Below are 115,343 nucleotides of genomic sequence, written 5' to 3'. Positions count from 1 at the left end.
TTACGAAAGGCTAGATCAAACCGATCGATCGATTGAATGCTTTACGATTGCATCGTTGGGATTGGAAGAACCTACAAGTGTGATGTACTACTATGATCAGCCACCAGAAATGATTTTTTATCAGGGCTTAGCTTGGCTAAAGTTGAAGAATGTGAAAGAAGCGAAACGACGATTTAATAAACTAGTTGATTATGCAGAAAAACACATATTTGAGGACGTGATCCTTGATTATTTCGCTGTTTCACTACCAGATTTTCTAGTCTTTGAGGATGACCTTAATAAACGAAATCAAGTTCATTGTTTTTATATGAAAGCTCTCGGTTTAATGGGGCTTAATGAATTTGACAATGCCCTAGAACAATTTAAACAAGCCTTACACCTTGACCCATGTCACCAAGGAGCAATGATTCATAAATCATTCATAAAGGAGAAAATCCGTCATGAAAGTATATAGGATTGACGTCAAAAATACGCAAAAAGAGATATACCCGCTCAAAACTAAGCTTAGTGGCTCAAATTTAGCAGGAGAAAGTTATAGCTTTACAAACTACTATATGGAAAAGAATGGTCGACCGTTTTTCGGGATAAGTGGGGAGTTTCACTTCAGCAGATATAACTGTGATCAATGGGAAGATGAGATCATCAAAATGAAAATGGGTGGAATAAATATTATCCCGACTTATATTTTTTGGAACCATCATGAAGAGCAGCAAGGAATTTTTGAATGGGAAGGGAATAAAAACCTCAGAAAATTCGTCGGTCTATGTGGCAAGCACAGCTTAGGTGTGATTTTGAGGATTGGACCATTTTCCCATGGTGAGGCAAGAAATGGCGGTATTCCTGATTGGCTTTTTGGAAGACCTTTTGAGCTTCGGTCAAATGACCAAGCGTATTTGTCATATGTGGAAAGGTTCTATCAAGAAATTGGCAAACAGGTCCAAGGGTTACTCTTTAAAGAGGGTGGCCCTATCATTGGTACCCAGATCGAGAATGAGTATGAACATGCAGGTGCACCTTGGGAGATAACAAATGGAACAAGTAATGAGTGGGTGCCGGCAGGCAGGGATGGAGAAGCTCATATAATTAAACTAAAGGAATTAGCTAACCAAGCCGGAATTCAAACTCCAATCTACACGAGTACTTCCTGGGGAGGAGCAGCAGCACCTGTTGATGAGGTTCTGCCCCTATGGGGCGGATACGCTTTTTGGCCATGGATTTTTTATGGAGATGTGAGCGAACACCCTGCTACACCAGAATTTATTTATAGAGACTATCATAATGACCAACAGAAAAGCTATGGGTTTGATCCGGATTATCGTCGTGAGAGTCTTCCATTTGCTTGCTGTGAAATGGGAGGCGGAATGACTGTCTTTTATAAATATAGATTCAAGCTGCCATATGAAAGTGTTGACGCCATGGCAGGAATGAAGGTCGCTGGAGGATGTAATTTTGTAGGTTACTATGTGTTTCACGGTGGTTCAAATCCGAAGGGTAAAAAGACGCCGTTCTTGAATGAAAATGCTACACCAAAAATATCCTACGACTATCAAGCTCCGATTGGAGAATTTGGACAAGTGAGAGAGTCTTATAAAAGATTGAAGCGTCAACATTATTTCTATGAAAGTGTAGAGGAGAGCTTTTGCCAAACCAAAACACTCCTGCCATACGATACGAAAGATATGGACCCATATGATATTGAAACATTAAGATTTGCTGTAAGAGCACATAAAGATTCTGGTTTTGTTTTTATTAATAATTATCAGGATCATGTTAAAACACAGGACCAAAAAGACTTTGCTATCAAAGTGAACCTAGAGAATGAAGAGATTCTGCTTCCTAAATCAGGCAGTATGTCGTTAGCAAAGGATGAAAGCTGTATTCTTCCATTTAACCTGGATTTGCAAGGACTTACCCTTACATATTCAACTACTCAATTACTTACAAGCATCGAACATGAGGGTGAGACATACTTTTTCTTCTTTACTCCAAAAGGAATGAAGGGTGAGTATTATTTTAAAAGTGATGATATCCAAGCAGTTAGTGCAGATCATGCGAATATCATTTCTGATGAAAATATGTTGATACAAGTAAGTAATGAGGAGATTAGTCTAGTTGATATCACGTTAAAATCGGGTAAGAGACTTCATATTTGTACGTTGACACATGAACAAAGCTTAAACTTTTGGAAGTTTCGAATTAAAGGGAAAGAACAAATTTTCATTACGAATGTAACCTTACTTGTAGAAGAAGAAAAGATAAGGGTGGAAAGTAAAGGTAATGAGATTATTGAGATTCTATCATTCCCATGCTTGAATGAGACGATTAAAATCGCCGGTGCGGAAATAGCTGGTTCAGGTAATCATGTCATATTCAAGGAATTTAAGAAAACGGTACGAACAGCCCATTCAGAATTAGAGGTTAGTATGGTCACTCAAAATAAAGCAGAGATTCATTTTGAACCCGAGGCTTTTGAAGATGTAAAAGAACTTCTACTTCAAATTGAGTATGCCGGTGATATTGGGTATGCGTTTATCGATGGGGAGTTAATTCATGATAATTTTTGTAATCATGATACATGGGAAATCGGCCTGTCTCAGCATAAAAAAGACCTATTAGAAAAAGGAATGTATGTTTATATTTCTCCATTAAAAGAAGGCAGCTTTGTGAAGAGTGATTCACCAATGGCAGCAAGGGCTGAGGTGGTCAATAATCAAATTGCTGAAATTAAATCAATTAAGGTTACGGCAATTCGAGAATTTGAAATAGAGTTGTAATCGTATGATAAAAATACAAATGAGGAGGAAATAGGTTGATTAATACGTTGAAAGCAGAGACAAGAAGAAGGCTTTCTTTAAATGGAGAATGGCAGTTTATGCTAGATCCTGAGGAAAAAAATTTAGAAACGGATTTTGGTAATTCTTTAGCGAAATCATCGATAACCGTACCTGGCTCGTGGGAGGAGCAAGGCTTTGGTGAAGCTTCCAGGCATAATCCGATTGGGACTTGGAAAAAGTTGCATGAGTACGTAGGAACAGCATGGTATTCTAGGGAAGTTTTCATCTCTGAAGAATTTAAGAATCAAGAAATGAATTTAGTCATTTCAGGTGCTCGCTGGATGACAAAAGTATGGATCAATAATCATCTTGCTGGAGAAGGCGAAAGTCTTGTAAGTGATCATGTTTTTGATGTAACAGAATTCATTAAAATTGGTGAAACAAATCAAATTGTTATTTATGTTAACAATGAAATGAAATACCCGCTTCATGACAGTCATATTCATTCATACCATACTGCTACAAATTGGGGTGGGATAACTGGCGGAATCTATTTGGAGGGACTTCCGAAAGTAAACATTCAAGATCTGAGGGTTTACCCAAGAATAGAGAAGAAAAACATCGAGATTGAAATGAATCTGAAAAATAATCATTTACTAAGTTCAGACAGCTATCTGTCCATTCAAATCCTTAAAAAGGATGGAGGGGTTGTTCACGAAGTTCAAACCTCTATTGATCCTTTACATGATAAACAACACCTGACAATTGACTTATGGAAGGATGTTATTTATTGGGATGATCGTAATCCTTATTTCTATCATCTTAAGGTTTCCATGATTGATTCAAGCAATAAGATTGACCAACAAATACGTACCTTGGGGATTAGATCAATCCATACAAAAGGCAAACAAATTCTAGTAAATGGTGTGCCAAAATTCTTAAGAGGGTATGTTGATTGCTGTATCTTCCCGCAAACAGGTTATCCAAGCTGGAAAAAGGAAGATTATATCAAGCAATTTACGACCGTGAAACAATACGGTTTTAATCATGTGAGGTTACATGGATGGACCCCGCCAAAACCGTTTTGGGAAGCAGCAGATGAGGAAGGAATGTTAGTACAAACAGAGCTGCCACATTGGTCAGGGATTTATAAGAACAGAGAGAAAGAGCCAGATAAGGATGTGCATGACTTTCTAACGAGAGAGTTATATAGGTTAATGGAATCATTAAACGAGCATCCTTCATTTGTATTACTGTCACCAGGGAATGAATTAATTAGTCCACAGGGACATGAAAAATTGAATGAAATGGTGAGGCTTTGCAGGACGTTAGATTCAACGAGATTATATACAGATAATACAGGCTTTGGGCGTCTTCCTGCACATGATCGCGAAGGTGACTTTTATATCCCGTCATTAAATGCACATCCTCCATTGAATAATAATTTCGCAGGTACCCCTAATACATTTGAGGATTACAATATCGTAACAATGCAAGAAGATAAGCCAATCCTTGCACATGAGCATGGACAATTCACGATGTATGTCAGACCACAGGAGGCAGATAAATATAAAGGGGTTTTGCGTCCACATTGGTTAGAAACTACAATGGCAACATTGGAAAGGAAAGGGAAACTGAGTCGGATTGACGAATTTATTGAAGCATCTGGAACACTGCAGAAAAGAGCCTATAAGGAAAATATTGAAAGAGCGAGAAGGACATCAGGGCTTTCAGGAATTCAACTATTGGATATACGAGATTTTCCGGGCCAAGGCCATGCAACAACTGGAGTATTGGATGTATTCTGGGATAATAAAGGTACCATTTCACCTGAAAAATTCCGTGAATTTAATGATGAAGTTGTCGTTCTAATGCGATCCTTGAATCGCACATTTTATGCGGGAGAAAAAATAAGGGTTACCATCGATGTTTCGAATTATAGTACGTATTCGTTCCAGAATAGCAAACTAATATGGGAGTTATCGGCCAATCAGCAGGTTATTAAAACTGATTCAATTTCAATAAGTGAAATCATTCCGGGGAATATATCTTCTATTGGTGTGATTGAAGTGGATACACCTGCAAATTGTAGCCAGTCCCTTCGTTTAGCGGTCAAGCTTTTGGGGGTTGATAAAACTATTGAAAATGAATGGGAGTTTTGGACATATAAAAGACCAACTCTTCATAAGAATACAAGCGGAATTTGGACAGATGTTCCTAAATTAGGAATATCACTCTATGGAGCAAAATTCACAGGAAAAATAGGCTTTGATGGCTTTAGCTATAAGGAAGAAAAGGATATTGATCTAGCAATATCTGATCATTTGTCAACAGAGCTTTTGCAATTTTTGCTTGACGGAGGGAAAGCATGGATTATTGCTGAGGAAGGGAATCAATTTGACGAAGTGAAAACGAGGTTTCTGCCAATCTTTTGGAATTATATTTGGTTCCCGGCACAAATCGGTACAACCATGGGTATGATCATTCATGATCATCCATCACTTGGAAATTTCCCTCATGATGGACGATCAAATTGGAATTGGTTCCATCTGGTGGATCGAGCAACAGCTATCAATTTGGAAACAGTTCCACAAATTAAACAGATTGTGGAAGTAATTGATAACCACAACCGTGGAAAAGATTTAGCCTACTCGTTTGAAACAAAAGTAGGAGAAGGGAAGCTGTATGTATCTACCTTCAAAATCTTAGAAAATCTGAAACGACCGGAAGTAGAGTTCTTACTGCATGATCAAATCCATTACCTTATGAGTGACCAGTTTAACCCAACCTCAAATCTTACCGTCGGGGAACTGCTTGGCTTATTTAAATTAAAAGGAAATTGGTAAAAAAATCCACGATTAAGAGCACAATGAGGAAAGGCGGTTTCTCTTTTTCTATGTTTCGTAAATAGAAAGGGAACCGCCTTACTCTTTTGACTAAAAATGACGAAAATGGAATTAATAATGTGGAAAATATTGAATGAGGGGTGTCCAATAAGCCTTGCTATTGGGCCCTCTTTTTTTTAGGAAATCCGGCAAATAAGGATAATAAAAAATACAAATAAAGTTATATATTAAAATACTAGTTATAGTAAAATACTATTATAGAAAACGTTATCAAACACAACGGTCTTCTTTTTTTGATTATTAAAGTAAGCGATTACCAATAACGCTTACATAAGAAGGAGGAACAAAATGATTAGAAAAGCATTTGTCATGACTGTTTATCCTGACATGCATGAAGAATATGAAAAACGTCATAACGAAATTTGGCCAGAGATGGTGGAAGAACTGCGTAACCATGGGGGAAAGAACTATTCCATATTCTTGGATAAAGATACCAATACGTTATTTGGGTACATTGAAATTGAAGATGAGGAAAAGTGGAAGCAAATGGCGACAACTGAAATCAACCAATAGTGGTGGAAGTTCATGGAGCCAGTCATGGAAACAAATCCAGATTCAAGCCCTGTTTCAAAGGATCTAAAAGAAGTATTCCATATGGATTAAATCATTCAACAGGAGGAAGGCAAATGGCAACTAGAAAAATTGGTGCTAAGAAAACGACTGGCTGGAAAGCTACAATATCCGTTGCAATGGCTAATTATATTGAAGCCGGTTCCATTATTGCAGCTGCAAGTAGCTTAACACTTTGGCAAGCATACTTGAATATTGACAATATCGGTGTGGGACTATTAAGTGCCTTAAGTGCGAACGCATTTGGTGCAGCAATCGGGGCATTAATTGGCGGCCCTTTAACAGATAAGTTTGGAAGAAAGTTTATATTTACTTATGATTTATTACTTTATATGGTCGGCGTCTTATTGATTGCGCTTTCCTTTAGTTTCCCAATGCTATTAATCGGAACGATCATCACTGGTATTGCAGTTGGTGCAGGTGTTCCAGTATCTTGGACATATATTGCGGAAGAATCACCAAAAGATAAACGTGCTGCACACGTAGGAACGGCTCAACTGGCATGGTCAATTGGTCCAATGATTACCTTTTTCCTTGCCGTAGTACTAGCACCGCTTGGATTATTAGGTTCAAGATTAATATTTATTCATTTACTGATTGTCGCTGGAGTAACTTGGTATTTACGCCAAGGGCTAGATGAATCAAAAATGTGGGAAGAACAACAGGCACAAGATAAAAAAGACGCTGCCCTTGGAAAAGAAAAGGGTAATACATTTAAAGAACTTTTCACACTAAAAGTAAATCGCCAAGCATTATTTTTACTAATAGGTATCTATTTGTTCTGGAATTTAACCGCAGGTGCTATGGGCTATTTCATGCCATACATCTATGAGAATGTTGGTGGATTAAGCACAGGCCAAGCAAATATGCTTCAAGCATTTTTATGGATGTTTACAGTTCTTGTAACCTATTTCGGATTTATGAAACTGGCGGATAAAGTTAGCAGAAGAATGTTATTTGGTGTAGGTGCTGCAATGGGGCTCGTTGCTTGGATTATCTTAACCTTTATGCCAATGACTTGGCCTACATTAATCATATTTGTTATTCTATGGGGTTCTTCAGCGGGAATTGGTGCACAAGCCTTCTATGCACTATGGACAAGTGAACTTTTCCCAACCCGCTACCGGGCTAGTGCACAAGGAACCATGTATTTTATTGTTCGTACCGGAATTGCCATTTATTCTTTCATTCTACCAACCTTAATGTTGACATTAGGATTTAAGGTTGCTGGAATCGTGATGATAACGTTCTTAGCTATTCATTTGGTAATTGGAATTGCGTTAGCACCGAATACTCAAGGGAAGACTTTAGAACAAATTGAAGAAGAGCGGTATGGAAATCCTAATGATAATGGAAACAAAAAGGTTAGCAACTTTAACTAGGTTTGTTTGAGTAGTGAAAACTCCGATCTGAATTCGGAGTTTTCTTCGTTAATGGTTTTACACTTCCTTTTAATAAAAACAAACATAAACAAATATTTAAATTTTATATTCAAAAATAAACAAATATATATTATAATAAAACACAGGATAATTAATTTTAAAAACGGAGGAATTCAAATGGTACAAAATTATTGGGATTCAAATAAAGCATCGCAAATAGAAAAAGGTGTAGATGAATTAGTATACCGTTCAAATTTAATCGGTTCTGACCGTGCTGTATGTAACTGGGGCGGTGGAAATACATCCATGAAAACAATTGAAAAGGATTTCCGTGGCCGTGATGTTGAAGTGATGTGGGTAAAAGGAAGCGGTTCTGACCTAGCAACAATGAAAGCACATAATTTCACTGGTTTACGTTTAGACGATATTCGTCCATTAATCGAACGTGATGAAATGTCTGATGAAGATATGGTTGCATACCTATCACATTGCATGATCGACAGCAAACATCCAAGAGCATCAATCGAAACATTATTACATGCATTCCTGCCATTCAAACAAGTGGACCACACACATCCAGACGCAATCATCAGCATCTGCTGTGCAGACAATGGAAAGCAAATCGCAGAAGAGATCTTTGGAAACCGTTTTGTTTGGGTTCCATATGTACGCCCTGGCTTCACACTATCAAAGATGATTGCTGAAGGTGTAAAAAACAATCCAAATGCTGAGCTAGTATTAATGGAAAAGCATGGCCTTGTAACATGGGGTGAAACCTCTGAAGAATCTTACGCAAAAACAATCGAAATCATTAACGAAGCAGAGAGCTATATCAACTCTAAGGTGGATGAAGCATCCGTATTTGGCGGTCAAAAATATGAAGCTCTTACTGATGAAGAAGCAACTAGTATTCTAGCAAAAGTAATGCCAGTAATTCGTGGAGCGGTAAGCGAAGAAAAGAAAATGCTTTTAACCTATGACCGTGGTGAAGATGTCCTGCAATTTGTAAACAGCCACAATGCACCAGAGCTATCACAAATCGGTGCGGCATGTCCAGACCACCTTGTTCATACAAAAATGACACCACTTTATGTACAATGGGATCCACAAACGAAAGACGTTGAAGCTCTAATCTCTGCTATCAAAGAGGGTGTAGAAAGCTTTAAAGCTTCTTATAAAGAATACTTTGAGCGCAATAAAAACGAAGGCGACAAAATGTTTGAGCCTGCACCAAGAGTAATCTTAATTCCTGGATTAGGTATGGTGAACACAGGTAAAGACGTAAATAATTCAAGAGTAAGTGGCGCATTATACCATCGTGCAATTGCCGTTATGAAGGGCTCTACGACTCTAGGAAGCTTTGTTTCTTTAAGTGAAAATGAATCTTATAATGTAGAATATTGGCCATTGGAATTATATAAATTAACTCTTGCTCCAGCTGAAGCTGAATTTTCAAGAAAGGTAGCATTCATCACTGGCGGTGCTGGTGGTATTGGTAGTGAAACAGCTCGTCGCCTCGTATCTGAGGGTGCACATGTTGTTCTTGCTGACCTTAATCTTGAAGGCGCAGAAAAAGTGGCAGCTGAAATTAACGAAACTTTCGGTGCAAATCGTGCACTTGCAGTAAAAATGGACGTAACAAAAGAAGAAATGGTTCAAGCAGCATTTGATCAAGCAGCCCTAAACTTTGGTGGTGTCGACACAATCGTGAACAATGCGGGTCTTGCTACATCAAGCCCAATTGACGAAACAACTCTTCAAGAGTGGAACTTGAATATGAATGTATTAGGTACTGGTTATTTCCTAGTTGCTCGTGAAGCATTCAAGCAAATGAAACAACAGGGTGTCGGTGGAAACATGGTATTCGTTGGTTCTAAAAACTCTGTATATGCAGGTAAAAATGCAGCTGCATATAGCTCAGTAAAAGCACTTGAAACACATCTTGCACGTTGTATTGCTGCTGAAGGTGGAGAATATGGCATTCGCGTAAACTCTGTACTGCCAGATGCTGTACTTCAAGGTTCAGCGATTTGGGGTTCAAGATGGCGTGAAGAACGTGCGGCAGCATACGGAATTGACCCAGACCAATTAGAAGAACACTATCGCAAACGTACAACATTACTAGTAAACATCTATCCATCTGATATTGCGGAAGCAATCGCATATTTCGCATCATCAAAATCAGATAAAACAACAGGATGTATGTTAACTGTTGACGGTGGAGTACCAGCAGCATTTACAAGATAAATAATACAAATCGGAAGAGGTCATTCAATGGCCTCTTTTGTTATGTGGTATACTAAAAATTAAATTCGAGTAAATGAGAGTGAACGTATGAATACCGAACTTCTTGAAGAATTGATGAAAATTTCAGATGAAGAAAGAGCTATTCTCGAAGAAAGACCTGAGGTTATCAAGGATCTCTATACAAACCAAAACAACTTTGTAATTGAAAGCGATAAATTTCTTGGTGATGATTCTTTAATCATGGTTCGTAAGCATACTCGCTTTGTAGATTTTCCAAAGCATAAGCATGATTACATTGAGGTGAATTATGTTTATCATGGACAGTTAAAACAGACTGTTGGCAATGAACCACTCACATTAAAAAAGGGAGAATTGTTGTTTTTAAATCAACATATTGAGCATGAAATTGAAGCAAGCGCCAAGGAAGATATCATCATCAATTTCATTATCAAACCTGAATTTTTTGATTTTATTTTTTCATTTATTTCGGCTGATAATACGATTACGAAGTTTATTTTCAGTAGTCTATTTAATAACTCGGGGAGCGGACAATTCCTTTATTTCATGGTTTCAGAAGTTGAAAGTATTCAGGAATTAGTTCAAAAGATAATCGAAGAAATTATAAACCCCTCAAACCTATCAGAGTCGACAATTAAGCTCTACATGGGTCTATTGCTAATTGAACTGATTAAGAATGTAGACAAGGTTAAGCATAATGAAGAAAATGAATCATCCGAATATCTCATTGTTGAATCATTAAAATATATTGATCAGTACTATCGTACAGCTTCATTATATGATTTGTCGGAAAAACTAAATCAAACCCATTATTCCTTAAGTAAAACAATAAAAAAAGCCACAAAATTAACCTTCAAGGAGCTTCTGCAAGAAAGAAGACTTCTAAAAGCAAAAGAGCTGCTTGAACACACAATCATACCAGTAACCCAAGTAGCAGAAGAAATCGGCTATGATAATATAAGTTATTTTTACCGAATCTTTAAAAATAAATATGGCGTTACACCAAAACGATTTAGAGAGCAATCTGAAAGGTAGCATTTATTCGCATGATTTAAGGGGGATACATACTTTGGATAAAAAATACTTAGATTTATTGGCTGAAAAATATGATAGTGAAGAAAAAGTGGTTACGGAAATTATCAATTTGGAAGCTATTCTTAATCTGCCAAAGGGAACCGAACATTTTGTCAGTGATTTGCATGGGGAGTACCAATCTTTTCAACATGTACTAAGGAATGGATCTGGGAGAGTAAAAGAGAAAATAGAAGAACTATTTAAGGATGTATTATCTGAGAAAAATATCAATGAATTGACGACATTGGTTTATTATCCGGAAGAGAAATTACAGTTAATTAAGAATAGCATCGATAATAAGCAGGATCTACAAGGATGGTATGCTGAAACCATTGATCAATTGATCAAGCTCATCTCTTTTGCATCTTCCAAATATACACGCTCGAAATTACGTAAAGCATTACCTGAACAGTTTGTTTATATAATCGAAGAATTATTATACAAAACGGAAGAAGAATCCATTAATAAAAAGCCTTACTACACTAAAATTGTTCAGCAAATTATATCTCTTAATCAGGCTGACAAACTTATTATTGGTCTTGCATATTGTACGCAGAGATTGGTTGTGGACCATCTTCATGTAGTGGGAGACATTTATGATCGTGGACCTGAGCCCCATCGAATTATGGACACACTTATAAACTACCATTCTGTTGATATTCAGTGGGGGAATCATGATGTATTATGGCTAGGTGCGTTTGCCGGTTCCAAGGTTTGCCTAGCTAATATTCTCCGTATCTGTGCTCGGTATAATAATTTGGATATTATTGAAGATGTGTACGGAATCAATCTTCGACCACTATTAAATTTAGCTGAGAATTACTATAAGGATAATTCGGCTTTCAAACCAAAGAAAACCTCTGGAAATAATCTATCAGAGGAAGAAGAATTACAAATCACAAAAATTCATCAAGCAATTGCCATGATTCAGTTCAAACTTGAAATTCCGATCATTAAAAGACGACCATTCTTTAATATGTCAGAAAGGCTAATGCTTGAGAAAATTGATTATGTCCAAAATGAAATCGTGATTCATGGAAAGACCTATCCACTGGAAAATACCTGCTTTTCCACTGTTAATCTTGAAGATCCAAGTGAATTGTTACCGGAAGAACAGCAAGTAATGGATAAATTATTATTTTCTGTCCAGCATTCGGAAAAATTAGCGAGACATATGAATTTCCTTATGAGGAAAGGCAGTCTTTATTTAAAATATAATGATAACTTATTAATACATGGCTGTATTCCTTTAGATGACAAAGGAAATATGGAAAAAATGGTGATTGAAAATACAATGTATGAAGGTCGAGAATTATTGGATGTGTTTGAACATCATTTGCGACACGCTTTTGCACATCCGCAAAGAACCGATGATCTTTCGACAGATATGGTCTGGTATTTATGGACAGGCGAATATTCATCCCTCTTTGGCAAAAGGGAAATGACAACCTTCGAAAGGTATTTTATTAAAGATAAAGAGACTCATAAAGAGAAAAAGAATCCATATTACTATTTACGCGAAAAGGAAGAAATCTGCCGTAAAATTTTAACAGAATTTAACTTAAATCCCGATCATGGCCATATCATAAATGGGCATACACCAGTTAAGGAAATTGAAGGGGAAGACCCGATTAAAGCAAATGGAAAAATGATTGTGATTGACGGAGGCTTCTCAAAAGCCTATCAATCAACTACCGGAATTGCCGGGTATACTTTATTATATAATTCATTTGGCATGAAATTGGTAGCCCATAAACATTTTAATTCCAAAGAAAATGTCCTGCACAATGGCATGGATGTGTTATCCGTGAAAAGATTAGTGGACAAAGTAGTTGAAAGAAAAATGGTGCTGGAAACAAATGTTGGGAAGGAATTATTAGAGGAAGTTTCTGCCTTGAAGAGTTTGATGGAGTATCGGTATATAAAGTAAACAGATAGATTAATAGCAAATTAAGAATCAAGAATGAGGAGCTTGGATTATTCAAGCATCCTCTTTTTTTATTCAACGATTGCAAATAAGGACAATAATTTTGTTAAATCACGTTATATGATTATTGTGTTTTTATTAGTATGATAGATTACAGTAAGCGATTACAATAGAAGGTGAAAAAAATGACAAAATACAGCGTAGCCGTTGATATTGGTGCTTCCAGCGGGAGACTTATTTTAGGATATCTTGAAAATGGTTCATTAAAGCTCGAAGAAATCCATCGCTTTGAAAACAAAATTGTAAAAAAGGATAACTCCTACTGTTGGGAAGTTGATCTCCTTTTTCAAGAAATTATTGCTGGACTGAAAAAATGCAGTGAAAGAGGAATTAAGCCCGACAGCATCGGAATTGATACATGGGCGGTTGATTTTGTGTTATTGGATGAAAATGATCAACCTTTGACAGATGCCGTTTCTTATCGTGACCCACGAACAGACGGAATGATGGAGGAAGTGTTTGAGCTATTCTCGAAGGAACGTCTTTACTTAGAAACAGGCATTCAATTTTTAAAATTTAACACAATCTACCAGCTTTATTCGATCAAGAAAAATAATCCCGAAATCTTGGATAAGGCAAAATCATTTTTAATGATTCCGGATTATTTTAACTATTTACTAACAGGCAAAAAAGCAAATGAATATACAAATGCTACCTCTACACAGCTTGTAAATGCTTTTACGAAAAAGTGGGATAGCGACATTATAAATACGCTTGGACTTAATAAAGAGATGTTCCAGGAAATCAAAACACCTAAGTCTGTACTTGGTACCCTTTCTGAAGAGCTTGTATCAGAACTTGGCTTTGATCTGAAGGTCATCCTTCCAGCAACACATGATACAGGTTCTGCGGTCATTGCAGTTCCGGAAGAAGATGACAGCATTTATATTAGTTCAGGTACTTGGTCGCTTATCGGAACAGAAAACCATTTCCCGATTTGTGTAACAAAGGCATTGGATTACAATTTTACAAATGAAGGCGGGATCGATTACCGGTACCGTTTCTTGAAAAATATCATGGGTCTTTGGATGATCCAAGAGGTAAAACGCAACTACAATGATGAATATTCCTTTGCAGAGCTTGTTGATTTGGCAAGAAAGGAAGCTGATTTTAAAGCAACCGTCAAAGTGAACGATGACCGCTTCTTGAAGCCGGACAACATGATTGAGGAAATCCAAAAATATTGTATTGAAACCAATCAGCCAATTCCTAGCACCCCTGGTGAGGTTGCAAAATGTGTATATGATAGTTTAGCAGAATCCTACAAGAAAGCTGTTACTGAAATTGAAGAGATTTTTGAAAAGTCATTCTCCAAGATTAATGTCATCGGTGGAGGCTGTCAAAATGAAATGCTCAACCAGCTGATTGCTGATGTAACAGGTAAAGAGGTACTAGCAGGTCCTGTTGAAGCTACAGCTATTGGAAATATCATTGCTCAATTAATGTCTCTTGAAGAAATGGAAACGATTGAAGAAGCTAGGGCAATAGTTAAAAAATCATTTGAAGTAAAAAAATATGTACCTGCCAAGAAGGTAACAAATTAGGAGGAAATAAGATGTCTGTTCAGGAAAACTATGAAATTGCCAAACAAGCTTATGCAAAATGGGGCGTTGATGTGGATGCAGCCATTGAAAAGTTAAAGAATGTACCAATCTCTATTCATTGCTGGCAAGGGGACGATATTGCAGGTTTTGAAGTCAATCAACACGAACTTTCAGGCGGTATCGATGTAACAGGTAACTATCCAGGTAAAGCAACAAACCCTGAAGAATTAAGAAGCGATATTGAAAAAGCTCTATCTTTAATTCCTGGTAAACACCGTATCAATCTACATGCTATCTATGCCGAAACAAATGGTGAAGTAGTAGAACGTGATCAATTAGAACCAAAGCATTTTGAAAACTGGGTAAACTGGGCGAAGGAAAACGGATTAGGCTTGGATTTCAATCCAACACTTTTCTCTCATCCAAAAGCAGCTGACGGTCTTACTTTGGCACATCCAAACGAAGAAATTCGTGAATTCTGGATTAATCACTGTATTGTTAGCCGAAAAATTGGGGAGTATTTTGGAAAAGAGCTTGGCACGCCAGCTTTAACAAATATTTGGATTCCTGACGGCTATAAGGACATTCCAAGTGACCGTTTAACTCCAAGAAAAAGATTAAAAGAATCATTGGATAAAATTTTCGCAGTTGAATCTGATGAAAAGTATAATCTTGATGCAGTAGAAAGTAAAGTATTCGGGATTGGTTCAGAGTCTTATGTTGTCGGCTCACATGAATTCTACTTAAATTATGCAATGAAGAATAATAAACTATGTTTACTTGATACTGGACACTATCATCCAACTGAAACAGTTTCAAATAAACTTTCTTCTATGCTTTTATTTAGTGAGAAAGTGGCGCTTCACGTTTCCCGTCCTGTTCGCTGGGATAGCGACCATGTTGTCATTCTAGATGATGAGTTAAAGGAACTCGCATTAGAGATTGTTCGTAATGACGCCCTTGACCGTGTTATCATTGGACTAGATTTCTTTGATGCCAGCATCAACCGTGTCGCAGCATGGACAATTGGTACACGCAATATGATCAAAGCGCTTTTACATGCAATGCTTTCACCAAACGAATACTTAAAACAACTTCAGGAAGAAGGAAATTTCACTGAACGTTTAGCCTTAATGGAAGAATTCAAAACATATCCATTTGGAGCAGTTTGGGATTACTATTGTGAAAATATGGGTGTTCCTGTCAAAGAAGCTTGGTTAGATGAAGTAAAAACATATGAACAGGAAGTATTATCGAAGCGATAAGGTGATTTAGACAGACTTGAAAGGGACTTTGTCCAAATCAAGTCTGTTTTTTTCTATATAGTAATGTCTGTTTTTCGCAAAAATATGGTATAGTAAATTTAGAAATAAGGTAAAGATAAACGCAAACCAACATAAATACAAATAATCGGGTGTTGCTTTAGGAGGATGAATCCAATGCTTGTTGCTGAAAGACATAAGAAGATTGTGGATTTGGTAAATGAACGAACAAGTATCCGTGTAACAGAACTAAGTAAAATTTTTTCCGTTACCGAAGAAACAATTCGTCGTGATCTTGAAAAGCTAGAAAAAGAGAGTTTACTAATGAGAAGCCATGGTGGGGCCGTTAGTATTGAAAAGGATCATGCGGAAACTTCATATCTAGAAAGAGAAATTACAAATGCTGCTGGAAAAAAAGCAATAGCTCAAGTTGCTGTGAATTACATCCAAGAAGGAGACCAAATTGTTCTAGACGCTAGCACCACAGCCTGGTATGTGGCAAAGGAGTTACCAGATATTCCATTAACGGTTGTAACGAACTCCATTAAGGTTGCTATTGAGCTAAGTAAAAAAGAACAAGTTAAAGTGATCTCGACTGGGGGATCCTTATTATCGAAATCGCTCTCATTTGTTGGACCACTTGCTGAACGATCTATAAGCATGTATCACGTCAATAAAGCCTTTCTTTCTTGCAAAGGTGTCCATCTGAGTAAAGGATTAAGTGACTCAATTGAATCACAAGCATTATTAAAGAAACAAATGATGGATATAGCCGATGAAACAATTTTAATGGTAGACTCAAGTAAATTTGGAACGCAAGCCTTTTCCCATATTAGCCCTTTACATAAGGTAGATACAATCATTACCGATGCAAAAGTAGATAACCCAATAATTAGGGAATTCGAGGAAAAGGAAATAAAAATAGAAATTGCAAAATAACTTGCTTGCCAGCAGACCTGATTAGGTCTGTTTTTTTGGTTATATGTATAAAATGTTACAAAACAAAAATAAATCAACAATTAATATGTTTGTTTGTGTTGATTTATATCTGTTTTTAAGCTATTATAATGTTATAAAGATATATAATACTTTTAAAGAGGCGAATCTACTATGAGTATGGTATTAAATCAAAATTCATTATATAATGCACCATTTTTTCAGGAAATGATTGAAACAACAGCAAATCTCTATCGATTAGGATGGGATGAGCGTAACGGTGGAAATATCAGTTATTTGTTACATGAATATGAACTAATCCCTTTCATGAATGTAGATCATGTTATTCGAACTATTCCGATGAGCTTTGATGCTGCCGCGCTAGCAGGGAAATATTTTATCGTTACGGGTTCAGGAAAATATTTTAAAAATGTAAAACGAGACCCAGCTGAAAACTTGGGTATTATTCGAATTTCAGAGGATGGCAAAAGCTATGATATTCTTTGGGGATTTGAAAATGGGGGTGTGGCAACGAGTGAACTTCCTACACATCTTATGAATCATATTCAAAGGCTATCAGTAGATCCGAAACATCGGATAATTATGCATTGTCATGCCACAAATCTATTGGCTATGACATTTACACATAGTTTACAAGAAGAGGCCATGACAAAAACTTTATGGGAAATGTGTACTGAGTGTATTGTTGTTTTCCCAGACGGCGTTGGGGTAGTACCTTGGATTATCCCAGGCACAAATGAAATTGGTGAAGCAACTGCAAAGAAAATGAAGGATGTGCGTCTTGTTCTTTGGCCACATCATGGAGTGTTCGGAGCCGGTACATCAATGGATGAAGTGTTTGGACTTATTGAAACAGCCGAAAAAGCTGCCGAAGTTTATACAATCGTATGTGCACAAGGCGGGAAAAAACAAACGATCACAGATCAACAGCTTTTTGACCTAGCTAATGCCTTCCATGTTGAACCAAGAAAAGGGATTCTAAAACTTTAACAAATAAGGGGCTATTCTCAAAAAGTTTTCATAGACTTTGAGGATATCCTTTTTTTTATAAGGCTCTTTTCTAAAAGATTGTTGCTAGTGAATAAAATAAACCTATTGATTGTAGCGGAAGGTGGCGACTCCAGCGGGAAAAGCGTGAGACTTGAGACCCCGCAGGAGCGAACAGCGACGAGGAGGCTCAAGCCACGCCCGCGGAAAGCGTCCACCTGGAGCGGAAATCAAATGGTGTCAATAACAACAAAGTTTGCGAAAACAGCATTTTATTAAAAAAAACACAATAAACTCAGCAGTTCTAGTAATATTGTAATTACACAACGGTGATTTTACAGCGCTAACAAGAAATGAATTCGAAAAATCCTATCACTTGAAACGGTAATAAATATTGGGGGTATATCTAGTGACATTAAAAATTGGATTAGTAGGTACAGGTTGGTTTAGTAAGATGCACGCGGGTTTATTATCTAAAATGGATGGTGTAAAAGTCCAGGCAATCTGTGGAAGCAGTAAAGAAAAAGCCGAGTTGATGGCTATGGATTTTAATGGAATAAACGGGTACGGTCGATTAAATGAGATGCTTGAGGAGGAAAAACTTGATGCTGTGTATATATGTGTCCCTCCCTTTGCACATGGTGAGATTGAGCATGAACTAATTGAAAGGGGTATCCCTTTCTTAGTTGAAAAACCACTTGGAGTCGATCTACAAACACCAACATCCATCCTAAATGAAATAAAGAAAAAATCATTGATTACTTCTGTTGGATATCATTTTCGATACAGTCAATCTGTCCAACACTTAAAAGAAGAAATAGAGAATCACACCATTGGCTTAATTTCAGGATATTGGATGGGTGGCATGCCAAAGGTCTCGTGGTGGAGAAACCAAGAAACGTCAGGTGGACAATTCATTGAGCAAACCACCCATATCGTTGATTTACTGCGGTATATAGCTGGAGAGGTTGATGAGGTATATGCTGCGTTTGGAAATAGAGTGATGAAGGAGAAGTTCGACAATGTGACTGTACATGATATTGGTTGTGTAACAATGAAGCTTAAAAATGGTGTTGTTGCTCAAATATCTAATTCATGTATTCTTCCAGAAGGGGTATCCCAAGTTAATATGACCTATTTTACAGATAAGGGGATGGTTACTTGGCAACCTGATCAAGTAACTATCAGTGCTTCCACTAGCAAAATGCAAAAAACATTTCGTTCAGGGAACCCCTATCTCTTAGAAAGTGAGGCATTCCTCCATGCAGTTCGGACAGGAGATACATCTAGAATTCTCTCAGACTATCACGATGCATTTCGAACCCAAATGGTTACCAGTAGGGCCCTTGAATCCGCATTAAGTGGTCTACCGGTGAAAATAAATGTAAACTAGGGACAGAGGGACAGGTTTAATGTCCCAAATTGCGCAGCATGGGACACGGGACCTGTCCCCTTGTCCCCAAAAAAGGAGCATGCCTATGTTCGAACTGTTAATTACAATGCTAGAGCGGTTAGGGATCATTGTTGCAATCGCTTTTATTTTAACGAGATTGAAATTTTTCAGAGGGATGATCTACCAGGAAGAATTGAATCGCTGGCAAAAGCTTGTGGCGATTGTCTTCTTTGGTTTCTTTGGAATAATCGGTACGTATACAGGCTTGAGCCTCAATACGGAAAGCCTGCAATTCAACCGCTGGGCAGCTGGTTTAACCTCAGATGAAGCATTAGCCAATTCACGTGTTATTGGTGTGGTGCTCGCAGGTCTGCTTGGTGGTTACAAGGTTGGGTTAGGAGCGGGTCTTATTGCTGGAATTCATCGCTTTACGCTTGGTGGGTTTACTGCTTTTTCTTGTGGATTCGCTTCTATTATCGCAGGCCTTATTTCAGGTTACTTTTATAAGAAAAATAAGCATGTGAAATTAAGTACTGCCTTTATCATTGCCGCCTCAGCAGAAGCACTTCAAATGATAGTTATCTTACTGTTTTCACGTCCTTTTGAAAAGGCATGGGCTTTAGTTGAAATCATAGGGATTCCGATGATAGTCGCAAATGGACTGGGGTGTGCCGTTTTTCTTATGATTATTAAAAGTGTGATTAATGAGGGAGAGCGGGCTGGTGCAGTTCAAGCTCAGAAAACCCTTCGCATTGCTGACAAGACGCTTGCATACTTACGGAATGGATTAAATCGTGAAACAGCACAAGCCGTTTGCCATATCATTCAAGATGAAATCCAAGCAACAGCTGTGGCGATGACAAACACACATGAAATTCTGGCTCATGTGGGCTTGGGACATGATCATCATCGTGCGCAAATGCCGATTCAAACGCAAATTACAGTGGATGTTATTCAGAATGGAAAAATTGTAATCGCCAACAAAAAAATGATTCAATGCCGTGACGAGGATTGTCCACTTGGTGCAGCAGTGATTGCACCCTTAAAACGTAGAGAAGAAACAATTGGGACTCTCAAATTCTATTTTAGTTCTGAAAAGGAAATTACACCTGTTGTCACGGAGCTTATTTCAGGGTTGAGTTCCCTTTTGAGTAATCAGCTTGAAATTGCCGAAGCTGATAAAGCGTTTCAGCTTGCAAAAGAGGCAGAAATTAAAGTGCTTCAAGCTCAAATTAGTCCGCATTTTCTTTTTAACACATTGAACACAATTCTGTCTTTAATAAGAAGGGATCCAACTAAAGCAAGGAAACTGCTAGTATCCTTATCCCATTTCTTGCGGCAAAACCTGTCCGTGACAACACAAAATGTAACAACCCTAGAGCAGGAACTTCGGCAGGTGAAAGCCTACTTAGAAATAGAAGAAACTAGGTTTGTAGATAAACTAAAGGTATTTTATAGGGTCGAGGAAGCTGCTTTGTATCAGCTTATCCCACCACTTACCCTTCAACCAATTGTAGAAAATGCAATCAAGCATGGGATGAAGAACCGAGATGGGGATTTCCGTGTGAATATTTCGATTCAAAAAGCGAAGGATTGTGTATATGTAAAGGTTGAGGATAACGGAATGGGAATGAAGGAAGAACGAGCAAAGGAAATTTGCATTACCCCAATCAAATCAGAAAAAGGCAGCGGTGTTGCTTTATATAATGTCAACCGCAGGCTTACAATGCTTTTTGGTGAAAAGTCTGCTTTAGTCATTAAAAGTGAAGAAAACAAAGGAACAGAAATTGCTTTTTCAATTCCACTAACGGAGGCTATATAAAATGGAAACAAAAATTAAAACCCTTGTTATCGATGATGAACTATATAGTCGTGATGAATTAACCCATCTATTACAGACATATTCAACGATTCAAATAGTCGGTGAAGGTGATTCAGGAGAGTCTGCCATTTTAAAAACAATCCAACTTCAGCCAGATGTGGTCTTTTTAGATGTGGAAATGCCAAAGGTTAATGGGATGGAAGCTGCAAAAGCTTTGTTGGAATTAAAGAAGCCGCCATTAATTGTGTTTGCTACAGCTTACCCCGAGTTTGCCGTGGAAGCATTTCGATTTAATGCGATCGACTATTTATTAAAGCCGTTTGATGAGGAGCAACTTAAGGAAACGGTTAAACGAATTGAAAATCATTTTCATACACCAGAAGAAAAAGAAAGAGGAAAACAAACGGGGAAATTAGCAATTGATTCAAGTGGGGAGATTATTTACCTTGAACCAATGGATATTTTATATATTGTCAGAGATGAGAAAGTAACAAAGCTTGTGACGAAAATGGGGGAATATGACTCAAAAACACAGCTTAAAGATTTAGAAAGCAGACTTGAATCATTCGGTTTCTTTCGGATTCACAAAAGCTTCCTTGTTAATTTAAAATATGTGACTAGACTAACCCCGTGGTTTAACGGGGCCTATCAATTGGAAATTGAAGGAAGGGAGGAACAGCTCTCGGTTAGCAGAAATTATGTAAAAGCATTACGAGCTAAATTAGAAATCTGAAAAGTGAAGGGTAGAAATTTTGCGTTTTAGTTCATAATTTTGACACGTTATTGTCATATTTCTACCTTTTAATTTTAAAACAACCTAAAATTCTATTTATCTACTATAATAAATGTAAACGCATTCATACTTTTAATAAAGGGATTAAGGGGGAAATAATATGATAACATTTTTAGTGAGTATTGTCTTGCTAGTCGTCGGATACTTTACGTATGGAAAATACGTTGAAAAAGTATTCGGTGTGAAGGAAGAACGTGCTACTCCAGCGTATGTTGACGCTGATGGAGTAGATTATATTCCAATGAGTACAAAGAAAAATTCATTGATTCAGCTACTAAATATTGCAGGTACTGGACCTGTATTCGGACCTATTATGGGAGCGCTTTACGGACCAGTCGCATTCATTTGGATCGTTGTTGGATGTATTTTCGCAGGTGCGGTTCATGACTATTTAACTGGAATGATTTCCATTCGTAACAAAGGAGCTCACTTACCAGAACTTGCAACTAAATTTTTAGGTAAAGCAATGAAACACGTTGTTAACGCATTTGCAGTGTTACTTTTACTATTAGTTGGTACAGTATTCGTTTCAACGCCAGCAGCTTTATTAAATCTTCTATTAGATGGAAAAGTTGCATTAGGAATTTTAATCGCTTTCATCTTTATTTACTATATATTAGCAACATTATTGCCAGTAGATAAAATCATTGGACGCCTTTATCCATATTTCGGGGCAATCCTGTTAATCAGTGCTGTGGGTATCGGTGTTGGTTTAATCGTGAAAGGCGCACCAATTCCAGAGATTTCATTATCAAATTTCCATCCTGATAATGCACCGATCTTCCCATTATTATTCTTTACAATCACTTGTGGTGCTTTATCCGGTTTCCATGCAACACAAACGCCAATTATTTCACGTACAACCCAAAAAGAGGGTCAAGGCCGTAAGATTTTCTACGGTATGATGATTGCTGAAGGGATCATCGCAATGATCTGGGCAGCTGCGGCAATGAGCTTATTTGATGGTTACGGTGGCTTACAAGAACTTCTTGCAGCTGGTGGACCAGGAGCAATTGTAAGTGAAGTTTCAACATTAATGCTTGGTGCAATTGGTGGAACACTTGCTGTATTAGGGGTTATTGTATTACCAATCACTTCCGGTGATACTGCATTCCGTAGTGCACGTATGATTATTGCCGAATATTTAAATATGGCTCAAAAGAAAATGTCAAGTCGACTATGGATCGCTATCCCATTATTCGCAATCTCAGTAGTTCTTACTCAAATTGATTTTAATATCCTTTGGAGATACTTTAGCTGGGCGAACCAAGCAACAGCTGTTATTGCCTTATTCGTAGGTGCAATGTATCTATATATCGCGAAAAAGAATTACTGGATTTCACTAATTCCAGGAACATTCATGCTTTGTATGGTAATCACGTATATCTTAAATGCTCAGATTGGATTCCGATTACCAATGAATATTTCATGGTACGGTGGGTTTGCTGGTACGGTAGTATTACTGGTGTTATTCTTCCGCCAGGCGAATAAGGCACGTGCGGCAAATATCCCACTTGAAATAGATATTTCTCACTACAAGAAGGTATCCTAATGGGATGTTGCAGTCCTGAATATCGAAAGGTAGTCGAGGCTCAAGAGAAAAAGGTTAACCAAAACACAATTGACAAAGTTCCCGTCTGGGGGAAGATCGTGAGCGTAGCTATTATTGCTTGTGCCACAATCGTCTTTGTCCTCTTATAAGTTCAAAAAGTAATGCACGCAGTCGATTATGTCTGCGTGCATTTTTTTGTCATACTAGTTTGAGAAGAAGTTCACAAACCTTTCGTTTTAGTATCCGTGAAAATTATAGTAGTATTAAGTTAATAAAGTCCATCATTCTGCGTAAAATATCAGAAGGACGCCGAGGGAGGTTCATATATATGGAATTTACAATTAGCGATGCAGCATTAAAATGGTTTAAAGAAGACGTAAGTGTAAAAAAAGGGGATTCCGTTCGATTCTATCCGATGTTTTATGGAACAAGCCCTGTACAAGAAAAGTATTCACTTGCTTTTTCAACTCACGACGAACCCATCCAAATTCACAACAGTCAAAAAATCGAGGATATCGAGTTCTATGTTGAAGAGGATGATATTTGGTTTTTCAACGGTCATAATCTTATTGTCGACTATAATCCTAAAAAAGATGAATTAGAATATCAATATCCAAAACCGTAGGCTCACTTTTTGTGGGCCTTTTTTTAAAAGATAAGAAAGTATAAAAATTTGGGTCTACCACAGTCATTTAAGCTGTGGTATTTTCATGATGTGATTCGAATCACGAACCTTTTCGTCAAACTATGCTATTTTCAAATATAACAGCAAGTTTGAAAGGAGAATTTTCGTGAGTGAACTTATTAATAATCGGGAACAAAATAAAATCAGTGATTCTGATAGAGAAGCCATCATAAAACAAAGCTTTAAGGATTTACATAATGGGAAATCAGTAGAAGAGATTAAAGCCCATTTAGCAAATAAGGTTGGTTATATTACAATAGGAGAAATCTCCAGACTGCAGCATGTACTGGTGGAAGAGGAGAACATCCCAGCAACTGATGCAACCGATATTTGTTTGCAGCATCGGGAGATTTTTAAGGATTTAATAGAAGAAACACTGGCTTCTCATCCAGAAGAACAACCTGGCCATCCAGTGCATACGTTTAAGCTTGAAAATAGAGAATTAGAAAAGCTAATAAATGATAAGATTAAGCCGCATTTGCAAACCTTTGAACAAGATGATCATGAAGAAAATCGACTGAAATTACTTGAGGATTGCAACCTCTTATTGGATATCAGAAAGCATTATGAAAGAAAAGAACAGCTTCTCTTTCCATATTTGGAAAAGTACGGTATATATGGCCCAACCAATATGATGTGGAAGATTGATGATTTTATTGTGGACGCAATAAAAGATGCAAAAAGAATACTTGCCGAATACAATGGGGATAAACAGTCAGTTTCGGAGGTTATTAATTTTTTTGCCGATCAAATTGATGAAATGATTTATCGCGAAGAAAATATCCTCTTCCCAATGTCGTTAAATAATTTAACAGAGGACGAATGGTTAAAAATGGCCAATGAAAGTGATGAAATCGGATTTTGTTTAATTTCACCTGATGAATGGAAGCCAAATCGAAATGTGATTGATGATGAACAAATTACAACTAAAGGGTTTATTAAGATGGAAACAGGCATCTTATCCTTAAAACAACTTGAATTACTCTTAAATCATTTACCGGTTGATATTACGTTCATCGATCAGGATGACGTCGTCCGTTATTTCAGTAAAGGAAAAGAGCGCATCTTTGCAAGAACAAAAGCAGTTATTGGAAGAACGGTTCAAAACTGTCATCCTCCAAGAAGTGTTCACGTTGTTGAAGAGTTACTCGAAGATTTCAAATCAGGAAGAAAAGATACAGAAGATTTTTGGATCAAGGCAAAAGGTAAATATGTGTATATCCGATACTTTGCAGTCCGTGATGAGGATGGAGAGTATATCGGAACGATGGAATTCTCTCAAAATATAGCTCCAATCCAGGAGATTGAAGGAGAAAAGAGGATATTATCATAAGTGATAGGAAAAAATGCTGGCACTCTTGGGTGCCAGTGTTTTTTTATTGTTTACCAGGCGTTACTGTATAAAACTAGGATGTGCAGAACCTGCAAAGTCGAGAAAGAGGCAAGTGATTGGATAAATTAGGATACTCCTAACCTGCAAAAACAAAAAGAACCATCATTTCCATCTGTGAATGATTGGTTCTTATGTTTGGTGCGGTATAAATGATCTTTTCTTGTTTTTGTCATTCTTGTTTGCATATCCATTAATGCAAATGGGCTTCTCCCGTTTTCTGGATTTCGCTTCCCTTCACGGATAAGCTTTTCGCGCTTTTTCCGGGCATTTGATTTTGCCATCCTTAATCACCTCTTCAATGTATTTACAATTTCAGTATACATGGTTTATCCGAACACTTCCATCATGAAATTTTAATTAAATATGGGCAAATCCCCAAACGTAAAACAAAGACTTGAATAGGATATTTACGACCATTATTTCGGGGAGGTGTCGGGATTGGCAGATAACAATGAAAAGGAAACCATTGAGGAACAGGAATCTCAAAGAATGGATGCATGGGAGTTCTTTTGGGGGAGAAGACCACGATCTGAAGAGGACGAAATTGAAGAAGAATAGATTTTTTGAAAGTACCTGTCATCATAGGTAAAAATTCCTGTGGTGATTGGTACTTTTCTTTTGGTGTAGGAGATGACAGAATTGGGGTAAAATGGTGATAGATACCAATAGTAGATACATAGAGAAATGAGGGTTGGAATTGGAAATGCAGAAACAACGTATTTTAATTGTGGAGGATGAGGAGAAAATTGCGCGGGTATTGGAGCTTGAATTAACATATGAAGGATATGAAACGGGGAAAGCCTATGATGGGAAATCAGGCTTGGATATGTTTCAAAAGGACAAATGGGATTTGGTCCTTTTAGATGTCATGCTTCCGGGCATTAGCGGTATTGAGGTGTTAAGGCGAATTCGCGCATCAAATGCGACAACACCGGTCATTCTTTTAACCGCAAAAGATTCGGTAGAGGACAAGGTGTCAGGTCTTGATTTAGGAGCAAATGATTATATAACAAAACCGTTTCAAATTGAAGAATTACTAGCTCGTATTCGAGTAGCACTTCGCAACAATCCCCACCAGGACACGTCTAAGAAAGAACAAGTAGATGATATGTTGAGAATAGGTGACCTAAAACTTAGTGAGAGTACCTATGAAGTGACGCGTAATAACGATGAAATTGAATTGACGCCTCGTGAATTTGATTTACTCGCATATTTAATGAAACATCCAAGACAGGTGCTGAATAGGGAGCAATTATTAAATGCTGTATGGGGTTATGATTATTACGGTGACACAAACATAGTCGATGTGTATATTCGATATTTGCGAAATAAAATGGATAAGCCATATGACGAGCCGCTGATTCATACGGTACGTGGTGTCGGCTATGTGATGAAGGAAACGAAATGAAACTACGGAAAAAGATTAATTTATTCACCGCAGTTGTATTTATCATATTGCTTGTTCTAGTCAATATTGCTTCCTATTTTACATTCAGCCAGATGATGTTTAATGGTGAATTAGATCGTACAGAGGCAGAGGCAGAACGTGCTATGAACGGTATATCTCAAACGGGTAATTCCGTTTCTGCCGCGACTTTGCTTCGTACATATCTACCTTTAGATGGCATGATGCAGGTAGTACGGCCAGATGGGAGTGTAGCAGCACAAGCATTCGTTCCAGAACAGCAGGCGTTGGAGAATTTTCCAACAGCCTATCATAAAGCTAAACAAAGACAAATCATTGATTTTAATGGGGTTCCACATGCTTTCGTATCATACCCAATCATTTGGCTAAACGGGGATGTAGTTGAGCTCCAGGTGATTGAAAATCTCTCGAGTACTTCAAATAACTTAAAAACATTAAGTCTTGTTTTACTTGCTGTCACTTTGATTGCAACCATTCCGGTTTTTGTGTCAACCAGACTGCTAAGTAATGTTATTACTCAGCCAATAACAAAAATGATTCAGACGATGCGGGAAATTCGAAAAAGCGGACAATATAAACGAATCGAATTATCAAAAGAATCAAATGACGAACTGTACGAGATGGGTCATACCTTCAATGAAATGATGGATTTATTAGAAGTGAACTATGAGAAGCAGGAGAATTTTGTCTCAAACGCATCTCATGAGTTAAAAACACCATTAACCGTTATTGACTCCTATGCAAGCCTTTTAAAACGGAGAGGACAAGCAGACCCAAAGCTGTTTCATGAAGCGGTAGATGCGATTCAGTCTGAAGCGATCCATATGAGGGAATTAACTCAACAGCTTTTATTGCTGGCAAAGCATGATGAACAGTGGAAGCTTTACATTGAACCCGTATCCCTTTTACAACTTGTCGACGAGTCGGTTGTGTCATTTCGCGAGGCATACAAACGTGAAATTTCAATCATTGCAGAAGAGGAAATCATTGTAAGGACAGATAAACAAAAGCTCAAGCAGCTTTTTTATATCCTCATGGAAAATGCCCTAAAGTACAGCGAAAAACCTGTGATTGTTGTACTCGGACAGGAAAGGAAAAGACCTAGCATTAAAATCATTGACCAGGGTGTTGGAATCCCCGCCCAAGATGTAGAAAAGGTGTTTGACCGTTTTTACCGGGTGGATAAGGCGAGAGCAAGAAAAACAGGAGGCTATGGCTTGGGACTTTCACTTGCAAAAGAATTGGCGGATGCGATACATGCACAAGTCCAATTAGAAAGTATCGAAGGGGAAGGAACAACAGCCAATATTCTACTCACAAATGGGGCTTCTCATTAAATTCTCATATAAAAAAGGTATAGTTATTACAAAGAAAATAATGGAGTGAATGGAATGAGAAAAACTAACCTTCGAACCAGTTTTTTTGCCGTAGGAGGCGTTTTGCTTGCAGCAATTGTCATTTGGCAGCTTACAAAAACGTATACGTCTGCAGAGCCATTAACGGAAAGTGATGCTATTAACCTCGTGGAAACAATGTATAGCGGAGAAAATGCAGAAGTGAGCAGTGCAGGCGATATTTTTAAAATAAAATTTAAAATTGATTCAGGGATTTATGAAATTGACGTTCACCGAAAAACAGGTGATATCTCAAATTTAAAGAAGCTTTCACAGGATACACAGGAAAAAACGGAAGCAGAAGTCAGGGAGATTATTGCCAAAGAGCAACCAGGGGAAATCAAAGCCATTGAAAAGAAGGCCGAACTAGAGAAAAACTATTATTATGTAACTGTCAAAGCGGGAGATTTGGAGACAATTTATAAATTACAAGCTTCATCAGGTGAAATTGTAGATGTTGTTCAAAATAAGTTGAAGCCAGAGAATCCACTCGAAACATCGCCAGGGACACCAGTTGAGTCTGTACAGCCGATAACAGAGCAACAGGCAATTGAACTTGCTCTTCAGCGTGTAGAAGGTGTTGTTGAAGATGTTGATTTTGAAGAGGAAAACGGTCAATATTATTATTTTGTAGAAGTGGAGACTAGCCAGGAAGAAGAAAAAATTGTACAGATTCATCCGATCTCCGGTGAGGTCATCACAATCGTTTCGGAGGACTAATTCTTAGAAAAACTCATTTGTTTCTCATCAATTTCTCATTTTATTATCTGAGTTTCCTCATTTTCGTTGTCTATGATAAAGATAGTTCAACTAAAGGAGGAAACAAAAATGAAGAAAAAACTCGTAGTACTAGGGATTGTTGGAGCAGTGGTATTAGGTGGAGCTGTTGGAGTTGGAGCGATTGCAAAAGAAACGGAGGTTTCCTTTTCAAAAGCGAAGGAGATTGCCACTCAAGAGGTAAAAGGTTCACATGTTAAAGAACTGGAGCTTGACCGTGAGAACGGAAAGCTTGTTTACGAGGTTGAGGTTGAAGGTACACAGGATGGCGATTCAGAAGTAGTAATTAATGCAACCACAGGTAAAGTGATAAGAGTTGAAGATGATCGTGATGATGATCGAATCAATTCTCAAACAACTGAGGCATCAGTGAAAATTTCAATAGATCAAGCCATTTCAATCGCAACAAAGGATACTCCAGGTAAAATCGTTGAAATTGAACTGGATGAAGATGGCTACTATGAAATCGAAATGAAGCATGATGGAAAAGAAGTTGAAATGGAAGTTTCGGCAGTAGACGGAACGATTTTGAAAAAAGAATTTGACGATGACAATGATGACTTACGATAATATTTACAAAAAATGAGGCCGGGACGAATCCTGACCTCATTTTTTATTACATATATTCCTCAAAAACATCTGTTATATCGTGTGGACCATATGACTGATTTGATGGAATTACAAGGGTAATGTCGGGACCAGGGTAATAAGATGACGCAAAGCTCACACCTGGGTCATACCCCATTACATGATATTTGAATATCTCATTTTCTCTTTTGCTGATCCAAATGCCATAACCGTAATATTCCTCATCCTCTGCATGTGCGAGAGGCATTAACAACAGATCAGTTGTTTCCTTACTTAATAGAATATGATTCAGTAGACCGTCCCACAGCTTCATTATATCGGGGGCAGTAACAAATGCTCCTCCATCAGATCCACCTTTTACCGGAAGCGAATATATATTTGTTCGCCAGGTACCATTCTCTTCGTTATCAATATAACCAAGTGCTGTGTTTTTCGGGAGACAATCTAGTGAAAAATATCCTGAGCCCTCCATCTTACAAGGTTTAAAGATGTTATCAATCACATAGTTTGTAAAAGACTTTCCAGATTTCTTCTCGACGATTAATCCTAATAAAATAAAACCTGCATTGTTGTAGTGAAATCTATCCCCTGGAGTAAACATCATGTTCTCATTCTTAAACAAGGGAAGGAAATCCTTCAACTCGCGAATGAGGTACATCGGATTTTCTTTCCAAAGCTCCTCGAAATCATCCATAACTTCCTCATCAAAATAATCAGGGATACCAGAAGTGTGTGTCAACAGTTGATGAATTGTAATGCTTTCATCAAAATTTGGAAACTCGATATTTAGGCAATCTTTTAATCTTGTATTAAAAGTCAATAACCCCTTTTCAACTAACTGGCAAACCGCAATGGCTGTGAAAAGCTTGCACCCAGAAGCAATACCAAATCGTGTATTGATTTGGTTAGCTATCTCTTCAGATCTATTTAAATAGCCATACGCTGATTCAATAAAATTTTCATTCTTTTGTTTTGCAAGTACAACTCCAGAAAAATTATTTCGTTTACAAAATTCATCTATTTGTTTATAACATATTGTATTAATTTTCATTGTTTTACTCCTTATCGGTATTCCAATGGCATCTGAGGCAAACAACAGTTTTATTCAGGGACTCTATTTGATGATACCATAATTTACCTGTACGATGGAAAGTAGTTTTGTAATTTTATAAACTTTGAGATAAAATATATGTAAACTATAAATTAATTTCAGTTAACAAGTGAAAGTGAAAAATGGAGGTGACTATTTTGTATAAACTGCGCGGACATCATTTATTTTGCCTGTTGGGCTACAGAGGAATGGGCTATTCCAAAGAATACGTGGAAAATATGACAATTGTCCACCAGACCCTTAGAAAGAATTCGAACACGCTTGTTCAAATTGTAAAAGGACCAGATCATTTATGTGAAAAATACCCGAATAGTGGTGAGTACCACTGCCAAAACACCTCCATCTATGACAGGGATGCGATGATTCTTGAAAAAATGGAACTGAGAATTGGACAAATTTTAAAATGGAAGGACATTGAATCACGAATCCAAAAGCATGTCGTCTCTTCAGATATTCAAACAGTCTGTGAATCCTGTTCGTGGCGTGACTATGGCGTTTGTGAGGAAGGGATACAAGAGATGATCGATGGAAAAGGGTTAAGAGAGGTTTATTAAAAAATGCCTAGAAATAGGCTTTTTTTTAATGTTAAATAATAATCAAGAATAATCTACATTCATTTCAAAAAACCTGTAACGAAATCAAAACTCAAGGTACTAATACAATGAACGAACAAAATAAATCAGATAGGAAGAGAAAAATGGAGCTAGAGGAGCTTTATAAAGAAGTACAACCGCGAATATATGCTTTTTTCTTTATTAAAACCTCTAGCAAAGAGATTGCGGAGGACTTAACCCAGGAGGTTTTTTATGAAGCACTAAAAAGCATGCATACCTTTTCGCAGCAATCAACTATCCAGACATGGTTATTCTCTATTGCCAAAAATCGATTGTTAAAGCATTATCGCTCAAAAAAGTATAAGAAGCAGCTAAACGAGTTACTCAAAAAGGAAACAGGGGAATTACCTACACCGGAAGAGGAAGTGCTCAAAAAAGAAGTGAAACAAAATCTCATTGAATATATAAATCGTTTAGACGATGTTTCAAAAGATATTGTCACACTTAGAATTTACGGGGAGTTATCGTTTAAGGAGATTGGAAGCTTGCTTGGAAAAAGTGAAAACTTTGCTAGAGTCACATTCCATCGGGCAAAACTCAAGCTTCATAAGGAAATGGAGGGATATCATGGATAAGCGTAAACAAGCAATTGTAGAAGATTTGCTTCCACTTTATAACGAGGGGCTGCTGAGTGCAGAAACGACCACATGGCTGGAGGAACAGATACAGGATAACAATGAACTCCAAAAGCTTGTGGACCAAGCGTCGGCTCCACTTGAAAAAGAAGAAATTGGTTCTCCTGTTCAGCACGACAAAATGATCACAAACATTAAAAGAAGACTTGCCCTTTATCAACTTATTTTTGTTGGGCTCTCCTTTTTTCTTGCGATTCAAACATCTATGCTCAATGAAAGCTTTGGATTTATTTTATGGTATGCAGTACTTGGATTACTCACTTACCTGTTTTACAAAGATATGAAAATTGTTTTTTATATTTCATTTATCCCGATTTTTATTTGGTCACTCACTGGAAATATAGGCGACTATATGAATGGGGACATAGGTTCCACAGTTTCAATCGAGAAGTTTTTATTGCAATCCGTAATGGGCTCCATTCTGGTAACCTTGATTCATTATTTATTTGCATTCATCGGCAGCATGATTGGTTTTTTATATCTAAAAATAAGGAATGGTGAGGATAAATGAAAAAGCGAAAAGTAATCTTTAGTGTAATCCTTGGGTTGCTCGTTTTGTTCGTCCTATTTGTTTATAACGCTTTTAATGGAAATCCAGTGAGTAAATTATATTCAACAAAGGTTCTTGAAACTTATTTAGAGGATACGTACCCAGACCGCGACTTTCGCTTGGAGGAAGGATTCTATAATTTTAAATTTTCAACCTATGATTTTCAGGTAATCGAAATAGGCGCAACATCCCCTTCCGAAAACGGACCAAAGAAGTACGAATTTACTGTGAGAGGATTTTTAAAGCCTTATGTGCAATTAGACTCGATTTATATTGAAAATTTGGATGAACCATTAATGGAAAAATTAAGTTCAGAAGCTCGAACTGAAATAGTAGATCTGTTGAAGCAATCAGTTCCGACTTTGAAAGGAATTGAAGTTGCCTTAGAGGTTCAAAAAGGGGATTATGACTCGAATACAACATGGAGCAAGGATATGAAATTGGGGAAGCCAATCAGCATATTTATTGTGTTGAATTCGACCAAATCAAAAAAGGAAGATGTATTAACAGAATCACAAGTTATTCAAAAGGTTCTTAATGAAAATAACTATACCTATGAAGATGTCACGATTAACGGAAACATTATCGATGACCCTAATACTGAATATGCCAAAGATGAGAACGGGTATGTAAAGTATTATGTCTCATTTGACAGGGAAAAAGACATTGAATTACAGGATATTGAAGTACTTGAATAAAGGAAAAATAAGTCGACATCTCTCTTCTTTTTAGAGGGGTGTTTTTTCGTTGACATTTATGTTGGTGCGAATTATAGTTAACTGTGTTAATAGTTAAATAGTTTAACTATCTGATTTTTATTTTGTGAGGTGATATCGAGATATGACTAAGACAAACATTAAGGAATTAGTTGATTTATATTTAGATGTTTCTTTTTCAGTGAACACAATTGCGGAGTCGCTTGTAAAGGAACAAATCGGAAGCGATCTTACAAATGATCAGCATTACACACTTCGCTACATAAATAAAGTAGGCTCGTGTACATCAACTGAACTTGCAGATATTTTTGAAGTGAAAAAGAGTGCCATTACTGCCATCATCAATCGTCTTTTCGAAAAAGGTTTGATTGATAGGACGCGTGATGAAAACGACCGAAGACTTGTTTACTTAACATTGTCAGACAAAGGAAATGAATTGTTTTCAAAGACCGAGGAGCGGGTTCATAAGCTTGTTGAGTCTATTATTGGCGAATTTTCAGAAGAGGAAATTGTTCAATTTCTAAAAACCTATGGAAAACTTAATGGAATCCTTCAACAAATCAAAAATAACAAGGTGGTGGATTAAACATGAATTTTATCATTAAACGGAAATAGTTTGTCCTTATCGCATGGATCGTTGTCGTAGCAGGTTTGTTTCTTGCTGCTCCAAATATGGCGGACCTTGTCCGTGAAAAAGGGCAGATTACTGTTCCGGACGAATACTCGTCCTCCATTGCAGGAAAGATTTTAAATGATGCCCATTCCGAGGATGGTGGAGGGGATGAAACACAGGTCGCACTTGTGTTTCACGATGAAAAGAAATTAACTGATGATGAAATCAAGGAAGCTGAACGGGCAATCCGACTTCTTGAAGAAAAGAAAGACGAAATCGGAATTACCGAAATCCTGACTCATTTTAACGAAGAAACCTTAAAGGAACAGCTTGTTTCAGAAGACGGTAAATCAATCCTTACCTCTGTAACTGTAAGCTGGAATGACCGTGAACCAAAAGAGGTAAGAGATGCTTTATATGAGGCAATTGAAGATGTAAAGGTTGACCACTATTATACGAGTGAATGGCTGATTACTGAAGACCTGATGACAAGCTCTCAAGAGGGCTTGAAAAAGACAGAAGGAATCACTGTTGTCTTTATTCTTGTCGTTCTTTTACTTGTATTTAGATCCTTTATCGCTCCAATCATTCCACTTGTAACAGTCGGATTCTCTTATCTAGCTGCACAATCAATTGTTGCGATGCTAGTTGATCAATTTAATTTCCCAATTTCAACGTATACGCAGATTTTCTTAGTTGCCATCATGTTTGGAATAGGAACAGACTACTGTATCTTGCTTTTAAGTCGTTTTAAAGAAGAGCTCTCACATCGAGAGAGCTTAACTGAGGCCATTGTCGAAACCTATAAAAATGCAGGGCGTACGGTTCTATTCAGTGGCATTGCTGTGATGATTGGTTTTGCAGCTATCGGGTTTTCACAATTTATTTTATACCAATCTGCTGTTGCTGTCGCAGTAGGGGTGGCACTACTGTTAGTTGCCTTATTTACAGTGGTTCCTTTCTTTATGGCCGTATTAGGGAGAAGATTATTCTGGCCATCTAAGAAGAATCTGGAGCATGGGGACAGTAAAATTTGGGCAATTGCAGGTCGATTTTCATTAGGACGTCCACTTTTATCACTAGTAGTTGTTGTAGCAATCGTTGCCCCATTTTTATTTGTGTATGATGGGGACATTTCCTATAACTCTTTAGAAGAATTAAGTGGAGATGTGAATTCAATCAAAGCTTTCGATGCAATTGCAGGTAGCTTCGGACCGGGTGAATCCATGCCAACCCAAATCGTTTTGAAAAATGATGAGGCCATGGACTCTACCGAATATATCGAACTAGCAGAAAAAATTAGCCAAGAGGTTGAAAAAGTAGACTTAGTTGACACAGTGCGCTCAGTCACTAGACCAACTGGCTCGCCAATCGAGGATTTATTTGTCGCGAACCAAGCAAAAACACTTGAGGAAGGTCTTGGAGAAGGAAAGGATGGACTGACTCAGATTAAGGAAGGCTTAGAGGAAGCCGGAAATGAACTCGCTAAATCAGAACCAGAACTTAAAACCGCAACCGATGGAATTGGTGAATTAATCACAGGTACAAATAAGGTGAAATCCGGCCTAACTGAAATCCAAACCAATCTATCAAAAATCGAATCTGGTATCCGTAGTGGAACAGCCGGAATTGATACAATGATTGCCGAGGTTGACAAGGCAAAAGTCGGATCGGAAGAATTATTAAAATACTATAATACGAATCTATTAGTTGGGTACAAGGAAGCCCAAGGAGGTATTGCCGGTTTACAAACTGGCTACTCAGGTATCGCTGATGCACTGCAAAAATTAACAACTGGTGTAAACCAATTAAATGAAGGTGGTTTTGCATATTTAGAAGGCTACTATAAAAATGCAGAAACTGGTCAAAGCATTGCTGATGATGAAGTATATCAAGGAATGAAGCAATCCTTACAAGGGATTCCCCAATTATCAGCAGGAATACAAGAGTTAAACGGTCATCTTTCAGCTGTAAATGCTGGAATAATTCAAGCTAATGCAGGCTTCGAACAATTACTGAAAGAACAAGCTGCCCTTCCAGCAGGTCTTGAGCAATTGGTTGCAGGTCTTGAAGAACTAAAAAGTGGACTCGTTCAAGCAGCAAATGGTCAAGGTCAAATTGTAAAAGGAATGCCACAGATTACAAATGGCTTAACAGGTATTAACGATGGCCAAAAGCAGCTTCTAGATGGCTTTGGAAGCCTAGGTGGTCAAATCACACAATTAACAGATGGACTTACTCAAAGTGCAGATGGGCTTGGTCAGGTTTCAGATGGATTAGGATCTGCTCAAGAGTACCTAGCTGACCTTTCAAGTTCTGATGATTTAAATGCTTTTTACATGCCAGAAGAAGTGCTTGAAAGTGATGATTTCGCACAAGTTCTGGATGTATACATGTCCAAAGATCGCAAGGTTATGACTTTGGATGTTATTTTTGAAGCAAACCCTTATTCAAACGAAGCGATGGCTCAGGTCGATGAAATCAATGCAGCAGTCGAACGAGCAACGAAAGGTACTAAGCTTGAAAATGCAGATGTGGCCATAGGCGGTATCACAAGCACAAACACCGATTTAAGCAAAATGTCTGAACAGGACTATTCTCGTACAATCGTCTTAATGTTCATCGGGATTGCGCTCATCTTAATTTTCTTGTTCCGTTCGTTAATCATGCCAATTTATATAATTGGTTCCTTGGTATTAACCTATTACACTTCAATGGCAATTAATGAAGTCATTTTTGTAAATGTTTTAGGGTATACAGGAATTAGCTGGGCAGTTCCATTCTTTGGATTTGTTATCCTCGTCGCACTCGGGGTTGATTACAGTATCTTCTTAATGGATCGCTTTAATGAATACCGTGATATCTCAGTCGCAGAAGCAATGCTTCTTTCTATGAAAAAGATGGGAACTGTTATTATTTCAGCAGCCATTATTCTCGGAGGAACATTCGCTGCGATGATGCCTTCTGGAATGCTATCCTTACTCCAGATTGCGTCAATCACACTTGTCGGCCTTATGCTGTACGCATTTGTGATATTACCACTATTTATTCCAGTTATGGTCAAAAACTTTGGCATTGCCAACTGGTGGCCATTCAAACGATCAACAAATTAATGAAACTGAGGCTCCTTTTCGAAAGGGGCCTTATTTTTTTAATAATAAATTGGCTATTTGATGCGTTTACGGCTACTAATTTCAAAATATAGCTAATAAAAGAAATTTACGGCTAATAATTACAAATTATGGCTAATAATTTGAATTTATGGCTATTAGCTAAATTCTAGACCCCGAAGGAACCGTTGTCTAATTCAAAATATTATATTTTGCTAGTTTCTCGAGATATAATGATGGTATTAAAACAGGTGGAGGATAACGTATGCATTTCATCCAAATTGGCTCGTTAGTGATCATGACAAAGTGGGTCATACTTGGCATAGGAGTACTCGCAGGCATTCTAATTGTACGAGTCTGGTCAGCAAAAACACAAACGAAAGAATTAACTAAAGCAGTCCTAAACATACTCACTAATGCGATATTCATCGGATTTCTCGCGTGGAAAGGAAGTTTATTACTTTTTGAGCCAAGCATCGTCCTAAAAAGTCCAATGTCTTTGCTTTACTTCACTGGAGGCACGAAAGGATCAATGATAGCGGTAATCATAACCAATCTCTATTTTCTGTATCATTTTAAAAAGAAAGCGATTGAAGCCCATCTTCTCATTCGATCCATTCTAATTTTCAGCTTCACAACCTTGTTGGTCTATGATTTACTTGCTATATTTTTGCTCCAGGAACAGATAGTCCTTCATTTTATAAAATCAATGAGTGCATTCTTTCTTCTTTTGTTGACATTCTATTATAGAGGACAACAGAAAAGGGAAGTGTTTCATTTGTTTAAAAAGGCAGCACTCATCGTTGGTTTAACAGGGCTTATCGTTTGGACAGTCAGCATCAATATTTCATTCGCAACCCCAAATGATGAGATCCAAACAGCGGAACAAAAAATAGGGATCGCCGAAGGGCAACTAGCACCTGATTTCACATTGAAAACAATTAGTGGAGAAGAGATAAAGCTTTCGGCATTTAGAGGAAAAAAGGTCATTTTAAACTTTTGGGCAAGCTGGTGCCCGCCTTGTAAAGCAGAAATGCCTCATATGCAGGAGTTTTATGCAGAAAATAAAGAATCCAATGCGGTCCTTTTATCCGTTAATCTAACGACTGCTGAGAAAAAGAGTTCAGATGTAGCGAAATTTGTAGATGAATATGAGCTCACTTTTCCAGTTATGCTCGATGAGGATGGGGAGATTGGACAAATCTATCAAGCCTATGCTATACCGACTAGCTATTTGATTGATTCCAAAGGCATTGTCCGGAAAAAAATCGTTGGACCGATGGATAAAGAAATGATGAATGAATTAATCAATAGTGTGAAGTAAAGAAAAGTGAACCGATCACTTTTCTTTTTTTTCACCCTGTTCCATGATTAATTCATCTACCAACGTTTCGGCAGCACGCCGATAAAATTGACTCGCTGTAATAAAGGATAGAATTAAAAGTACTTTTTTGAGTTGTTCATCCTCGGCAGAATCCGAAATATCTGCTACATCCTTGATTTTTGTGGCCATATCTTCTTTAAATTCAACTGTATTTTTTTTATATAAAATTAGATAACTTTCATAAAATTCCTCTAGGTTGAACTCTTCATCATTCATGATCTTATGATTCACACCATCAAGGGTTGCCTTAATATCGTTGATCGATAAACCACTTTTAAGCTGATAAATCATGCTTAATAAAATCAAATGACTTCTAGAATATTTTTTGTTTTTTATCGGGAATAAAAGCTTACCTTTTGCGTAATTGTTGATCATGGTTTTCGTGAGAATCTTTTCATCCTCATTCCTCTTAGCGGAATTAAACGTATTTTCAAAGAGTTGGATGACTTGATCCATATATAAATCAATTTGTGGGATATCCTCTAAAAAAATATTTTTATCCATTTCTAAAACGCTGAGTAAATCCTTCTCTATATCCACTATAACAACCTCATTTTACTGATTTTTATATAATTTAGTTTACCTTAATACCATCAGAAAGTAAAACTTGACTACATTGTGTAATGTGTATATCATTATATGTAGTAACAAAAACTACATGTAATAGTAACGATAATAAAATTGATAAGCGGTGATAAATATGAAAATTGTATGCTTTGGTGATAGTTTAACGAGAGGCGTTTCTTTTGTGAAAGGCCGTATGCGAATTTTAAAAGAGAATTATCCTGCATTTTTACAACAAATCGCTTCTGATCATTTCACGGTTGTTAATAAAGGTGTTTTTAATGATAACTCCGATTTATTATTATACCGTGTAGAAAAAGATGTGATTGCCGAACAACCGGATTACGTCATAATTAATATTGGCGGCAATGACTGCAATTTTAAATGGGATGAAGTGGCTGAAAAACCTGAAGCTGCTCATCAACCAATTGTTCCGATTGAACGATATATTGAAAACCTAAAACAATTAATTCATAGAATACAAGAAACGAATAGCACTCCGATTTTGATGACATTGCCACCCCTTGACCCTGTGCGCTATTACAAGATGCTTGCTACAACGTATGGAAGCTCAATCAGCCATTGGATTAGTCTTCAGGGGGGAATTGAACACTGGCATGGCCTTTATAACCGCAGCTTGAACAGCTTAGCAGAGCAATTAAATGTCCTTAAGATTGATGTGCGTACAGCCATGAAACATTCAGGTGATTTAAATGGCTTTATTAGTGATGATGGCATTCATTTAACAGGCGAAGGCTACAAAACAATGAGCAGTGAAATTTTCAATTCATTATTAAAAACGATTTGAAGTGCCACAAGCCTTTGGTGGCATTTTTCTTTTATCGGGAATACATCAGAATTATTGTGAAAAACTGTATATCAATGGACATTGACTTATTGGAAAGATAAAATTAATACATTAAGAAGAGTAAAGGTAGATGAAAAAATGTATTATAAATCTGATTACATCATTACGATGAAGGATATTGTTCGTGAGGGAACCCCAATTTTAGCGCAAAAAACAGAAGAGGTGACTGTTCCACTTTCGGAAGAGGACAAGGAATCCCTTATTAGCATGATGAATTATTTGAAAAATAGCCAGGATCCAGAGCTTGCGAAAAAGTACGGTTTACGTCCTGGAGTTGGATTATCCGCAAACCAAGTTGGTCTTAATAAGCGTATGTTTGTTGCTTATTTTACGGACTTTGATGACAAATTATATGAGTATCATCTTGTGAATCCGAAAATTATCAGCCATTCTGTTTCAATGACCTATTTACCTGAAGGAGAAGGATGTCTTTCTGTTGATCGTCCGGTAGAGGGCTATGTTCCAAGATATGAAAAAGTTAAAATAAAAGCTTTTGATATGAATGGTCAAGAAATTTCACTACGCCTAAAGGGGTATGCTTCGATTGTTTTCCAGCATGAAATTGATCATCTGAACGGAATCATGTTTTACGATCACATCAATAAAGAGAACCCGTTTAAGCTTCCAGAAAATGTAGCAATAAAAAGTCTTTATTAAGTTAATGGAGGGGTTGGATTGAAGTATAATTTTGATGAATCGATTAGTCGTTTAAATACGAATTCAGTGAAGTGGGATGAGGTTGAAAATTTATTTGGTGATAAAGAGATTCTTCCAATGTGGGTGGCTGACATGGATTTTAAAGCGCCACAGCCAGTTATTGATGCCCTGCATAAGAGAGTAGATCATGGTATTTACGGGTACACAATAAGACCAGAATCTTATTATGAAGCAACAGTTGGATGGTTGAAGCGCCGCCACAATTGGACAATTGAAAAAGATTGGATTTGCTTTACACCTGGTGTCGTACCAGCGCTTGGTATTCTTGTTCAAACCTTTACAAATCCAGGCGATAAAATTTTGATTCAACAACCGGTGTACTATCCATTTATGAGTGTAATCGAAAAAAATGGCAGGGAAATTGTCAATAATCCGCTCCGATTTGAAAATGGCCGTTATGAAATGGATTTTGCTGACCTTGAGAAAAAAATAGATCCGTCTGTTAAAATGATCATTATCTCAAATCCGCATAATCCTGTCGGCCGAGTATGGACAAAAGAGGAACTAACAAAACTAGGAGAAATTTGTTTGAAGCATAATATATTGGTTGTTTCAGATGAAATTCATGCTGATCTAATTTATAAAGGAAATGTTCATATCCCATTTGCATCGATATCAGAGGAATTTGCCGAACATTCCATTACATGCACTGCGCCAAGTAAAACCTTTAATCTAGCAGGATTGCAAACATCTAATATTATTATTCCGAACAAGGAACTTCGCGAAAGTTTTAATAAAGCACTCGAGGAGCGTTTTATAGGGATGACTAACACATTTGGTGTGACGGCCCTTACTGCTGCCTACGAGGAAGGTGACGAATGGCTTGACCAGCTCCTCATCTATTTAAAAGACAATCTAGATTTCCTAAAAGAGTACATAAAGTCCACGATTCCAGAAGTAAAAGTGATTGAGCCAGAAGCGACTTATCTCGTTTGGCTTGATTGCCGTGAATTTGGATTGGAGGCGAAGGAGCTTGAACAAGTCATTCAAAAACAAGGGAAAGTCGCCTTTGATGAAGGCTATATTTTTGGAACAGAAGGGGAAGGCTTCACCAGAATTAACATAGCTTGTCCTAGATCGCTGTTGGAAGAAGGCTTGAAACGGTTTAGTCGGGCACTTAAACATAGATAGAAAAAGCTTGAAGGCAAAACCTTCAAGCTTTTTTCATTAGTACTCCGTATTAAATGTTTCCTTTTGCTTTCGAACTAGGCAAAGGATACCTGCGACTAAGTAAAGGATACTTGAGATGATCGAGATTAGGATCGTTGCAAGTGCGCTAAGGACAGCTACGATAATTAAAATAATACCAGCTGCCTTTGGATGCTTATCGCCTTTTAAAAGAAGAAGAGATACAATTCCAAGAATAACGGCAAGGATCCCCACGATGATGAAATACCAGCCACCAGCGGCTACTATATCAGCCATAAAACTCACATCAGTTCCTTCAAGAGCTGGATCTTGAGCAGCGATGTTCTCCATTTCTTGCGTAAATGCATTATCGTCACTAAGACCTATAAACATAAATCCAAATACACTAATTAATGCAAAAAAACACGCTCCAATAATCGTTAATACAATTTCCCCAGTACGTTTCATAAGATGTTTCCCCCTCATAAAAAATGTTTCTTTTTGATTGTACTATACAGTATATAGTATGCAATCTATTTTTTTCCTAAACCTCTCCAAAATTGGAATTAGTTCTATTTACGAAAAGAGAAGGAAAAGGTTTCAAAAAAAATGTGAAAAACAAACGATAAATTTCAAGATCACACCATATTATTTAAAATGTATTGTTTCAAATGCGTTAATAGAATATTAAAAAAATTTTGCAAACTATAAACATTATATGTTACCCTAGAAATATAGGTTCATAATTGGTAAATATACCAATTTAAACCAATATAGTGGTTGGTAGGAAACCTCATTACAGAGGATCTACATAAAAAAATAATAGGGGGAATGCAAATGCTTAAGAAGTACTCATTTCTTACTTTGCTATTAGCATTGGTTTTAGTCATTGCTGCTTGTAGTAGTGATAACACGAATGGTGACGACAAGGATGATGGAGGAAAGGATAGCGGCAAAAAAGAAACAGTTGATCTTCTTATGGGTACAGGTAGCCAAGGTGGTACATATTTTCCACTGGGAGCCGAGATGGCGAATGTTTGGAACAAGAATATTGAAAGCGTTAACGTGACATCAACAGAATCAGGAGCCTCTGTAGAAAATCTAGCGAAGATTTCAAATGGTGAATTTGACCTTGGAATGACCGTGAACCTGCCAGCTTATAATGCACTGAATGGAGAAGGTGACTTCAAGGGTAAGAAGGTTGAGAACTTTGCATTTATCGGACATATTTATCCAGAAGTTCTTCAAATCATTACACGCGAAAGCACAGGTGTTGAAACGATTGCTGATCTGAAAGGAAAGAGAATTGCGATTGGACCTCCAGGAAGTGGAACGCAAACCGCAACAAAAGCAGTATTAGCAGCCTATGGTATTAATGATGGGGATTATGATGCATACCAAGAAGGATTTGGTGATGCCAAGTCGAAGCTTCAGGATGGTACCATTGATGCTTCATTCGGATTGCTAGGATTACCAGATGCTGGAATTGATGAGCTTCAAGCATCGGTTGGAGATGTGAAGTTCTTGGAGGTAAAGGGTGATGAGCTAAAAACAGTTGAAGAAAGCAGCGGTTATACTGGATACACAATTAAGGCTGGCTCTTATGAATGGCTAAAAGAGGATGCCGATGTTGTATCGGCATATGCTGTTCTAGTTGCAAATACAGATACAGTTGATGATGAACTAGCGTACCAGCTTGCAAAGGTTATGCTTGAAAAAGCAAGTGAAAACACACATGCACAAGCAGCACATATGACAAAAGAAAATGCACTGAGCGGGTTAGGTGATTTACCTCTACATCCTGGTGCAGAGAAGTACTATAAGGAAATTGGAATACTAGATTAATAGCTTCAAGTTGAAACAAAGGGCTTGACACAATGCGTGCCAGCCCTTTTTTCCACAATAATAATCGGATCCGTTCAAAGTTCCAAACAGGACTATATACTTAACAGATTTTACAGGTGGTGAGGAGAATGAAATGGTGGAAGAAAAAGGAGATGAACGATTCAAACGCGTCTGCTCAAAAGAACGATAATTTATCGACAGAGGAGATTTTGGAAAAATACGATCGGGAAAGTACGTACCGAAGGAACCTTGGAAATTGGAAATGGATCATTCTCGTTTTGGCGGTGGGTCTTACTATTTTTCATCTATATACGGGTTATCGCGGAGCGTTTGAAGCACGTATTCAGGGACCCATTCATCTGGGAACTGCGCTTGGCTTAATTTTCTTATTATACCCTGTCAAAAAAGGGCTGCATCGTAAACAAAAAGGTATACCATGGTATGATGTACTTTTAGCAATCATTTCTTTAGGCGTTGGGTATTATAATGTAATATTCTATGAGGAACTTGTAACAGAAAGAATTGTATTTGGATATACAACCCCAGACTTTATTGTTGGAACATTAGGGGTTTTACTTGTTCTTGAAGCAGCAAGAAGATGTGTCGGACTCCCGATTGTAATCGTATCGAGTGTCGCCATCCTTTATGCATTGTATGGAAACTTGATTCCAACAAAACTATTTGCCCACCGTGGCTTTTCCTGGAATACATTAGTTACAGATTTGTATTTAACAACAAAAGGAATCTATAGTACTCCGATCCAAGTTTCCTCGACCTTTATCTTTTTATTCTTATTTTTTGGAGTTATGTTAATCCGAACAGGTGTGGGACAATTTTTCAATGACATAGCTTTTGCTATCACAGGACGATTTACGGGAGGTCAGGCAAAAGCTGCAGTCGTAGCAAGTGCCATGCAAGGTATGGTTTCAGGAAGTTCAGTTGCAAATACCGTTGGCTCTGGTTCTTTCACGATTCCAATGATGAAAAAAGCCGGGTATAAGCCAGAGTTTGCAGCTGCAGCTGAAGCATCTGCGTCAACCGGTGGCCAAATCATGCCACCAATCATGGGGGCGGCTGCATTCATCATGGCATCCTATACAAATATTCCGTATAGCCAAATCATGATTATTGCAATAATCCCAGCGATCCTCTATTTCCTAGGAGTGTTTTTGGGGGTACATTTCGAATCGAAAAAAATTGGAATTGTCGGGGTTCCAAAGGAGACCTTACCGAGTGCAAAAAAATTAATGCTTGAACGAGGGTACCTATTGCTGCCCCTCATCGTTATTTTTTATACATTACTAACTGGAAAGACTCCAATGCGTGCTGCATTGGTTGCGATTCTTGTATCATTCTTAGTAAGTCTTGTTCGTAAAGACACAAGAATGTCCTTAAAAAGCATTATAGGTGCACTTGAAGAAGGGGCAAGGGTTGCGTTGCCAGTAATCGCAGCATGTGCGTCTGCCGGAATTATTGTTGGAGTAGTTGTTCAAACGGGGCTAGGTGGACGTATTGCAGATGGTATCATTGCATTAGGTGGAGGAAGCTTAATCCTTACTTTGATCTTTACGATGATCGCATGCTTAATTCTTGGTATGGGACTTCCCACAACAGCAAACTATGTTGTTACAGCAACAATGGCAGCACCAGCTTTAATCCTTGGATTAGATGTTCCAGTACTCGCAGCTCATATGTTTGTATTCTATTTTGGAATCGTGGCAGATATTACTCCACCGGTTTGTTTAGCAGCCTATGCCGGAGCAGGTTTAGCAAGGGCAAATCCATTTTCGACAGGTGTTACGGCAACAAAGCTAGCGACAGCAGCTTATATTATTCCATTTATTTTTGTAATCAACCCTCAAATGCTTTTAATAGACTATGAAATACCATTTTTGACCATTTCTGTGATAACTGCAATTATCGGCATGATTGGAATAAGTACAGCTATGGTAGGTTTCTTCATAAGAAGAACCTTTGTCTGGGAGCGAATTATCCTATTTGCTTCGGGACTTTCACTTGTTTCACCGAGTATTTATTTCGGAGTAGCAGGCGTACTTGCATTATTGGCCATTTTGTTTATCCAATCTCGTCGCCCAAAAGAAAATATTCAGGCGCCAACGATTTCACTAAACTAAGTATTCAACCACCCTTTCTCAACAAAGGGTGTTTTTTTAGTGGTTAGGTAACTGGAAGACTTTACAAATTTCCTATTTACATCTAGATTATCCTGCTCTATAATGAAATAAATATTTCATATTTTTTTATAATGAAATATATATTTCGAAAGGGTGGTTTCGAGTGATTCCGTTCCAATCTAATAATGGGTTTATTTCTGAAAAAACAATTAGGTCTGCTAACTATTTTTTAAATGCCAAATCAGTCATTCCTGGGGGCGTTTCCGCGAACATTAAATATTTTTCACCTCATCCTATATTTATGGAAAAAGGGAATGGGAGTCGATTAGTGGATGTCGATGGAAATGAATATATCGATTATTTATTATGCTATGGGGCACTTCTTCTTGGTCACGGTCACCCCGAGGTTACTTCTGCAGTCTATAATCAATTAACATCTGCGGGCACGGCAGTTTTTGGGGCGCCACATCTTTTGGAAGCTGAAATGGCAAATAAACTAATTGATTATTTTCCGGGTATTGAAATGGTCCGCTTTACCAATTCGGGCTTAGAGGCAACATTATTAGCGATTCGATTGGCACAAGCTTATACAGGGAAAACAACTATTGCAAAATATGAGGGCCATTATCATGGAGGCTACAATGAGGTATTATTAAGTGTCAATCCAACCATCGATGAAGCTGGTGATGAGAAGAGACCAAAATCTGTACCAGAATCAAAAGGGTTATCAGCACATCACGTCGAAAATACAATTATTCTACCTTTTAACGATTTAGATTCAACAGAACATATATTACGGAAAAATAAGGACGAAATAGCAGCTGTGATTATCGAGCCAGTACAAGGTGGATTTATTCCGGCTGAAGAAAATTTTTTGGATGGGGTTCGGAAACTAACAAAGGACCTTGGGATCCTTCTAATCTTCGATGAAGTTAAGACTGGATTTCGCATAACGCTTGGGGGAGCACAATCTATTTATGGAATAAAACCGGATCTTACTGCACTGGGAAAGGTATTGGGTGGTGGTTTTCCGATTGGGGCAGTTGGTGGTCGCCAAGATATCATGGAGATTATGGACCCGTCCAAAGGCGGCGATATTTTATCAGCAGGTGGAAAGGCTTCGCTTAAAGAACAAGTTCTATTTCATAGTGGAACCTATAATGGTCATCCAATTGTATTAGCAGCGGGAATAGCAACAATTAACGTACTTGAAGGGATAAATGTGTATCCGGAATTACTGCAAAAAACGAATAACCTTCGTACTGACCTTGAAAAACTATACCACTCATATGGGGTACCGATGCAGACGGTTGGAATTGGCAGTATTTTTAATATTGTACATGCCAATCATAAAATACGAAATTATCGTGATTTAGTAAAGGCAGATATGGATTTCCGTAAAAAAATAGATTATGAGCTAATAAAGCTTGGAATTTATACAAAGCCACTTAATCGCTATTCATTGTCCATCGTGCATACTGAAGTGGATATCGAGGAAACTGTCAGAAAGCATGAAAGGGCGATTAAGATTGTGAAAGGAATCGATTAATAAGATGCAAGAAGTGTACCAAATCATCACAAATAAATTACCAGAAATGAGTAAATCCCAACGTAAAATTGCAAAGTATGTTTTAGACAATGCAGAATCAGTTCCATTTTTTACAGTAGGCCAGTTGGCGAAAATGGCAGAGGTTAGTGAAGCAACCGTTGTTCGATTTTCTACATTTCTTGGATATAGCGGGTATCCCGAATGGCAAAAAGCAATGCAGGATTCTGTAAAAAGACAGCTTACTACTGTGGAAAGACTAAAAATCTCTGATGATATTTATGATTCGGAGGATAAAGCTGTTTACGAAATGTTTCAGGAGGAAATAGTCCGAATCCAAAAAATGGCTGATCAATTTGACATAATAGCATTCCATCAGGCTGTTCAAGCTATTATCGATGCTAAAAGGATCTTTATTGTTGCGAATCGAAGTGCGGTTTCACTAGGTTTCTTTATGGAATTTTATTTAGACCTGTTATTCCAAAATACGGAATTAATAAGAAACCCAAATGGTATTTCCGAAAAGCTATTTCGAATAACAGAAGGGGATATTGTAATAGGAATTAGCTATGCGAGATATACGAAAAATACTATTGATGCAATCTCTTTTGCAAAAGAACGTGGGGCAAATGTAATTGCTATCACAGATACGATGTTTTCTCCTTTGATTCCTTATTCCAATATTACACTTTGCTCGCCGAGTGAAATGCCATCCTATATAGATTCTTTTGTCGCGCCGTTAAGTTTAGTAAATGCTTTATTAACAGCGGTTGGTCGAAAGAAGCGGAAAGAAATAGAAAAACATCTTACAGATTTGGAAGAAGTGTGGGATAGGTTTCAAATTTTCCATAAATAAACGACGAGCCTCACAGTTGCCCGTCGTTTATTTATGAATGTTATTTAATTTACTTCGATCTAGATTTTGGGGTGGTTCCTGTAACCATCTGCGTTCGACTAGCATTTTAAATCCTTTAGCGGCATATAAGAAAATCTCGCCAATTGTTTTTGAATAAAATGCAACTAAATCCGTTCTCATCGATAATGCTTGGGCATGGCCAAGCAGAGTAATATCAATTCCGTTTAAAGCATGGAATAGAGTCAAAATTAGTTTGTCGGAGAAAGGAGAAGCGGTTGAAACTGTCACCTCCATTGGGATAGACGTGGTGCCCATAAGATTCTCCTCTTTTAATAAATCATTTATAAAAGTTATTTGTTTCTCAGAAATCTCTCTTCCTTCTTTTATAAAATCTAAGATTTCTTTGTCTTGAACCACCTGTTGAAATCCCATACAAAGTACAATTGCAAAATAATTCCGTTCTATATTAAAAAACAAATCCGTAATTTCGATTACATTTAAAGGTCTTTTTTCACCAATGATCTTCGTTAAATAGCTATTCTTTTCAATATACTCATTTTTTGTAGGATAGACGACCATTGGCGGCCTGTCGTAAATTCCCTTTTCAAGCATTAGCTGTGTAGCCTCATTATATTGATTCAATGCATCTGTAAGGCAATTTGAAAAAAACGATCGAACATCTTGTCTAGCCATATTTGAAGTGGTGAAGCTAAAATTAACCATATTCATTCGAGACATTGCATAAATAAAAGTTAACCCAAATGGATCGTAAAAAAGTGGCGGGGCAGACAGGTTCAAATCCTCATCACCAAACGCATCGGGTATCGGAATCTTCTCCTCTGTAAAAATCCGTTTTATTTCTTTCATTTGTCCACTATATATTCGATAGGACTCGTCCAAAATAGGTTTAAGTTCATCATCCTTTAGATGATGAAGAAAATATTTTATTAAACAAACAGTCATACTACCCTGCAAAAAAGATGTCCATAATCCACTTATCTCAGCACTTGATAAGCGAACATTATTCTTTTCCATGAGGCCACCTCCTCAAATCTTCATATAAAGTAGTATAGGTTAAATATTGATTTCTATTCTTAACATGAAGGCAATTAACCTTTCATTGAAAGATCTAATTTTTCAAATTCCTCATTAATTAATTTTATTTCATCATAGGCTTGATCCGTCATCTTTGGATCACCTGTTGAAATCCCTTTAAGCTGCTTGTTCATAGCCTTCATATATTTTTCAATTGTGGCTTGAACCTGATTCCTTAGTTCATTCAAACTTTTATTAGTTGGCTGATCATCGAGCTCAATTAAGTTAAAAATGTACATAGCTTCTTCGTTTGCAATTTGCATTGTTTCAACGGCAGCCTCAAGTTCATCATTTTTTTTCATATCATCTATAAGCATTTCGAGTTCATTATTTAGTTGAATAAATTTTTGCACATGACTTTGTAAGCTATCTAACAAAGCCCGGTCCTTCTGTGAAAGATCCTGATCAAGAGTGATGTATAGTTCTGACGCTGTCTTCGAATTTGAAGTGCATCCTATTAAAAATGCTAGTAAAATAAACACGAAAATTAATTTTCGACTCATACTGCCCCTCCTAAAAACGTATATAAAAGGATATGTGGCTTGTCCTTGTTTTATGACATTTGACAAAAAGGGGATAGTACATTACCTTGAACTTAAGATATTTAATTTCAATCTATTTTTTAAATATGATAGGAAATACTAGAAAGATTATTTTTGTATGGAGGGAATTACAATGAAGCACATTTTCCGTGAAGGTAAAGATAAAACAAAACCAACACTTCTGTTATTGCATGGAACAGGAGGAACAGAATCTGATTTATTGCCACTGGCACCACATATTGATGAAGAGGCACCTGTATTAAGTGTTCGTGGAAATGTATCTGAAAATGGTATGCCCCGCTTTTTCCGCCGTTTAGCTGAAGGGATTTTTGATATGGAGGATCTTATTTATCGAACAAAAGAATTAAATGAATTTCTTGATGAAGCAGCAGCGAAATATTCCTTTGATCGAGATAACATCATAGCAATCGGATATTCAAATGGAGCCAATATTGCTGGTAGCTTAATGTTCCATTACAAGAATGCATTAAAAGGAGCAATCCTCCATCATCCGATGGTGCCAAGACGCGATATTGAACTACCGGAACTTACGGGCACACCAGTCTTTATCACAGCCGGTAAAAATGACCCAATCTGTCCTGCACAGGAAACAATTGACCTTCAAGATCTCTTACAAAATGCAAATGCAGACGTCGAAATCCACTGGGAAAACAATGGTCACATGTTAACAGGAACAGAAGTCGCAGCAGCTTCAGAATGGTATAAAAAACATTTCTAAATCAGGCTTTTTTGGCTAATTGCGTTTTAATTTGCTGGAAATGCGCTTTATTTTTAATAATTGCGCGATAGCAAAAGAGAAATGCGCATTAGTTTTGAGGAATTGCGCTTTATTTTAAATTTATGCGCGATAACAAAATATGAACAGATTTTTAACCCAAGAAAGTGGATATTTCCAACAATCTTGGGCTTTTTGCGTCGAAAAAAATTCACTCTTCTCGATAAGAATAAACACTACCTTTTGTTTTTCCTTCGTGTGTTAAATTCCAGGAATTTAATATATTTCTAGCTGAATGCCTGGATGGAAGAAGTAAAAAATCTCGTAGTTTTTGATTGGTGATTTGGTTTCCTGTTAGAAGAAAATAATGTGAAACGGAGTCATGGTACGCATCAAATGAGGAATATCCGCACTTAAGACATTTCCACTTACGAGGCGTTCTTGCCATAGGTAATGCTTCACATATAGGACAGTGTACTCCCTTTAAAAGTTCACAAACTTTAATCCCAAACCGATCCAGAATATTTCCATCAAATGGTGTATTTAAGCGTAGCAACAATTTGGTCAATTTTTGAATATGTTTACTCTCAAGGGTTTCTTTTCTGTAGATTTTCTCAAATTGTTCTATTTTCGAAAGAAGACTGGCACTGTGGATTATTTTATGTGCATGTGGATGATTTAGTGATGAAGTAAGGGTGGTAGAAAGATTTGTGAATACAACCAATGATTCAATTGGTATCGTTGGTATTTTATAAAATTGTAACAGTCTTTTAATTTGTAGTTGATGGCGGTGTAATTGAGTAAGAGGACAAGCATACGTATTTTTTATATTGTCATAGGTCTGATGCATTTGGCTAAATTGATAATCAAAATATATCTCACCTTTATGATTTTTTGCATCAAGGTCCAGAATTAGGGATTTTGAGATAAGAAGGTTATCTATTTCGAAGTGGGTATTCGTTGAATTATCAAGAAGACGAAGTCCTTTTAAAATCCGGTATTTTTTTTCGGGAAGAAACTTTAGATAATAGTCTAACGATCTTTCCCCCTTATATCCACTCATCCTTTTCCGAAAATCTTCCTCAACAAGATCATATTTTGGATGTGACTTTGATAGACGTATACGCAAGGCTTTGATTTGTTCAATTTGTTTCGGCAATTTTCTTTCTTTTGTCATTTTGTTAGCTCCTTCGGATTTAATAGGTTATTTATTCAATAAAAAACATCAAAATCCTGCAAGATTCGAGAAAAAATTTATATGTTTATATGGTCAATCCATGGGATTGCGTTTTAAATTGGTGTAAATGCGCTTTATTTCGAGTAATTGCGCTTTAATCTGGATAATTGCGCGATAGCAGCAAACAACAGCATTCAGTATTCGAACCAGGTATTTATGGAGAATAATTTTCCAATTATGGAGGAATATATTAAAAAATGTCTCTTTTGAAGAAAGAGGTAACGCAATGTCGTGGTCCACTATTAAGAGGAGTCCGAAACGAAGGTCAAATAAAACAATTGAGGCATCAGTACAAAAAGAAAATAGTATTCCACATCAATTGGTAGAAGAACTTCAAAATGATCAACTAGGAGAAAACCTCGATAAAACACTGGAATCACTGAAAAATCTTTTAGGGAAAAATGTCGATTACTTTTGTCGGCAATTTCAAATGTACGGTAAATTTCGGGCAGCAATTGTATATTTTTCAAGCATCGTTGATACAGACGTCATTAATAATGAAATTATGAAACCATTCATGTATGTCCCGATTCATACGGAACTAGAAAAACTTACGAAACAAAATGTGGTCGAATTCATCATAAACGAGGCCATGTTTCATAATGATACAACCATTGAATCGGATCTGGCAAAAATCATAAGTGCTTTATTAGGTGGAGAAGCCATTATTCTTATTGATGGTGTCGGCTCTGGCATTCAATTTACTGTGAAAAAAATCGAAAAGCGTTCGATTACCCAACCTGAAACAGAACAGGTCATTTTGGGACCGCGGGAAGGGTATATCGAATCGCTGCAGACAAATGTGTCGTTATTACGGAATCGATTAAAGACGGCTGATTTCCGTGTTGAAACAATGGAAATTGGTCGTATATCAAAATCGACGACAGCCATTTGTTATCTTGAAGGGATTGCAACTACTGAGTTAGTGGAAGAGGTGAAGAATCGATTAGGAAAAATTGATATTGATGCGATTCTTGATGCTGGGTATATTGAACAATTCATTGAGGATAACCATATGTCCCCTTTTCCGCAGATCCAAAGTACAGAACGACCTGATAAGACGGTTGGTAATATTTTAGAAGGCAGGGTTGCAATTCTAGTTGATGGATCACCATTCGCACTAATTGTTCCGGTTGTATTTAATCAATTCTATCAAACCTTGGAGGACTACTCTTCCAGATTTCTAATGGGTAGCTTTGTCCGTCTTGCACGAATGGTTGCTTTAGTTTTTTCATTAATTTTTCCATCACTCTATGTATCCTTTATCTCGTTTAACCCTGAGTTGCTTCCAACCGAATTTGCTGTGGCAGTGGCGGGGGGAAGAGCAGGAGTTCCCTTTCCAGCTGTTATTGAGGTATTGGTCATGGAAGTGGCAATGGAGATATTGCGTGAAGCGACAGTCCGATTACCTAAGCAGGTAGGAGGAGCTCTTTCCATTGTAGGAGTTCTTGTCATTGGGCAAGCAGCGGTTGAGGCCGGGATTGCAAGTCCAATTACAGTTGTGGTGATAGCAATGACTACAATCGGTTCCTTTGCAACACCTGCATATGATGCAGCATTTGCGCTTCGGATGCTAAGATTTCCAATTGTAATAATGGCAGTTTTTTTTGGACTTTATGGAGTGGTAATTGGGGTTATCTTTATTGTTAATCATATGCTTTCTTTAAAATCTTTTGGAGTCCCTTATATGAGTCCAGTTACGCCGGGTAATTTTCAAGGGTTAAAGGATGTTGTCATTCGATCCCCTTTTTGGTGGATGCCGAAACGGCCTGCCATGTTTCATCCACAAAACTCCGATCGCTTAGGTAAGGTGAAGGAAGTTACAAAGGCGCCGAAAAACACATTGGATCCAGTCAAGGTTGGGAATGAAAAATGGGAGGAGGAACGTCCTAGTGGAGTATCCAAAAGAGATAACAGTGATTCAAGCAACGACAATTTTAATTAGCACAATTATCGGAGTGGGCTTATTAGCCCTGCCACTTTTTGCAGTTCGGACTGCCGATACAGGTGCTCCTTTTGTAACTTTATCGGGTATCGCCATCGCTTCAATCGGACTTGGATTAATTACATTTTTAGGAATGCGTCATCCACAGAAATCGATCATTTTATATGGTGAAGATATTTTAGGAAAATGGCTAGGGAAGGTCCCAAACATAGTCATCATTCTCTTCTTTGCCGTTTTAACAGGATTAACATCACGTGAATTTGGAGCAGTTGTTATTACTGCCATCCTTAAGCAAACCCCGTTAGAGGTAACTGTTATTATCATGCTGATACTAGCTGCACTTTCTACAAGAAATGAGATGAATGTGTTTGCCTATATACATAATTTTTATTTGCCGATAGTTTTAGCGCCCGCATTGATTGTAGTTGCTTTATCCTTAAAAAACGCAAATACCTTATATTTATTTCCGATCCTTGGAAATGAACCGGGAAACTATTTAGTTGGCGCTTTTACCATTGCGGCATTATTCCAGGGTTCTTTTATTATTACAATGATTATTCCATTCATGCGCCATCCGCAAAAAGCGATAAATGCGAGTATATGGGGAATGGTTATAGCCGGCGGGTTATACCTTTTAATTGTCATCGCAACTGTTGCCGTATTTGGTCCAGGTGAAATTCTGAATCTGCTATGGCCAACGCTTGAACTAGCGCGTACGACTTCAATTCCTGGAAATATCCTTCAGCGATTAGATGTTGTATTTTTATCAGTCTGGGTAATTGCTGTATTTACTACACTGTTATCTAGTTATATGTTTACTGTTCACTCCATAAGTCAAATGGTTGGATTACGCGATCATAAGATGCTTTCTTTCTTTATATTGCCAATCGTCTTTGTTATCGCCATGATTCCGCAAAATATCTTGCAATTATACGATGTGATCCAAATTTTCGGAAGACTAGGCCTGATCATTACAATTGGTTATCCGGCCCTTTTAATTTGTGTCGACCTAATAAAGAAAAAGGTGAAAAAAAGTGGTAGTGTCAAAGCATAGGTGGATGACATGGATAAAAGCCTTACTTATCGTTTTAGCACCTGGGCTATTCTTAACTGGATGCTGGGATAGCGATGATATTGAACATCGAGCCGTAGTTTTGGGTATATCCATTGATAAGGCGAATGATTCAGAGGAAGAAGAACATGAACAAATAACGGGTTTAGGCAACCAATTTCCAAAGCCCAAAGAAGGATTAATTAAACTAAGTGCTCAAATTGCAGTTCCAGGAAGAATTCCATTAGGACCTCAAACCGGCGGTGCCGGGGCTGATCAAGAACCAACTTGGTTTGTTAGTGTTGTTGGGCATACCATTGACGACGCGATTGCGGTGTTACAGCAGGAAATTGCTGATCGACTTTTCTTCGGTCATCTTCGGGTAATTGTGATTAGTGAGGAAGTTGCGAAGGACGGGGTAACAAGATTTAATGATTATTTACGAAGAAACCCTGAAATCAGAAGAACCGCTTGGATGGTGGTTTCAAAGGGAGAAGCTATGCATTTTTTGAAGGTTATCCCTAAGCTTGAGCGTGTACCGACATTATATTTATCGGCAATGGTCGAAAATGCAGTTGGGTTGGGAAAGTTTCCGGAGGATTTTATCGGATTGTTTTGGACAAAGCAGCAAAGCAAAGGGCAGGATACATTCCTCCCATATCTTGAAACAAAAAAAGAGGAAAATTATCAAATAGCGGGTTTATCCTATTTTCAGGATGACAAAATGATCGGAACAATCAAGCCTGTTGAAATCGGCTTATTCATGGCCGTAATGGGGGTAAAAAAAGGCGGGTATGAAGTGTTTGTTGATGTACCAGGAACTGACTCGAAAGTAATTGTAAGGGCAGACAGGCGAATGTCATCCATTAAAACCACAATTCGAAATGGAAAACCTCATGTGTTCATAAAAATTCACTACGAAGGTTTAATTGATGAAGGTGGTAATGATGTAAATCTAGATAATCCGGATATTGTCAATATAATCGCAGATGAAGCTTCACGAGGGGTAGTAGAAGGAACAACGAACTTAATTAAAAAATTACAAGCTAAGGAATCCGATATTTTTGGCTTTGGAGAATATGTTCGAGCAAAACAACCTGATTATTGGAATAGCCAGATTCAAACAAAAGAGAAATGGCGTGAGGTTTACAAGGATATGACATTTGAAATTCAATGTAAATCAAAAATTCGAAGAGTAGGCACAAAGGCTAAATAACTTTATGAATCAAAGGAGAGCCGAAATGATCTTTATCGGATATTTAAATTACGTAGTCATCCTTGGTATAACGACCGGGATTCTGATTCTCATTTTTGATGTAAAGACTTATAAAAAATCAGATATGAAGAAAGAACAAAAAGTTAGTAAGATTTTAGGATGGTTTAATATAGGAGCAGGGATTTTTATTTTTATGGCAAATTGGGTTTATCAGACGATTTTTTGGTGAGCCAGATAGTAGTGGCCAAGGCTCAGCCTTGGCCAAACTGCCTATTTCTTTTTCTTCTTTTGAACGTTTTGTTTTTCTGCTTCTACCTCTGTATAGGAAGCAAACTCAACGAGTTCTTCACTGATTCTGTTTCCTTTTTTCACATTATTATTGCGCTGTGCATTTGCATTTCCACGTTTAATTCTACCCAATTTCTTCATCTCCATTCTTAGTACTTCATTCGTAGTATTAGATGTAACCGAACTTTTATGCGAAGACTATAAATAGGAAAATTAGCCAATAACCACGATGACCACTAAGTTTTTTGTTGTTCATTTCAAAGCATCCATTATATAATTCAAGTAGTAGGAAGAGGTGATTTGAATGAAACGAATCGACTTTTGGGGTCGTGATGAATATGATGAAAGACTGCTAGAAGAAGTACTGCGTGGTGTGAAGACTGTTACCTGTACTCCAAAGGTTTGGTATGATTTATTGCCAAGCGAGGAAAAAAGTGAAGCTGGCGATATCATTCAGGTATTTACTAAGCGTAATGAGTATAAAGCAAACATCCAAATTACCGATTTTTATGAAATTCGATTTGGTGAAATTCAAGGTGAAGTGGGAGAACGAATAGCAAATGGTGAGAATTCGACTTTAGATGAATTTATCGAGGATCATATTTTTAGCTGGGAGAAGCCTTTGTATAATGACGGGTTTGAGCTAAATGAAGATACTATTATTGTAGTGGAGCATTTCAAGGTTACAGACATTTTTACAGATGTTAACATAGATTTGCACCTGGTTCCAATAACGGAAGCGGAAGGATACAAGGTTAGAAATTGGACCGAGTTTGAGTTGTTTGAACAGGCAACCGATTATTTTTATGCCGTTTATAAAGAGAAGGATTTTGTGGCATTTGTTCGGTTTCGTCAAAGTGAGGCAAACACCTTCATGTTTTATAAAGTGAACCCCGACTATGAGGGAAAGATAGATGAAAAAGAACTCATGAAAAAAGCGGAAAAATATGCGAAAGAAGCCTTTTTGGCAACAAATATCATCCACGAATGGAGTTCCGTATACACCTATCATAAATAAGGAACAAGCAGACGTTTGGCAAAACAACGCCAACGTCTTTTTTCTGTCTAGCTCCAGGTGCCATCGGCTCGAGGTCACAAGTCAATCGCTTCTGAAAGGCAAACATCGCCTTCTGTCAGCGCTTGTCTTGTGCTTGTCGCCGATGTACGGGCACCTTGCGCTTTTCTTTTTGTCAGTCACAAAACTGATTTGACATACGAATATCTGTAATTGTAAAATCGTGGGACGAGGGGGACAGGTGTCTTGTCCCGCTTAACATATAAAATATGGATGGGACAAGGGAGCGGGTCCCTGTGTGCCAAAGGGAGAAGTGAAATGAAGCAGCTTTGTTTAGGTTTGATTCTAGTATTTCTGATGACTTCACTTGCACCTTTTAAAGCTTTTGCAGAGAGTGCTAAAACAAACGGAGCACCTGCGATTAAGAGTGAAGCAGTCATTTTATTAGATGCGAATACTGGTTCCGTTCTATATGAGAAAAATAGTCATACACAATTGTATCCGGCAAGTTTAACGAAAATGGCAACTGCTATATATGCGATAGAAAATGGAAATTTAGATGATGTCGTTTCGGTAAGTGCAAAAGCCTATGAAACGGAAGGTACACGTGTTTACCTGGAAGAGGGGGAACAGGTCACGTTAAAACATTTGATTCAAGGCTTATTGATTAATTCAGGAAACGATGCCGGGGTTGCGATTGCGGAGCATCTGAATGGGAATACCCGGTCATTTGCAAAATCGCTTAATCAATATTTAAAAGAAAAAATTGGTGTGGAACAAACTCATTTTACAAATCCACATGGACTCTTTGATGAAAACCACTACACAACCGCAAATGATCTTGCGTTAATAACGAAATATGCGTTAAAGAATCCTATTTTCCGTGAGATTTTTGGAACGAAGGAATTGGCATGGGATGGGGAATCATGGGATACAACCCTTTTTAGCCACCATCTGTTGCTAAGGGGTGAAATCCCATATGAAGGGATTACTGGCGGGAAGACCGGTTTTGTTCAAGAATCGCGTTACACCCTTTCAACCTCTGCTGAACAAGGGGAGTTGTCTTTGATTGCCATTGTTTTAAAAGCAGATCGCAATGAATATGCATATGAGGATACAGTTGCCCTATTAGACTATGGCTTTGACAATTTTGAGGTGGCAGAGGTAGCCACAAACGAGAAGTTTTTCGGTGAACAGAATGAAAGCTATCATTTGAACAAACCACTTAAATACACACTTAAGAAAAATGAATCGGTTCAGGTGACAATGAATGACCAAGGAGTTCTTCGAGTACTTGGAGATGATGGTCGAAAGCTTGCGTCGACTCAGCTCAAAATGGATATTCCGAAGGAACTAGAGGGAACACGTGCTGAAATAAATCCGGTTGACCTTGCTAAAAAGAATCATATACCAGCAATTCTTATGTTCGTATTTTTGGGTGTAGGCATTGTCTACCTTCAAAAAACAATAAAAAACATGAAAAAAAGCACTTGATCAAAGTGCTTTTTTGTGTGGAAACACAATATATTTCTGTCCGAGATAGTTCATAATTGTATAAAGGACAGTCCCAAGTAAAACGGCAAACCCATTTGTGTATTCCGTCAAAACCCAATCTGCTGCCATTTTACTTATAGAAAAAGCAAGAAAATAACTGCCTAAAATCACTACAACAAACAAAGGAATACTTCTCCCTGCTGAGACCTTACTACTAAAGGTAAACTGTCTATTCAACACATAACTGACAGTCGCACCGATCGCATTACCAAGAAAAGTCGATAGCCAATAGGAGAGACCGACCGCATGCAGCAGCAAAAATATACTTGAAAGTCCAACAAGTGTGTTCACTAATCCTATAAGTAAAAACCGGAAAAATGTGTCAGTTGGTTTCGGAAAGTGGGCTGTAATCAATCGAAAGTTCACCCTCTTCCTGGGCAAAAGGCTGTTCCCCCGGAACCGCAAGATTAAAGGTATCAATATCGACAACATACTTTGGCCGTCGCTTCGTCTCTTTATAAATCTTCCCGATATACTCACCGATAAACCCCAATGCAATCAATTGCAGCCCACCAATTAACCAAATTGATGTAATCATTGAAGTCCAACCTGTTTGCGTTTGTCCACTAAATTTTAAGTATAAAAAGTATCCTCCAAATAGTAGGCTAACAAGAAAGGAGAGTAACCCGATCAAAGAAATGAAGCGAATCGGTGTCACACTAAAGGATGTAATTCCATCAAGGGCAAACGAAAGCATTTTCCGTAATGGGTATTTAGTCTCTCCGGCCATACGTTCCTTACGATCATAAAATACAGGTGCCGACTGAAAACCTACAAGCGGAACAACCCCGCGTAAAAAGAGATTGCTCTCATCAAATTGTTCCAGTGCTTCAACTGCCCGTTTACTCATTAACCGGTAATCAGCATGATTATAAACGAGGTTCACACCCATGAACTGCATCAATTTATAAAAGCCTTGTGCGGTATGTTTTTTAAAAAGGGTATCAGTGTTTCGTTCTTTTCGGACACCATATACGACATCATATCCTTCAGAATGACGATTCAGAAATTCGCGAATGACCGAAATATCATCCTGCAAATCTGCATCGATTGTTACAAGACAATCAGAACCGCGTTTTGCCGCAAATAGTCCAGCTAGTAATGCGTTTTGATGGCCTACATTTCGCGCAAGCTTTAGCCCTTTAATCTTATGATCTTCAAGTCCTCTCTTATAAATAATGGACCAAGTTTGATCCTTGCTGCCATCATCTACAAACAAGAGTCTGCTTTTTTCGGAAACGAGATTGTCTGTTATTAGCTCATCTAAAAGGGTTCGAAGCTGCTTCAACGTTTCCGGAAGCACTTCTTCTTCATTGTAGCAAGGGACGACGATGGTTAGTGTTGGTGCATTCATGTTGAATCCCCCCAGACATTTTATTGGGAAAGTGATACTCGATATAAGTAAATCTTCCATGCCGATTCTGGTGAATCGAAGGTTTGCTCGAGTTCGAGATTATTTTTCGCTGCATTTTTGATAGGTAAGGATGATAAAATATAGCGTCCACCCATATCGTAAAAAGCTTGTGTATTCAGTTCCATTTTTTTAATTTGTTTTTTTGAGGTCTTTTTGAACATATAGTGTTTGCCAAGCTCATCTAAAAAGATGTAACAGCGGCCACCCCATTCATCGAAGTATCGTCGTAGTTTTTTATCCTTCCTCAATTCCTTCGCGATAATTTCACGAAACTGATACTTATAGGTAAGGGGATAAAAATTATTGTAGGTGTCAAGAGTGTAAAATCCGTTAAATTGTGCGATAGCAGGATGGAGGCCAATACTAGCAACACGGTACTCCTCTTGTGGCAATCCGATATAGGTTTCGATATCTTTAAACTGTTTTTCGGCAAAAAACTGCTGAAAGGATGGCTTCGTTTTATAGATGATTTCTTCATTAAACGAGGCAACAACCATTAATTGTGCAGCCAGGAACAATATACTAAATCGCTTCCAGCCTCTCCTGTACTCCCATAAGATTTTTAAGGAAATAGCAAATAACACATATAACACCATTGGCCTAAGAAAATGGTACCTTGCAAAATTAAACGTATTTAAAAAATGAAACCGTTCTGTTATAGGTAACCAGCCTTTATAAAACCAAAAAGCATACCAAATCGACAAAACGGCATTTAGAATATGTAGAAAGAGAAAGGCCTTCTCTTGTTTCCACTTTTTCTTTACAATTACAATATTAAGGGCTAGTAAGCTGACAGGCAAAATAATTAAGCCATGAACACTCATTACATGGGTGTGACCCATTACATAATTTTTTAATGTAAGTCGTAAGGCACGCAGGAATGATAAGCGAGCATGAAAATATTCATCACGACTATTTGGTTCATCCATAAACAGAAAGGAGTACACAAGTCGGTATTCAACCACCATAAAAATCAAGGTGAAATAAAGAAGTGCCCATAAAAAGCGAAGATTCCAGCCCTTTCCGCGTACACAATCAACGAACCAAAAGATCCCCATCGCGCTTATAAAAAAGAAAAAACCAAGAACGATACTTGAATAGAGTGGAAGTAAGGTCAGTGTTAACCAGTTCAGCCATGACTTCTCACCCGCGCGGATATTCAGCAGTGCCCATAGTGCCAACGGCATTCCAAGCGTACTCAGCATTCCTGAGGGCCAAAAAGGTGTCAGTGCAAAAGCTAATGAAACTCCGACACGAATCCAAGACCATTCATTATGCGGAAGAAAATGTTTTTTTAATAACAAGTACATTCCGAGAAACGCGAAGATCCGTGTGATCAATTGGCTTAATCCATAAGCGACCATTGGTGGAAAAAAGATATGCAGCCAAACAATCCCACTAAATTCCGTACCAAAGGCACCCCTTCCGAGATGTCCATTTATAATTTGAGGGATGGTTGCATCAACCGCTCCAAGTATTTGATTGCTTTGGGCTAAAACTCTATACCAGGCAAGATTCGAATCCAAATTGTCGTGCACTCGTAAATGAGCATTCTCTCCAAGAATAAAATAAGGAGAAACAAAAAGGACGATAAGTAAAAATGCGATGATAATGAGACGATATTCGCTTCGTTGTAGAGTTCCAGTATTAGCCAATTTCCTTCCTCCTATCAACGAAATCTACATTTTTGCCAATTTCATTTTTATCCTTTCCAGATTCAAATGGAATATGAATTGGAAAATAAAAAAGTGGGAGCTGCCCACTTTTTTACTTAGAAGCCGTTCCTTGCTTTGCTTGATTTAATGCCTGGACAATATCAATAAGTCCTTCCCCAAAATAAATATCCTTCCCTGTTTTCCCAAGGTCCAAACTCGTTCGTTTGATTATATCCATAATGTCTTTATTTGAAAGGTTTGGGTTGATAGAGCGCATTAAACCGGCAAGAGCGGCAACATGTGGTGCTGCCATCGACGTCCCTGATAAAGCAGCATATTGTTCATCAATATAAGTGCTTGGTATCGTCACACCTGGTGCTGATACATCGATATAATCTCCATAATTCGAAAAATCGGCTTTGTCCCCGTTTAAATCAACTGCGGCCACACTTAATACTTGTGGATATGCAGATGGAAAACTTGGCTGGCTTGAATTATCATTTCCTGATGCTGCAACCATTACAACATCATGTCTGTATGCATAATCAACTGCTTGTTTTAACATCTTTGATCCTTGGTAATTACCAAGACTAAGATTGATGACATCTGCCCCATGATCGGTTGCCCAAATGATTCCACGCGCAATGTCAAAGGTGGATCCATAACCATCAGAGCCCATTACTTTAACAGGCATAATTGGGTTAAACCATGTGATACCTGCCGTTCCTTCGTAATTGTTTGTTTGGGAAGCAATAATCCCGGCGACATGTGTACCATGCCCATTGTCATCATCAGGAACATTATTGTCTTTAAGAATGTTATAGCCATCTGTAATTCGGTTAACGAGGTCAGGATGATCAAGGTCCACCCCAGTATCAACGATTGCGATTTTTACCTTGTCTGAACCTTGAGTAATTCCCCAGCCATTTTCCGAATCAATCATCCTCAAATTCCATTGAAAATCATTATATAAGAGGTCATTTGGGTGTTGTTGGTTTTGCATTAACAGATAATTTGGCTCGGCAAATTCCACATTTTTGTTTTTTTCGAAATACGAAATCATTTCAGGTGTTTTTAAGTTGTCTGATTCAAAAATATAGGAGGAATCAAGCTTCCGTAGGAGCTTTCCTTCGATATCTTTTTCTATTTGTTTAATTTCAGCTTGTGTTAAATGGTTTTTAAAATCTACAATGACCTGGTGATGATGATAATGGCTTTTGTCTTTGCCGTTATGATCAATCACATCAATTTCTTCATGTTTGTCTAATTTTTTTTGAACATTATTATATAGTTTAATCGAGTCCACATTCATAATTTGAGGAGACGTATCAATCGATTCATTTCCTATTTGTAAGGGACTGTTTGGAGAAGAAAACGATTTTGGACTTGCCTTATCCTCATTCGTAAAGAAAGATAAAGAAACGAAAAGCGTTATTCCAATTGTAATGACCAACGCCAGAATAGCAGCTCTTTTTTTATTCCACATCCATATCACCTCAACATACACTTTTTCTTTAGTATCTTGCCCGCAGCCTTCTTTCATGCTTTAATTTCATTCCAATAATTTCTTGGTAAGTAGAAAATCTATGCATAATTTCCAACCATTTCATGGAATAACTAACTTAAAGGGAAAAGTGACAATGTGGAAATAAGAAGGAGATTATTATGGCAAATTGGTTTAAAAAAGAGCATAAAAAACCACGATTAACTGAGGAAACCTATCAAACCTTCCGTAAATCAGCGGACTTTATTTGTCATTTTAATAACCAAGCCATTCGCCCATTTTGGATTTGTTATCAGCGCAATATTATTGATACTCAAACCCTCAATGAGCAAATTTTGCCTTATTTGCTATATGCGAAAATCCATTCCATACGGGATCTTAAAGGAATTCTTCCGAATAAAGAGATTGTCATTACAAACAAGAATAATGAAATAGAGGATAAGCTCTTACAAGGCAGTATCATGATTCAATTTCACAAACATGACAGCTATTGTGCACTTGTAGATGCAGTGAAATTTGAAAAAAGATCAGTGAGCCCCCCATTAACCGAATTTAGTGTTAATGGACCAAAAGAGGCATTTGTTGAATCACTCGATACGAATATCAATTTGCTTCGAAAGCGACTGCCTGTGCCGGAACTACGAGTTAAGGAATTAACCGTTGGAAAAGTCACGAGAACAAAGGTGGCCATTCTTTACATAGAAGACATCGTCGAGCCGGAAAATGTCCAAACAGTGATGCAGCGGATTAGTGATATTGAATTCGATCAAATAAGTGACAGTTCCTTTATTGCTCAAATTATTGCTGATAATCAGAACTCGCCTTTTCCACAGTTGCTTGAAACGGAGCGTCCTGACAGAGCGGCTTCAGTATTAGTAGAGGGAAAGGTCGTTGTGATATCTGAGGGATCACCCCATGCATTGATCACACCTACTACCCTTGTCGAGTTTTTTTCATCGTTTGAAGATTATTTCATGAATTGGTATATTGCATCATTTGTTCGAATGCTTCGCCTTTTCGCCGTTATTTTTTCGATCTTAATAACGCCAATATATGTTGCCGTTCTTACCTATCATCATGAATTAATCCCTAGGGATCTGTTAGCCACCTTGGTAATCTCAAGACGGGAAGTTCCGTTGCCGCCGATTCTAGAAGCCATATTTCTGGAAATAACAATTGAACTGCTTCGTGAGGCAGGAGCAAGACTGCCTGCCAAGGTTGGCCAAACAATCGGTATCGTGGGAGGTATCGTAATTGGAACAGCATCTGTTGAAGCAGGCCTTACGAGTAATGTATTACTCATTATGATTGCACTTGCAGCACTAGCATCATTTACAACACCTGTGTATACAATGGGTAACACAATCCGCCTTATTCGTTTTCCTTTCCTTCTTTTAGCTCAGCTATGGGGATTAGTAGGAATTGTATTATGTTTCTGTTTTCTTTTGACACATTTAATTCGATTAACATCCTTAGGCAGGCCATTTTTGGAACCAATCTACCCATTGCGGGTAAGTGATTTAAGAGATGCATTTGTTCGGATGCCATATTCATTGCTATCCAAGCGTCCGATTTTTGTTCGTCCGGCAGATACAAACCGTTTTAACGCTAAAAAGGCGAGGGAGAAAAAAGATATTGATGAGTAGATAATCCAAGGAGTTGCAGCGATGGAAAGAATCAAAGAATCATTTTTAGTATCTCCTTATTTGGTATTTTTCTTAATTCATTCCATGCAAGTAGGGGTCGGAATCCTCGGTTTCCAACGGATTATTGCAAAATCAGCAGGGTATGACAGTTGGATTTCCGTCATTCTAGCAGGAGTTGCAGTACACATCGTTGTGTGGATGATGTATAAAATTTTAAATCATTCAAAAGGAGACATCGTCGACGTTCATAAAGAAATTTTTGGCAAGTGGATAGGTGGTTTTTTAAGTCTCGTATTTATTGTTTACCTAACGACATTAGCGGTAACTGTCCTACGTACCTATATTGAGGTCATTCAGGTATGGATGTTTCCCGAATTTAATAGTTGGGTTTTTGGTTTTTTTACGATCGCCCTTATTTACTATATCATTTTAGGTGGTTTTCGAACTGTAGCTGGGATTAGTTTTTTTAGTATTGTCCTTCCTGTGTATATACTTCTATTGGTTTTTTTTCCTTTGGAATATGCACATGTGAGAAATTTGGTACCTATCCTGAATCATTCATTGTTGGAAATTGGAAAATCTGCAAAGGATATGACCTTGAGTATATTGGGATTTGAGACGCTGTTGATCTTTTATCCATTTATTAAACATCCAGAAAGATCCCAAAAATGGGCCCATCTTGGCATTTTAGCGACCACAATTTTATACCTTATTGCTGCACTAACTGCGATCATGTATTTTAGCGCAGACCAAATTGACCGAATGATTTGGGCAACTTTATCGATGTTTAAAAGTATCATTATGCCATTCGTAGAACGCTTCGAATATGTAGGAATCGCATCGTGGTTTCTTGTGATTCTGCCAAATATGTGTATCGCCGTATGGGGGGCCAGTAGAGGCGTCAAAAAACTGTTTTCGATCCAACAACGAAAAGCAGTCTTGTTGATTTTACCGTTTGTTTTGATTGCTAGCAGTCTCTTTAGTACACGTCATCAAATAGATCTACTGAGTAATTACTTGGCGAATTTTGGTTTCTATTTTGTGTTTGCATATATTCCGATCCTCTTCGTCATAACACTGGTCATTCGAAAATTGAGGGAGAAAAAATGAAAAAGTTTCTTACAGGATTTGCACTTTGCGCCATTGTAGTCGTAACAATCATTTATGGTAGGGTTTCAGAAGAAATTATTGATGAGGTTAATATAGTGGCAGCTTTGGGATACGATCGAGCGGAAGGTCAAAAAATTAAAGGAACAGCTGTTATCCCCGTTTTTAATGCAGATAAGAGTATCGACAACGCAAACTTCACCGGTGAATCTGTATTAGCTAAAGAAATTATTAATGTATTGCAAAAGAAATCTGCAGACCCATTGGTAACAGGTGCGATACGAGTCGTTCTGTACGAGGATGAGCTGGCAAAACAAGGTATTTTACGGTATATTGACGCGCTTCAACGGGATCCAAGTATCGGGACGAGAATTAATTTAGCCATTATAGAAGGAAAGACATATGACGTACTTAAAAAAAGTTTAGGCAACAGAGGTACGGGAGAATACCTATCAATCATGTTACAACATAATATCAAACAACGAGATATGCCAAAGACTGACCTTCATACCTTTATGTATCGTCATTATATGGAAGGGATGGATCCGTTTCTGCCTATGTTAAAATTGGATTCAGATAAAATGGAGATTACGGGGCTTGGACTGTTTAAACACGGAAAAATGGTCTCCAAAATTGATGAATCAGATTTATTCTTTTTTAAGGCGATGGTGCAAAATTACGGTGAAGGGTCTTACACAATCCGATTAAAGGGAACAGATGAATATGCATCCATTAAGCGCATCCAAACAAATCGAAAAATAAAGGTTGAAGAAGTTCATGGAGATCCAAAGATAAACATTACAATTAAGTTTAAAGGGATGTTAAGTGAGTATTCCGGGGCAAAAACCAATTCAAAAATTATACAACAGATAACCGATGAACTAGAGCACACAATTGAAGAAAAATCCGAAGAAATGTTAAAGCTTTTTCAAAATGAAAATATTGACCCAGTTGGGATTGGTTATATCGCTAGACATTCGGTGCGAGGTCTCGATTTTGAAAAATGGAAGCTTGATTATCCGAATATCAAAATAGCGGTTCATGCAGAAGTGATACTCACCGAGACTGGTATTATTCAATAGAGGTTTAACAGGATAATTTGTTTGGGTTAAGAATTGGTATTATATTTTCAGGGGTATGATATACTTTGGGTATGCAGTAGGAAAGATAATGTCGGGTAGGAGTGTCTTATTTGAAATATTTTATTATAACTGGAACATCTAAGGGATTGGGAGAATCCATAGTAAAACAAATTTTGGACAATAATCATACTTTATTTTGTATCTCAAGAAAACAGAACAATGAATTAAAAGAAATCGCGTTTGAAAAAGGGATTAATCTTTATTATTTTTCTTGTGATCTTCAGAAAACAGAAGAAATTGAAAAAGTGATGGAACGAATTTTTTCATCGATTGACTTTTCAAATGCGGAAGGAATTTACTTAGTGAATAATGCCGGAACGATTGATCCAATTAAGCCGATTGGGAAGGCAGGTCCTAGGGAACTAACAGAAAATATTCATGTTAATCTGTTGGCACCGATGCTGTTAAGTACATATTTTATTCGCCATACCGCATCATTTGCTACTAAAAAGGTGATTGTGAATATCTCATCGGGTGCCGCTAACCGCGCTAGATATGGTTGGTCTGCATACTCTTCGTCTAAAGCCGGTATCGATATGTTCACAAAATCAGTTGGTTTTGAACAGGAAACAGCTGAACATCCAGTAAGCATGATTTCATTTTCACCTGGTGTCATGGATACGGAAATGCAAGAAGTGATCCGAAAAACAAAGAAAGAGGATTTCACAGAGGTTGAACAATTCATTGAATTCAACGAGAAGGGGATGCTACGATCACCTGACTTTGTTGCGGGTGTAGTCCTCGATCTAATAACTAACCAAGAATTAATTAATGGTCATGTATATGATATAAAGTCTTTTGTATAAGAATTGGAATCCCCCATCCCATGTGGATGGGGGATTTTTGCTAAAGCGCAATTCATACCGACTAAAGCGCAATTAATGAAAATAAGACGCAATTCATACCAATTAAAGCGCAATTAATGAAAATAAGACGCAATTCATACCAATTAAAGCGCAATTATTGAAAATAAAGCGCGATTCATACTGAGAATAGCGCAATTCAGGAGGGAATATTTTATGAAGTCGACATAGACTGCTATACTATCCAGAATTATAATGGGAAATGAGGAGGAGATCGCTAATGAAACATATAAGGGTAGGAGTTATCGGCCTTGGGGCAATTGGGGAAAGGCTCATTCAAGGTTTTAATGCAAATAATAAAACAATTGTGACCGCAGTCGTTGATACAAATAAAGAGCGTGCAGCAATGATGGCGGACAAGCTTGGTGGAATCAATTGGTATGACCATCACAAGGACATGCTCGAAAACGAGAAATTGGACCTGGTCTATGTGGCTGTGCCACCAAAATATCATCATTGTGTGACATTGGATGTCATTGAAAAAGGAATCCATGTGTTATGTGAAAAACCTTTGGCAAACTCAATTGAAGAAGCCAAGGAGATGAAAGATAAAGCGGAGCAAGCGGGAATTATCCATGCTATGAATTTCCCGCTGAACTATAGTAGCCCAGTTAATACCTTAGATCGTTTGATAAAAGAAGGATACATAGGAGATTTACGTAAACTTGAACTTTCCATGATTTTCCCAAATTGGCCACGCCAATGGCAGCAGAATGATTGGGTGGCAGGTCGTGAACAAGGTGGCTTTGTTCTGGAGGTCGGGGTTCATTTTATCCAATTAACACAACGTATTTTTGGTTCCTTATCACATCTGCATAGCCGGTTGGAGCTGCCTGAAGACACTATTAAGTGCGAAACGGGAGTGATTGCTACGTTAGAGCTCGCAGATCGAACACCATTTTTAATCAATGGAATGAGTCAAATTGCTGGAGATGAGCGAATTACATATACAGCATATGGGACAAAAGGTACCCTGTCATTAGTAGATTGGGGCAGGCTTGAAGGCGGAAAGCTTGGAGAGGAAATTCATCCAATTGAGAGTGAAAAGGAAGAAACTTCAACACTCATTGATCAACTTGCACTTGCAATTACTGGCAAAGAAAGCCGTTTGTATACATTTACTGATGGATATGAGGCACAGACTATTCTGGAAAAACTCCGAAATAAAGAGTAGAAATGAAAAGCTCCCACCATTATTGGCGGGAGCTAAAATTTATTTTGCTAAGTATTTTTCAATATCATCAAGCATAAGGTTTGCTGCTAGGACGCCACCAGCTGTATTCCAAATGGGATCACTTACTTTGTGAACATTGCCATCCTTTACAGCAGTTAACCCTTTCCATAATGGATTGTTGATCCATTCTTCCTCAACCTTTGTTGCTTCACCAGTTCCTGTTTCATAGGTGAAGTAGAAAATAACGTCTCCATCCATTAAAGGAATTTTCTCTTGGTCGACTTCGCGTGCAAATTGATCGTTTTCGTCTTGAGCAAATAATTCAACCTGTTGTTCAGGACGCTTTAAGCCTAATTTATCAAAAATGACACCAGAAAAGCTATCTGTGTAATAGATTCGAGTTCTCCCTTCCATAAAACGGACAACTGATACTGCAGTATCGGTATTAATGTTCTCTTTCACTTTATTTACATGGTCTTCAAAGTCAGCAAGAACCTTTTTACCTTCTTCTTCCTTATTGATTGCTTTTGAATAGAGGGTAAAGTTCTTTTGCCAATCCCCACGTAAATCTTCTGCAAAAACAGTTGGGGCAATCGCTTTTAATTGCTCATAAATATTTTCTTGGCGCATTTTATTGCCGATAATGAGGTCCGGTTCGAGAGCAGCGATTGCCTCGATGTTGACATTACTTTCCTCACCTACAACTTCTACGCCCTCCATTTGGTCCTCGATATGATCATACCAAGGGTCCCCAATCCATGAACGAACCGCTCCAACAGGTTTAACTCCCATTGCTAATAAAGCCTCTGTTCCTTCGTTTGTTAAAACAACAATTTTTTTCGGATCCTTGTTAATAGGTGTTGTACCCATTGCATGCTCAATCGTGTATGTATTTGAATTTTCAACTGCCTCATTTTTGTCTGTGTTGTCTGCAGCTCCACAAGCAGCCAATACAAGTGTAGCAATAGCTAGCGTGAGAAATCCAAGATAAATCTTCTTTCTAATATTCATTTTGTAACCTCCTATAATTGATAATGATTTTCATTTAGTTAAAATAATAAATTGATTTGAATCTTAAGTCAATACAAAAATGAGAATGATTTTCACTCCATTGACAACCATTCTCATTTCCAATAGACTAAAAGAGAAATAAGTTGATAATTTTCACTAAAAATACCTAATACTAACATAAACATGTTTAACCTTATATATTCAAGGAGTAATAAACATAATGGTTTTAAAAACGAATCAAGCTAAATTTGCAGGACTTATTATTGGAATTTTTGTATTATTTTTATCTATGTGTGCAAGCATTGTTTATGGATACACAGATACCTCATGGAGAATGGCTTACGAAACATTCACTGCCTATAATGGCTCAAACGAACATATCATTATTGAAACCATTCGATTACCGCGTGCTCTAATTGCAGCGTCCGTTGGTGCAAGCTTGGGAATAGCAGGAGCCCTTATGCAAGCTTTAACGAAAAATCCTTTAGCATCTCCAGGAATTTTTGGTGTTAATGCAGGGGCAGGTTTTTTTATTGTTGCTGCGGTTTCCATTTTCTCGATTAATTCCTTACAAGCCTTTACCTGGGTAGCTTTTTTAGGTGCTGCAATTGCAGCATTTATTGTTTATTTCATCGGGTCACTTGGGCGCGAGGGTCTCACCCCGATGAAGTTAACCTTAGCAGGAGCCGCAATGGCTGCCATGTTTTCCTCCTTTACTCAAGGCTTACTTGTCGTTGATGAGATGGCACTCGACCAAGTATTATTCTGGCTTGCAGGTTCAATCCAGGGAAGAAAGCTTGAAATGCTAACGAGTGTTCTCCCCTATTTGGGAATTGCATGGGTCGCTTCACTTCTATTAGCCAATAAAATTAATATCCTTTCGATGGGGGAGGATGTAGCGAAAGGACTCGGGCAAAGGACAGGTACAGTTAAGCTTTTTACAGCGATTACAATCATCCTACTAGCCGGAGGGGCGGTTTCCGTGGCAGGACCAATTGGGTTTATCGGGATTGTCATTCCTCATCTTGCGAGAAGCTTAGTTGGCATTGATCATCGTTGGATCCTTCCATTTTGCGGGATACTAGGCGGCACTTTACTACTCTTAGCCGATATTTCAGCTCGGTATATTGTGATGCCTGAAGAAGTACCAGTAGGTGTGATGACTGCATTAATTGGAACACCTTTCTTTATTTATGTGGCAAGAAAGGGGTTTCGTAAAGCATGAATAAATATAGGGCCTTTCGGTACGGAAAAAAGGGAACAATCTCTTTTTTAATAGATAATAAAGCACTTGCCACGATTATAATTCTAGTCGCAGTAGTAGCAGTCTTATTTTTGGTTAGTACAGGGCTTGGAGAAATGAAAATAGACCCCGTAACTGTTTTAAAAACGTTATTTGGATATGGTACACGAATGGAGCAATTGGTTGTTACATCGTTTCGTTTACCACGAATTATTATTGCCTTTTTAGTAGGAATGGCGCTTGCGGCTGCAGGAAGTATTCTGCAAGGAATTATTCGAAATCCACTAGCATCACCAGATATCTTAGGGATTACAGGCGGTGCATCTGTTGCGGTAGTTGCCTTTTTAGCCTTTTTCTCAAATTCAAGTAATGCGCTAACGGTTAGTATTAAATGGATGCCAGTCGCTGCATTTATTGGTGCAACTGTTATTGCTTTTTTAGTATATATATTAGCTTGGAAAAATGGTGTTTCACCTATTCGCCTTGTATTAATAGGAATTGGTGTTTCAGCCCTCACACAAGCATTAACAACAACATTTATGATAATGGGACCGATTTATCAAGCAAGTCAGGCAAATATTTGGATTACCGGAACTGTAAATGGGTCAACATGGGCAAATGTACAGATACTAAGCCCTGTTGTCATTATTCTATTGATGATTTGCTTTATGCTTGCACGGAACTTAAATATTCAGGAGCTAGGAGAAGAACTTGCAACTGGAGTTGGAAGTGCTGTACAGAAGCAAAGATTCTTGTTATTGCTTGTTAGTACAGCATTAACAGGTAGTGCAGTAGCCTTTGCAGGTGGGATAGGTTTCGTTGGATTGATGGCACCGCATATGGCACGCAGGTTAGTTGGTTCTGCCTTTGGGGCACTGCTGCCAACTGCCGCTCTTTTAGGAGGAATTCTTGTGATGCTAGCGGATTTAATCGGCAGAACTGTATTTTCACCAACGGAAGTTCCGGCAGGGGTATTTACAGCAGCAATCGGAGCACCTTATTTTATCTATTTACTCTATAAGAGTCGAAATAGCTAGAAACTGGAAATGAGGCAGTTACTTGTAATACGGCATTATGAAAGGGGGCGTCTTGATGAATGCTTTGGAAACAGAAGGCTTAACATTATCATATGGGGACTCCATTATCATCGATGACTTACATCTGGAAATTCCAAAGGGTGAAATTACTGTTTTCATTGGTGGGAATGGATGTGGCAAGTCAACTTTGCTTCGTTCTTTAGCAAGGTTACTGAAGCCTAAACAAGGAGCGATTCTCCTTGAAGGGGAGAGCATCGCAAAGCTTCCGACAAAGGAAGTAGCGAGAAAGCTTGCCATTCTTCCTCAAGGACCAACAGCTCCTGAGGGCTTGACCGTCCTCCAACTGGTCAAACAAGGACGTTACCCTTACCAAAACTGGCTTAAGCAATGGACGGAAGAAGATGAAGCAAAAGTCAATCATGCACTTAAGGCTACCAATATGACGGATTTCGCCGAAAGAACTGTCGATTCGCTTTCAGGTGGTCAACGCCAGCGTGCCTGGATTGCGATGACACTTGCGCAGCAAACTGATATTATTTTGCTTGATGAACCAACTACTTATCTTGATATGACACATCAAATCGAGATTCTCGACCTGTTATTCGAACTAAATGAAACTGAAAAACGAACCATCGTCATGGTTTTACATGATTTAAACTTGGCATGTCGCTATGCTCATCATATTGTAGCGATTAAAGACAAACAAATCTATGGTCAGGGCAGACCTGAACTTGTCGTGAATGAAAGCCTTGTAAAGGATGTGTTTGGGATGAAGTGTGAAATAGCAGTTGATCCGTTGTTTGGAACACCTTTATGCATCCCGCACGGCAAGGGAAGACGTATAAACTTTATTCAGCAGCAGCTGAATAAAGTTTAAGCCTCCGGCGGATGCCACAGATTTTCAAAGGAAACTTTTCGAGCATGCTCGAAAAAATCTGGGCGCAAATACGCCATGGCGCATTTGATAAAGTAAGGTAGGAGTATAATGATGTCTAATTTCCTTTTGGAAAGTGAAATCGAACAATTAAAGGAATTTCGTTTTAGTGACAAGAGATTTAAATCAAATCTATCAAGTCCAGTGATAGAGCTTTTTGAGGATGAAAAAATAAAGCAATATATAAAGAATATCGGACAAAAAATTTCAGCACCGGATAAACGAGTCGCGGCATCCATGTTCATGAAACGTTATGGCTTTTTTGCGGTCCTGAATTTGTTTGCAATGACAATTTTAAATAAACGATTAAATGTCTCATTATCTAATATTTCATTAGAAACAAGCGACGAGGAGAAAATCTGGTATTGGAATCCGAAGTTCTATTTTTCCGACCTTCAAACAGTACCTGCACCTTCTGATTCTCGGGAGCAATGGAGAGCTGAGACGGTTCACGCCATTTTTCATGATCATATCCACGAAGTCTTACTAACACTTACAAAACATTCGGGCCTATCGAAAAAGGTTCTTTGGGAAAACATTGCAATTTATGTGTATTGGCTCTATGAATCTGTTTTAGCCAAACCAAAGTTCGATGATAAACGAAAAATCATCGAGGAAGACTTTGAGTTCCTAATAAAGAAAGCGGAAGGGGAACTGTTTGGGCCGATTGCCTTCAACCCGTTAACACGCTATTTTGGTGTTAAGGTATATCGTCCAGAATATGACCAAAACATCCGAACAAGGAAAACATGCTGTCTTTACTATAAGACAACGAGTACTGGGGACCGCTGCAAAACATGCCCGCTAAATTGCAAAATGGGAGATAAGAAAGATGAATCAAAAAATAGAAAAACAAGTTGATGGATTGCTAGAGAAGTACACAGAGCTTTTACTTGGTGAAAGTTCACCTGAATTAAAGGAAAAAGTAAAGCTTTGGTCGCTTTACATGCATATTTCAAAATCAATGCCACCACTTGCTAAGCATTGGAACGAAACATATCCGGATGCCAAAGAAGGTATCAAGGAAATCATAACAGAAATCAAGAAATTGAATGAAGAACATCGTTCAAGAACGAAATAAGAGATGAGGCACCTATAAAGGGCTTCATCTCTTTTTTTCTACTGAATAGTATTATGGTTTGGAAATTGTGTTGTTGTATAGTTATAAAACTGTTGTAGTTTTTGTTGAACCTTTTGTGTTTCTGCTTCTTCAAGCTTATACCAGCCATTTTTAAACATGAGATTATAGAGCTCTCGTTGACAATCCTGCGTTTCATTAAAAATGGAACGGATATCCTCATATAGCCCGTCATGACTCATTTCATTTAAGGCAGTGCTATATGCTGCTGTCATGTATTTTTCTGTTGCCAGCATATCGTTGATAAAGTCGCGATCATTCATTTGCGGCGTTTTTGGCACAGTGGTTTTAGGATTTTTTACTTGGTTTTGGTTTTGATTCATCTGCTGATTCATCTGTTGGTTCATTGGTTGATTCATTATGTAACCCCCTTTTTTATTGCATTTGCTGGCTTTGAATTTGGCTTTGACCAGGTTGTTGCGGCTGCTGCCCAGTATGCTTTTCCATATGATTTAAAATTTGCTGATAGTGGCGTTGGTGCATTTGACATGATTTTTCGATGGCCTGTGAAATTTCGGCCATCTGGCATTGACTTGCAAAGAAATGTGCCTTTTTTAATGCTAAAAGGTTCCAGGACAACATATCGGTTAAATACAACAAATCCTTTGATGTAATAACCGCAGGTGCTTCAGCCATTTGAGCTCCTTTTGGTGTATAAAAAGCTTGCTGTTGCTGCATATAAAAGCCTCCTTTTACGTTTTTTCAATATTAGGTTGCCAACAAAACGTTTTTGTATGCAATGCATATATTGAAAATATAGATAGATTACAAAATGTAAACGTTTAATAAAATTTTTCAGATGTATATTCAATGTAAAATAAACATGATAAACTATATGTGAATTTGAGAGATTAGTAGAATGTCAACTAGAGTACGTTTCGAGGGGGAACTTGGCATGGAACAAGTTTTACGAAATTTCTTTTTATTTTTATCGAAAAATAAAGCGTTTACAAAAATGGCGAGAAAATATGGATTACGCTTCGGTGCAGCAAGATTTGTTGCCGGGGAAACCATTGAGTTAGCCCTGAAAAAAATTAAAGAGCTTAATGCAAAGGGCCTTGCTGTAACCATTGATTACCTTGGAGAATTTGTTGATAGTGTAGCAGAAGCTAATCTGATGGCTGACGGATCGATTGAGGCAATTAAAGCAATTGGTCGAGAAAAATTGAATGCGCAGCTTTCTCTAAAAATGACCTCAATGGGCTTGGATATTTCGGATGAGGTAGTAATGAGTAATATGCGCAGAATACTTGATGCTGCAAAAGAAAATAATGTCTTCGTTACCATTGATATGGAGGATTATAGTAGGTGCGAGAAGACAATCGAGATCTTTAAAGAGCTCCGAAAAAACTACGATAATGTAGGAACGGTCATTCAAGCTTATTTATATCGTACTGTGAAGGATATTGAGGACCTTAATGATTATAATCCGAATCTTCGCCTCGTCAAGGGTGCCTATAAGGAGTCTCCTGAAGTGGCATTCCCAGAGAAGAAGGATGTCGACGATAATTTTAAGAAAATCATAAAGATGCATTTGTTAAATGGAAACTATACAGCAGTTGCTTCACATGATGAGGCAATGATTCAATATACGAAGGAATTAGTGAAGGAGCATAATATCGGCCATGACCAATTTGAGTTCCAAATGCTTTACGGAATTCGTACAGAACGCCATGAGGAGCTTGTAAAAGAAGGCTATACGATGCGTGTGTATGTACCATATGGAACGGACTGGTATGGTTATTTCATGAGACGTCTTGCAGAACGTCCAGCAAATGTAGCATTCGTTTTAAAAGGTGTATTTGGGAAGTAAATATGAAAGGGGGCTGTACATCAACAGCCCCCTTTTCGTTATTCTTCTCCGCCCGTATTATGCGCCCCGTATTGTTGGTTTGTGGACCCGGTTTTCCCAAACTTTGCTCTGGAATCAGGTCCTGCATTTCCTTTTACGCTTGCTGCACTAACAGCACGTTTAGATGGGTTTTTATCAACTTTAGCCATTCGATTGTCACCTCCATTCATAGAATCACCTGATTCCCTTACTTACATTCAAATTAAAAAGAAAAACAAAAATTGTTTCTTGAATATATTGCGAAAATTTAAATATTGTTTTATATTTAGATATAAAGGAACTCATTCTTTTAGATATTCAAAATCCTTGGATTGAAATTGAAGTAGGGATATTTTTTTTGAAGGGAAAATGAATGAGTGTTCATTCAAATCGAGTCAAAGGGGGAAACTGTGAATGATCCAAAGCATTAAAAGAGCTGCAGTTCTTGGTTCGGGGGTTATGGGCTCAGGTATTGCTGCACATTTAGCAAACATCGGAATACCTACCTTACTATTAGATATTGTTCCTCGTGAACTTTTAGAATCAGAAAAAAGGAAAGGGCTTACACTTGAAGATAAAGAAGTTCGAAATCGTTTGAGCAACTTAGCGGTCCAAAAGCTGCTAAAACAAAAGCCGGCACCTTTAACCTCAAAGGAAAACATCGCGTTAATCACAGCTGGGAACTTTGAAGATGATTTCCAAAAGCTTGCGGATGTTGATTGGGTTATTGAAGTGGTTGTTGAAAATCTTGAAGTGAAGAAAAAAGTATTTAGCCAAATCGACGAGGTAAGAAAGCCAGGCAGCATCGTCAGCTCCAATACGTCTGGTATTTCAGTTGAAGCAATGGCTGAAGGACGTTCAGAAGATTTTCAAAAGCACTTTTTAGGAACACATTTCTTCAATCCACCACGTTATTTGAAATTGCTTGAAGTGATTCCGACAAAAAACACAAGCCCAGAAGTACTTTCATTTATGAAATCTTTTGGTGAGGACGTACTTGGTAAAGGTGTCGTTGAAGCGAAGGATACACCTAATTTCATTGCAAACCGAATTGGAACATATGGATTGCTTGTGACTGTTCGTGAAATGCTTAAAGGTGGATATAGCATTGGTGAAGTGGATTCAGTTACAGGTCCAATGATTGGCCGGCCAAAGAGTGCCACCTTCCGTACTCTGGATGTTGTAGGGCTAGATACATTTATACACGTTGCAAACAATGTTTATGAGCAAGTTGAAGGCGATGAACAAGAGGTTTTCAATGTCCCTGGCTTTATGAAGAAAATGCAGGAAAAAGGATGGCTAGGGAGTAAATCCGGCCAAGGCTTCTTCTTAAAAAAAGGCAAGGATATCCTGGAATTAAACCCTGAAACACTTAAATACCAAGAGCGTAAGAAGCTCCAAACTCCAGTTACGGCATCCATCAAGCAAGTAAAAGGTACAGCGAATAAGCTAAGAACCCTCTTATATGCGGAAGATCGAGCTGGAAAGCTTTTATGGAACATAACAAGTCCAACACTCATCTATTCAGCAAATCTGCTAGGTGAAATTGCAGATGACATTGTTGCCATTGATGAGGCAATGAAGTGGGGCTTCGGTTGGCAATTAGGCCCATTTGAAATGTGGGATGCGATCGGACTTGAACATTCTGTGAAAAGGATGGAAGCAGAAGGTGTTGAAGTACCAGCGTGGATTAAAGAAATGCTTGCAAACGGAAATACTTCTTTTTACAAAAAAGAAAATGGCGCTTTGTCCTATTATCAAAATGGGGAATACAAAGCTGCTAAAGTAAATCCGAAGAACATTCATATTAAAACATTAAAAGAAACAAATGGCGTCATTAAGAAAAATAGTGGAGCTAGTTTAATAGATTTAGGTGATGAGGTTGCATTGTTGGAATTCACGTCTCCAAATAATGCAATCGGTTTCGATATTATTCAGATGATCAATTCCTCGCTTGAAGAAGTAGCAAAAAATTATAAAGGTCTAGTTATCGGAAACCAAGCGAAAAACTTCTGTGTCGGTGCAAACCTTGCGATGATTTTAATGGAAGCGCAGGATGATAATTTCTATGACATTGACCTAGTCGTACGCAATTTTCAACAAGCGATGATGAATATCAAATACAGTGAAAAACCTGTGGTAGTCGCACCGTTTGGAATGGCCCTAGGCGGGGGTGCAGAAATCTGTTTACCGGCAGCTAAGGTTCAAGCATCAAGCGAAACGTACATGGGGCTAGTTGAAGTAGGTGTTGGTGTTATCCCTGGCGGTGGCGGTAACAAAGAACTTTATCTCAACCATCTTGGGGGAATGCCGGCAGGTGTCGAGGTTAATCTTCAAAATGTCGCAAATAAAGTATTCGAAACAATTGCAATGGCAAAGGTCTCAACATCAGCTGAAGAAGCGCGCACCAATAACTTCTTAACGAAAGAAGACGGTATAAGCTTTAATGGTGATCATCTAATCCATGATGCAAAACAATCTGTATTGGCTTTGTCTGCACAAGGGTATAAAGCACCGGTAAGGAAGAAGGTACCTGTAGTTGGCGAAACTGGCTATGCAACATTACTGCTAGGTGCTCAAGCAATGAAGTATTCTGGCTATATTTCAGAACACGACCTTAAGATTGCGAAAAAGCTTGCATGGGTTATTGCGGGAGGAAATGTTCCATACGGTACAGAGGTAGATGAGCAATACTTACTAGAGTTAGAGCGTGAAGCATTCCTAAGCCTTGTTGGTGAACCAAAGACACAGCAAAGAATGCAACATATGCTTGTAAAAGGAAAACCATTACGTAACTAAAAAGGAGATTGATACCTTCAATCTCTTGCCTGATAAAAAGTTAGGAGGGAATATATTTGAGAGAAGCAGTCATCGTTGCCGGAGCTAGAACCCCAATTGGAAAAGCGAAAAAAGGGACACTTGCAAATGTAAGACCAGATGATTTAGGAGCGTTAGTTGTCAAAGAAACGTTAAAGCGTGCGGGGAATTATGATGGGAATATCGATGATTTAATCATCGGCTGTGCAATGCCTGAGGCTGAACAAGGCTTAAATATGGCACGAAATATTGGTGCGTTAGCAGGACTATCTCATACAGTTCCGGCAATTACAGTAAATCGTTATTGTTCTTCTGGCCTTCAATCGATTGCCTATGCATCCGAAAAAATAATGCTTGGCCACTCTGATACTGCCATTGCGGGTGGAGCTGAATCTATGAGTCTGGTCCCAATGATGGGACATGTGGTTCGTCCAAACGCCAAACTTGCAGAAACAGCACCTGAATATTATATGGGAATGGGCCATACAGCCGAGCAAGTTGCAGTAAAGTATGGTGTTAGCCGTGAAGACCAAGATGCTTTTGCGGTAAGAAGTCATCAAAAAGCAGCAGCTGCAATTAAAGCAGGAAAGTTTGCAGATGAGATTGTACCTGTTGATGTCACCCTTCGTCATGTTGGTGCAAACAATAAATTAGTCGAAAAGCAAATCCTGTTCTCACAGGATGAAGGTGTGCGTGAAGAAACAAATCTTGAAGTATTAGCAAAATTAAGACCTGCTTTCTCAGTAACTGGTTCAGTTACCGCAGGAAATGCGTCACAAACAAGTGACGGTGCAGCAGCAGTAATGGTCATGGACCGTGAAAAAGCAACTAGCTTAGGCTTAACGCCATTCGTGAAATTTAGGTCGTTCGCAGTGCAAGGCGTACCGCCTGAAGTCATGGGAATCGGTCCAGTAGCAGCTATTCCGAAAGCACTTAAAATGGCTGGTCTTGAGCTATCTGATATTGGATTATTTGAATTAAATGAGGCCTTTGCATCGCAATCACTTCAAGTTATTCGTGAGCTTGGTCTTGATGAAGAGAAAGTAAATGTAAATGGCGGTGCAATTGCATTAGGACATCCACTTGGATGTACAGGAGCAAAATTAACACTTACATTAATGCATGAAATGAAACGACGCAATGTACAGTTTGGTGTTGTCACAATGTGTATCGGTGGCGGAATGGGAGCTGCCGGAGTATTTGAATTATTAGCGTAAAACATATCGGCTAACCATCCAGGTTAGCCTCAGAATAAATCATTAGGGGGAAATAATATGTCAAATGCAACTGATAAAGTCGTTTTAGGTGGGGGCTTTTTAATTGAGGATCTTGAAGCAGACCGTGTTTTTACACCGGAAGATTACACTGATGAACATAAAATGATAGCAAAAACTACGGAGGATTACGTAGCAAATGAGGTTCTTCCACAAGTAGAGCATCTTGAAAATCACGAGTTTGATCGTTCTGTCAAATTATTAAAAAGTGCAGGAGATCTTGGACTTTTAGGAGTAGACGTGCCAGAAGAGTATGGTGGTCTAGGACTAGACAAAGTAAGCTCAGCATTAATTGCGGAAAAAATGGCAAGAGCAGGGGGATTCTCCATTTCACACGGCGCACATGTTGGAATTGGCTCTCTTCCGATTGTTCTGTTTGGTAACGAAGAACAAAAACAAAAATACCTTCCTAAATTAGCAACAGGTGAGCTGCTTGCAGCATATGCGTTAACAGAGCCAGGTTCAGGTTCTGATGCACTTGGTGCAAAAACGACTGCTAAATTAAATGCAGAAGGAACTCAGTATGTCCTAAATGGTGAAAAGCAATGGATTACAAACGCTGGTTTTGCAGATGTATTTGTTGTATATGCAAAAATTGATGGCGATAAATTCACCGCATTTATTGTTGAGCGGGAGTATCCAGGAGTATCTACTGGTGCAGAAGAAAAGAAAATGGGAATTAAGAGCTCTTCAACACGTACATTAATTCTTGAGGATGCACACGTTCCAGTCGAAAACCTTTTAGGTGAAGTTGGCAGAGGTCATGTGATTGCATTTAACATTTTAAACATTGGCCGCTATAAACTGGGTGTAGGTGCGGTTGGTGGAGCTAAGAGTGCATTCGAACTTGCGGTAAAATATGCAAACCAACGTCAGCAGTTCAAAACCCCAATATCCAAATTTGGATTAATCCAAGAGAAATTGGCGAACATGGCTTCAAAGATCTATGCTGCTGAATCAAGCGTGTACCGTACAGTTGGTTATTTCGAAGACCGAATGGGCCAACTATCAGAAGAAGAAGTGAAAAATGGTAAGGAAGTGGCAAAATCTATTGCTGAATATGCAATTGAGTGCTCAATTAATAAGTTTTTTAATACGGAAGTATTAGATTATGTCGTTGATGAAGGTGTTCAAATCCACGGTGGATATGGATTTATGCAAGAGTATGAAATCGAGAGAGCATACCGTGATTCACGTATTAACCGAATTTTCGAAGGAACAAATGAAATCAACCGCCTATTAGTTCCTGGAACATTCCTGCGTAAGGCATTGAAGGGAGAATTACCTTTGCTTGAGAAAGCAACACAACTTCAAGAGGAACTTATGATGCTTATGCCTGAGGAAGTAGGCAAAGGTGTTCTTGAGCAAGAGAAATACCTAGTTCGAAATGCGAAGAAGATAGGATTAATGATTGCAGGACTTGCTGCACAGAAATTTGGTCCAAAACTTGAGAAAGAACAAGAAATCCTTGCAAATATTGCAGATATCGCAGCCAATATTTATGCGATGGAATCAGTCCTTCTTCGTACTGAAAAAGCAATCAATAAATCAGGCGAAGCTAAGAATCAGCAAAAGATCCTGTACACACAAGTATTTGTTCAAGAAGCTTTCAATGAAATTGAAGCACATGCAAAAGAGACCCTTGTTGCAACAGAAGAAGGTGATGTATTGCGAATGATGACATCTGCTTTGCGCAAACTGACCCGCTTTACTCCAGTAAATGTGATCGTGAAGAAACGTGAAATCGCAGCAACTCTAATTGATGCTGAAAAATACACTGTGTAATCAATTAATCAGAAGAAGCTCCTTTTTACGAGGGGCTTTTCTTTCGTTTTTTTCTTTTCTTTGAAGGAGAAACTTGAAATAAGTCGAAATTAATCATTGGTATACTGAATCATTTTAAATTCAAAATCTAATATGTTAAAATATTCTTGTTAGATATGGTTGTAAGGTGGTGAGAATATGGCATTAACATTTTATTGGTATCCAAAATGCGGAACCTGTCGAAAAGCGAAAAAATGGTTAGAGGAGCATCAGGTTGATTTTAATGAAGTACATATTGTAGAAAACCCACCTTCAAAAGAGCAATTAAAAGAACTGTATCAAACCAGCGGATTGGAATTAAAGAAATTCTTTAATACTAGTGGACAAAAATACCGCGAACTTGGGTTGAAGGATAAAATGGCTTCCGCGTCTGAGGATGAATTACTTGAACTACTTGCATCTGATGGAATGCTAATTAAGCGCCCACTCACAACAGATGGTAACAAGGTAACGGTAGGATTTAATGAAGTGAAGTTTGAAGAAGCTTGGGTAAAATAACATCGGATGGAAGACCTTAAAAAGGACTTTTACATAAAACACTTTGCCTGAGATAACTCATCAAAGTGGACCACAAAAATTTCATAAAATCGAATTAATGGAGGGTACAAAATGAGCACACCTAAAGAACTACGTTATTCTGAAGAACATGAATGGGTGAAAGTCGAAGGGGACAAAGTACGTATCGGGATTACAGATTTCGCACAATCCGAATTAGGTGATATCGTATTCGTCGAACTTCCAGAGGTTGGCGACGAAATCAAAGCAGACGAGCCATTCGGAAGTGTAGAGTCTGTTAAAACTGTATCTGAGCTATATGCACCAATCAGCGGTAAAATTGTTGAGATTAACGAAGATCTTGATGACAGTCCAGAATTTGTAAACGAATCTCCATATGAAAAAGCGTGGATGGTTGTTATCGAACCAGCTAATGCAGGAGAGGTAGAAAACCTAATGACAGCTGAACAGTATGAGGAAATGATCAAAGAAGACTAATTTCTTCAAAAGAATCATGGTAGGGCGGGTTCCTTATTCATGGTTCTTTTTTGATTAGATTCGCATGTTTAGGACACTATAAAAATAAGGATAAATGGCGTGGCAGTGGTGATTTTTCCACTGCCTTTTTTTACCTGGCTGCGTAAATAATTCACCAAACCTTAATTCTAGCTATAAAATAAAGGAAAAGCAGTTGTACACATCGAATAGAGTGATATATAGGCACAAAAATGTACACTTGAGATAAGGTGATGAAATGGTGGCTTTTGACGATATAGAAAAAGTAATCATTGTTGAGGGGAGAACAGACAAAAAAAAGGTTGAAACGGTTGTGAATGAACCGGTAGAAATCATTTGTACAAACGGAACGATTAGCATCTCAAGACTTGATGAATTAATCGAACATTTATTTAATAAAGATGTTTTTATTTTAGTGGATGCTGACAATGCGGGTGATAAGCTAAGAAAACAATTTAAACGCGAATTTCCTGAAGCACGGCATTTGTTTATCGATAAGACATATCGTGAGGTTGCGACAGCACCTGAACAGCATATTGCAACCGTACTTCTATCAGCAAATATTGATGTTCACGCTGAATTTTTATTGTAGTAACTTAAGCATGAATCACATGTTTTACCTAAGAACATGATACAATAGAAAGCAATAAGAATATAAAGGTTGTAGTAATCATGAAAGAATGGAATGAACACGAAATTAATGCCCAACTCGCCTACCAGGATGAGTTTTGGCTTTACTTATACACTCCTATGTGCGGAACCTGCCAAGTGGCATCGAAAATGATCACGGTGGTAGATGAACTTCTTCCTAACATAACCATTGGAAAAAGTGACCTCAATTATCTTCCTCAAAAAGCATTGGAATGGCAAATCGAGAGTGTCCCTTGTTTGATGCATGTGAAAGACGGGATAGCGGCAAAAAAATACTACGCTTTCCACTCGGTTCCATATTTGCTTGAACTCCTATCAAAGAACTAACAACGCACCCATAGCGTTGTTTTTTTATTGCAATTTTTGTGAAAAGTTGTATGATGTTTAGGGAGTCGAAATATCGAATATATCAGGAGCGTATATGAGCAGCATAGTTACTGGGTGGAAATCACAATATAAATCATACAATCAAAATATTAAACTATTTATTTTAACGACTATTTTTACACAGTTAGGCATGGGGATGTTCACCATCATGTATAACTTCTATGTACGAGAACTAGGCTATTCAGAGCAAACAAACGGAACCATCATTGCCATGACTGCTCTAGCATCAGCGATTATTCTAGTACCCGCAGGTCTTATGAGTGATAAATTTGGCAGGAAGAAAGTGATGATTCTTGGTCTTGCAGTTTCAACAATCGCCTTCTTTGCTAGAAGCATATTAGATGCCGAGCAGCTACTAGTCGCAACTGCCTTTTTAACAGGATTGTCAACGGCCTTTATCCAAGTTTCCGGTGTTCCATGGTTAGCGGAAAACTCGACTGCTAAACAAAGGGTTCATCTCTTTAGTTTCCATTCTGCCATCATGATGGTTGCACAGGTAGTTGGAAATATTGCAGGTGGGGCATTATCTGACGCATTCCAAATTATATTTCATTTGAGTGGACTCTGGAGTGTAAGAATAACCCTTTTAATTGCGACAATTATCTATGTTGCTGGAATCTTACCCATCTTTAAAATGAATGAACTACGCAGAAAACAACCGGAAATTAAAAAAATAGAATCGCTTGGCCAAAAATTAAAAGCAAATAAATCGCAAATTAAACTAATTGCCATGTTTGCTTTTGCACAAATGATCATTGGATTTGGTTCTGGGTTAGTTATTCCTTACCTGAATCTGTATTTTGCAGATCGCTTTCTGGCTAGTAATACGATAATCGGAATAATCCTTTCGTTGGGGCAAGCTGCAACAGCAGTTGCAATGATAATAGGTCCCTACATTGTTAGTAAGGTGGGAGAGGTTCGAGCAGTGGTTTATTTGCAGCTGTCATCACTTCCATTCCTTTTACTTACAGGGTATACCGAGAATCTTTACATTGCTGCGATTGCCTTTTTATTTAGGCAAGCACTTATGAATGCGGGTAACCCCATCCAAGCGTCGCTTGTTATGGGGCGAGTGAATGATTCGATGAAAGGTCTAGCAAACTCAGTTAATCAAATGGTATTTTCATTAGGTTGGGCATTAATGGGACCGGTATCGACCTCGATTGTGATGATGAACGGGGCTTATTGGGGTTATGCATATGTCTTTACTATTACATCCGTCCTCTATTTAATTGGATCTCTTTATTTCCTTCTTGTTTTCAGTAGGAAATCTTTTCGTGACGAGGAAAAAGCCCTAGCCAAAACATCATAAAATGTCATATTTCCCGGGAAAAAAGGAGTAGACATACGAAATTTGTTGAAAATATTCGATTCCGGCGTCAAAAATATAGAAAAAACAAGGAATTTTAAATTGCTCTTTTTTTCTAAAAATTCCTGTTGACTTATATTTAAAAAAGAGTTAGCATAATATTAACTTATTAAAGTATCAAAATTTCATATTACTCTTATCAAGAGTGGCGGAGGGAATGGCCCTATGAAGCCCGGCAACCGGTTAATTTACACGGTGCTAAATCCATCAGACATATGTCTGAGAGATAAGAAGAGAAACTGTACATACACCCTCTTCTTATTGAAGAGGGTTTTTAATTATATAAAATAAGGGAGAGATTCAAATGAGTGAGAAACAAAAGAACTATCGACCAGAAACAATCGCGGTTCATGGTGGTCTAGAGGCAGATCCAGTAACAGGGGCAAGAGCAGTACCAATCTATCAATCAAATGCTTTTAAATTCAATACAACAGAACATGCTGCAAATCTATTTGGGTTAAAAGAAAATGGTTATATTTATACTCGTATCCATAACCCAACTACAACTGTTTTTGAAGAAAGAGTAGCCCAGCTAGAAGGCGGAGTTGGAGCATTAGCTGTATCAAGTGGTATGGCTGCAATTACGACTGCTATTCTAAATATTGCGGGTGCAGGTGATGAGATTGTATCTGCTTCCACACTTTATGGTGGAACATACAACCTATTCGCCAACACACTTCCAAAATATGGAATTAAAGCGCACTTAGTAGAGCCAAATAATCCGGAAAACTTCCGTCAAGCAATTACTCCGAATACAAAGGCAATCTTTGCTGAAACAATCGGAAACCCAAGCTTAGATATACTAGATATTGAAGCTGTAGCAAAAATTGCCCATGAAGCCGGAATTCCATTAATTATTGATAACACATTTGCAACACCTTACCTATGTAGACCAATTGAGCATGGTGCCGACATTGTCGTCCATTCTGCTACAAAATGGTTACTTGGAAACGGAACAACAATGGGTGGAATAATTGTTGATGGCGGTAAATTTGATTGGAATTCTCCAAAATTCCCTGGATTTACAACACCAGATCCAAGCTACCATGATTTAGTTTTTGCGGATGCATTAGGGCCTGTTGCCTTTATCATCAAAGCAAGAGTTCAACTTCTTCGTGATTTAGGGCCAGCTTTGAGCCCATTTAATTCATTCCAATTTAACCTAGGTCTTGAAACATTACACGTTCGTATGAAGGAACATATTGCAAACACGAAAAAAGTTGTTTCTTATCTTAAAGATCATCCTGGAGTTGAATGGGTATTGTATCCTGGTGAAGACAATCACCCTCACAAACAATTAGCTGATAAATATCTGCCAAAGGGTGCAGGCTCAGTCATTATATTCGGTATCCAGGGTGGAAGAGAAGCTGGTGAGAAATTAATAAATAGTGTTGAGCTCTGGTCACACGTTGCAAACGTTGGGGACGCGAAGAGCTTAATCATTCACCCAGCTAGTACAACACACCAACAATTAAGCCCAGAAGATTTAAAACTATCTGGGGTTACGGAAGATTTAGTTCGCTTATCTGTTGGAATTGAAAATATTGAAGATATTTTAGAGGATCTGGAGCAAGCCATCAAAGCAGCAAATGGAACAAGCTCAGTTTTACCTCTTCCAACTGTTTAATTGATTTAAAATTAGAAATGTAGTCACAACTTTTTCATTGACACCTTATTAGACAGATGATAAGATAACTCTCGTGTTGTTTTAGTACGATATTAAAAGTAAATAAACTTGATAACTCTTATTTAGAGTGGTGGAGGGATGTGCCCGATGAAACCCAGCAACCGTCAACAATTAGTTGAAAAGGTGCCAATTCACACAAAGCAAAGCTTTGGAAAATGAGAGGAAGGATTACGATATTGTGCCTTTCTGCTCCTAATTGCAGAAAGGCTTTTTCAATTAATAGCCCTTAATAGCTTTATTTATTTACTATATCGCACAAACTAAGCATAGTTTTCTTTTTAAGATGTCTAGCTCCATGCCCATCGGTTCGAGGTCATAAGCCAATCGCTTCGGAAGGTAAAATACACCTTCTGTCAGCGCTCGTCTTATGCTTGTCACCGATAGGCAGGCGCCTTGCGCATTTCTGAGGATAGAAGGTGTGAAAACGTGATAACTCTAAAAAATGTAAAGAAGATATATAAAACAAAAACAAATTCTGTTACTGCTGTTCAGGACGTTGATTTAGAAATCAATGAAGGTGAAATTTTTGGAATCATCGGTTACAGTGGTGCCGGTAAAAGCTCGCTCATTCGTTTGCTGAATGGACTTGAAACACCTACGGATGGAACAATTTCGGTAGCTGGTCATGATATTACAACCATTAAAGGAAAAGAATTACGTGACGCCCGTCAAGAAATTAGCATGATTTTTCAGCACTTCAACCTTTTATGGTCGCGAACAGTTAAAGAAAATATTTCGTTTCCGCTAGAAATTGCAAAAGTTCCAAGGGCGAAACGGGAAGCACGAGTTACAGAGCTAATTAAGTTAGTTGGTCTGGAAGGAAGAGAAGATGCTTATCCTTCACAGCTAAGTGGCGGTCAAAAGCAGAGGGTGGGCATAGCACGAGCACTTGCTAATAACCCAAAGGTATTACTTTGTGATGAGGCAACGTCTGCACTAGACCCGCAAACAACGGACTCTATTTTGGACTTGCTTGTTGACATCAATGAACGATTAGGATTAACGATTGTATTAATTACACATGAAATGCATGTTATTCGTAAAATCTGTCACCGTGTTGCCGTGATGGAAAGTGGCAAAATTGTCGAGCAAGGGCTAGTACTTGATGTATTCAAGAAGCCTCAGGCAAACATTACTAAAAGTTTTGTACAACAGGTATCAGATCCTGAGGAAACGAAAGAAACGATTGAGCATTTACTTGATCATTTCCCAGATGGAAAAGTCGTTCAGCTTACTTTTATCGGGGAGGATGCTGAAAAGCCTTTAATCACCCGACTAATCAGGGACTTCAATGTAGAAGTGAATATTTTACAAGGTAAGATCTCGCAAACCCAAAATGGATCATATGGAACATTGTTTATCCATCTTACTGGTGATGTTGAGGAAATCACTTCAGCCATTGAATTTATTCGACTCCAACGAGTAGAAGCCGAGGTGATTGAAAATGCTTGAACAATTTCAAGAACTACTTAAATGGGAAAAACAGGTGAATGATTATCAGGCTTTAAACTGGGGGAATCTCTGGGAGGCAACATTAGAAACCTTATATATGACTGCTATTTCAGTGCTTGCAACTTTTATCATCGGTTTATTTTTAGGACTGGTTCTCTTCTTAACGGACAAAGGAAACGCCTGGGAAAATTCGGTGATCAATCGAATTGTATCTGCACTTGTTAATATTTTTCGTTCAATTCCATTTATTATATTAATTGTATTATTGATACCTTTTACAAGAATTGTAATGGGCTCAATGTTAGGGCCAAATGCTGCGTTACCTTCCCTTATTATTGGGTCTGCACCATTTTATGCGAGAATGGTTGAAATTGCTTTGCGTGAAATTGATAAAGGTGTTATCGAGGCATCTCATTCAATGGGAGCGAAAAACTCAACAATCATTTATAAGGTATTAATTCCAGAGTCGTTACCGGCATTAATATCAGGGATTACTGTAACGGCGATTTCATTAGTTGGCTTCACTGCTATGGCTGGTGTTATCGGTGCCGGTGGTTTAGGGCATTTTGCATACTTATATGGATTCCAAGGTGGCAAGCCGATTATTACATTTATTGCGACTGTCGCGATACTAATTTTGGTATTTATCATTCAATTTATTGGTGATTATTTTACAAAACATACAGACAAGAGATAACAGGAGGAGCAAAAATGAAAAAACTTTTTTTAGCATTATTAATTGGATTATTAGCCCTTACATTGGCTGCTTGTGGGTCAACTGATGAAACAAACGAAGGCGGCGACTCTAAAGAATCTGAAGGAAATAAAGAACTAGTCGTTGGTGCATCAGCAGTTCCTCATGCCGAAGTGCTTGAAGAGGCAAAACCTTTATTAAAGGAAAAAGGAATTGACTTGAAAATTGAAGTATTTACAGACTATATTTTACCTAACGTAGCCCTGCATGGAAAAGAGCTTGATGCAAACTACTTCCAAACACCAGGCTATTTAGATTTACAATTAAAGGATAATCCAGATTTTGATTTTGTAAGTGTTGGTGAAATTCACAAAGAACCGATCGGGGTTTATTCTAAGAAATACAAAAGTTTAAGTGAGCTTCCTGATGGAGCAAAGATTATCATGAGCAATTCATTTAGTGATCATGGCCGTATTTTACCGATTTTTGAAAAAGAAGGTGTTATCAAGCTCAAAGAGGGTGTTGGTGACCAAGCAAGAGTGGAAGATATCGTTGAAAACCCAAAAAATCTTGACTTCTCTACTTTAATAGAAGCAAAACTACTTGCTACTTCATTTGAAAATGGTGAAGGTGATGCGGTTGTTATTAACACGAACTACGCTCTTGAGGGTGGAGTGAATATTGCGGAGGAAGGAATTGCTTTTGAAGGTGATGATGTAGTTCCTGCAAACTTAATTGTTGTTAACAAGGGTGATGAAGACCGCGAAGAAATTAAGGCTTTAGTTGAAGTATTAAAATCTGAAGAAATTCAAAAGTTTATTGAAGAAAAATATGCTGGTGCTGTTACTACAGTGAAGTAAGAAGAAAGAAGCTTGCCAAATGGTAAGCTTCTTTTCAATTCTTGAATATTTGCGAGGAAATCTGAGGAAACTGTCTTAATTGTATACCTCATGTTCTTTTTATTACCCATACAGGGAAATAAGAATAGGTAGCTTAGAATATTGAGAAATCCCGTCATTGAGGCAAAATGCAGATGGTGCTACCATTGAAATGAGTTAATTAAATTGAAGGGATTGATTCATTATCAATCGAATCCGTTTAAATTATACGGGCGAAATGGAAAAGGCAATGCACCAGGCACATGGAATTGGCTATGAGGATTACTGTCGAAAGTTTAAGGAGCGTTTACGGGTCGAGAAAAACCGTGAACAAGAGTATAAGCAGGGCAGAATAATAGGCGCTCAAATTGATCGAAGAATTAATATTTAAATAGAAAATTCGTTTTATGAAACCCAGTGCTGCAACGCTGGGTTTTTATCATGGACACTACATTATAGAATGAATTAACCCAATATGTGAAAAATAAACCGAGAGCTAAGGCTTAAAGCACATGCATAACCCCTGTACCTTACATATCTCATTTATTTGTGTTATCTTAGTTATGGACAAGGTTTAAGAAAAAACACCCAGTTTATCACTTTTCATCATTCTCAAAATTTGATCGAAATTCACAGTAAATAATCAATCTGCACATTGCTGAAAATGTAATCTGATTAGCAATGTGTAAAGGTTGATATCACTTTGAATTTGTTATAAGATTGTAATGAGAATAAAATGAGAATAGAGTTTTGACTTTATTTGTCAAAACTATACAAAATATTTTTTGTCTAATGGAGGTAGTAGTTATGGCAGGATCAACTTTAGTTGTTAAGGATCTTCATGTCGAAATTGAAGGCAAGGAGATTTTAAAAGGAGTAAATCTTGAAATAAAAGGCGGAGAAATTCACGCAATCATGGGACCGAATGGTACAGGTAAATCAACATTATCATCTGCAATCATGGGTCATCCTAAATATGAGGTTACAAGTGGTAGCGTTACTTTAGATGGTGAAGATGTATTAGAAATGGAAGTTGATGAGCGTGCACGCGCTGGTCTTTTCCTAGCAATGCAATATCCAAGTGAAATTAGTGGTGTTACAAATGCTGAATTCCTTCGATCTGCAATTAATGCACGACGTGAAGAAGGCGATGAAATCTCACTAATGAAGTTCATCCGTACAATGGACAAAAATATGGACTATTTAGAAATGGATCCTGACATGGCTCAACGTTATCTTAACGAAGGCTTCTCAGGCGGGGAAAAGAAGCGTAATGAAATTCTACAATTAATGATGATTCAGCCGAAGATTGCAATCCTTGATGAGATTGACTCTGGACTTGATATTGATGCATTAAAGGTAGTTTCAAAAGGAATTAATGAAATGCGCGGAGAAGAGTTTGGTTGCTTAATCATCACTCACTACCAACGCTTACTTAACTATATTACACCAGATAAAGTACACGTTATGATGCAAGGACGTGTTGTTAAATCTGGCGGACCAGAGCTTGCACAACGTCTGGAAGCAGAAGGATACGATTGGATCAAGCAAGAACTAGGAATTGAAGATGAAACTGTAGATCAAGAAGCGTAAGCGTTAGGAGGATTATTATGACAATCGATACGAAATTACCATTTGATAAAGATTATGTCAGAGGTTTTTCGTCTACTCTCGGTGAACCAAGTTGGCTTCAGGAGCTTCGCTTACAAGCGCTTGAAAAAGCAGAAGACCTTCCAATGCCAAGACCAGATAAAACAAAAATTGACAAATGGAACTTTACTCAATTTGCAAATCATGTTGTAGAAAGTGCTCCATACAGCTCAATTGACGAGTTACCTGAAGAAATCAAATCTTTAATTCATGTTGAAGAACAAAAGAATTTATATATACAACGCAATAATACACCAGCTTTTATTTCTCTTACTGAAGATGTGAAAGCAAGTGGCGTTATTTTTACAGATATTCATACAGCTGCTCGTGAGCATAGTGACCTTCTTCAAAAATACTTTATGACAGAAGCTGTAAAGGTTGATGAACATCGTTTAACTGCTTTGCACGCTGCTCTTGTAAATGGTGGAGCATTCGTATATGTTCCAAAAAATGTGGAAGTATCAGTTCCGCTACATGCTGTATTCATTCAAGAAAATGGTGAAGCGGCCACTTTTAACCATGTAATTGTTGTGGCTGAAGATAATAGTTCTGTAACTTATGTTGAAAACTATCTTTCAACAACTGATTCTGTAAATACAGTAGTGAATATTGTGTCTGAGGTTATTTTGGGTGCAAATGCGAAAGTAATATATGGTGCTGTAGATGCCTTAGCAACGGGAAATACAACCTATGTTACTCGTCGTGGTGTAATCGGTCGTGATAGTAAAATCGAATGGGCACTTGGACTCATGAATGATGGAGATACAATTTCAGAAAATATCACGAATTTAGTTGGGGATGGATCCTACGCGGATACGAAGACAGTAGTTGTCGGTCGTGGCGAGCAAAAGCAAAACTTCACCACAAGAATTACTCACCATGGCAAAAATTCCGAAGGATATATTTTAAAACATGGTGTGATGAAGGACAGCGCAAGCTCAATCTTTAATGGAATTGGGCATATTGAACATGGTGCTTCGAAATCGAATGCAGAACAAGAATCAAGAGTATTGATGCTTAGCGAAAAAGCCCGTGGAGATGCAAACCCAATTTTACTTATCGACGAAGATGATGTAACAGCAGGTCACGCTGCATCTGTTGGTAAGGTTGACCCGGTACAATTATATTATCTAATGAGCCGTGGAATTCCGCAGATGGAAGCTGAGCGCTTAGTGATCCATGGATTCCTTGCACCAGTTGTAAACCAACTTCCAATTGAAGGAGTTAAAAAACAACTAGTTGAGGTAATCGAAAGGAAAGTTAGATAATGAATATCCAAGAGATTCGTTCCATGTTCCCTATCTTAGATCAAGAGGTTAATGGAAGACCTCTTGTCTATTTGGACAGTGCTGCTACATCTCAAAAACCTGTTACTGTTATCGAAACAGTTGATCGCTATTATCGCGAGTATAATTCAAATGTACACCGTGGAGTTCATACCCTTGGTACAAAAGCAACTGATGCTTATGAGAATGCGCGTGAAAAGGTTCGGAAATTTATTAACGCATCCTCTACTCAAGAGATTATTTTTACCCGTGGAACAACAACTTCAATAAATACGATTGCTGAAAGCTATGGGCGCGATAATCTTAAAGAGGGCGACGAAATTGTCATCACTTATATGGAACACCATGCCAACATTATTCCTTGGCAGCAAATTGCAAAACGTACTGGTGCGAAATTAAAATATATTCCTCTACAAGAGGATGGTTCAATTGATCTAAAGGATGTCGAAGCTACTGTTACAAATCAAACGAAAATTGTATCAGTCGTAATGGTTTCTAATGTTCTGGGAACAATCAACCCAATCAAAGAAATTACCGAAATTGCACACCGTAAAGGAGCAATTATGGTCGTTGACGGTGCCCAAGCTGCGCCACATATGAAGATTGATGTTCGAGATCTTGACTGTGATTTCCTTGCTTTTTCTTCCCATAAAATGTGCGGACCAACTGGTATCGGAGTATTATATGGTAAGAAAGCATTGCTTGAAAAAATGGAGCCAGTTGAAACTGGTGGTGAAATGATTGATTTTGTTGATTTATACGAATCAACATGGAAAGAGCTTCCATGGAAATTTGAAGCTGGAACACCAACTATCGCTGGAGCAATTGGATTAGGTGCTGCAATCGACTTCTTAGAGGATATTGGTCTCGAAAACATCCTAGAGCATGAGCACAAGTTAGCAAATTATGCAATGGAACGATTGTCACAAATAGAGGGTCTAACCATTTATGGACCTAAACATCGTGCAGGACTCGTAACCTTTAATATTGATGATGTTCATCCACATGATGTTGCGACAGTTTTAGATGCTGAAGGTATCGCTGTAAGGGCAGGACATCACTGTGCACAGCCGTTGATGAAATGGTTGAAGGTATCTGCTACTGCTCGTGCAAGTTTTTACCTCTATAATACTGAAGAAGAAATTGATAAACTAGTTGAAGGACTCATCAAAACAAAGGAGTATTTCAGCAATGGATTCTAACATAAATCTTGATACCTTGTACCGACAGGTGATAATGGATCATTATAAAAAGCCAAGAAATCGCGGAGTTATTCAAGATGGTGCGTTAACAATTGACATGAATAATCCAACCTGTGGGGACCGTATTCATCTCACTTTAAAAGTTGACGATGGTATTGTCCAAGACGCAAAATATGACGGTGAGGGATGTTCCATTTCTATGTCATCCGCTTCCATGATGACTCAAGCGATTAAAGGCAAGAAAATTGAAGATGCATTAAAAATGTCACAAATTTTCTCGGAAATGATGCTAGGAAATGAATATGATGAAGCAATAGATTTAGGAGACATTGAAGCACTTCAGGGCGTTTCAAAATTCCCAGCGCGGATTAAATGTGCAACATTAGCTTGGAAAGCAATGGAAAAGGGATTTAAGAACGAATAAAACTCTCTCAAATAAGAATGGAGTGAATGTATTATGGCAAAGAAAATGCCTGAAATCGGCGATTATAAATATGGCTTTGCAGATAAAGACGTTTCAATCTTCCGTTCAGAACGTGGTTTAACAAAAGAGATTGTTGAAGAAATCTCTCGAATGAAAGAAGAACCACAATGGATGTTAGATTTCCGTCTTAAGTCTTTAGAGCATTTCTATAAAATGCCAATGCCACAATGGGGCGGAGACTTAAACAGCTTAAACTTTGATGAAATTACGTATTACGTAAAACCATCTGAGAAATCTGAAAAGTCTTGGGATGAAGTACCTGAAGAAATTAAGGCTACTTTCGATAAATTAGGTATTCCTGAAGCTGAACAAAAATACCTTGCTGGTGTTTCTGCTCAGTACGAATCAGAGGTTGTTTACCACAACATGAAGGAAGACCTTGAAGCACTTGGAATTGTATTTAAAGATACAGATTCAGCTCTTAAAGAAAATGAAGACATTTTCCGTGAGCACTGGGCAAAGGTAATTCCTCCAACCGATAACAAGTTCGCAGCATTGAACTCAGCTGTTTGGTCTGGTGGATCATTCATCTATGTACCACCTGGCATCAAGGTTGATACACCACTGCAAGCATATTTCCGTATCAACTCTGAAAACATGGGACAATTCGAGCGTACATTAATTATTGTTGATGAAGGTGCAAGTGTACACTATGTTGAAGGATGTACAGCTCCTGTTTATACAACAAACTCACTTCACAGTGCGGTAGTTGAGATTATTGTTAAAAAGGATGCGTATTGCCGTTATACAACCATCCAAAACTGGGCTAACAATGTTTACAACTTAGTTACAAAACGTACTGTTGTTGAAGAAAATGGAACAATGGAATGGGTTGATGGTAACATCGGTTCTAAGTTAACAATGAAATACCCAGCATGTATCCTTAAAGGTGAAGGTGCTCGTGGTATGACACTTTCTATCGCAATCGCTGGTAAAGGTCAACACCAGGATGCAGGTGCGAAAATGACTCACCTTGCACCAAATACAACATCTTCAATCGTTTCGAAATCAATTTCAAAACATGGTGGTAAAGTAACATACCGTGGAATTGTACACTTTGGCCGTAGAGCTGATGGTGCTCGCTCAAATATTGAATGTGATACATTAATCATGGATAATCAGTCAACATCTGATACAATTCCATACAATGAAATCCTAAATGACAATATTTCATTAGAGCACGAAGCAAAGGTATCAAAAGTATCTGAAGAACAATTATTCTATCTAATGAGCCGTGGTATTTCTCAACAAGAAGCAACTGAAATGATCGTAATGGGCTTTATCGAGCCATTTACAAAAGAGCTTCCAATGGAATACGCTGTTGAGATGAACAGACTCATAAAGTTCGAGATGGAAGGTTCTATTGGTTAATACCAACAATTAAAAATGTTGATTTACAAGGCAAGGGGAAACCCTTGCCTTGTTTTTGATTTTTGCTATAAAAGGTAATCATCCCAAAAGTGAAGCGTTATGTATTAAAAACCTTCCCCTAAGTGTTAAAATGAATAATATATATAAGAGTAATGGAGGTGAAACCATGATTTACATCGGTGTAACGGGCTGGGGTGACCATGATAGCCTATATGCTGCTGGTACATCGCCAAAAGATAAATTAAAGGAATATGCAGGTCATTTTCCAATCGTTGAAGTGGATACATCCTTCTACGCGATTCAACCAAAACGGAACATAGAAAAATGGGTAAGAAATACACCTGGTTCTTTTCAATTCATTGTCAAAGCCTACCAGGGAATGACAGGACATCTGCGTGGAGAAATACCCTTTGAATCAAGAAAAGATATGTTTGATGCATTTCGTTTGTCACTTGAACCGTATAAGCAAGCAAACAAGCTGGCCATGGTTTTATTTCAATTTCCACCGTGGTATGATTGTAAACGTGAAAATGTAGACTATTTAAGATGGTGCAAGGATCAGATGAAAGATATCCCGGTAGCTCTTGAATTTCGCCATCAATCATGGTTTTCACCACAACTGAAAGTTCAAACTTTATTATTTATGGAACAAGAAGGTTGGATTCACAGTATCTGCGACGAACCACAGGCTGGCTCTGGTTCCATACCAATGGTCCTTCATCCAACTGACCAAAATAAAACACTTGTACGATTTCATGGGCGCAATGTTCATGGATGGACGAAACCAAACGAAGGCAATTGGCGTGATGTCAGGTACTTATATAAGTATAATAAGAAAGAGCTAGAAGAATGGATCAACCATATCCATATGCTGGGTCAAGAAAGTGAAACCATCTATGTATTATTCAATAATAACTCTGGTGGAGATGCTGCAGACAATGCGAAGCAATTTATCGACATGCTTGGAATCGAATATAAAGGTCTTGCCCCACGGCAATTAGACTTTTTTAGTTAATCCTTAACGAGGTTTTGTATTGGAGGTGAAGAGATGATTGAAACAGTACATATTTATCATACAAACGATCTCCATAGCCATTTTGATCGTTGGCCTAAAATCACAAAATATATAACGGAGATGAGACAGCTCCACCAACAAAACAAGGAAGAAATGCTGTTACTTGATATCGGTGACCATATTGATCGTTTTCACCCGATTTCAGAAGCTTCCTATGGAAAAACGAATGTTAAACTTTTAAACCAGCTGCAATATGATTATGCAACAATTGGAAACAATGAAGGGATTACGATGTCCTATGAATATCTTGATTCCTTATATAAAGAAGCTGAATTTAAGGTGTTGCTTGCCAATCTTTTTGACCAAAATGGAAAGCTGCCAAGCTGGGCTTGGCCCTATGATATTTACGTATTGCCAAGTGGTTTTAAAATTGGAATCATTGGTTTAACAGTTCATTATATTGGATTGTATAAGCTTCTTGGGTGGAATATCAAAGATGCACTTGCTGTATTAAGGGAAACACTTGAAGAAATAAAAGATAAAACAGATATGATATTATTAATGTCCCATTTAGGAATTAATGAGGACGAACAAATTGCTAGAGATTTTCCAGAAGTGGACGTTCTCCTTGGCGGGCACACCCATCACCTGTTAGAACAAGGAAAAAGAATAAACAATACATTGTTATGCTGTGCGCAAAAGTATGGGAATTACATTGGACATGTTACTCTTAAAATCGATTCAAATCAAAAAAAGCTAATCGAAAGTACAGCAAATGTAATCCTAACTAAATCACTTCCTGAGAGCAAAGAAACGAATGAAATCCTTTCACAGTACTTATTGGAAAGTAAACAACTATTAAAAAACGATATTATTGCAGAAATAGATGAACCACTCATAAGTGATTGGTTTGCAAAAACCTCTTTTTCTATGCTTTTAGCGGAGGTGCTCCGTGAATGGTGTGGTGGCGACATATCGATGGTGAATGCGGGGCTGTTGCTTGATTCGCTTCCAGCTGGAAAAGTAACCCGAGAAGACCTGCATCGAATTTGCCCGCATCCAATTAACCCTTGCAAGGTTCGGATAAAAGGTGATGAATTGAAAGAAATCATTTTACAATCCAACACGGAGGAAATGGAAAAACTAAGAATCAAAGGCCTAGGCTTCCGTGGAGAGGTTATGGGCAAAATGGTGTATGACGGAATTGAGATTGAAACAACTAAGCTATCGGATGGACTGGTCCATATCACGGATATCAAAATAAATGGTGAAGAGCTTGATCCAGATAAAACGTATTCAATCGCGACCATTGATATGTTTACTTTCGGATCCCTTTTTCCTGCTATACGGGATTCCAAGGATAAAAAATATTATATGCCAGAATTCTTAAGGGACCTTTTAGCAAAAAAAATAAAATCAATCGGTAAAACGATATAAGACTCCTAGTCTAAAGATATACGCTAAAGATAGGTCCATGGCAAGTACCCATTTCTAACACAATTTTCTTTCCAGACACATAACTTAGTAAGGAAAGGAGTGTGCTAGGAATGGTCACAATGACACCAATATTAATTGATAATCATCAATTTACAGCCATTACCGTTAAACTACCAAAGACAAATTTTATGGCAGTCACAAATGAAAATGGCTACATTATGTGTGGAGCTCTTGATGTTGCACTACTAAATGAAAAACTAAAAGAACGTGGCATTATTGCTGGTAGGGCAGTTGGTGTTCGTACAATCGAGCAATTACTGGATGCCCCTCTTGAATCAATCACATACGAAGCCGAGAACCGTGGCATCAAAATCGGAATGAAGGGCAAAGACGCCTTATTAAAAATGATCTAATACACAGGACCTCACAGAAGGTTTATAATATAAAAAGGACTGTCACCACCGAAACTTAGACCCCCACGATATGGGTCACAAAGACGAAGACATCAGTAAATTGCCTTCTTAGTCTTTGATCCTTATGTTCTATAAATAGTTATCGTACATCCCCCCTTACTTGCATACAATTAGCATGTAAGGGGGGATTTTCATTTGGCAAAATTCAGACGTCGCCTACAACCAAGAAGGAAAGGGCCCTTGCCATTTCGTTACGTCTTTTTACTAACAATTGTCTTTTTTATCTTCTCGACGTTGATCGGCGTATTTATTGTGAATAAGGCGATTGAGCCTGCACTTATGGCATATGCTGAAAACGAAACAAAGAGAATTGCTGCTAATGTTATTAAAAGTGCAATTAACCAACAAATAAATGAGGAAGAATTAATCCAAGAGGATTTAAGCTTTGTACAAACGGATGAAAATGGTAAGGTAATCAGCTACAATACTCAGATTGTCAATAAAATGGCAACAAACACGTTAAGTAATATTGAGAAATACTTAAAGTATGTAAATGAAGGAGAAATTAATAAACTTGAATACCCCGATTTAGAAATTGAAAAAGATAATGCAACTGGGCAAACAGGATTTGTCTTTAAGGTGCCCCTTGGGGAGGCAACAAATAACTCCATCTTAGGGAACTTAGGTCCAGAAATTCCGATACGCTTCCATATGGTCGGATTTGGGGAAACGACCCCGCAAGGAAGAATTGACGAGTGGGGAATTAACAATGGATGGTTTCAATACAATGTACTAGCCACAGTAACGATGCAGGTTATTTTACCATTTACAACAGGAGAAATAGAAATCGAAACGATTGTTCCTGTTATTAATCAAAACATTTTGCACGATGTTCCTGAGTTTTATAATAATGGAAGTGAATCGTCACCTTCGATTGAGTTCCCAACAGACTAACGAAAAATACTATACTAAAATAGTTGTTTTATAGAGTGTTATAAATTATACTACAAAAGGAAATCTAAAAATGTATACAGTGAGTAATGATGATTTTTTTCTATCATTACTCTCTTTTTTATTTATAAGAAAAGAGTAACTTCTTTTATCATATAAGGTTGGTCTTTCATGAAAAATCAATACTGGAGGAACACATCATGTCTGGAACTATTTATTCAATCATCCCGCCAATCATTGCCCTTCTTATGGTGGTCTTAACCCGCAGAGTTCTGCTTTCACTTGGAGTCGGAATCGTAACGGCGGCAGTTGTTTTACACGGAAATGTATTACTAAATGATGGAATCGGTGCCTGGCTAGAAAACATAGCTCTTACCATTTGGAATAGCTTTAAAGCAGTCTTTGTTTCAGAAGGGGCACTAAATACATGGAATGTATATATTATCTTCTTTTTATTCCTATTAGGAATTATCACAGCTTTCATTTCCATCTCTGGAGGAAGTCGTGCCTTTGGAGAATGGGCCGGGAAAAGGGTAAAAACAAGAACAGGCGCACAGTTGTTAGCTGCTGTTTTGGGGATTATTATTTTTATTGATGATTATTTTAATGCGTTGGCTGTTGGACAGGTTAGCAGACCAATTACAGATCGCAATAAGGTTTCCCGTGCGAAACTGGCTTATATAATCGATTCGACATCTGCTCCAATTTGTGTTGTTTCACCAATTTCAAGCTGGGGTGCATACATTATTGCAATTATTGCACCAATCTTAGTAACACATGGCATTACTGAGTATTCGCCGTTATCCGCTTTTATACAAATTATTCCTATGAATTTATATGTTGTATCAGCTATGTTAATGGTGATTGCTGTTGCAGTTTTTAATATTAATATCGGAAATATGAGAGTACATGAAAATCGTGCAGTGGAAACGGGAGTGCTAGTTGATCCCGAAAAGCCAGTGCTAGGTGAGTTAAAACAAGAATTGCCTCAAAGCGGAAAAGGGTCTGTTGGTGATTTAGTTTGGCCAATCATAGCACTAGTTGTTGGTACAGTTGGTGCCTTATTTTGGACAGGCTATAAAGCATCAGAAGGTAATGTCACGATCATTAGTGTGTTGGAAAACACGGACGTAACTGGATCCCTATTATATGGTGGATTACTTGGCATTATTGTTACTTTAGGATTGTTTCTAGTTCAAGTCTATGCAAAGAATGCAGTAAGCTTAAATCTTCTTCCGCAAGGAATCATCGAGGGGATTAAATCAATGCTTCCAGCTGTTTATATTTTAATATTTGCATGGGTGATTGTTGACTTAATTGGGCAAATTGAAACTGGAAAATATTTAGCGGGAATTGTTGAAAAATCAAACTTAAATATTGCATTTTTACCTGTCATCCTATTTGTTGTAGCGGGTATTATGGCGTTTGCTACAGGAACATCTTGGGGAACTTTCGGAATGATGCTTCCAATCGCAGGGGATATCGCAGCAGCTTCAGACCTTACTTTAATGCTGCCTGCTCTTGCTTCTGTCTTAGCGGGATCTGTATTTGGAGATCATTGTTCGCCAATTTCAGATACAACGATTCTTTCTTCGACAGGTGCTGGAAGCCACCTAATTGATCATGTGATTACACAGCTGCCGTATGCCATTTTCTCGGCTATTTTTGCAGCAATGGGTTATGTAGTACTAGGTTTAACAGAAAGTACATTATTAGGTTTGCTGACTACTTTGGTCTTATTTACTATTTTTGTAATCACAACGAAAAACAGAGAAAAGGCTTAAAAATACTATCCAAAATTTTAATAAGCGAATGTAAATACTATGTTATGAGACAGGGGAAATAGAACCTTTGTCTTTTTTTTATAAAAAGTAATTCTAATTTTAAAATAACCTTTTGACACGTCAGTAAAGACTGGCTATACTAATAGATAGATTATAGACAATAATCTGAATTTAAAAAACTTTCCATCTTCAGTCTAGTGCTAAAGGACTATCGCGTTAATAGACTAAAGTGGAAAAAGGGAGGTTTATTTATGGAGAATCGTCCACAGTGGGGAACGCGGGCAGGCTTTGTTCTAGCAGCCATCGGTTCCGCGGTAGGACTGGGTAATATATGGAGGTTTCCATATGTTGCTTATGAAAATGGAGGAGGAGCATTCTTTCTTCCATACCTTTTTGCCATCTTAACGGCCGGAATACCAATCCTAATTCTTGAATTCACGATTGGCCAAAAGTTTAGAGGATCAGCACCACTGTCATTTTTCCGATTAAATAAAAAAATGGAGTGGCTAGGTTGGTGGCAGGTATTTATTTCATTTGTTATTGCCACTTATTATGCGGTAATTATTGCTTGGGCAATTTCTTATACGTTCTTTTCGTTTAATAAGGCATGGGGCGAAGATACAGGGGGGTTCCTCTTCTCTAAATATTTACATTTAGCTGAAACGCCCGGAGATGTTGGGGCACCAGTGCTTGGGGTTTTCGGTCCGCTAGTTGTGGTTTGGGCAATTACACTATTTATATTATTTAAAGGTGTTAAAAAAGGTATTGAAAAAGCAAATAGAATCTTTATCCCAGCATTATTGGTTATCTTTACAATTATCGTTATTCGTGCCGTTACATTAGAAGGAGCGGGCGCAGGCTTAAATTCCTTCTTCCAACCAAACTGGGATGCAATTATGGACGGTAAGGTATGGGTTGCAGCATACGGACATATTTTCTTTAGTTTATCAATTGGTTTTGCAATTATGATTACTTATGCAAGTTATTTACCAAAGAAGTCCGATGTCGTGAACAACGCATTTATTACTGGTTTTGCAAACTCAGGATTTGAATTATTAGCGGGTATTGGTGTATTCGCTGCATTAGGCTTTATGGCGACTCAAGCTGGAGTACCAGTAGACGAAGTTGCAACTGCTGGTGTAGGACTTGCGTTTGCAGTGTTTCCACAAATTATTAACCAAATGCCATTTGGTGAATTTTTCGGAGCACTCTTCTTCTTATCATTAGTATTTGCTGGATTAACATCACTTATCTCTATCTGTGAGGTATTTATCGCAGCAGTTCAAGATAAATTTAAGCTTACTCGTAACAAAGCTGTGCTATATGGTGCTGGTTTAGCATCGCTTATTTCAATTCTTTATTCAACAAATGGAGGCTTATACTTCCTAGATGTTGTTGACTACTTCATCAACCAATTTGGTATCGCGGTTGCAGGATTAGTTGAAGTTATTCTAATTGCATGGGTCTTCAGGCAAATGAATCCATTACAAGCTCATGCGAATGCAGTTTCAGATATGCGTGCCGGCGGATGGTGGAAATTCTGTCTGGGAATTGTAACACCAATCGTATTAGGGTATATGATGTTTGACCTTTTCAAGCAAAATATCCTACAAACATTCGATTTTGAATCTGGAAACTATGAGGGCTATGCAACTTCATTTATCCTCTTCCCAGGTGTATTTATTGCTATTGGAGTAATTGTACTCGGAATTGTGTTTTCACTTAAAAAGTGGAGTCGTGCAACGTTAGAAGAAAACTATTCTTCTAGCAACGACAAGGGGGTAGGACTATGACGGGTGGCGCAATTACTATGATGGTTATTGGTATGATCGTTTTATGGGGTGGCTTGGCAGCAAGTCTCGCATATGCTGTTAAAAAGGCCAAACAGGCAAAACAAGTGGAGTAGATGATAAAAAGAGGGTCAAAAAATAGAACGGACAAAGGCTGTGGTGTAGATACCGCAGCCTTTTACATATCATCTTTTTCTTGATTTTCGTTCCGCTCTTTCCCATGCACGTAAATGCGGGTATGGATCAAAGGACCATTCAGTGTACCCATTGTCCTTATACATTCCATAATGGAGATGGGGAGGGAATTTCCCTGCTGTTCCCGGAGGACCATATCCAGAACTACCCACTGAGCCAATGATAGTTCCCGGCTCAACCACTTGCCCGATTGCAATATCCTTTGCAAATCCGTTTAAGTGTGCAAAGTAGTGGTACGTATTATTGACATCACGGATTCCGATTCGCCACCCGCCAAATCGGTTCCAACCCTTCATTTCAATTACACCATATGAAGTTGCACGAACCGGAGTACCATAGCTAGCAAAAATATCCGTGCCCTCATGCATTCTTCGGCCCCCCCAGCCACGGGCATCTCCCCAAGTATTTTTGTAGCTGTGATTATAGCCTAGCGGCACCGGAAAGGCATGTTTATCAAGATCCAGGGTTCCATAAGTTGAGTAGATTTTTGCAATTCCCATAACAAGGGAAACGGATTTATCGCGTTTGTAATAGTTCCATAAGCCGATTTTAAAATTATCAGGGTCTGTTCCGTACGCTAAAATCTGTTCTGACATTGTGAATAAGATATCCTCGTCATTTGTCTGATCAGCAACACCATCTCCATTGCCATCGAGACCAATACCTCCAAAAAGCTGAATACTATAAGGGTTTGTATCATTTAAATTTGGATTTAAAGCACCGACCCATACCTCGGGCTTTATGTAAATTCCAATTAATCCAGTTTCCTTTGGGATATCCTTTCGGGCACGACGAATACTTCTTTCATATTGATCAATTGCCGCGTAATAGTACCAAGGAATCTGAGTTACCGTTTCCATTTTAGCATATAGATTCATTCGCTCCTGCAAGTCATTTTGCTGAGTTTCTGCTGCACTCGTCGATAACGGGAATCCGGTGAAAAATAAACAAATAACAATGGCTATTCCAAGTTTTTTATTCACGTACGAAAATCTCCTTCCTAAAAATGTAAACAACATCTATATTCACTAAAAAGTCGATAAATTGCTATCCATAAAGTTCTCTTCCTTGTTAGTTTGTTAAATCATTTTATTTTCATAATAACTAATTGTTGGAAGCACTTTAAAAACGCAATTATGCTAATCCCTTGGATTCTTAGTTACTTTAGGAGTATAATAGGGATAGCCTTTGCAATGGAGTGATAAAGTATGTCTAACAAAGAGGAATATCTTAGAAAGCCCGAATGGCTAAAAATAAAACTTAATACGAACGAAAGCTACACAGGCTTAAAGAAAATGATGAGAGAAAAGCAATTACATACCGTTTGTGAGGAAGCAAAATGTCCTAATATACATGAATGTTGGGCTGTTCGAAAGACAGCAACATTTATGATTCTTGGTGATACGTGTACGCGTGCGTGCCGTTTTTGTGCGGTTAAGACAGGACTTCCAAATGAATTAGATTGGGCAGAACCAGAGCGTATAGCTGATTCTGTTGCTACAATGGGATTAAAGCATGTCGTTATTACAATGGTTGCACGTGATGATTTAAAAGACGGAGGGGCAGCGGTATTTGCCGAGACCGTCCGTGCAATTCGCAGAAAGAGTCCATTTACTTCTGTTGAGGTATTACCATCTGACTTAGGTGGGGTATACGAAAACTTAAAAACGCTAATGGATGCAAAGCCTGATATACTAAACCATAATATCGAAACGGTTCGCCGTTTATCTGACCGAGTTCGTGCGAGAGCAAAATATGAGCGTTCACTCGAATTCTTACGTCGCGGAAAAGAAATGTATCCAGATATCCCAACAAAATCCAGTATTATGATTGGGCTAGGTGAAACGAAGGAAGAAATCATTGAGACAATGGATGACCTTCGTGCAAATAACGTGGATATCATGACAATTGGTCAATACCTACAACCAACTAAGAAGCATTTAAAAGTTCAAAAATACTGGCATCCAGACGAGTTTGCTGAATTAAAGGAGATTGCATTAAGTAAAGGCTTCAGCCATTGTGAAGCCGGTCCGCTTGTACGTTCTTCTTACCATGCAGACGAGCAAGTAAATGCGGCAAAAGCAAATCAGCAACTTAAGGAAGCATAAAAAAGGGGGAGTACCCCCTTTTTTTAATGTCTTTTTGTTAAGAAGGACATTCCGCGTAAGATTCCATGTGTGAAAGTCCCTCATCAAGGCTATGAAGGACATTCCGCGTAAGATTCCATGTGTGAAAGTCCCTCATCAAGGCTATGAAGGACATTCCGCGTAAGATTCCATGTGTGAAAGTCCCTCATCAAGGCTATGAAGGACAATTCGATCAAGATTTCAGTAGGGAAAGTCCTTCATCAAGGCTATGAAGGACAATCCGGGCAAGATTTCAATAGGGAATGTCCTTCATCAAGGCTATGAGAGACATTCCGCCCATGATTTCATGTGGTAAAGTCCTTCATCTAGGCAATGAAGGACAATCCGATCAAGAATCAGTTGTAAATGTCCTTCATCAATTTATTGAGTTCCTTTTCTCAATAAATCTTTTCCTTGTTCACGTTTTTGTTGTATTCCAGTATCGCGTTGATTTTCTCCATCATTGCCGGTACTTGGGTTTTTGAGGAAATCCTGATTTTCCCTAGCTTTTCGTTCATATTCAGGGTTTAATCCGCCTTCCATTTCCCCATTTTCATTTTCTCCATCACTTACCTTATAACCTTGCGGAGATTTAATCATTTGCTGGATGGTTGATGTAATGATTTGGTCGACATTTCGGCTGTCCGAATCAAGTGTGCCGAAACGCTCAATTTGTTTCATCATATCTGGATCATCCGAAACATAGACATGGAAAAACCTTGGAACCACTGAAAGAGCAGCACGTTTAACTTGGTCAGCCGTTAAATTACGATCCTTAGAATCGGTCTTATAGGCAACAAGGACCTCTTCGTCTGTAACAAGTGTCCCAACATCGTTGACATTTGGAATAGTTGTGCAGATTTTGCTAATCAAATCTGCCACTTTTTCCCGATCCATCGCTGGAAGATTACTGTATACATTTGCTCTTCCGGGTACTGGATTCTTTTGGTGACGAACATAGCCAAAGTTCGTCATTTCCTTGCCATTGTTCTTAACGCCATTTGCATTATAAAGCTCATTCTGGTCAATGCGATTTATTGTATTTCCACTTTCATGATAAACTCCTGCATGATTGTCGTCAGATGCACCACAGCCTGTTAAGGCCGTTAAGGCGATTAATCCTGAAATGATTGTGTATTTCTTCAAATTTGACACCCCCTCAGTTGTAGGTTGACCATTTCAGCAAAAAATTCGCATAGTAATTGATGGGTGGATTGGCTATAATGGAAATATAGTAAGGGGTACGAGGTGAATAAAATGATTACCATTAATAACAGTACATATGAGCTTGTCGACGAGCAAAAAGATGGATATAATGAAGAAGCCTTTCGGGCAAGATATAGTGACATCCTTGCGAAATATGATTATATTGTCGGAGACTGGGGATATGAACAGCTTCGTTTAAAAGGATTTTTTGATGATAAAAATCAAAAAGCATCCTTTGATACTAAAATCAGTACCCTTTCCGAGTATTTATACGAGTATTGTAATTTCGGTTGTGCCTATTTTGTTCTAAAAAAGGTTAAAAATAAAGTACAGGCGTAAGTGATCGCCTGTACTTTTTACGTGCACTAATAAATTTAGTCATCTTCATCATGGGTATGGTGAGCACCTGGGAATTGCCGTGGTAAGTCTTCATGCAGGGACTTAAATTCATAATTATACGGTGTATAATATTCCTGCCCCTTTTTCCATGGTGTGCTCTTATTCTGGACAGGTGTTTCCTCCCCACGAGGCGCACCCGCAGGGCCCTCAGGAAATTCCTCAAAGGTTAAGTCCTTCATAGACTCCACCGTTGAAAAATCGGTATACTTTATTTCTTTTTTATCTTTTTTGGCCACCTGTAAAACACCTCACTTCTTACTCATAGTGTTTTCGCAGAATTACACAAATATGTCAGACAATTTCATACAGAAATGAACGTAACTCCTCGGCTTCTTCCTCTGATAGTTGATAGGCATGTTCAATATAACCGGGCTCATCAAGATCGTCTCTGCCGATAATGGCAAACCGATTACTCAAAATATTTAAGACAACAAGCTTTCCATAATAACGGTCAGATTTTAGGATTGCTAAATCATATCGCTGGTTTTCACCCATAAAGCTTACAAATCGTGTTTGTGTGTCAATCGTATCATCATATAAGAAAAAACGTTCAGACATAATGGATTCTCCTTTAATAAACAGTTGGTTTACATTATCATAACAAAGGTAAACCAAATAGAAAACGTATTATTAAGTAATGGTTCCATGAATGATTACGAACTTTATGGTAAAATAATATGTGGAATTAAAGTGAAAGTGTAATGATTATAAATAGAAGGTGATACTGTGTATTTTGTTGACCGAGAAAAGATTGAGAAGACCCTTCTTTTTTACGAAGAAAATTTGGCCTTACTAGAAGTGGAAAAAAATTGGACAAGCACGCTTGAAAAGAAAGCATTAGAGCGCATTTCACAACTTTTAATTGAATCGATATTAGATGTAGGCAATTCAATGATTGATGGCTTTATTATGCGTGACCCAGGGAGCTATGAGGATATCATTGATATTCTTGAAGACGAGAAAGTGGTTTCCACACAAGCTGCAAATGACCTAAAGGAAATCATTCGTTTCCGTAAAGTAATTGTTCAAGATTATCTTGAAATCAACCATGAGGAATTAATGTTGAGCTTTCAAAAAAATAAAGAAAGTCTAAAAAGCTTTCCGGCAGCTGTTAGATCCTATCTTGAAAACGAACTAGGACCTGTTTCTGCGTTTAAAAATTAATAAAATACGTGTTCAAAAAGGAGGATGAAGAGGACCAAGAATTTCAAGGCGGTGCAGCTTTGAGTACCGGAGCGTATGCAGTTAATACGTGAGGAACGGAAAAGCAAGCCAACACAGAAATTCGATGCGTCATATTCACCGCACTTTTTGAACATCATCTAAAAGGTGATTGAACTAGTGAAAACATATAAAGGATATTTAATTGACCTTGATGGCACAATGTATCTTGGTACTGAGCGCATTAATGATGCATGTGATTTCGTAAATGCCCTAAATGAAAAACAAATCCCATATTTATTTGTTACAAATAATTCTTCAAGAACACCGGCACAGGTAGCAGCAAAGCTTCGCGATTTCGATATTGCGTGTACGGAAGATCAAGTGTTCACAACAAGCCAAGCAACAGCAAATTATATGTATGACCTAAATAAGGGTGACACTGTTTATGTGATTGGGGAAGAAGGGATTCGCCAAGCATTACACGAAAAAGGCTTTACCATTCGAGAAGAAAATCCAGATTTTGTTGTGGTTGGAATTGACCGCTCTGTTTCTTATGAAAAATTTGCACTAGCATGTCTAGCTGTCCGAAACGGCGCAACGTTTATTTCAACAAATGGTGATATTTCAATTCCAACTGAAAGAGGGTTTTTACCAGGAAATGGATCGCTCACTTCAGTTGTAACTGTTTCAACTACCGTTCAACCGATTTTTATCGGAAAGCCAGAAAAAGTGATCATGGAACAAGCCCAAAAGAAATTAGGTATTGCAAAAGAAGATACAATCATGGTCGGTGATTATTATGACACAGATATCATGGCCGGAATGAACGCAGGTATTGATACACTTCTTGTTCATACAGGTGTAACCACGGCTGAGCTTTTAAAAGGGTATGACCGTCAGCCAACCTATGCAATTAACAGCTTAAAAGAATGGATGGAACGAATATAAAAAAACGCTCATTAGCGTTTTTTTTATATGGACAAAATAATCCCGACTATAGAACAAATCCCACCAATCAAATATAAAAGTATTGACGTTTTAAGGCGTCGCGTCCAACGATTTACCAGTGCTCTTTGTAGAACTTGACCGTCATGATTTTTAAATTCTTTTTGCATTGGAAAAGTAATGAAGGTTGCAATTACAAAAAAGAAAAGGCCCATAACTTTTAAAAATAAGTCCATCGTACTTACACACCTCTGACGGAATAGTTTGTAAATTAAGTATATCATTTTTAACCAATTAAAAAAGGACCAATTCACATATGATTTGGTCCTTTCGTCATTTAATTCGTGTTTGCTGCCCTATGCGCTAATCGGCTTGATGCTGCTGCTGCGATTGCTCCGACAATATCATCTAAAAACGTGTGGCATTCGCCAGTTGATTTGTCGTTTAAACGCTCCAAGATACCTGGTTTTTTCTTATCAATATATCCGTAATTCGTAAAGCCGATTGATCCGTACACGTTTACAATTGAAAACGCAAGGATTTCATCAACGCCGTAAAGTCCTTCATCTACCTTAATGGTTGATAGTAATGGCTCTTCGAGTAAGCCTTTTTCGGCGAGTTTATCCAATTGAATCCCGGTTAATACCGCATTTTGAATCTCGCGTTTTGTGAGAACGCGGTCAACATTGTGCACACAATCCTCCATTTTCAGGTCTGGGTGGTATTTGCTTTGTAAAAAGTAGACTAACTCCGCAATATCCTGAATTGTAACGCCTCTTTCCTCTAACCATTTTCGGGCTGTTCGTTCAATCTCGTTCATTTTATTTTCTTCGCTCATCTCGTTCACCCAATTTCTTATAATTTCAAAATAATTTTGCTAATATTTTCTAGTTTACCACAAGTAATTGCGTTTTGTTTCATATAGATGTTTATATAGACAAATTCGTATTACATAGTATGTGTGTGAGGTGATGATTTATGAAAGAAATACTATTTGAACAATACAAATTAAAGGTGGAGCGATCAGTCAAGGCATTTGGCTATGATGCAATCATCTATCGAAATATAGTATATTGTATTGTGCCGATACCAAATTTGGAACAAGTAGAACTGTATGAAATAAAACATCTTAGTGATTATATGATTCAAAAAGGGGATATTCGTGTAGGCTCAATTTTACCTACCTCAGACGGAAAATTAAGTACAACACTTAATGATGTAGAGGTTGTTTTAATTAGATGTCCTGTTTATCGTCATCGGATTACTAACACTTTAGGTTATGAATTAGCCCGATTTCATAAACGTGGCAGAAGTTTCCCATATCAGGTTAACAAGGTGAATCGAATTGGCCAATGGAAATTTCTTTGGGAAAAAAGACTGGATCAATTGGAGTTATTCTGGAAGGAAAAAGTTAAGCAGCATCCAGACAACCGTTTTGAAACATTATTCGTTGAAGCTTTTCCATATTATATGGGGGTAACGGAAAATGCGATTCAATACCTCGTTGATACGGAAATGGATGAAAAACCTTCCGCAATTGATTCAGCTACCATTTGCCACCATCGGTTTACAGAGTTGTCTTGGGATAATGCGTCATTTACAAAGCTTCCAATAGAATGGGTGTTTGATCATTATACAAGAGATTTAGCTGAATTTATCCGTGATCAATATGCGAGTGGGGAAAAGGGGCAAAATGGGCAAATCGTACACTTTTTGAAGGAATATGAGCGGTTGAGTCCACTTTCACCATTTTCCTGGAGACTATTATACGCACGATTATTGTTTCCTCTTCATTTTTTCGAATGTATTGAGGGATATTATATGACGGGCTCGGAGCACAAAAAAGAACAACAATTAAAAAGGCTAGAAGTAATGTTGAACCATTCCAGTGATCATGAACACTTTTTGGCTACCTTTTTATCAAGCGTAGGGGTGGATGAAAAAAGACTAACAATTCCGAACATCGGTTGGCTTAAAAAATGAAAAAATATGGTACTATATAAATAACGGGGGACACCTTCGCAATGAGGGTGTTCTTTCTTTTTTATCAAAACAAGAATTTTTAAAAAATATATCCTTTTATATCAGTAGGTTAAGCGTTTTCAGGTAAATCTTTTGAAAAAAAACACTTGTAAAAATACAGTATCACTACTATAATGTCCTTTATAGGAAGACAATTGTATTTCTAGGAAATACAGAGGAGGCGGCTAATAATGAAAAGTATTTCAGTAGGATTATTAGGATTAGGTACGGTTGGAAGTGGCGTTGTTACGATTTTAAAAAATCATCAAGATAAATTAATGCACCAAGTTGGTTGTCCAATAGAAGTAAAGAAGGTATTAGTTCAAGACGTACATAAACATCGCTCAGTAGATATTGATCCTTCATATTTGACTACAAATGCGAATGAGGTTATTGAAGACCCAGAAATTGATGTGGTTATTGAGGTAATGGGTGGAGTAGAGGATACAAGACAATTAGTGCTTCAATCGCTACGTAATAAAAAGCATGTTGTAACAGCTAATAAGGACTTAATGGCATTATATGGCCCAGAGCTATTAAACGTTGCTAGTGAAAATGGGTGCGACTTGTTTTATGAGGCAAGTGTAGCTGGCGGGATTCCAATCCTTCGCGGATTAGTTGACGGCTTTGCGTCAGACCGGATCATTAAGATGATGGGAATCGTGAACGGAACTACGAACTTTATTTTAACAAAAATGAGCAAGTTCGGCAGCCCATATGAAGAAGTGTTAAAAGAAGCACAGGAGCTTGGATATGCAGAAGCAGACCCAACTTCAGATGTTGAAGGTCTAGATGCGGCGAGAAAGATGGCCATCCTGGCTTCATTAGGGTATTCCATGAATATTGATCTTAAAGACGTTCGCGTACAAGGAATTTCTTCCGTAACAAGTGATGATATCGAATATAGTAAACGACTAGGCTATGTGCTTAAATTAATCGGCACTGCTCATCGAAAGGAAGAAAAAGTTGAGGTAAGTGTTCAACCAACACTGCTTCCAGAAGCACATCCACTTGCTGGAGTAAATGACGAATATAATGCAGTATATGTGTATGGAGAAGCAGTCGGAGAAACAATGTTCTATGGACCGGGAGCAGGCAGCTTACCAACTGCAACATCAATTGTCTCAGATTTAGTGGCTGTTATGAAAAATATGAGACTTGGTGTTAACGGCCTAAGTGCGGTATCTCCTCAATATGAGAAAAAATTAAAAGATGACTCAGAGATTTTCTCAAAATATTTCTTACGTATTCATGTTAAGGATCAAGTTGGAGCATTTGCAAAAATTACATCCCTCTTCTCTGAACGAGGTGTAAGCTTTGAGAAGATTCTTCAGTTACCGTTAAAGAATAAAGATTTAGCTGAAATTGTAGTTGTTACTCATCAAGCATCATTACGTGACTACGAGGAAATTTTAGTTCAACTTAGAGATTTACAAATAATCCAAGAAGTGAAAAGCTCTTACCGAGTTGAAGGGGGAAACCAAGGATGAGATGGCAAGGACTGTTACAACAATTTCGTGAATATTTACCAGTAAATACAAATACTCCAATGCTTTCATTAAACGAAGGAAATACACCATTAATTCCGCTTCATTCCATTTCAGACGATCTTGGTGTTGAATTATATGTAAAAGTAGAAGGGGCTAATCCGACTGGTTCTTTTAAGGATCGTGGAATGGTTATGGCGGTTGCAAAAGCAATTGAAGAAGGCAGTGACACAATTATTTGTGCATCTACTGGAAATACTTCCGCAGCAGCAGCTGCCTATGCAGCACGTGCTGGCCTTCGCTGTATCGTCGTCATTCCTGAAGGGAAAATTGCAATGGGTAAATTAGCGCAAGCTGTAATGTATGGTGCAGAAATTATTTCAATTGAAGGAAATTTCGATCATGCCTTACAGATGGTTCGTAATATTAGTGAAACTGCACCTATTACTCTTGTAAACTCCGTAAATCCATATCGAATTGAAGGGCAAAAAACAGCAGCGTTTGAAATCTGTGTGCAGCTTGACGGAGCTCCAGATGTACTAGCGATTCCGGTCGGCAATGCTGGGAATATTACAGCATACTGGAAAGGGTTTAAAGAGTATCATGAACGTCATAAAACTGGCCTACCTGAGATGCGTGGATTTGAAGCAGAAGGTGCAGCAGCGATTGTTAAAAATAAGGTAATTGAAGATCCTGAGACAGTTGCAACTGCCATTCGAATCGGAAACCCTGCAAGCTGGGATAAAGCTGTTGTTGCTGCAAGTGAATCAAATGGTAAAATTGACGAAGTATCGGATGCTGAAATCCTAGAAGCATATCAATTATTAGCACGGAAAGAAGGCGTGTTTGCAGAACCGGGTTCATGTGCATCTATTGCTGGTGTGATCAAGCAGGTTCGAAGTGGTGAAATTAAAAAAGGCAGCCGGGTTGTTGCAGTCCTAACAGGAAATGGTTTAAAGGACCCAAATATCGCCATTGAAGCAACTTCACTCAAGCCTGTTGTATTGCCTAACGATGAGAAGGCTGTTTATGATCATATTAGAGGAGCCGTTTTGCATGAGGTCTGATCAAGCCTTTCAAATCAAAGTACCAGCAAGTACAGCAAATCTCGGACCTGGATTTGATTCTTTAGGATTGGCAGTCAATCGGTATTTAACGCTTCAGGTCGAACCAAGCAATCAGTGGGAGTTTGTTCTTCAATCTAAGGAAATTGAGGATACTCCAACAGATAAAGAAAATTTTATCTATCAAATCGCAGAAAAGGTGGCCCACATTTACTCATGTGAGCTACCTCCCGTTAAAGTTTATGTTCACAGTAATATTCCGTTAGCAAGAGGTCTTGGGAGCAGTGCAGCAGCCATTATTGCTGCAATTGAGCTAGTAAATGAGCTTTGTAATCTTCAATTATCGAATCAGCAAAAGCTAGAATTAGCCTGTGATTTTGAGGGACATCCCGATAATGTAGGGGCATCGTTATATGGGGGCTTAGTCATTGGCAGTCACCGTGGAAGTGAGGACACCGATCTCATTCATGTCAATGATGTAGCCTTCGATATGGTGGTTGTGATACCTCCTTATGAATTAAAAACAAAGGATGCTCGTAGCGTGCTGCCAACAGAATTAACCTATCAAGATGCTGTCAAAGCAAGTTCCATAAGCAACGTGATGGTAGCAGCTTTTTTAACAAAGAACCTTGAGATGATGGGGAAAATGATGGAACTTGATCTATTCCATCAGCCATATCGCGCAAAGCTCATCCCGGAGTTTGACAGCATTCATCGGTTTGCAAAGAGAGCTGGAGCATTTGGAGTAGCCATTAGTGGGGCAGGACCGACAGTGATTTGCTTTACTGAAAGTGGACGAGGCAAACAGCTAAAAGCAGACCTCTCCCTCGTATTTGAGGGCTATCAGGTTGAAGAAGTCTCGATTGAGAAAAACGGCAGTGTATTAACTACACTTTCATTACATGACTAAAAGAAGCGAAACCGATTTAGGGTTTCGCTTTTTCAAGTTCAATACTCGCCACTCTATCGGAAATACTGCCGCTAAACCAAAAATACTGCCACTAGCA

Annotated in this window: 108 protein-coding genes, 1 pseudogene and 2 riboswitches (1 of these 111 cut by a window edge); of the genes and pseudogenes, 88 read left to right on the top strand and 21 right to left on the bottom strand. The window is 38.0% G+C overall.

Annotation, left to right across the window (positions count from 1 at the left end; translation table 11 throughout):
* The 19 genes and pseudogenes from LKW28_RS02830 to LKW28_RS02740 form a co-directional block, all read left to right on the top strand.
* Positions 1–454, top strand: the 3' end of a protein-coding gene (locus tag LKW28_RS02830; RefSeq protein ID WP_229138816.1) for a DUF5107 domain-containing protein. 2,900 nt of this gene lie to the left of the window's left edge; 454 of the gene's 3,354 nt are visible here — the last part of the coding sequence; the start codon falls outside the window, past its left edge; the stop codon is at positions 452–454.
* A complete protein-coding gene (locus tag LKW28_RS02825; protein WP_229138815.1) occupies positions 441–2,774 on the top strand; it encodes a beta-galactosidase in 2,334 nt (777 codons plus the stop codon). Before LKW28_RS02830 ends, LKW28_RS02825 begins: the two co-directional genes overlap by 14 nt.
* Before the next feature lie 35 nt (positions 2,775–2,809).
* A complete protein-coding gene (locus tag LKW28_RS02820; RefSeq protein ID WP_229138814.1) occupies positions 2,810–5,620 on the top strand; it encodes a glycoside hydrolase family 2 protein in 2,811 nt (936 codons plus the stop codon).
* 348 nt (positions 5,621–5,968) lie between these two features.
* Positions 5,969–6,283, top strand: a pseudogene (gene rhaM, locus LKW28_RS02815) (L-rhamnose mutarotase).
* A 23-nt stretch (positions 6,284–6,306) separates the two neighbouring features.
* On the top strand, positions 6,307–7,632 hold the full coding sequence (locus LKW28_RS02810; RefSeq protein WP_229138813.1) for an MFS transporter: 1,326 nt from the start codon (positions 6,307–6,309) through the stop codon (positions 7,630–7,632).
* A gap of 177 nt (positions 7,633–7,809) precedes the next feature.
* Positions 7,810–9,879: a bifunctional aldolase/short-chain dehydrogenase gene (locus LKW28_RS02805; RefSeq protein ID WP_229138812.1), complete on the top strand. Its 2,070-nt coding sequence runs from the start codon at positions 7,810–7,812 to the stop codon at positions 9,877–9,879.
* Between the two features lie 87 nt (positions 9,880–9,966).
* Positions 9,967–10,932 carry an AraC family transcriptional regulator gene (locus LKW28_RS02800; protein WP_229138811.1) on the top strand — a complete coding sequence of 322 codons (966 nt, stop codon included), beginning with the start codon at positions 9,967–9,969 and terminating at the stop codon, positions 10,930–10,932.
* Between the two features lie 34 nt (positions 10,933–10,966).
* A complete protein-coding gene (locus LKW28_RS02795) occupies positions 10,967–12,901 on the top strand; it encodes a fructose-1,6-bisphosphatase (RefSeq protein ID WP_229138810.1) in 1,935 nt (644 codons plus the stop codon).
* A 182-nt stretch (positions 12,902–13,083) separates the two neighbouring features.
* The gene (rhaB, locus tag LKW28_RS02790) at positions 13,084–14,502 is read left to right on the top strand and encodes a rhamnulokinase (protein ID WP_229138809.1); all 1,419 of its coding nucleotides are present in this window, start codon (positions 13,084–13,086) and stop codon (positions 14,500–14,502) included.
* 11 nt (positions 14,503–14,513) lie between these two features.
* Positions 14,514–15,767 (top strand): L-rhamnose isomerase, encoded by a 1,254-nt coding sequence (gene rhaA, locus LKW28_RS02785; RefSeq protein ID WP_229138808.1) that lies wholly within the window; start codon positions 14,514–14,516, stop codon positions 15,765–15,767.
* A gap of 174 nt (positions 15,768–15,941) precedes the next feature.
* Positions 15,942–16,703 (top strand): DeoR/GlpR family DNA-binding transcription regulator, encoded by a 762-nt coding sequence (locus LKW28_RS02780; RefSeq protein ID WP_229138807.1) that lies wholly within the window; start codon positions 15,942–15,944, stop codon positions 16,701–16,703.
* Positions 16,704–16,880: 177 nt separating this feature from the next.
* Complete coding sequence (gene rhaD, locus LKW28_RS02775; protein WP_420708803.1) at positions 16,881–17,711, top strand: rhamnulose-1-phosphate aldolase; 831 nt, start codon at positions 16,881–16,883, stop codon at positions 17,709–17,711.
* A gap of 406 nt (positions 17,712–18,117) precedes the next feature.
* Positions 18,118–19,101, top strand: coding sequence for a Gfo/Idh/MocA family protein (locus LKW28_RS02770; protein WP_229138805.1), 984 nt, complete (start codon positions 18,118–18,120; stop codon positions 19,099–19,101).
* Between the two features lie 85 nt (positions 19,102–19,186).
* Positions 19,187–20,923 carry a sensor histidine kinase gene (locus tag LKW28_RS02765; protein WP_229138804.1) on the top strand — a complete coding sequence of 579 codons (1,737 nt, stop codon included), beginning with the start codon at positions 19,187–19,189 and terminating at the stop codon, positions 20,921–20,923.
* A 1-nt stretch (position 20,924) separates the two neighbouring features.
* Positions 20,925–21,656, top strand: a complete 732-nt coding sequence (locus LKW28_RS02760) for a LytR/AlgR family response regulator transcription factor (RefSeq protein ID WP_229138803.1) — start codon at positions 20,925–20,927, stop codon at positions 21,654–21,656.
* Between the two features lie 160 nt (positions 21,657–21,816).
* Positions 21,817–23,268 carry a carbon starvation protein A gene (locus tag LKW28_RS02755; RefSeq protein ID WP_229138802.1) on the top strand — a complete coding sequence of 484 codons (1,452 nt, stop codon included), beginning with the start codon at positions 21,817–21,819 and terminating at the stop codon, positions 23,266–23,268.
* The gene (locus LKW28_RS02750) at positions 23,268–23,417 is read left to right on the top strand and encodes a hypothetical protein (protein ID WP_229138801.1); all 150 of its coding nucleotides are present in this window, start codon (positions 23,268–23,270) and stop codon (positions 23,415–23,417) included. Before LKW28_RS02755 ends, LKW28_RS02750 begins: the two co-directional genes overlap by 1 nt.
* 179 nt (positions 23,418–23,596) lie before the next feature.
* A complete protein-coding gene (locus tag LKW28_RS02745; RefSeq protein ID WP_229138800.1) occupies positions 23,597–23,893 on the top strand; it encodes a HesB/YadR/YfhF family protein in 297 nt (98 codons plus the stop codon).
* Between the two features lie 166 nt (positions 23,894–24,059).
* A complete protein-coding gene (locus tag LKW28_RS02740) occupies positions 24,060–25,286 on the top strand; it encodes a DUF438 domain-containing protein (protein ID WP_229138799.1) in 1,227 nt (408 codons plus the stop codon).
* 125 nt (positions 25,287–25,411) lie between these two features.
* On the opposite strand, the gene LKW28_RS02735 is transcribed toward LKW28_RS02740, so the two are convergent.
* Positions 25,412–25,627 (bottom strand): hypothetical protein, encoded by a 216-nt coding sequence (locus tag LKW28_RS02735; RefSeq protein ID WP_229138798.1) that lies wholly within the window; start codon positions 25,625–25,627, stop codon positions 25,412–25,414.
* 422 nt (positions 25,628–26,049) lie between these two features.
* Here LKW28_RS02735 and LKW28_RS02730 point away from each other — a divergent pair, with 422 nt between their 5' ends.
* The 4 genes from LKW28_RS02730 to LKW28_RS02715 all read left to right on the top strand — a co-directional run bounded on the left by LKW28_RS02730 (position 26,050) and on the right by LKW28_RS02715 (position 29,513).
* On the top strand, positions 26,050–26,754 hold the full coding sequence (locus tag LKW28_RS02730) for a response regulator transcription factor (protein WP_229139045.1): 705 nt from the start codon (positions 26,050–26,052) through the stop codon (positions 26,752–26,754).
* Positions 26,751–28,109, top strand: a complete 1,359-nt coding sequence (locus LKW28_RS02725) for a sensor histidine kinase (protein WP_229138797.1) — start codon at positions 26,751–26,753, stop codon at positions 28,107–28,109. Before LKW28_RS02730 ends, LKW28_RS02725 begins: the two co-directional genes overlap by 4 nt.
* Positions 28,110–28,163: 54 nt before the next feature.
* The gene (locus LKW28_RS02720) at positions 28,164–28,886 is read left to right on the top strand and encodes a PepSY domain-containing protein (RefSeq protein ID WP_229138796.1); all 723 of its coding nucleotides are present in this window, start codon (positions 28,164–28,166) and stop codon (positions 28,884–28,886) included.
* A gap of 108 nt (positions 28,887–28,994) precedes the next feature.
* Positions 28,995–29,513, top strand: a complete 519-nt coding sequence (locus LKW28_RS02715; protein ID WP_229138795.1) for a PepSY domain-containing protein — start codon at positions 28,995–28,997, stop codon at positions 29,511–29,513.
* A 46-nt stretch (positions 29,514–29,559) separates the two neighbouring features.
* On the opposite strand, the gene LKW28_RS02710 is transcribed toward LKW28_RS02715, so the two are convergent.
* Complete coding sequence (locus LKW28_RS02710; protein WP_229138794.1) at positions 29,560–30,582, bottom strand: serine hydrolase domain-containing protein; 1,023 nt, start codon at positions 30,580–30,582, stop codon at positions 29,560–29,562.
* A gap of 197 nt (positions 30,583–30,779) precedes the next feature.
* Here LKW28_RS02710 and LKW28_RS02705 point away from each other — a divergent pair, with 197 nt between their 5' ends.
* The 7 genes from LKW28_RS02705 (at position 30,780) to LKW28_RS02675 (ending at position 38,204) form a co-directional block, all read left to right on the top strand.
* Positions 30,780–31,196: a DUF1284 domain-containing protein gene (locus tag LKW28_RS02705; RefSeq protein WP_229138793.1), complete on the top strand. Its 417-nt coding sequence runs from the start codon at positions 30,780–30,782 to the stop codon at positions 31,194–31,196.
* 143 nt (positions 31,197–31,339) lie between these two features.
* Positions 31,340–31,831 (top strand): RNA polymerase sigma factor, encoded by a 492-nt coding sequence (locus LKW28_RS02700; protein WP_229138792.1) that lies wholly within the window; start codon positions 31,340–31,342, stop codon positions 31,829–31,831.
* On the top strand, positions 31,824–32,402 hold the full coding sequence (locus tag LKW28_RS02695; protein WP_229138791.1) for a hypothetical protein: 579 nt from the start codon (positions 31,824–31,826) through the stop codon (positions 32,400–32,402). Before LKW28_RS02700 ends, LKW28_RS02695 begins: the two co-directional genes overlap by 8 nt.
* A complete protein-coding gene (locus LKW28_RS02690; protein WP_229138790.1) occupies positions 32,399–33,139 on the top strand; it encodes a hypothetical protein in 741 nt (246 codons plus the stop codon). Before LKW28_RS02695 ends, LKW28_RS02690 begins: the two co-directional genes overlap by 4 nt.
* Positions 33,140–33,281: 142 nt before the next feature.
* Positions 33,282–33,743, top strand: coding sequence for a MarR family winged helix-turn-helix transcriptional regulator (locus LKW28_RS02685; protein ID WP_229138789.1), 462 nt, complete (start codon positions 33,282–33,284; stop codon positions 33,741–33,743).
* Between the two features lie 38 nt (positions 33,744–33,781).
* On the top strand, positions 33,782–36,883 hold the full coding sequence (locus LKW28_RS02680) for an MMPL family transporter (RefSeq protein WP_229139044.1): 3,102 nt from the start codon (positions 33,782–33,784) through the stop codon (positions 36,881–36,883).
* A gap of 262 nt (positions 36,884–37,145) precedes the next feature.
* Positions 37,146–38,204 carry a peroxiredoxin family protein gene (locus LKW28_RS02675; RefSeq protein ID WP_229138788.1) on the top strand — a complete coding sequence of 353 codons (1,059 nt, stop codon included), beginning with the start codon at positions 37,146–37,148 and terminating at the stop codon, positions 38,202–38,204.
* Positions 38,205–38,219: 15 nt separating this feature from the next.
* Here the strand turns inward: LKW28_RS02675 and LKW28_RS02670 are convergent, their stop codons facing one another.
* Entirely contained in the window at positions 38,220–38,768 is a 549-nt protein-coding gene (locus LKW28_RS02670; protein WP_267497862.1) for a DUF1836 domain-containing protein, read from the bottom strand.
* Between the two features lie 196 nt (positions 38,769–38,964).
* Between LKW28_RS02670 and LKW28_RS02665 the strand changes: the two genes are divergently transcribed.
* The 3 genes from LKW28_RS02665 (at position 38,965) to LKW28_RS02655 (ending at position 41,544) form a co-directional block, all read left to right on the top strand.
* Complete coding sequence (locus tag LKW28_RS02665) at positions 38,965–39,636, top strand: SGNH/GDSL hydrolase family protein (RefSeq protein WP_229138787.1); 672 nt, start codon at positions 38,965–38,967, stop codon at positions 39,634–39,636.
* Positions 39,637–39,774: 138 nt separating this feature from the next.
* On the top strand, positions 39,775–40,353 hold the full coding sequence (gene def / locus LKW28_RS02660) for a peptide deformylase (protein WP_229138786.1): 579 nt from the start codon (positions 39,775–39,777) through the stop codon (positions 40,351–40,353).
* Positions 40,354–40,371: 18 nt separating this feature from the next.
* Positions 40,372–41,544, top strand: coding sequence for a MalY/PatB family protein (locus LKW28_RS02655; protein ID WP_229138785.1), 1,173 nt, complete (start codon positions 40,372–40,374; stop codon positions 41,542–41,544).
* A gap of 36 nt (positions 41,545–41,580) precedes the next feature.
* Here LKW28_RS02655 and LKW28_RS02650 read toward each other — a convergent pair whose 3' ends face one another.
* Entirely contained in the window at positions 41,581–42,009 is a 429-nt protein-coding gene (locus LKW28_RS02650; RefSeq protein ID WP_229138784.1) for a DUF4064 domain-containing protein, read from the bottom strand.
* A 369-nt stretch (positions 42,010–42,378) separates the two neighbouring features.
* Between LKW28_RS02650 and LKW28_RS02645 the strand changes: the two genes are divergently transcribed.
* The 4 genes from LKW28_RS02645 to LKW28_RS02630 all read left to right on the top strand — a co-directional run bounded on the left by LKW28_RS02645 (position 42,379) and on the right by LKW28_RS02630 (position 47,923).
* Positions 42,379–43,386 carry a TAXI family TRAP transporter solute-binding subunit gene (locus LKW28_RS02645; protein ID WP_229138783.1) on the top strand — a complete coding sequence of 336 codons (1,008 nt, stop codon included), beginning with the start codon at positions 42,379–42,381 and terminating at the stop codon, positions 43,384–43,386.
* Between the two features lie 128 nt (positions 43,387–43,514).
* Positions 43,515–45,521 (top strand): TRAP transporter permease, encoded by a 2,007-nt coding sequence (locus LKW28_RS02640; RefSeq protein ID WP_229138782.1) that lies wholly within the window; start codon positions 43,515–43,517, stop codon positions 45,519–45,521.
* A 163-nt stretch (positions 45,522–45,684) separates the two neighbouring features.
* Complete coding sequence (locus tag LKW28_RS02635) at positions 45,685–47,070, top strand: aspartate aminotransferase family protein (RefSeq protein ID WP_229138781.1); 1,386 nt, start codon at positions 45,685–45,687, stop codon at positions 47,068–47,070.
* A gap of 4 nt (positions 47,071–47,074) precedes the next feature.
* A complete protein-coding gene (locus tag LKW28_RS02630) occupies positions 47,075–47,923 on the top strand; it encodes a MurR/RpiR family transcriptional regulator (protein ID WP_229138780.1) in 849 nt (282 codons plus the stop codon).
* Positions 47,924–47,950: 27 nt separating this feature from the next.
* Here LKW28_RS02630 and LKW28_RS02625 read toward each other — a convergent pair whose 3' ends face one another.
* Positions 47,951–48,958, bottom strand: coding sequence for a DUF3231 family protein (locus LKW28_RS02625; protein ID WP_229138779.1), 1,008 nt, complete (start codon positions 48,956–48,958; stop codon positions 47,951–47,953).
* A gap of 74 nt (positions 48,959–49,032) precedes the next feature.
* Positions 49,033–49,521 carry a hypothetical protein gene (locus LKW28_RS02620; protein ID WP_229138778.1) on the bottom strand — a complete coding sequence of 163 codons (489 nt, stop codon included), beginning with the start codon at positions 49,519–49,521 and terminating at the stop codon, positions 49,033–49,035.
* 172 nt (positions 49,522–49,693) lie between these two features.
* On the opposite strand from LKW28_RS02620, the gene LKW28_RS02615 reads away from it, so the two are divergent.
* Complete coding sequence (locus tag LKW28_RS02615) at positions 49,694–50,299, top strand: alpha/beta hydrolase (RefSeq protein ID WP_229138777.1); 606 nt, start codon at positions 49,694–49,696, stop codon at positions 50,297–50,299.
* Positions 50,300–50,507: 208 nt separating this feature from the next.
* On the opposite strand, the gene LKW28_RS02610 is transcribed toward LKW28_RS02615, so the two are convergent.
* The gene (locus tag LKW28_RS02610) at positions 50,508–51,473 is read right to left on the bottom strand and encodes a nuclease-related domain-containing protein (protein WP_229138776.1); all 966 of its coding nucleotides are present in this window, start codon (positions 51,471–51,473) and stop codon (positions 50,508–50,510) included.
* A gap of 286 nt (positions 51,474–51,759) precedes the next feature.
* Between LKW28_RS02610 and LKW28_RS02605 the strand changes: the two genes are divergently transcribed.
* The 4 genes from LKW28_RS02605 to LKW28_RS02590 are packed head-to-tail and all read left to right on the top strand — an operon-like array spanning position 51,760 to position 55,974.
* A complete protein-coding gene (locus LKW28_RS02605) occupies positions 51,760–53,478 on the top strand; it encodes a spore germination protein (RefSeq protein ID WP_229138775.1) in 1,719 nt (572 codons plus the stop codon).
* Positions 53,426–54,532: a GerAB/ArcD/ProY family transporter gene (locus tag LKW28_RS02600; protein WP_229138774.1), complete on the top strand. Its 1,107-nt coding sequence runs from the start codon at positions 53,426–53,428 to the stop codon at positions 54,530–54,532. The genes LKW28_RS02605 and LKW28_RS02600 overlap by 53 nt, the downstream gene beginning before the upstream one ends.
* Positions 54,533–54,536: 4 nt before the next feature.
* On the top strand, positions 54,537–55,745 hold the full coding sequence (locus LKW28_RS02595) for a Ger(x)C family spore germination protein (protein WP_229138773.1): 1,209 nt from the start codon (positions 54,537–54,539) through the stop codon (positions 55,743–55,745).
* Positions 55,746–55,770: 25 nt separating this feature from the next.
* Positions 55,771–55,974, top strand: coding sequence for a CLC_0170 family protein (locus LKW28_RS02590; RefSeq protein WP_229138772.1), 204 nt, complete (start codon positions 55,771–55,773; stop codon positions 55,972–55,974).
* A gap of 41 nt (positions 55,975–56,015) precedes the next feature.
* Here the strand turns inward: LKW28_RS02590 and LKW28_RS02585 are convergent, their stop codons facing one another.
* Entirely contained in the window at positions 56,016–56,165 is a 150-nt protein-coding gene (locus tag LKW28_RS02585; RefSeq protein ID WP_229138771.1) for a hypothetical protein, read from the bottom strand.
* 172 nt (positions 56,166–56,337) lie between these two features.
* On the opposite strand from LKW28_RS02585, the gene LKW28_RS02580 reads away from it, so the two are divergent.
* Both LKW28_RS02580 and LKW28_RS02575 read left to right on the top strand, forming a co-directional pair.
* Complete coding sequence (locus tag LKW28_RS02580; protein ID WP_229138770.1) at positions 56,338–57,051, top strand: ASCH domain-containing protein; 714 nt, start codon at positions 56,338–56,340, stop codon at positions 57,049–57,051.
* 315 nt (positions 57,052–57,366) lie between these two features.
* Complete coding sequence (locus LKW28_RS02575; protein ID WP_229138769.1) at positions 57,367–58,542, top strand: D-alanyl-D-alanine carboxypeptidase family protein; 1,176 nt, start codon at positions 57,367–57,369, stop codon at positions 58,540–58,542.
* On the opposite strand, the gene LKW28_RS02570 is transcribed toward LKW28_RS02575, so the two are convergent.
* From LKW28_RS02570 to LKW28_RS02555, 4 genes are all read right to left on the bottom strand, one after another.
* Positions 58,543–58,956 (bottom strand): GtrA family protein, encoded by a 414-nt coding sequence (locus tag LKW28_RS02570; protein ID WP_229138768.1) that lies wholly within the window; start codon positions 58,954–58,956, stop codon positions 58,543–58,545. It lies immediately after the preceding gene.
* Entirely contained in the window at positions 58,925–59,956 is a 1,032-nt protein-coding gene (locus LKW28_RS02565) for a glycosyltransferase family 2 protein (protein ID WP_229138767.1), read from the bottom strand. The genes LKW28_RS02570 and LKW28_RS02565 overlap by 32 nt, the downstream gene beginning before the upstream one ends.
* 20 nt (positions 59,957–59,976) lie before the next feature.
* Positions 59,977–61,671, bottom strand: coding sequence for a DUF6044 family protein (locus LKW28_RS02560; protein WP_229138766.1), 1,695 nt, complete (start codon positions 61,669–61,671; stop codon positions 59,977–59,979).
* Positions 61,672–61,783: 112 nt separating this feature from the next.
* A complete protein-coding gene (locus LKW28_RS02555; protein ID WP_229138765.1) occupies positions 61,784–63,157 on the bottom strand; it encodes a S8 family peptidase in 1,374 nt (457 codons plus the stop codon).
* Between the two features lie 179 nt (positions 63,158–63,336).
* Here LKW28_RS02555 and LKW28_RS02550 point away from each other — a divergent pair, with 179 nt between their 5' ends.
* The 5 genes from LKW28_RS02550 to LKW28_RS02530 all read left to right on the top strand — a co-directional run bounded on the left by LKW28_RS02550 (position 63,337) and on the right by LKW28_RS02530 (position 69,107).
* Positions 63,337–64,821, top strand: a complete 1,485-nt coding sequence (locus LKW28_RS02550; RefSeq protein ID WP_229138764.1) for a spore germination protein — start codon at positions 63,337–63,339, stop codon at positions 64,819–64,821.
* Positions 64,822–64,842: 21 nt separating this feature from the next.
* Complete coding sequence (locus tag LKW28_RS02545; protein ID WP_229138763.1) at positions 64,843–65,931, top strand: GerAB/ArcD/ProY family transporter; 1,089 nt, start codon at positions 64,843–64,845, stop codon at positions 65,929–65,931.
* Complete coding sequence (locus tag LKW28_RS02540) at positions 65,928–67,010, top strand: Ger(x)C family spore germination protein (protein ID WP_229138762.1); 1,083 nt, start codon at positions 65,928–65,930, stop codon at positions 67,008–67,010. Before LKW28_RS02545 ends, LKW28_RS02540 begins: the two co-directional genes overlap by 4 nt.
* 110 nt (positions 67,011–67,120) lie before the next feature.
* Complete coding sequence (locus LKW28_RS02535; RefSeq protein ID WP_229138761.1) at positions 67,121–67,876, top strand: (S)-benzoin forming benzil reductase; 756 nt, start codon at positions 67,121–67,123, stop codon at positions 67,874–67,876.
* A gap of 277 nt (positions 67,877–68,153) precedes the next feature.
* On the top strand, positions 68,154–69,107 hold the full coding sequence (locus LKW28_RS02530; RefSeq protein WP_229138760.1) for a Gfo/Idh/MocA family protein: 954 nt from the start codon (positions 68,154–68,156) through the stop codon (positions 69,105–69,107).
* 39 nt (positions 69,108–69,146) lie between these two features.
* Here LKW28_RS02530 and LKW28_RS02525 read toward each other — a convergent pair whose 3' ends face one another.
* The gene (locus LKW28_RS02525; protein ID WP_229138759.1) at positions 69,147–70,118 is read right to left on the bottom strand and encodes an ABC transporter substrate-binding protein; all 972 of its coding nucleotides are present in this window, start codon (positions 70,116–70,118) and stop codon (positions 69,147–69,149) included.
* Positions 70,119–70,338: 220 nt separating this feature from the next.
* Here LKW28_RS02525 and LKW28_RS02520 point away from each other — a divergent pair, with 220 nt between their 5' ends.
* From LKW28_RS02520 to LKW28_RS02500, 5 genes are all read left to right on the top strand, one after another.
* A complete protein-coding gene (locus LKW28_RS02520; RefSeq protein ID WP_229138758.1) occupies positions 70,339–71,343 on the top strand; it encodes a FecCD family ABC transporter permease in 1,005 nt (334 codons plus the stop codon).
* Entirely contained in the window at positions 71,340–72,398 is a 1,059-nt protein-coding gene (locus LKW28_RS02515; protein ID WP_229138757.1) for a FecCD family ABC transporter permease, read from the top strand. The genes LKW28_RS02520 and LKW28_RS02515 overlap by 4 nt, the downstream gene beginning before the upstream one ends.
* Positions 72,399–72,453: 55 nt before the next feature.
* Positions 72,454–73,275: an ABC transporter ATP-binding protein gene (locus LKW28_RS02510; RefSeq protein ID WP_420708797.1), complete on the top strand. Its 822-nt coding sequence runs from the start codon at positions 72,454–72,456 to the stop codon at positions 73,273–73,275.
* A 111-nt stretch (positions 73,276–73,386) separates the two neighbouring features.
* Positions 73,387–74,193, top strand: coding sequence for an IucA/IucC family C-terminal-domain containing protein (locus LKW28_RS02505; RefSeq protein ID WP_229138755.1), 807 nt, complete (start codon positions 73,387–73,389; stop codon positions 74,191–74,193).
* Entirely contained in the window at positions 74,165–74,413 is a 249-nt protein-coding gene (locus tag LKW28_RS02500; RefSeq protein ID WP_229138754.1) for a YusU family protein, read from the top strand. The genes LKW28_RS02505 and LKW28_RS02500 overlap by 29 nt, the downstream gene beginning before the upstream one ends.
* A 38-nt stretch (positions 74,414–74,451) precedes the next feature.
* Here LKW28_RS02500 and LKW28_RS02495 read toward each other — a convergent pair whose 3' ends face one another.
* The gene (locus tag LKW28_RS02495) at positions 74,452–74,829 is read right to left on the bottom strand and encodes a spore coat protein (RefSeq protein WP_229138753.1); all 378 of its coding nucleotides are present in this window, start codon (positions 74,827–74,829) and stop codon (positions 74,452–74,454) included.
* A gap of 16 nt (positions 74,830–74,845) precedes the next feature.
* Positions 74,846–75,148, bottom strand: coding sequence for a hypothetical protein (locus LKW28_RS02490; RefSeq protein WP_229138752.1), 303 nt, complete (start codon positions 75,146–75,148; stop codon positions 74,846–74,848).
* A gap of 217 nt (positions 75,149–75,365) precedes the next feature.
* On the opposite strand from LKW28_RS02490, the gene LKW28_RS02485 reads away from it, so the two are divergent.
* Positions 75,366–76,283: a proline dehydrogenase family protein gene (locus tag LKW28_RS02485; RefSeq protein WP_229138751.1), complete on the top strand. Its 918-nt coding sequence runs from the start codon at positions 75,366–75,368 to the stop codon at positions 76,281–76,283.
* Between the two features lie 38 nt (positions 76,284–76,321).
* Here LKW28_RS02485 and LKW28_RS02480 read toward each other — a convergent pair whose 3' ends face one another.
* A complete protein-coding gene (locus LKW28_RS02480; RefSeq protein WP_083497369.1) occupies positions 76,322–76,471 on the bottom strand; it encodes a YuzL family protein in 150 nt (49 codons plus the stop codon).
* A 244-nt stretch (positions 76,472–76,715) separates the two neighbouring features.
* Here LKW28_RS02480 and LKW28_RS02475 point away from each other — a divergent pair, with 244 nt between their 5' ends.
* The 25 genes from LKW28_RS02475 (at position 76,716) to LKW28_RS02355 (ending at position 103,844) form a co-directional block, all read left to right on the top strand.
* Positions 76,716–79,100, top strand: coding sequence for a 3-hydroxyacyl-CoA dehydrogenase/enoyl-CoA hydratase family protein (locus tag LKW28_RS02475; protein ID WP_229138750.1), 2,385 nt, complete (start codon positions 76,716–76,718; stop codon positions 79,098–79,100).
* 56 nt (positions 79,101–79,156) lie between these two features.
* Positions 79,157–80,335, top strand: coding sequence for an acetyl-CoA C-acetyltransferase (locus LKW28_RS02470; RefSeq protein ID WP_229138749.1), 1,179 nt, complete (start codon positions 79,157–79,159; stop codon positions 80,333–80,335).
* A gap of 57 nt (positions 80,336–80,392) precedes the next feature.
* Positions 80,393–82,177: an acyl-CoA dehydrogenase family protein gene (locus LKW28_RS02465; protein WP_229138748.1), complete on the top strand. Its 1,785-nt coding sequence runs from the start codon at positions 80,393–80,395 to the stop codon at positions 82,175–82,177.
* A gap of 177 nt (positions 82,178–82,354) precedes the next feature.
* The gene (locus LKW28_RS02460) at positions 82,355–82,714 is read left to right on the top strand and encodes an arsenate reductase family protein (protein WP_229138747.1); all 360 of its coding nucleotides are present in this window, start codon (positions 82,355–82,357) and stop codon (positions 82,712–82,714) included.
* A 111-nt stretch (positions 82,715–82,825) separates the two neighbouring features.
* Positions 82,826–83,209, top strand: a complete 384-nt coding sequence (gene gcvH / locus LKW28_RS02455) for a glycine cleavage system protein GcvH (protein WP_229138746.1) — start codon at positions 82,826–82,828, stop codon at positions 83,207–83,209.
* 259 nt (positions 83,210–83,468) lie between these two features.
* The gene (locus LKW28_RS02450; protein ID WP_229138745.1) at positions 83,469–83,819 is read left to right on the top strand and encodes a toprim domain-containing protein; all 351 of its coding nucleotides are present in this window, start codon (positions 83,469–83,471) and stop codon (positions 83,817–83,819) included.
* An 80-nt stretch (positions 83,820–83,899) separates the two neighbouring features.
* Positions 83,900–84,205 carry a thioredoxin family protein gene (locus LKW28_RS02445; RefSeq protein ID WP_229138744.1) on the top strand — a complete coding sequence of 102 codons (306 nt, stop codon included), beginning with the start codon at positions 83,900–83,902 and terminating at the stop codon, positions 84,203–84,205.
* Positions 84,206–84,299: 94 nt separating this feature from the next.
* Positions 84,300–85,577, top strand: a complete 1,278-nt coding sequence (locus LKW28_RS02440) for an MFS transporter (RefSeq protein ID WP_229138743.1) — start codon at positions 84,300–84,302, stop codon at positions 85,575–85,577.
* 190 nt (positions 85,578–85,767) lie between these two features.
* Positions 85,768–85,867: riboswitch (SAM riboswitch) on the top strand.
* 71 nt (positions 85,868–85,938) lie between these two features.
* Positions 85,939–87,261 carry an O-acetylhomoserine aminocarboxypropyltransferase/cysteine synthase family protein gene (locus tag LKW28_RS02435; protein WP_229138742.1) on the top strand — a complete coding sequence of 441 codons (1,323 nt, stop codon included), beginning with the start codon at positions 85,939–85,941 and terminating at the stop codon, positions 87,259–87,261.
* A 115-nt stretch (positions 87,262–87,376) separates the two neighbouring features.
* A riboswitch (SAM riboswitch) is annotated at positions 87,377–87,483 on the top strand.
* A 264-nt stretch (positions 87,484–87,747) separates the two neighbouring features.
* Positions 87,748–88,773, top strand: coding sequence for a methionine ABC transporter ATP-binding protein (locus LKW28_RS02430; protein ID WP_229138741.1), 1,026 nt, complete (start codon positions 87,748–87,750; stop codon positions 88,771–88,773).
* A complete protein-coding gene (locus LKW28_RS02425) occupies positions 88,766–89,470 on the top strand; it encodes a methionine ABC transporter permease (RefSeq protein ID WP_267497849.1) in 705 nt (234 codons plus the stop codon). Before LKW28_RS02430 ends, LKW28_RS02425 begins: the two co-directional genes overlap by 8 nt.
* Positions 89,471–89,484: 14 nt before the next feature.
* Complete coding sequence (locus tag LKW28_RS02420; RefSeq protein WP_229138740.1) at positions 89,485–90,327, top strand: MetQ/NlpA family ABC transporter substrate-binding protein; 843 nt, start codon at positions 89,485–89,487, stop codon at positions 90,325–90,327.
* Between the two features lie 256 nt (positions 90,328–90,583).
* Complete coding sequence (locus LKW28_RS02415) at positions 90,584–90,736, top strand: hypothetical protein (RefSeq protein ID WP_229138739.1); 153 nt, start codon at positions 90,584–90,586, stop codon at positions 90,734–90,736.
* A 416-nt stretch (positions 90,737–91,152) separates the two neighbouring features.
* Positions 91,153–91,938: a Fe-S cluster assembly ATPase SufC gene (sufC, locus tag LKW28_RS02410; RefSeq protein ID WP_229138738.1), complete on the top strand. Its 786-nt coding sequence runs from the start codon at positions 91,153–91,155 to the stop codon at positions 91,936–91,938.
* Positions 91,939–91,955: 17 nt separating this feature from the next.
* A complete protein-coding gene (sufD, locus tag LKW28_RS02405) occupies positions 91,956–93,263 on the top strand; it encodes a Fe-S cluster assembly protein SufD (protein ID WP_229138737.1) in 1,308 nt (435 codons plus the stop codon).
* A complete protein-coding gene (locus LKW28_RS02400; RefSeq protein WP_229138736.1) occupies positions 93,263–94,483 on the top strand; it encodes a cysteine desulfurase in 1,221 nt (406 codons plus the stop codon). The genes sufD and LKW28_RS02400 overlap by 1 nt, the downstream gene beginning before the upstream one ends.
* On the top strand, positions 94,473–94,907 hold the full coding sequence (gene sufU / locus LKW28_RS02395; protein ID WP_229138735.1) for a Fe-S cluster assembly sulfur transfer protein SufU: 435 nt from the start codon (positions 94,473–94,475) through the stop codon (positions 94,905–94,907). The genes LKW28_RS02400 and sufU overlap by 11 nt, the downstream gene beginning before the upstream one ends.
* A gap of 33 nt (positions 94,908–94,940) precedes the next feature.
* A complete protein-coding gene (gene sufB, locus LKW28_RS02390) occupies positions 94,941–96,338 on the top strand; it encodes a Fe-S cluster assembly protein SufB (RefSeq protein WP_229138734.1) in 1,398 nt (465 codons plus the stop codon).
* 166 nt (positions 96,339–96,504) lie between these two features.
* On the top strand, positions 96,505–97,353 hold the full coding sequence (locus tag LKW28_RS02385) for a DUF72 domain-containing protein (RefSeq protein ID WP_229138733.1): 849 nt from the start codon (positions 96,505–96,507) through the stop codon (positions 97,351–97,353).
* A 33-nt stretch (positions 97,354–97,386) separates the two neighbouring features.
* Complete coding sequence (locus LKW28_RS02380) at positions 97,387–98,790, top strand: bifunctional metallophosphatase/5'-nucleotidase (protein WP_229138732.1); 1,404 nt, start codon at positions 97,387–97,389, stop codon at positions 98,788–98,790.
* Between the two features lie 110 nt (positions 98,791–98,900).
* On the top strand, positions 98,901–99,203 hold the full coding sequence (locus LKW28_RS02375; protein ID WP_229138731.1) for a YunC family protein: 303 nt from the start codon (positions 98,901–98,903) through the stop codon (positions 99,201–99,203).
* A 195-nt stretch (positions 99,204–99,398) separates the two neighbouring features.
* The gene (yunB, locus tag LKW28_RS02370) at positions 99,399–100,157 is read left to right on the top strand and encodes a sporulation protein YunB (RefSeq protein ID WP_229138730.1); all 759 of its coding nucleotides are present in this window, start codon (positions 99,399–99,401) and stop codon (positions 100,155–100,157) included.
* Positions 100,158–100,354: 197 nt separating this feature from the next.
* Positions 100,355–101,938 carry a Na+/H+ antiporter NhaC family protein gene (locus tag LKW28_RS02365; protein WP_229138729.1) on the top strand — a complete coding sequence of 528 codons (1,584 nt, stop codon included), beginning with the start codon at positions 100,355–100,357 and terminating at the stop codon, positions 101,936–101,938.
* 251 nt (positions 101,939–102,189) lie between these two features.
* Complete coding sequence (locus tag LKW28_RS02360) at positions 102,190–103,731, top strand: sodium-dependent transporter (RefSeq protein ID WP_229138728.1); 1,542 nt, start codon at positions 102,190–102,192, stop codon at positions 103,729–103,731.
* On the top strand, positions 103,728–103,844 hold the full coding sequence (locus tag LKW28_RS02355) for a methionine/alanine import family NSS transporter small subunit (protein ID WP_229138727.1): 117 nt from the start codon (positions 103,728–103,730) through the stop codon (positions 103,842–103,844). The genes LKW28_RS02360 and LKW28_RS02355 overlap by 4 nt, the downstream gene beginning before the upstream one ends.
* Positions 103,845–103,913: 69 nt before the next feature.
* On the opposite strand, the gene LKW28_RS02350 is transcribed toward LKW28_RS02355, so the two are convergent.
* Positions 103,914–104,906: a M23 family metallopeptidase gene (locus LKW28_RS02350; RefSeq protein ID WP_229138726.1), complete on the bottom strand. Its 993-nt coding sequence runs from the start codon at positions 104,904–104,906 to the stop codon at positions 103,914–103,916.
* 225 nt (positions 104,907–105,131) lie between these two features.
* Here LKW28_RS02350 and lipA point away from each other — a divergent pair, with 225 nt between their 5' ends.
* A complete protein-coding gene (gene lipA, locus LKW28_RS02345) occupies positions 105,132–106,031 on the top strand; it encodes a lipoyl synthase (protein WP_229138725.1) in 900 nt (299 codons plus the stop codon).
* Between the two features lie 399 nt (positions 106,032–106,430).
* Here the strand turns inward: lipA and LKW28_RS02340 are convergent, their stop codons facing one another.
* Positions 106,431–107,195 carry a YhcN/YlaJ family sporulation lipoprotein gene (locus tag LKW28_RS02340; RefSeq protein ID WP_267497847.1) on the bottom strand — a complete coding sequence of 255 codons (765 nt, stop codon included), beginning with the start codon at positions 107,193–107,195 and terminating at the stop codon, positions 106,431–106,433.
* A gap of 111 nt (positions 107,196–107,306) precedes the next feature.
* Here LKW28_RS02340 and LKW28_RS02335 point away from each other — a divergent pair, with 111 nt between their 5' ends.
* On the top strand, positions 107,307–107,594 hold the full coding sequence (locus LKW28_RS02335; protein ID WP_229139040.1) for a YutD family protein: 288 nt from the start codon (positions 107,307–107,309) through the stop codon (positions 107,592–107,594).
* Positions 107,595–107,629: 35 nt separating this feature from the next.
* Here the strand turns inward: LKW28_RS02335 and LKW28_RS02330 are convergent, their stop codons facing one another.
* Together LKW28_RS02330 and LKW28_RS02325 are read right to left on the bottom strand one after the other, a co-directional pair.
* Complete coding sequence (locus LKW28_RS02330) at positions 107,630–107,833, bottom strand: hypothetical protein (RefSeq protein WP_229139039.1); 204 nt, start codon at positions 107,831–107,833, stop codon at positions 107,630–107,632.
* A gap of 112 nt (positions 107,834–107,945) precedes the next feature.
* On the bottom strand, positions 107,946–108,212 hold the full coding sequence (locus LKW28_RS02325; protein ID WP_229138724.1) for a DUF3055 domain-containing protein: 267 nt from the start codon (positions 108,210–108,212) through the stop codon (positions 107,946–107,948).
* 168 nt (positions 108,213–108,380) lie between these two features.
* Between LKW28_RS02325 and hepT the strand changes: the two genes are divergently transcribed.
* Both hepT and LKW28_RS02315 read left to right on the top strand, forming a co-directional pair.
* Positions 108,381–108,818 carry a type VII toxin-antitoxin system HepT family RNase toxin gene (gene hepT, locus LKW28_RS02320; protein ID WP_229138723.1) on the top strand — a complete coding sequence of 146 codons (438 nt, stop codon included), beginning with the start codon at positions 108,381–108,383 and terminating at the stop codon, positions 108,816–108,818.
* 177 nt (positions 108,819–108,995) lie between these two features.
* Positions 108,996–109,766 carry a TIGR01457 family HAD-type hydrolase gene (locus LKW28_RS02315; protein WP_229138722.1) on the top strand — a complete coding sequence of 257 codons (771 nt, stop codon included), beginning with the start codon at positions 108,996–108,998 and terminating at the stop codon, positions 109,764–109,766.
* A 334-nt stretch (positions 109,767–110,100) separates the two neighbouring features.
* Here the strand turns inward: LKW28_RS02315 and LKW28_RS02310 are convergent, their stop codons facing one another.
* On the bottom strand, positions 110,101–110,601 hold the full coding sequence (locus LKW28_RS02310; protein ID WP_229138721.1) for a phosphatidylglycerophosphatase A: 501 nt from the start codon (positions 110,599–110,601) through the stop codon (positions 110,101–110,103).
* 140 nt (positions 110,602–110,741) lie between these two features.
* Between LKW28_RS02310 and yutH the strand changes: the two genes are divergently transcribed.
* The 4 genes from yutH (at position 110,742) to thrB (ending at position 115,246) form a co-directional block, all read left to right on the top strand.
* Complete coding sequence (yutH, locus tag LKW28_RS02305) at positions 110,742–111,746, top strand: spore coat putative kinase YutH (RefSeq protein WP_229138720.1); 1,005 nt, start codon at positions 110,742–110,744, stop codon at positions 111,744–111,746.
* 227 nt (positions 111,747–111,973) lie between these two features.
* Positions 111,974–113,275: a homoserine dehydrogenase gene (locus LKW28_RS02300; RefSeq protein WP_324255001.1), complete on the top strand. Its 1,302-nt coding sequence runs from the start codon at positions 111,974–111,976 to the stop codon at positions 113,273–113,275.
* On the top strand, positions 113,272–114,339 hold the full coding sequence (gene thrC / locus LKW28_RS02295; RefSeq protein WP_229138718.1) for a threonine synthase: 1,068 nt from the start codon (positions 113,272–113,274) through the stop codon (positions 114,337–114,339). Before LKW28_RS02300 ends, thrC begins: the two co-directional genes overlap by 4 nt.
* Positions 114,329–115,246, top strand: a complete 918-nt coding sequence (gene thrB / locus LKW28_RS02290) for a homoserine kinase (protein ID WP_229138717.1) — start codon at positions 114,329–114,331, stop codon at positions 115,244–115,246. Before thrC ends, thrB begins: the two co-directional genes overlap by 11 nt.
* The last annotated feature ends 97 nt before the right edge of the window (positions 115,247–115,343 follow it).

It is taken from the genome of Bacillus sp. REN16 (genome assembly GCF_020731355.1).
Taxonomy (GTDB): domain Bacteria; phylum Bacillota; class Bacilli; order Bacillales; family Bacillaceae_L; genus Ferdinandcohnia.
Note: the sequence above shows the minus strand (reverse complement) of the source record. Positions and strands in the feature narration are given on the sequence as shown.

What these genes read in the sequence shown, in the direction of transcription:
- LKW28_RS02825 (WP_229138815.1), top strand. Translation starts at nt 441, where the DNA reads ATGAAAGTATATAGGATTGACGTCAAAAATACGCAAAAAGAGATATAC.
- LKW28_RS02810 (WP_229138813.1), top strand. Translation starts at nt 6,307, where the DNA reads ATGGCAACTAGAAAAATTGGTGCTAAGAAAACGACTGGCTGGAAAGCT.
- LKW28_RS02805 (WP_229138812.1), top strand. Translation starts at nt 7,810, where the DNA reads ATGGTACAAAATTATTGGGATTCAAATAAAGCATCGCAAATAGAAAAA.
- LKW28_RS02800 (WP_229138811.1), top strand. Translation starts at nt 9,967, where the DNA reads ATGAATACCGAACTTCTTGAAGAATTGATGAAAATTTCAGATGAAGAA.
- rhaB (WP_229138809.1), top strand. Translation starts at nt 13,084, where the DNA reads ATGACAAAATACAGCGTAGCCGTTGATATTGGTGCTTCCAGCGGGAGA.
- rhaA (WP_229138808.1), top strand. Translation starts at nt 14,514, where the DNA reads ATGTCTGTTCAGGAAAACTATGAAATTGCCAAACAAGCTTATGCAAAA.
- LKW28_RS02780 (WP_229138807.1), top strand. Translation starts at nt 15,942, where the DNA reads ATGCTTGTTGCTGAAAGACATAAGAAGATTGTGGATTTGGTAAATGAA.
- rhaD (WP_420708803.1), top strand. Translation starts at nt 16,881, where the DNA reads ATGGTATTAAATCAAAATTCATTATATAATGCACCATTTTTTCAGGAA.
- LKW28_RS02765 (WP_229138804.1), top strand. Translation starts at nt 19,187, where the DNA reads ATGTTCGAACTGTTAATTACAATGCTAGAGCGGTTAGGGATCATTGTT.
- LKW28_RS02760 (WP_229138803.1), top strand. Translation starts at nt 20,925, where the DNA reads ATGGAAACAAAAATTAAAACCCTTGTTATCGATGATGAACTATATAGT.
- LKW28_RS02755 (WP_229138802.1), top strand. Translation starts at nt 21,817, where the DNA reads ATGATAACATTTTTAGTGAGTATTGTCTTGCTAGTCGTCGGATACTTT.
- LKW28_RS02750 (WP_229138801.1), top strand. Translation starts at nt 23,268, where the DNA reads ATGGGATGTTGCAGTCCTGAATATCGAAAGGTAGTCGAGGCTCAAGAG.
- LKW28_RS02745 (WP_229138800.1), top strand. Translation starts at nt 23,597, where the DNA reads ATGGAATTTACAATTAGCGATGCAGCATTAAAATGGTTTAAAGAAGAC.
- LKW28_RS02735 (WP_229138798.1), bottom strand. Translation starts at nt 25,627, where the DNA reads ATGGCAAAATCAAATGCCCGGAAAAAGCGCGAAAAGCTTATCCGTGAA.
- LKW28_RS02730 (WP_229139045.1), top strand. Translation starts at nt 26,050, where the DNA reads ATGCAGAAACAACGTATTTTAATTGTGGAGGATGAGGAGAAAATTGCG.
- LKW28_RS02725 (WP_229138797.1), top strand. Translation starts at nt 26,751, where the DNA reads ATGAAACTACGGAAAAAGATTAATTTATTCACCGCAGTTGTATTTATC.
- LKW28_RS02720 (WP_229138796.1), top strand. Translation starts at nt 28,164, where the DNA reads ATGAGAAAAACTAACCTTCGAACCAGTTTTTTTGCCGTAGGAGGCGTT.
- LKW28_RS02715 (WP_229138795.1), top strand. Translation starts at nt 28,995, where the DNA reads ATGAAGAAAAAACTCGTAGTACTAGGGATTGTTGGAGCAGTGGTATTA.
- LKW28_RS02710 (WP_229138794.1), bottom strand. Translation starts at nt 30,582, where the DNA reads ATGAAAATTAATACAATATGTTATAAACAAATAGATGAATTTTGTAAA.
- LKW28_RS02700 (WP_229138792.1), top strand. Translation starts at nt 31,340, where the DNA reads ATGGAGCTAGAGGAGCTTTATAAAGAAGTACAACCGCGAATATATGCT.
- LKW28_RS02695 (WP_229138791.1), top strand. Translation starts at nt 31,824, where the DNA reads ATGGATAAGCGTAAACAAGCAATTGTAGAAGATTTGCTTCCACTTTAT.
- LKW28_RS02690 (WP_229138790.1), top strand. Translation starts at nt 32,399, where the DNA reads ATGAAAAAGCGAAAAGTAATCTTTAGTGTAATCCTTGGGTTGCTCGTT.
- LKW28_RS02685 (WP_229138789.1), top strand. Translation starts at nt 33,282, where the DNA reads ATGACTAAGACAAACATTAAGGAATTAGTTGATTTATATTTAGATGTT.
- LKW28_RS02675 (WP_229138788.1), top strand. Translation starts at nt 37,146, where the DNA reads ATGCATTTCATCCAAATTGGCTCGTTAGTGATCATGACAAAGTGGGTC.
- LKW28_RS02670 (WP_267497862.1), bottom strand. Translation starts at nt 38,768, where the DNA reads ATGGATAAAAATATTTTTTTAGAGGATATCCCACAAATTGATTTATAT.
- LKW28_RS02665 (WP_229138787.1), top strand. Translation starts at nt 38,965, where the DNA reads ATGAAAATTGTATGCTTTGGTGATAGTTTAACGAGAGGCGTTTCTTTT.
- def (WP_229138786.1), top strand. Translation starts at nt 39,775, where the DNA reads ATGTATTATAAATCTGATTACATCATTACGATGAAGGATATTGTTCGT.
- LKW28_RS02650 (WP_229138784.1), bottom strand. Translation starts at nt 42,009, where the DNA reads ATGAAACGTACTGGGGAAATTGTATTAACGATTATTGGAGCGTGTTTT.
- LKW28_RS02645 (WP_229138783.1), top strand. Translation starts at nt 42,379, where the DNA reads ATGCTTAAGAAGTACTCATTTCTTACTTTGCTATTAGCATTGGTTTTA.
- LKW28_RS02640 (WP_229138782.1), top strand. Translation starts at nt 43,515, where the DNA reads ATGAAATGGTGGAAGAAAAAGGAGATGAACGATTCAAACGCGTCTGCT.
- LKW28_RS02630 (WP_229138780.1), top strand. Translation starts at nt 47,075, where the DNA reads ATGCAAGAAGTGTACCAAATCATCACAAATAAATTACCAGAAATGAGT.
- LKW28_RS02625 (WP_229138779.1), bottom strand. Translation starts at nt 48,958, where the DNA reads ATGGAAAAGAATAATGTTCGCTTATCAAGTGCTGAGATAAGTGGATTA.
- LKW28_RS02620 (WP_229138778.1), bottom strand. Translation starts at nt 49,521, where the DNA reads ATGAGTCGAAAATTAATTTTCGTGTTTATTTTACTAGCATTTTTAATA.
- LKW28_RS02615 (WP_229138777.1), top strand. Translation starts at nt 49,694, where the DNA reads ATGAAGCACATTTTCCGTGAAGGTAAAGATAAAACAAAACCAACACTT.
- LKW28_RS02610 (WP_229138776.1), bottom strand. Translation starts at nt 51,473, where the DNA reads ATGACAAAAGAAAGAAAATTGCCGAAACAAATTGAACAAATCAAAGCC.
- LKW28_RS02605 (WP_229138775.1), top strand. Translation starts at nt 51,760, where the DNA reads ATGTCGTGGTCCACTATTAAGAGGAGTCCGAAACGAAGGTCAAATAAA.
- LKW28_RS02595 (WP_229138773.1), top strand. Translation starts at nt 54,537, where the DNA reads ATGACATGGATAAAAGCCTTACTTATCGTTTTAGCACCTGGGCTATTC.
- LKW28_RS02590 (WP_229138772.1), top strand. Translation starts at nt 55,771, where the DNA reads ATGATCTTTATCGGATATTTAAATTACGTAGTCATCCTTGGTATAACG.
- LKW28_RS02580 (WP_229138770.1), top strand. Translation starts at nt 56,338, where the DNA reads ATGAAACGAATCGACTTTTGGGGTCGTGATGAATATGATGAAAGACTG.
- LKW28_RS02575 (WP_229138769.1), top strand. Translation starts at nt 57,367, where the DNA reads ATGAAGCAGCTTTGTTTAGGTTTGATTCTAGTATTTCTGATGACTTCA.
- LKW28_RS02565 (WP_229138767.1), bottom strand. Translation starts at nt 59,956, where the DNA reads ATGAATGCACCAACACTAACCATCGTCGTCCCTTGCTACAATGAAGAA.
- LKW28_RS02555 (WP_229138765.1), bottom strand. Translation starts at nt 63,157, where the DNA reads ATGTGGAATAAAAAAAGAGCTGCTATTCTGGCGTTGGTCATTACAATT.
- LKW28_RS02550 (WP_229138764.1), top strand. Translation starts at nt 63,337, where the DNA reads ATGGCAAATTGGTTTAAAAAAGAGCATAAAAAACCACGATTAACTGAG.
- LKW28_RS02545 (WP_229138763.1), top strand. Translation starts at nt 64,843, where the DNA reads ATGGAAAGAATCAAAGAATCATTTTTAGTATCTCCTTATTTGGTATTT.
- LKW28_RS02540 (WP_229138762.1), top strand. Translation starts at nt 65,928, where the DNA reads ATGAAAAAGTTTCTTACAGGATTTGCACTTTGCGCCATTGTAGTCGTA.
- LKW28_RS02530 (WP_229138760.1), top strand. Translation starts at nt 68,154, where the DNA reads ATGAAACATATAAGGGTAGGAGTTATCGGCCTTGGGGCAATTGGGGAA.
- LKW28_RS02525 (WP_229138759.1), bottom strand. Translation starts at nt 70,118, where the DNA reads ATGAATATTAGAAAGAAGATTTATCTTGGATTTCTCACGCTAGCTATT.
- LKW28_RS02520 (WP_229138758.1), top strand. Translation starts at nt 70,339, where the DNA reads ATGGTTTTAAAAACGAATCAAGCTAAATTTGCAGGACTTATTATTGGA.
- LKW28_RS02515 (WP_229138757.1), top strand. Translation starts at nt 71,340, where the DNA reads ATGAATAAATATAGGGCCTTTCGGTACGGAAAAAAGGGAACAATCTCT.
- LKW28_RS02510 (WP_420708797.1), top strand. Translation starts at nt 72,454, where the DNA reads ATGAATGCTTTGGAAACAGAAGGCTTAACATTATCATATGGGGACTCC.
- LKW28_RS02505 (WP_229138755.1), top strand. Translation starts at nt 73,387, where the DNA reads ATGTCTAATTTCCTTTTGGAAAGTGAAATCGAACAATTAAAGGAATTT.
- LKW28_RS02500 (WP_229138754.1), top strand. Translation starts at nt 74,165, where the DNA reads ATGAATCAAAAAATAGAAAAACAAGTTGATGGATTGCTAGAGAAGTAC.
- LKW28_RS02495 (WP_229138753.1), bottom strand. Translation starts at nt 74,829, where the DNA reads ATGAATCAACCAATGAACCAACAGATGAATCAGCAGATGAATCAAAAC.
- LKW28_RS02490 (WP_229138752.1), bottom strand. Translation starts at nt 75,148, where the DNA reads ATGCAGCAACAGCAAGCTTTTTATACACCAAAAGGAGCTCAAATGGCT.
- LKW28_RS02485 (WP_229138751.1), top strand. Translation starts at nt 75,366, where the DNA reads ATGGAACAAGTTTTACGAAATTTCTTTTTATTTTTATCGAAAAATAAA.
- LKW28_RS02480 (WP_083497369.1), bottom strand. Translation starts at nt 76,471, where the DNA reads ATGGCTAAAGTTGATAAAAACCCATCTAAACGTGCTGTTAGTGCAGCA.
- LKW28_RS02475 (WP_229138750.1), top strand. Translation starts at nt 76,716, where the DNA reads ATGATCCAAAGCATTAAAAGAGCTGCAGTTCTTGGTTCGGGGGTTATG.
- LKW28_RS02465 (WP_229138748.1), top strand. Translation starts at nt 80,393, where the DNA reads ATGTCAAATGCAACTGATAAAGTCGTTTTAGGTGGGGGCTTTTTAATT.
- LKW28_RS02460 (WP_229138747.1), top strand. Translation starts at nt 82,355, where the DNA reads ATGGCATTAACATTTTATTGGTATCCAAAATGCGGAACCTGTCGAAAA.
- gcvH (WP_229138746.1), top strand. Translation starts at nt 82,826, where the DNA reads ATGAGCACACCTAAAGAACTACGTTATTCTGAAGAACATGAATGGGTG.
- LKW28_RS02445 (WP_229138744.1), top strand. Translation starts at nt 83,900, where the DNA reads ATGAAAGAATGGAATGAACACGAAATTAATGCCCAACTCGCCTACCAG.
- LKW28_RS02440 (WP_229138743.1), top strand. Translation starts at nt 84,300, where the DNA reads ATGAGCAGCATAGTTACTGGGTGGAAATCACAATATAAATCATACAAT.
- LKW28_RS02435 (WP_229138742.1), top strand. Translation starts at nt 85,939, where the DNA reads ATGAGTGAGAAACAAAAGAACTATCGACCAGAAACAATCGCGGTTCAT.
- LKW28_RS02425 (WP_267497849.1), top strand. Translation starts at nt 88,766, where the DNA reads ATGCTTGAACAATTTCAAGAACTACTTAAATGGGAAAAACAGGTGAAT.
- LKW28_RS02420 (WP_229138740.1), top strand. Translation starts at nt 89,485, where the DNA reads ATGAAAAAACTTTTTTTAGCATTATTAATTGGATTATTAGCCCTTACA.
- LKW28_RS02415 (WP_229138739.1), top strand. Translation starts at nt 90,584, where the DNA reads ATGGAAAAGGCAATGCACCAGGCACATGGAATTGGCTATGAGGATTAC.
- sufC (WP_229138738.1), top strand. Translation starts at nt 91,153, where the DNA reads ATGGCAGGATCAACTTTAGTTGTTAAGGATCTTCATGTCGAAATTGAA.
- sufD (WP_229138737.1), top strand. Translation starts at nt 91,956, where the DNA reads ATGACAATCGATACGAAATTACCATTTGATAAAGATTATGTCAGAGGT.
- LKW28_RS02400 (WP_229138736.1), top strand. Translation starts at nt 93,263, where the DNA reads ATGAATATCCAAGAGATTCGTTCCATGTTCCCTATCTTAGATCAAGAG.
- sufU (WP_229138735.1), top strand. Translation starts at nt 94,473, where the DNA reads ATGGATTCTAACATAAATCTTGATACCTTGTACCGACAGGTGATAATG.
- sufB (WP_229138734.1), top strand. Translation starts at nt 94,941, where the DNA reads ATGGCAAAGAAAATGCCTGAAATCGGCGATTATAAATATGGCTTTGCA.
- LKW28_RS02385 (WP_229138733.1), top strand. Translation starts at nt 96,505, where the DNA reads ATGATTTACATCGGTGTAACGGGCTGGGGTGACCATGATAGCCTATAT.
- LKW28_RS02380 (WP_229138732.1), top strand. Translation starts at nt 97,387, where the DNA reads ATGATTGAAACAGTACATATTTATCATACAAACGATCTCCATAGCCAT.
- LKW28_RS02375 (WP_229138731.1), top strand. Translation starts at nt 98,901, where the DNA reads ATGGTCACAATGACACCAATATTAATTGATAATCATCAATTTACAGCC.
- LKW28_RS02365 (WP_229138729.1), top strand. Translation starts at nt 100,355, where the DNA reads ATGTCTGGAACTATTTATTCAATCATCCCGCCAATCATTGCCCTTCTT.
- LKW28_RS02360 (WP_229138728.1), top strand. Translation starts at nt 102,190, where the DNA reads ATGGAGAATCGTCCACAGTGGGGAACGCGGGCAGGCTTTGTTCTAGCA.
- LKW28_RS02355 (WP_229138727.1), top strand. Translation starts at nt 103,728, where the DNA reads ATGACGGGTGGCGCAATTACTATGATGGTTATTGGTATGATCGTTTTA.
- lipA (WP_229138725.1), top strand. Translation starts at nt 105,132, where the DNA reads ATGTCTAACAAAGAGGAATATCTTAGAAAGCCCGAATGGCTAAAAATA.
- LKW28_RS02335 (WP_229139040.1), top strand. Translation starts at nt 107,307, where the DNA reads ATGATTACCATTAATAACAGTACATATGAGCTTGTCGACGAGCAAAAA.
- LKW28_RS02330 (WP_229139039.1), bottom strand. Translation starts at nt 107,833, where the DNA reads ATGAAGGACTTAACCTTTGAGGAATTTCCTGAGGGCCCTGCGGGTGCG.
- LKW28_RS02325 (WP_229138724.1), bottom strand. Translation starts at nt 108,212, where the DNA reads ATGTCTGAACGTTTTTTCTTATATGATGATACGATTGACACACAAACA.
- LKW28_RS02310 (WP_229138721.1), bottom strand. Translation starts at nt 110,601, where the DNA reads ATGAGCGAAGAAAATAAAATGAACGAGATTGAACGAACAGCCCGAAAA.
- yutH (WP_229138720.1), top strand. Translation starts at nt 110,742, where the DNA reads ATGAAAGAAATACTATTTGAACAATACAAATTAAAGGTGGAGCGATCA.
- thrC (WP_229138718.1), top strand. Translation starts at nt 113,272, where the DNA reads ATGAGATGGCAAGGACTGTTACAACAATTTCGTGAATATTTACCAGTA.
- thrB (WP_229138717.1), top strand. Translation starts at nt 114,329, where the DNA reads ATGAGGTCTGATCAAGCCTTTCAAATCAAAGTACCAGCAAGTACAGCA.